Here is a 115,343-nt window from a genome sequence, read left to right on the forward strand (position 1 = left end):
CAAAGTCGAGGCAGACGATATGCTTGCCGGCTGGAGCTTGGCCTTGTCGTCGTTGATTGATTTCGATTTCAGACCATTCATCCAGTCGTGAATCCCAGCCGACGACGGAGTCAGGCACAACTTCGCTGACCAAATCGCGTCCAACCATACTGGGCGACGCCTTGGCTTTGGCGATCAGGCTTTCGTCGTTCAGATCGGTGGTGGAGATCACGCCTCGCATTGCCCCGACCGTTCGGATGCGTCGCACCAAGGCTCGCGTATCGATTCCTGAGAGTGCGATCACGCCGTGTTGTTTCAGGTACGAACCCAAGTCGCCGTTTGCGCGATAATTGCTGTACACGCGGCTTTCTTCACGGACGATGAATCCGGAGAGTGCTGGGGATTCGTGTTCCACGTCGATCGCGTTGACGCCGTAGTTGCCGATTTCAGGATAAGTCATCGTGACGATCTGGCCGCAATAACTTGGGTCCGTCAGGATTTCCTGGTAACCGGTCATCGAAGTGTTGAAAACGACTTCTCCGGCAATTTCACCTTCGGCACCGAACGCGTGTCCGGCGTAAATCGATCCGTCTTCGAGGGCTAGCTTGGCAGTTGCGGGCATGATTTGGCAGATCGCAGATGCGGGAAACAAGGCAAGGGTGATTGGATGCCTGAGGATACCCCGCAAATCGAATTTACAGAATCCCTCAGGTGTCGATCAAATCGTCGGGAGACAGGATAGGGATCGCGTTTTCCTCGGTCTCCTGCTTTTCCCGCCAAGGTTTGCTCTCCTTGTAGCTCTCCAGTTCTTCTTTGAGTTGGTCCAATTGCTCGTTTTCTTCCGCAGTTCCCTGCTCAACGGCTTTGGTGCTCCACTCGATAGCCTTTTCAAAATTGCCAACTTCGGCGTGCGCCGCGGCCAGTGTACTGAGAATGTGCGCCTCCTTGGCTTCGGTCAGCTCGACCGCTTTTTCGGCCAATTCCAGCGAGCGTTTTCCGTTTCGCACGCCATCTTTGGGAGAGGTAGCCAGTACCCACGCGAGGTTGTTCAGGATGCCCGAGAGGATCACGGGATCGGCATCGTCGCCCGAGGCCTTGATGGCTCGCTCGTAGTCCTCGATCGCTTTGGTGTGATCGCCGACCGAGAGAAAAGTGTCGGCGCGGAGGCGTAGGACGTTGACGTTCTTGGGGTCGCGGTCGATGACGATCGTCATCGGTTCCAGGGCCAAGCGAGGCCGGTCGTCTTGGAGATACAGATTGGCAAGTTGCAATTGGCGGTAGTCCGCCGATGGATCACGCGAGACAAGTTCTTTCATATCGTTGATCGCATCGGCCATTCGCTTTTCTTCGATGGCGATCAAGCAGCGTACAAAGATCGCTTGTTCAGAAGACGCGACTTGAGGGGCGATTTTGATGGCGGCTTCCAAGTCATCCTTGGCGCTCTTGACGTCTTCTCGGCCGATCGACATTTCGGCTCTTTGCAGCAAGGAGATGGGATCTTTGGGTTGCAGCGCCAAGGCTTTGTTGAAGTCCGCCATGGCTTCATCTTCTTTCAAAGCCATCCGATTCAGGATCGCTCGCATCCGATAGAGTCCTTCGCTCGGTTTGGCTTCCAGTGCTTTGGTCATCAACGCGATGGCGTCATCGAGTCGATTCAATTCGATCAATTGGTTGACGGCTTCCTGGGCAACGATTTGGTTTGTGGGGTCTTGGGCCAGGATATTTTCCAGGTCTTCCATTGCCGCATCGACGTCCTGCATCCGCAACCTTTGAGCGGCGCGAGCCTGCAAGGCTTGAATGTTCTCCGGATCGCTCTTGATCGCTTCGTCCAGATCGGCCAGACGCTCGGCCTCTTGGCCGGGGGCGTACGTCATTGCTCGCATCAAGAGAGCGGCACTGCGTTCTCCTGGCTCGTCTTTCAGGATCTCAATCGCTCGCGTGGTCGACTCGTAAACGGCGTCCTTGTCGCCGCCGGGTAGCAACATGTGCAAGCGAGCTTTCAGCAGCAGTGCTTCGACCAACTCCGGGTCTTGCTCGATGGCACGGTCAAGTGTTTGCAGGGCATTGTCACGCAACAGCAGTGCTTGCTGTCCCCGTGCTTGGCCGATCGCGCCGATCATCTGCTGGCTTTCTTGCAACAGCACCGAGGCGAGCATTTGTTTGGCAAAGGAGAGGTTTTCGCCGGTGAGCCCTTTTTTGATGGACAAATTCAACAGTCGCTTGACCGCTTCGAGATCCCGGCTGGATTTGGCATCAAATCTCAGAATGGCGGCTTCATCCAGATCATCTTGACCAGCGTCCACTTTGTTTGCCGTTGCGGTGTCCGCTTCGCCACTGTCGGTCTTGGTTTCGGCTGGCTTTTGTTCTGATGGCTTGTCCTGCTCCGCTGGCTTGTCCTGCTCCGCTGGGGGAGCCACCTCGGTGTCTTGGGCGGCCACGCGGATATCGCTCGAAATCGTCGCCAGGATCACGACAAACGCGATGCAACAGAGTGGCGTGATGGCTGAGTGACCAGGTGCAATCCGACGCAACAAAGACTCGTTCATGGGAGCAACTCGACGCTGTAATTGGAAATGAAACCCGTAGGCTTCATTATTACGCGTCGAGCAATCCGTGCGTAGGTGATTCCTGGCTTGTGATGCGGAATCAGAGCGATTTCATCAAGAAATGTCCCGCAACAGCGATCGGGCGGAGTTCTCAGGCGTCGACAGTTTCGCCCGAGCGTGCCGTCAATTCGGCTTCCAGCTCGGCATTTCGTGCCTTCAAGCGGTTGAACTCGGCAACCACTTTGTTGTAGTCCACGGCGACTTCTTGCCAGTAGTCTCCATCGCGAAACTTGATCGTTTCCACGGATTCGCCTTTGGCGACATTGGCCAAAGATGATCTCAGGCGATACATCGGGCCGGCAAAACGGTTGCTGAGCACCAGCGTGTCGCGAATGAAAACAGGGACCAGCATCACCATCACGCAGACCAGAGGGGCTTGAGCCGCAGCCGCATCTGACAGGGCCGATGCAAACGACGTGGAGCCGGCAGAAAAGATCAGGCGGACGAACATGCTGATCATCCCGAGACAGAGCAGCAGCAGTGCCCAGTGGCAAAGGATTCGCCGCGCAATGGCCCACTGAACCTTAGGGTCGACGAGCATTCGGTTGCGTTGAGACATCTTCTTTGCCTGCAGGATTTTGTAGAAACAGGGAGCTTTTTCGATCAGAAGTTCCGGACTTTTTCACCGGCGTTGAAACCGTAGCTCAGCAAGTGACATGAAATCTGTCGGGCGACCGTCATCTGTCCGATCCGAGAGGTAAAGCAAGCGTCTGATTCGGACAATCCGCACAACCGGTGCCACATTGCACCGATTTGCCGCTCCCCCGATTTGAGCCACGCGGTCCAAAGACGCATTGTGCCGATTATTTCACAGGTGACCGGGCTGGCTGTCCGCTTACCCGCCGCAGTAATCACCACGTCACGGATGACAGGTCACAGCAATGTTAGGAATGAAATCACAAAGCGTTCGCACCCGCATTCAGGGCATGGACAGTGGACGTGCGGCAGCAAACGATGCAAAAACGTCGCAAGACTCCCGTTCCCGGCGGCGAAAGCGTCTCGCTATAGGACTTTTGACGGCCGCTTCGATGATCCCGGGCGTCTTGGCCGCGGGTTCGCTCACGGCCGCCGAACCGGGGCCGATGGGTGCCATGATGGACCGCGTCGGACGTTTTTGGGGTTTCGGCTGGGGCGACGGATACAACGCGTGTCGCGACGGCGGCTGCCAGCCCGGCGCGGACTTGCCCCCCACCTCATACACCGACATGCGTGCGCGACAGAGCCGACAGTACATCGGCGGGCCGGTGGTCTTGGCGGCACACGCAAACCAGCCGCATTCGCATGCTCCCTGCGCCAGCGGAACGTGTTATCCGACATCCCAGCAGACCTTTGCGACCCACAGCCAGAGCGTCCAGGTTCCGAGGCAATATGCTCCGACGCAATTTGTTCCGACACCGGCTCCGCAGCCCCAGTTCTCATCGCCGGCCATCGCACCCACGCAACAGGAGTTGATGCCGCAATACAAACCGGCCGAGCCCGTTCCTACGTATCCACCCGCAACCGTTCCGACGGACTCGTCGCGTAGGGAATCTGAGCAAAATGAAAGCCTGCTGCCCGAGTCTCCGGGCGAGCGAGAACCGGAGATCATTCGCCCGGGGCAACCTCAGCCGGACCCCCTCGATGCACTTGCACCTCCTCGGGGCAACCAGCCTCCGATGCAGGATCCGCTAATGGAAACAGAGGATAGCTCGACCGAGTCGCCCAGTGATAGCCTGCTGGAACCATCGCGTGACACGTTGTTGGAGCCATCGGATAATGGGGGAGGTAGAGGTTCAATCGAAGAATTGCCCGCGCCCGCCCCATCCGCCCGTCAAAACATTACACCCCGTCCGCCGGGGATGAAGCGCAGCGGCATCATCCAGGGGCCACTGCAGATCGAATCCGTCCCGGCGCCGGAAGGCCAATTGTTGCCTCCTAAGTCGACAGCCCCGGAGCTTGACAGCACGTACCACCGATCGCCTTACTCGCCCAGACAATACACGCCCGCTAGGCGTCCGGAGGCGGAGACTCAAGCTGAGACACAGCAGGAGCGGATCGCCAACGTTCCGCCGTGGCTGGTCATTCGTCAGCCCCGCTGACGCCAGGACTGCCAAAGCGTTCGCAGGGTCAGGTAGCACACAAGGGCGGCCGCCAGCCCCACGACATCGGCCTGAAAATCTTTCCAATCCGGCGTTCTGCCGGGGACCATGCCTTGAGTCCATTCGTCGATGCCCGCGTAGGCGATCCCCAGCACCATCACCACGGCGAATCGGATCATCAATCTGCTCGTGCCGGCGGTTGACGCCGCTTTCGTGCCACCTGACACGTAGCAGCCCAGTATTCCGAGGCCAAAATACGCCACGCCGTGCTTGAGTTTGTCGCTGACGGTCGGGACAAATTCGGGCATCTTGGGCAGATGCGTCCCCACAAAAATCGCGATCCAATACAACACCAGGGCAATGACGCCGAGTCTGGCCCCGAGTATGGTTATGTTCGTGATCGGTCGCACTTGGTTCTCTCAACGTGGGTTCAGACATCCGTCATGACAAAACTATCTCACAAACATTTGGCCGCCAGCTCGCGAATTCGCAGCGCGCCTGTTCGATTCTCTGTCTGGTGCACAGCACGATTCTCTGCTCGGTTCACAGCCCGTATGCTGCTTGCGGCAGCCCTGCTGGCGTGCCCCACACTCACCAGCAACGTCCTGGCGCAAGACTCGGGGAAGACCGATTCTGTCGCGAATGCTGCTGCAGACCAAGAGGGCGCGTCACAGAAAGACAACCAAGCCGACGATTCGAAAACCGATTCGAAAACCGATTCGGCGGCTGCCGATGCGGCTGCGAAGAAAAAGAAAGACGGCTGGATTGAACTCAAGGATTCCTGGAAACCGTGCGAGTTCGGCGGCGATGGCGAAATCACCGTCAACGACGGAACGATCACTTTGGACTACGGTTCCCCCATCACCGGCGTCAAATGGGGCGGCTCCTTTGATGGCGACAAGGGCCTGCCGCGTGACAACTTTGAGATCGAACTGGAAGCCCAGCGACTGGACGGGTTTGATTTCCTGTGTGCATTGACGTTTCCTGTTGCTAAATCCCATGCGAGTCTCGTCATGGGCGGCTGGGGCGGCGGCGTCACAGGGCTCAGCAGCATCGATGGTTACGATGCCAGTGACAACCAGACCACCGTGTTTCAATCCTACGAAAACAAAAAGTGGTACCGTGCCCGCGTGCATGTGGATCAAAATCAAATCATCGTTTGGGTCAATGATCAAAAGATGTTTTCGCATCCCCGCTCCGGACACGACTTTGACATTCGATTCGAGATGCAAAGCTGCACTCCGCTGGGATTGGCGAACTATGAATGCAAGTCCCAGATTCGCAACGTCCGAATTCGCCGCTTGAAACCATCCGAAATCACCAAGCCAGAGTCGGACGACGACAACGCGAACTGACGCTCGATATGAACTCACCAGATTCTGACACTCCCATGATCGATGTCGACCAGCATTGGATGACGCGAGCATTGGAGTTGGCCCATCAAGCCGTCGAGTGCGACGAAGTTCCCGTCGGTGCGATCATTGTTCGTGACCACTCCATCATCGGAGCGGCCATGAACCAACGCGAAACGCTCAAGGACCCCACCGCGCACGCGGAAATGATTGCGATCACCCAAGCGGCCGCAGCAATGGAAGATTGGCGTCTGGAGAAGACGACTCTGTATGTCACGCTGGAACCCTGCGTGATGTGCGCCGGCGCCATCCTGCAATCCCGAGTTCCCCGCGTGGTCTTTGGCGCGTCGGACCCCAAAGGCGGCGCGGTCACAAGTCTGTACGAATTGCTCAACGACAACCGCCTGAATCACCGTTGCGCCGTCACGGGAGGAATCTTAGCCGGCCCGTGCGGTCAAATCCTGACGGACTTCTTTGCCAGCAAACGCCAGGTCGGGCGACGCCCCTCTGCGGGGCGTTTGGACGTGTGAAACTGTGCCGGTTTTGCAGATTCTCGCATTTTTGCCATTTCTGTCAGCAAAGAAACTAAGCCTCGGCAAACCGACCGTCCGATACTACCGTCACAACCCGAACTTCCAACAGGTTCGACACTCCGCAAGAGCAATTTCGTGAGCACCAGTTTGATGCTTCGGATATCGGCGGCGAGGTCGTGTTCCAGAAAGAAACGATCGTGGGGGGACGTGACCTGGGTCACGCACCAATCGATTTCGGGCGCCCAAATCCATGGCACGCGATGATTGAATCATCCGTGCTGCAAGAAACTTGATACAGATGGTGGAACAGCAATGTCGGTACGGAAGCTGACGGCGAGTTTATTAACTGCCCTTTTGATGCTGAGCGGATTCGCAACCGCATCGGTCTCTGCACAGGAACACTTTCCCGCTGCAGATCCCCTTGCGTTTGATCCCGACTTTCGTTGGTTCGAGCCCATCTATGACATGGACTTGGCCGACCTCAAGCCCAAGCATCGAGCCAATACCGGTTGGTTTGCAACCTACGACCGACTGAACCTGTACGGTTCACGTCCTGAATTGAACGATCCCCAAGTTGCTGAAACCAAGTTGGACAGCGGTTGGGGCCATCGCTACGAAATCGGCTACATGTTGCCCGACGTAGACAGCGGCTGGCTTTTCAGCTCCGTTCAAAGCGGTGTCGGTGAGTTCTTCACCGTCGCACGTGAACGCGTCAACCGGGTCAACGAAGACGGATTTCAGCTGGGTGACGGCCTGGCCGGTCCACCCTTTGGATTCATCGTGCCCGCAGCCGACGACAACACACCCGGACTCAATACGCGGACGTACTTCGTCCAAGACACCGAGAACGTGTTCAGTTTCAACAGCTACGAACTGAGCAAGACTTGGCGAATGGAACCCTATCACTACGGCGGAATCATGGAGCCCATGGTCGGACTCCGCTGGTTCCGTATCGAAGACTTGGACTCGCGTCAAAACTACATTTCCTCGCTCGACATCGACCAGTCGATCGGCGGAAACCCGCCGCTGTCCGAATTCGGTGACGCGGTGGAGCAATTGACGACCAACCAATCGGTGACACAGAACGACACGCTGACCGCTCAATTGGGCTTCCGCTACACCAAGTTCCGTGATCGATTCACCTTCAGCAGCGATTTCCGAGCCTTTGCAGGCCACAACTGGCAGTGTGCTTACTCGACCACAGCAACTGAGATCACGATCTACGACGGCACCGGAGTTGGTTCGGAAGTGGATAATATCCTGTATCGTCAGACTCGCCCCATCTATGAACGCAACGAAGAGTTTGTGGTCGGATTCGATGTTCGCGGCGAAGTCGGATACCAGGTCAGCAAGATGATCAAAGTGCGAACGGGGTTCCAGCTGATCGACATGGCTCGCGGCATCTGGCGAGGCGGTTCCAGCGCCAGCGGGGTCAACCCACTGGGCGGAGGCGACAACGATCAAGACCTGTTGCTCGTGGGTGCAACCTTCGGCATCGAGCTGAATCGATAGCCGCTCAGCAGACACGTCGCCCCACCATCAAAAAAAGCCGCGTCGAGGACTCGTCCTCAACGCGGCTTTTTTCGTTGTGTGTGGTAAATACCAAAGTCGCTTTGGCAGGATGACTTTGGCAGGGCAAGTGGCCAATCTCACGCTTCATGCATGAAGAATCGGTTCCTTGATTCTCAGGCTTTCGCAGCCAACTCTCGCAGTTCGTCCAACTCCTGTGCCAAGCGGTGACGCAGCGGGCTCTCTGGACGCAACTCTTCTTCTAACAACACCTCAGCTCGATCAAATGTTTCTTCCCTGCGCTCAGGGGTAGCCATCAGTTCTCGAAACATTTTCTCAACGGTGGACTCGGTAAGCAAAACAATCTCCTTGCATGGACCAAATCGAAACGGGACTTCCAGTCGAATGCCTGCCGACGAAGCATTCTGTCGCCATACCGGGAGCCGTCCGATCCTATACCAATTCTAAAATCACTTTCCCGTCCCGCAAGGGCTAACTCGGGCGGAACCTGAGGGTATTCGCTCTCCGCATCTGCACCCGAATTGCAGATCGCAATCTTTACCGACATCAAGATCGTAGGTTGGCCACTCTTTGCCGACAGTTCACACTCGCATTTCACACTCGAAAGGGCAAGAGTGCCCACTGTCAACTTTCCCACGGTACCCGGGGGAGATCGCGCTCAGCCATTCAGGCGAATACGAGGGAGTCGGGCTATCTGCGAAAACCACCGATTGACAATGGCAAAACGCTTGGCGAGGCACGCTATCGACTTGGAAAGTCGAGCGACGATTGTCGTTCGACTTTCCAAGTCGAAAACGAACACCACCATCCGCCCAAACACAAATCATCCGCCTTGTGCCATCGGCGCAACGCTTACGTCCCCAGCCGCGCCGGGAGACGTGACAGAACCGTGGCTAACGCCAAAACGGCTAACCCCAAAATCAAGACCGGACGATGCACTAGCCCGCTTCTTCATCCAACAATGCGATCGGATACGACCCAAGCACCTCCAAACGCGTCGTTTGGCCGCGTAACGACTCGACGGCATGAAGCACACTTTTGTGCCGAATGTGCCCGGTCAGCTCGACAAAGAACAGATACTCGCTGCGCGACTGAGGCGACGGAAAGGATTCGATCCAAGTCAGATTGAGACTTTGGTCTCGAAAGATGGTCATCACTTCGGCCAGGGCCCCCGGTCGATGCGGCACTTGAAAGAGGATCGATGTCTTGTCGTTGCCCGTGGGCTCAGGTTCATCGGTCCCCAAAACCGCGAATCGCGTAACGTTGTTGGCGTTGTCCTCGATGTTTTCGCCGATCACGTTCAACCCGTACTTTCGACCAGCCGGCAAACTGGCCACGGCCGCTACGCCGGGCGTATCAGCCGCGTGCATCGCCGCCGCGGTCGTGCTGCTGACCTCCACCAACTTGGCTTGGGGCAAATTTCCTGCAAGCCACATGCGACATTGTGACAACGCTTGCGGTTTGCTCTGCACTTCACGGATTTCTTCTCGCGGACTGAGCGAAAGCAAATTGTGGTGAATCGGCAGCAGGACTTCCCCGCAGATTCGCATGTGTCGCCTGACAAACATGCCCAAGGTGTCGACCACACGCCCGTCGGTGCTGTTTTCGATGGGCACTAGGCCACTGCGCGAGTCTCCGCGGTGAACCGACTCAAACACCGCCGCAATCGTCGCCACCGGAGCGAAATTCGCACCTTCGCCAAAGTACTTCATGGCAGCCAGATGGCTGTAGCTGTACTGAGGGCCAAGAAACGAAACGTATTGTGAATCCACTGCGGCACGACAAGCACTTGCAATGTGCTTGAGAGTTTCCGAAATCATCGGCCGATCCAGAACGCCGGTTTGCGAACACTCGGCGGCCAAGGCTTCGATGCGTGAAAACTCGGCCTGGGTGGTCTCCCGATCCGGCTGCTGTGCGACCATGCGCGCGCGTCGGATCATCCACTGAGCGAGTTGATGATCGATGGAGTCGATCGATACTTGGGCATCGACGTCCTCGCCTTGCCTTTCTTCCTCGGAATGCGTGCGATCGTTGGTGGTCATTTCCGAACATCCATCACAAAAAAGAGACTGAGGGCAGTGCGTCATGTCGGTTTCTTGCTGCCCAGCCGCGTTGCCGGGCAATCAAGCAGCAGTCTGCCATCAGCCTCGGGTTTGAAAAGCCCACGTGGCGACGAAAAAGCGGAATCTCATCGTCGCAATGCAGTTTCTGATCTTTGGACGGATCGACGCAATGAAAGCGACACAACGGAAAGCTGGACCTGCCTTTGCGGCTGAGCCGGCCTCCAGAACAAGTACACCCCGTGACAGCACCAACCGTTCTGTCATTTTGACATGGCCTCGGGTCCGACGGATCGACCCGTTTTTTGTTCCCTGCCAAAAAAGTGCTGGTGGACGCTGACACCCCGTCTGCTTTGACGGATTCCGCAATGTTTTGCGAGGTTTTGTCCGTGGTGAGCATTACGCGGAGAATCTTTTTCGAAAAAAAGCCGCCGACTGGCACACCCTTTGCCACTGCTTGGTCCTTCGACACGGCAGGGCGAAATCGACAGCCCCGCCAATACGAGCCGCCAGCCGTATGAAACCGAGTTGGCGGAAACACGCATTCCAGCAGAACACTGTTTTTACTCTGCCAATGCCCTCTCATCCCTGAGCCGCAACCCAACGGAGCTGCGACGGATGGCTGGCACATCGGCGAGGCCAACATCAGCGTCAGGAGATTACGAAATGGCACAAGGCGAAAAGATCATCGGAATTGACTTGGGGACCACCAACAGCGTTGTCGCGGTGATGGAGGGTAGCGAGCCCAAGGTCATTCCCAATCCCGAAGGCAACCGACTGACTCCCAGTGTCGTCGCTTTCACGGACAAGAAAGAAACCATTGTGGGCGAACCCGCGCGTCGCCAAGCGGTGACCAACCCACAACGCACGGTTTACTCGGCCAAGCGTTTCATGGGACGTCGTCACCATGAGGTCGAGTCGGAAGAAAAGATGGTGCCCTACGGCGTGACCGGTGCCGCCGATGAATACGTCAAAATCAAGGTCGGTGACGAAGAGTACACCCCCCAGGAAATCTCCGCCAAGGTCCTGCGTAAACTGAAGGAATCCGCCGAGTCTTACTTGGGTCACAAGGTCAGCAAAGCCGTCATCACGGTCCCGGCCTATTTCAACGACGCCCAACGTCAGGCGACCAAGGACGCCGGACAGATCGCGGGCCTCGAAGTCGCTCGGATCATCAATGAACCGACCGCCGCCGCTCTGGCCTACGGCCTGGACAAGAAGAAAGACGAACGCATCATCGTGTTCGACCTCGGCGGTGGTACCTTCGACGTCTCGGTCCTCGAAGTCGCCGACACGGGTGACGACGAACAAGAAAGCCGAGTGTTCCAAGTGATCAGCACCAACGGTGATACGCACCTCGGTGGCGATGACTTTGACGAAGCTCTGATTCACTACGTCGCCGACTCCTTCAAGAAAGACAACGCGATCGATCTTCGCAACGACCCAATGGCTCTGCAACGTCTGCAGGAAGCCTGCGAGAAGGCGAAGAAGGAACTCAGCACGTTGCCCGAAACGGACATCAACCTGCCGTTCATCACGATGGACCAGTCGGGACCCAAACACTTGACGATGAAAATCACTCGCAGCAAGTTCGAGGAACTCATCGACCCGCTGGTCTCCCGCTGTAAACAGCCCGTCATGCAGGCTTTGGAAGACGCAGGCATCAAGCCGAGTGAAATCGACGAGATCGTGTTGGTCGGCGGCAGCACCCGCGTGCCCATGGTCCGCGATATGGTCAAATCGATCTTCGGCAAAGAACCGCACCAAGGAGTCAACCCCGACGAAGTTGTCGCGGTGGGCGCCGCCATCCAAGGCAGCGTGCTCGCCGGAGACCGTACCGACGTGTTGTTGCTGGACGTCACCCCGCTGACTCTCGGTATCGAGACCGAAGGCTCGGTGATGACCCCATTGGTCGAGCGTAATACGACGATTCCGGTGGAAAAGAAGAACGTCTTCAGCACCGCCGCGGACAATCAAACCGCAGTGACCGTTCGTGTGTTCCAAGGCGAACGCAAAATGGCGGCACACAACCGACTACTCGGCGAGTTCAACCTCGAAGGCATCCCCGCACAACCGCGTGGCGTTCCTCAAATCGAAGTCAAATTTGATATCGACCAGAACGGTATCCTCAGCGTTTCAGCCAAAGAACTGAAAACGGGCAAGGAAGCGTCGGTCGAGATCAAGGAAGCCGGCGCGCTGAGCGAGGAAGACATCGAGAAGATGAGAAAGGACGCCGAAGTCAACGCGGAAGAAGATCGTCGTCAGTTCGAATTGGCCGAAGCTCGCAATCGTGCAAACCAACAGATTCATCAGTTGGAAAAGGAGATGACCGAGAACGCGGACAAGTTGAGCGACGACGACAAGGAACCGTTGACCAAAGCGATCGAAAAAGTCAAAACCGCAGCACTGGGCGAAGACAAAGACGCGATCAAGCAGGCGACGGACGAGTTGACGATGGCCCAACAAGCGTTCAGCAAAGTGCTGTACGAAAAGGCCGCCAGCAGCGAATCCGCTAACCCGTCCGCTGCCGGTGCGGCGACCGGAGATTCGGACGACGATGACGCCATCGATGCCGATTTCGAAGTCAAAAGCTGACATTGATTCATTCGGTTGGCAACGTGAATCGCTCTCAAAATGATCGATTCACGCTGGGCAACTGAATCCCAGACCCACCGAGTTTGCAAGGCGGGCCTCAGGGCCCGTCTTTTTTTGCGCCTCCTCCGAAATCCATTCCCACCCCATTTCTCGCCCCCATCTCTCGCCCCACGACGTTTCTTTTCCTGAGACACGCGCTATCGCACGGCGGTCCGACTAGGAGTTTTCACGATGACGTTTCGATTTGACAAACTGACCACCAAAGCACAATCGCTGGTCGCGGACGCTCAAGGCCGCGCGGGCGAATCGGGTACTCCCGAGATTTCACCGCTGCACCTGATGGCAGCCATGCTGGCCGAAACTGATGGCATCACCCGACCGCTCATGAGCAAAATGAAGGTCGACCAACAGCAATTACAAGGACTCGTCGACAGCGAGATCGCCAAACTGCCCAGGGTCAGCGGTGGCCGACAGGCCGGCATCTCCGCGGAACTGCAAAATGTGTTCAACGAAGCCGCCAAGGTGGCGCAGTCGCTCAAAGACGAATACGTCAGCACCGAACACTTGTTGATGGGGCTCGCCAAAGCCGACAACAAGGTCAAGAAACTGCTGAGTCTCTGCGGCGTGACTGCCGACGATGTGCTCAAAGCGATGAGCCAAGTCCGCGGTTCAGCTCGCGTGACCGATCAGAACGCGGAAGACACTTACCAGGCTCTCGAGAAATACGGCATCGACCTCACCCAGCTCGCCGCCGCCGGAAAACTGGATCCCGTCATCGGACGTGACAACGAGATCCGCCGCGTGATCCAAGTCCTCTCTCGCCGCACCAAAAACAATCCGGTGCTGATCGGACAGCCCGGCGTCGGTAAAACGGCGATCGCCGAAGGCTTGGCGCTGCGGATTTTTGAGGGCGACGTGCCCACGAGCTTGAAAGAAAAACGGGTGATCGCGTTGGACATGGGAGCACTCGTTGCCGGGGCCAAATTCCGCGGCGATTTCGAAGAGCGTCTCAAAGCGGTCTTGCGCGAAGTGAAAGACTCCGACGGACAAGTCGTCTTATTCATCGACGAGTTGCACTTAGTTGTCGGTGCCGGTAAAGCAGAGGGTTCCGCCGACGCCGCCAATTTGCTCAAACCAGAACTCGCCCGCGGCGCGCTACGCTGCGTCGGCGCGACGACGTTGGACGAGTACCGTCAGTTCATCGAGAAAGACGCTGCGCTGGAACGACGCTTCCAACCGGTCTACGTCGATCAACCGTCGGTCGAAGACACCATCGCGATCTTGCGAGGTTTGAAATCACGCTACGAGTCGCACCACGGCGTTCGCATCACGGACAACGCCTTGGTTGCCGCAGCGACCCTCTCGAATCGGTACATCACCGACCGCTTCCTGCCCGATAAAGCGATCGACCTCGTCGATGAAGCCGCCAGTCGATTGGCGATGGAAAAGGAAAGCGTGCCCGAACCGATCGACCAAATCCAACGGCGATTGCGCCAACTGGAACTTGCCCACCGTCAACTGCTCGACGAAGAAGAACCGTCGGCGATCGCTCGCAAGGAGGAGATCGAAGCCGAAATGGAGTCGCTGACTCGCGAACTGGCAAATCTGAGAGAGCAGTGGGAAAGCGAGAAAATGGGACTGGACGACGTGCAATCGATCCGACAAGAAATCGATCAGCTCGATCATCGTTTCGCCACTCTGGACGCCGAAGTCAAACAGAGACAACTGCGAGGTGAAATCGCTGAGGAGTTGTTCCAAGAAATGCTGGACGTGAGCGAGAAACGCAAGAAGCTGACCGAGCGACTGGAGGCGGCCGAGCATCAGGAGGAAAGCAAGAGCACGTCTGATGAGGAGAGCGGCACCCACCGCCGCTTGTTGCGTCGCGACGTGACCGATGATGAGATCGCGGAAGTCGTTAGCGCATGGACGGGAGTTCCCGTCACTCGCATGCTCGAAACCGAACGCGCGAAGCTATTGGTCATGGAAGAACGATTGCACACCCGCGTGGTCGGTCAAGACAAAGCGGTCGCCGCCGTCTCAGATGCCGTGCGAAGAAGCCGTAGCGGGCTGCAAGATCCCCGTCGTCCGATCGGTTCGTTCCTGTTCCTGGGACCAACCGGCGTCGGCAAGACCGAGCTATGCAAAGCGCTTGCCGAGATCATGTTCGATGACGAGTCCGCCATGGTCCGTATCGACATGAGTGAATTCATGGAACGTCACAGCGTGTCGCGAATGATCGGGGCACCTCCTGGATACGTGGGGTACGAGGAAGGTGGAAAGTTGACCGAAGCCGTCCGAAGACGTCCCTACTGCGTGATCCTGTTGGACGAAATGGAAAAGGCTCACCCCGATGTGTTCAACATTCTGTTGCAGGTGCTGGACGACGGACGGTTGACGGACGGCCAAGGTCGTACGGTTGATTTCACCAACACGGTGATCGTCATGACCAGCAATGCGGGCAGTCACGAAATCCAAAAGATCACCGAAGCGGGAGGTTCTCAGGAAGAACTGGAAGAGGCGGTGGGAGAAGTCCTGCGGGCGAGGTTCTTGCCAGAGTTCCTCAACCGAATCGACGACACCGTGATCTTTCATCCGCTGGGCAAAGAACAGATCCGCAAGATCGTCCGTCTGCAACTGACGTCCCTGGAGGCTCGGGTGAAAGAAAACGGCTTGATCCTGCAAGTCACCGACGCTGCAGTGGATCGTATCGCTGCTGTCGGCTACGACCCCGCCTACGGAGCCCGACCCTTGAAGCGGGTCATCCAACGTGAAATCGAAAATCAGCTTGCCTCGTCACTGCTGAAACACGATTACGCCGAAGGCTCCGTCGTCCACGTGGACTTCAACGGAACGCACTTCGTGTTTTCGGGCGAAGAGTAAGACTCGCGCTGGGCTGTTGAAAATTTGGCGTTGACTTGATGTTTCCGCGTTTTTCTATGAGCCGTTTCTTGTCCACTGTCACCACCCCAAGGAACGAGACTGCTGATTTAATCGAAACCAGGACCCCAAAGGTGAGTCGTGGGCCGTAAGGCACCGGGCAATGCGGTAGGCCCGGCCGCTTACCCGTCACGGCTCACTAAGGCAGCAGTCTCCTGCGCCGGGGGAGGAGACAGAAACTTGCGCAGCACAATGCGTATGGTTTGTGTTTGGGCGGATCGTGGTGTTCGTTCTCGACTTGGAAAGTCGAACGACAATCGTCGCTCGACTTTCCAAGTCGATAGCGTGCCCCGCCAATCGATTTGCCACTGCCAATCGTTGACTTGCGCAGACAGGCCTCCTCCTTTGCATTGGCCTAAACCGCCAAGCGCGACCTAACCCAAGTTCCCTAGGGGAGATGACAGTGGACAAGAAATGGCTCAAAAAACAATCGCCTAAACATCGAGTCAACACCAAACTTTAACAGCCCATCGCTATTCCCAATTTGACCCTGTAGCCAAACGGTGACATGGGGGGGGTGACCAATTATGCTGGGGACGACCTTTCGTTACCAGCAGTTGCCATGAATGATTTTTCCCAGGACTGGACTTCGAGCTACACGCCCCAATGGTTGCGTGTTCTGCATCATTTGATCGGGGCCGTCCGGGTTCGCGGCCTCGAAATCGGCTGTTTCGAAGGTCGGACGTCACTCTGGCTGGCGGAACACATTCTGACGGGACCGGATTCTTCGCTAGATTGCGTCGATTCCTGGGCGAATCCGTCCACTGGCATTGAAGCTCGATTCGATCGAAACACGGCCGCCCATCAGGATGTCATCCGCAAATACCAAGTGCCCAGCAGTACATGGCTTGCGTCACAGGTCACTCATTGGAACTCGCCACCGTACGACTTCATCTATGTCGACGGCGATCACCGTGCCGATGCGGTACTGACGGACTTGACGCTCTGCTGGCCTCTGCTGCGGCCCGGTGGAGTGCTGATTTGTGATGACTATCAACACTCGGCGGTCGAACCGTGCACCAAGCTGGGAATCGACGCATTCTTTTCATGCCGACGGGACTGGCACCTCCTGCACCAGGACTACCAGTTCATTGTTCGCAAAACGGTGGGCATCGAAGCCGTCGTGGTATCGGTCAACTACAGCGACTACTTGGCACAAACGTTGCCGATACTGATGCGGTACGTGGATCAAGCCGTTGTGGTGACCGATCACGATGACCCAGAAACCGCTCGCGTCGTCAGTCGCAACCCTGGGGCAAAGGTGGTGAAGACCGATCAGTTCTACCGAAATGGAGCGCGTTTCAACAAAGGCGCCGCCATCAATGTCGGTTTGAAGGAACTTCATCGAGACAACTGGGTTCTTTTGCTCGATGCCGACATTGGTATCACCCAACCGATACCGATCCCCCAGGACAGGCGAACGATCTGGGGCGTGACGCGGCGAAAGGTGGTCGGCCCTGAGAGGTTTCACAAGGCGATGCTCGTTGGAGCAGACGACCTGCCGAAACTCAACCTGATTCATATGCACGATGGCTACACTCCGATTGGGTTCTTTCAGATGTGGCATTGGCCGACGTGCCCTCAATGGATGCCGGAAAATTACGGTGATGCGAGCACGTCGGACATTGAATTGGCTTGCCGTTGGCCGGCTCAGCGGCGTCGACTGATACCAGGTTTTGACGTCTTGCACCTGGAAACCAACGACATGGAACAGGGCATCAATTGGCATGGTCGCGTGACGCGCCGTTTCGGACACGACACTCCGGCTCCCCAATGTGAAGGTTCGCAGAGTGAACCGTTGCAAGATCAAGGTTCGCTGTCTGAAACTATCCAAAGTCAAACGCCGGCCGACCCAATGGAACGAGGAGTCTTGACGGCCGCCAACTCGCTCTACTGGCCCGTCCTACGTCTGCTCGTGCAAGCCACGCGGCAGATGGGCGAATCGATTGCCGTTGTCGACCATGGTTTGACAACGATTCAGCGACAATGGCTTGTGCAGGAAGGCGTCTTGATCCCGGAGATTCCGATGCCTGCTGAGTGGGAACAGATCATGGAGGGACAACAACGTGTCGAGTTGGCGATCACTCCCCAGGCTTGGATCAAACCCTGGATCTGCATGCACAGTCCGTTCTCAAAAACAATCTGGATTGATTCCGATGCCGTGCCGGTCAGAGACCTGCATCGTCTCTTTGGCTTGTTGGACGAGAGTCCTTGGGTGACTCTCGAGAGCTGGATCTCGAGCGACATTGCAAGGTACCTTCACGAGCCATTGTTCCATGAACTCAGCGGGCACCGCCCCCATCGTTTCGAAAACGCTCATCGCGTCAACACAGGAGTCTTTGGGTTCCATCCAGACGATGCTTGGATCGCCAAGTGGTGGGAAATGTGCATGAGGATCAGCTCGGATGAAAACCTGCTCGGCAAGTGCCGCCTGCGCGATCAAGGCGCTCTCGTCGCTTGTTTGTGCACCGTCGCTCCGACGGTCCAAACCCCGCGGATCCAACTCGATCGAGGACTCAATTGGCCTGTCAATGGAGTGAAGTCACAGAACAAGGGCGACCGACGAGTTTACGATTGGAGAGACAAAGATCTCCTGAAACAACTGCAAGCGGACCATCCTGATGTGTCTGTGATTCACTGGATGGGGACGCCAAAACCATGGCAGCTTCAGTAATGTGATATGATCACCCCATCACGGAGCATGCACGGCAGGGAATCGAGATGAGTGACTCGGACGATCCAGATTTAGAAACGCGAATCGAGCAGACCACGTCCAGCCGTGCCGGCGTATCACAAGACTTGGTCGACGATTCACAGGAGCAGCCCTCCGTTCGATTGCCATCGCGTCTGGGGCGTTACGAAGTCAAACAGACGCTGGGCGAAGGCGGCTTTGGGACGGTGGTCTTGGCGTTGGACACCGAGCTAGATCGTCTGGTGGCGGTCAAAATCCCCAACTCCAAGCGATTCAAGAACAAAGCGGCCGTGAGCTTGTTCTTGTCCGAAGCCAAAATGGCGGCTTGCCTGCGTCACGACGGGATCGTGACCGTGTTTGATGTGGGTTGGGAAAGTGACGTTCCGTTCATTGTCCTGGAGTACATTCGAGGACGTACGCTGGCGGATTTCATCAGGTATGAGAAATGGTCTCATGAGTTCACCGCCGCCACCATCATGGCGATCGCTCAAGCCCTGCATCATGCGCACCGCGAGGGTTTCATTCATCGAGACCTCAAGCCGCACAATATCTTGCTGGACAATGAGGACCGCCCTCGAATCAGTGATTTCGGACTCGCCGTTCGCCATCGCGATCTGAATCAATACACCAACCAAGTCGTCGGTACCCCGATGTACATGGCCCCCGAACAAGCGACCGGCGAGAACCATCGGATCGATGAACGCACTGACATTTGGTCGGTCGGTGTGATGCTGTATCAGATGCTTTGTCGCAAACGGCCCTTCGCCGCAGACGACGACGGCGACTTGATTCCGAGGATCATCCGAGCGGAGTTTGTTCCGCCTGCGACCGTCGATCCCACGGTTCCCCCGGAGTTGCAACGGATCTGTTTGCGGTGCTTATCACGTCGAATGTCGCAGCGTTACCGAACGGCGGAGGAACTCGCACGTGATTTGGAGTTGTGGATTGATCGCTCCAAGCAGCATTCAGGTTCGGGTATCTCGGTTGGCTCGGATCTTGGTTCGAATGAACGAGCCTTGGCGGCCAACGAATCACCGGCCGTCGTTTCACGTGGCCTGCGGCCCTTCAAATCGGAAGACTTCGTTTTCTTTACCCGCTTGTTGCCTGGGCCACACGATCGTAACGGGCTGCCGATCACGCTGAGTTTTTGGATTTCCACGCTTCGACAACGTGACCCTGACACTGCCGTCAGTGTTGGTTTGCTGTACGGACCATCGGGATGCGGAAAATCGTCTTTCGTGAGAGCCGGCATCATTCCACTGCTCGGTTCGACGACGACCTCCATCTACGTCGATTCAACGAGTCCTGATCTCACGGGGAGGATCATGAAAGCGTTGTCGGACCGATTTGATTTCCTCAAACCGTTTGACACTTTGGCGGGAATGCTCAGCGAACTGAGGGAGTCCTATTCCGCCAGCGACGACCCGACGGATCGCCCCAAAGTGATCGTGTTCATTGATCAGTTCGAGCAGTGGCTGGCACAAGATCAAGCCAATCCGACATCCTCTCTGGTACAAGCCCTGCGTCAATGCGACGGGGGATGCGTCCAATGCATGTTGATCGTTCGAGACGACTTCTGGTTGCCCATCAGTCGCTTCATGAGCCTGTTGGAAGTCAGTATCGTCGATGGCGAAAACGCGATGTTGATCGATTCCTTTGACCCCGAGCATGCCAAGAAAGTGTTGATGGAGCTCGGGCGTTCCATGTCTTGTTTGCCAGCGGCCGAATCGGAGATCACCGATAGCCAGCGACAGTTTCTCGATCGCGCGATCGACGAACTGAGTCATCACGGTCGATTGTATCCGGTCCGCTTGGCGATCTTTGCCGAACTGGTACGAAAGCAACCCTGGAACGCCGCGACTTTGGATCGACTGGGTGGAGCCGAAGGAGTCGGAGTGTCTTATTTGGATCATGCCGTCGGGCACCTGTCGACCGCCGCGCGGCAAGTTCACAGTGATGCTGCCCGCAGAGTGCTCGGCGAGTTGCTGCCCACGCGTGGCGATATCAAGAAATCGGCTGTTGCTCGCGAACGACTGTTGGAAGTCTCGGGCTATGCGGATTCTCATCGAGATTTTGATTCCCTGATACGATTGCTCGACAGTGAACTTAGGCTGTTGACTCCCGTCTTGGCCGACGATTCGGGAGCGGAGATGGACAGCCTGGGTTCCCAATCGGGCGGTCATCAAGTCACATCGTATCGCTTGACACACGACTTTCTTGTGCCCTCCATTCGCGAATGGCTGGAACGAGATCTGCGTGGCCAGCGCGGTGGACGTCAGCAGTTGCTGCTCAAAGAACAAGCAGCGATGTGGAACGATCGGCAATCCTCTCGTTTCTTGCCATCACTCTCTGAGTACTTGCTCATCCGCTTCTACACACAACGCGGCGATTGGACGGCTGATCAAGCCAAGATGATGTTGTTCGCCGGGCAACGTATCGGTCGTCGGTTGCTGATGATTGCAGCCATCATCACAGTGTTCGCGATCGCCGGCGGAATGGTTTATCGTCAACAGGCTTTGCGAAACCAAGTCGCCACCACGCAGCGTCTGCTCAGCACATTGCAAGACGTCAATAACGATGACGTCCCTGGTGTCTTGGATCAGTTGGAACCACTCCAAAAGCATGCCATTGGTCCCGCGTTCCGGGTGTTTGATGACGCCGAACAATCCATCAACAAACGACTGCGTGCCGGATTGGTCTGTTTGCGATCGGACGATGATCCGCTGGGGAAAATCGTGCAGTGGATCAAACTCGCGGAAATCAGACCGTCTGATGTCGCTGTTGTCTGTGCCGAATTGCATCCGCACCGCAACGCCACCGTCCCATTGCTGGAGACGGCTCTGCGTGACGAGCAATTGGATCCCACATCGCGTTTGCGGTTTGCATCCGTCTTGGCTCAGCTTTCGCCGGAAAACACTACGCTCCCACGGATGAATGGTGAATTGGTTCAAACGCTGCTGCAACAACCTGCGCCCGACTGCCATGTTTGGGTCCGAATGCTGGTTCCCATCGGTGATCAATTGCTGACGCCGCTCAGGACCGCCTTTGACGACAATCTGGACCTGCAGTCGGCCCGGGTCATCGTTGCCGCCATGGATCAGTATTCCGTTCAATTGTCCCGTGATGTTCCACACTTATTGGCCGCGGCTGACGGGGCACAATTCCGAGCGATCATCGAGAACTGGCAGCATCGCGGTGATGAAATGAATCGCTGGATCAAGGATCATGTCCCGCAGCACAGCGATGCGGCAGACCAACGTGTCGCCACATCCAACCTAGCGATCGCGTCACTCCTCTTGGGCAATCCGACCGCAATCAAGCAAATCGCTCGGCAACGCCATTCTCCACAGCGAACGATGCTGGTCTCGATGCTCAATGCTGACCGATTGGACCTGTGGCGATTGATCGACATGATTGAGCAGTACGGAGACGACAAAGATCTCCTCGCAGCCTTTGTCCTCGCGTCGGACGCCTTTTCGGATCGCGCGTCCAGTCAACGTCAACGTGATCGGCTGCAGGAAATTCTGACACAGGCTCACCAAAGTCAGGTAGATGCAGAATTGCATGTCGCCGCAACCGTCATCGCTCGGCACTGGGGACTCACACTTGATCCACCGCCAGAAACGAAAATTTCAAACTCAGACGACAGAGCATGGAACGTCAACACGTCGGGGCAAAAGTGGATCGCTCTCTCCATCGACCGTGGCGATGAAGTCCCTGGGTATCACGTGGCGATCAGCGTAACGGAGGTCCCCAATGGGCTGTTTCGCGAATTCGCCAATGAAACCAATGCCGGATTGGAAATCACTGGCGCGGACCAAGTCCCGGCCAGTTTCATTCCCCTGCATAACATCACTGCGTTCTGCAATTGGCTCAGCAAGAGAGAAAACATTCCTCGCGACCAGTGGTGCTACGAACCCAGCGAATCAGACAATGCAGCCAGCTATTACCCAAAACCCGATTTCATCAATCGCTCCGGATTTCGCTTGCCGACCAAATCGGAGTGGTTGGCGGCCGTCGGCGGTTCAGGGCCGCACTGGCTCGCTGACTGCGAGCCAGTGGTGACGCGACGCTACCTCTGGGATCGCACGAGTGCAGAAATGATCATCCGCGGTGTGGGCCAGCGTTTACCCAACCCCAGTGGATTCCAGGATCTCTACGGAAACGTCAGCGAGATCGTGTTGGACGAAGAGTTGTTTCGTCGGGGTGCCGCCGAAAAAGCTCTCTTTCTCCTCGGCGGCAACGCTCTGACCCCGCTACGCGAGTTCGAATCGCTGTCTTCACAAAAGCCCCTCAACCCCCGGATCATCAATTCATACGCTGGCTTTCGTGTGGTAAGGACGCTGCCCAGCACGAACGCCGACTAAAAAATGATCTCGCATAGCTTGATTCTCAGTGATGAGGGCCTAGTATGCCACTCTGACGGGGGCTGTCTGTGTGTAACCTGAACTCGAACAACTGAATGCACTGAAATGAATCGTGACAAAAGTATCAGTTTGGATGAAACCTTTGACGACGCAATGGACCCCCAGTCACTCCATCAGATTTCGCGTCGTTCGCCGATTGCATCGCGGGCATCGATCGGTCATGGCGAGTATTTGGTGCGTCTGAAACCCAACTTGCGTGTCCCTCGCAACCCCGACTTTCTTTATGAAGATCCGCCGTGCCCCGATTGGGCTTATGAAGGCTCACCGCAATGCGAAGGGATCTGTGTCTTTGTTCCAGATTATGACGAGGTCTCGTCCGAACCGGTCATCATTGGTTGGATTGAATGCTGCTTTGGATGCGGACCTGATCAGCTATGCGCCACTCCCGGCAGCGGTCTGCAGTTCTACACCGAGCGGTTTCGCGAAACCGATTATTCGGCGGTCGTCACGGAATGCTTTGATGAGTATGAAAGCGAAGCGTTTGATACCGGTACGCCGACCAGCCAGAGACCTGCAATGGGGAGACACGCTGGCCAAGCACGAAAGGGCTTGGACACGGTCTTCTTAAAGGTTCCATCGATCTACAACCCGGGCAGCTTTAGTGCTCGAAACTTGAGAGTGGGTAGCGAGCCCGTTCGCCTGAGTATGCCTCAAACGGGATGGAGGGTGTCGGTCACGAGAAACCACTTGCCCACGTCCACTGATTCGCGTTCAAAGCCTCCCGTCGCAGCCCAACACCCTGGCGTGACTCCGACGACATCCATCGACCAGAATGACGAAGCTCTGTCGGCGTGTGTGATTCTGCCAGAGGCGTGCGGACTACAGCAACACTGGATCACGGTTCCAGAAAGCAGTCGCCATCCGCAATCACCATTTTGCTATGGTCAACTGATCACACCCAGTTGGACGGTCATTCTGTACCGATTGCCGATGCCCGAGAGCAACAAAAGAAAACCTGACTGCGGCTGCCATTGAATGAAGGCACCAGTCGGATGGGCACTCTTGCCCGTGCGTGCAATGAATGTCGGCCAAGAGTGACCCGCCTACGCTTAACTCAACGGCCCGCAAGCTCGCACGGATTCGTCTTGGCATGCCCCTGGGAAACTTCGTAGGGTCTTGCTGGAAGCTGCCTCAGGAGCATGTGCTGGCAGTGGCGTCACGCGTCCGGCGAGCCTCGCATGAAAACTTTCTCCGCGTCTCTCAACATTTCTGCAGCCGTCGTTGTGATGGCATTCGTTCCCGTCTCCCTGGGCTGTCTTGGCATGACCAATCGGCCGTTGATTGCAGGGCCGGGGCCGATGAACTATCAACAAGCCAACGCGGTGGTCCACGACCCGTTTCCGCAAGAAGACCTGGGGCCAAGTGACTTGGGAGCCCGGCCACCAAGCTATCAAAATCCGCTGCCGTTGCCCGTTCGAAACCGAACCGTGGACGACATGATGCCGTGGCTAAAGATCACCGATCCGGCACCACCAAGATACCCCGGATTCTGATCACGCACTTGGTAATGGGATTCGCCAGAATTCCCCCTTGCGCAGATGGATTTCTGGCGAAATCCACTACCACATTGATCGATGATGCGTCCCTACGCCTTGCGAATCCTGTCACGCCCCACGCTGACTTTGGCCGTGGCATTACGCGTATCAATCACGAGCGCTGCGTTCTGAACGATGCATTCGTAATCAAACGCGGTGTGGTCCGTTGCGATCAATACAGCGTCGAGCGACTGCAGATACTCCGGCGTCAATTCCTGACTCGTCATCGCGGGCAAATCGTGATGTCGCATTTTGGGTAGCGATGGAACGTGTGGATCGCTGTAACTCAGCTCGGCGCCCTGTTGCAGCAGCAGCTCCATCAACTCAAACGAAGGGCTTTCACGCGGGTCATCGACATCCTTTTTGTAGGCGACTCCGAGCAAGCAGATTTTGCTGCCGCGAATCGGTTTCTTGACCTCGTTAAGAAATTCCGACGCGCGTGAAACGACGTACTTCGGCATCGCGCGGTTGACTTCGCCCGCCAGTTCGATGAAACGTGCGTTACTGCCTTGCTTGCGAGCCAGCCAAGACAAGTAAAATGGGTCGATCGGGATGCAATGTCCTCCGAGTCCGGGGCCGGGATAAAAGGCGTGGAAACCGAACGGCTTGGTTTTGGCCGCATTGATGACTTCCCAAACATCGATGCCCATCTCATCAAAGAGCACTTTGAGTTCGTTGACCAACGCGATGTTGACCGCACGATAGATGTTCTCCAGGACTTTGGCCGCCTCGGCCACTTCGCAATTGCTGACCGGAACGACGCCTGCGACGGCACACTTGTACAAGGCCGATGCACACTGCTGACTTTCCTCATTGATCGCGCCGACCACCTTGGGGATTCCGGCTGCGGAGAAATCTGGGTTCCCTGGATCTTCACGCTCGGGGCTGTACGCGACAAAGAAATCCGTGCCGGCGGCCAATCCGTTCTGCTCCAGAATCGGGACCATGACGTCGCGTGTGGTCGTGGGATAGGTCGTGCTTTCCAAAACCACCAGTTGCCCGGGGCGGAGTGCTTTGGCGATCGATTCACAAGTGCCCACGACGTATTTCAAATCAGGATCTCTTGCCGAGTCCAACGGTGTCGGCACGCAGATCAACAGGGCATCCGGCTCGCAAAGACGTGCCATGTCGCTGGTCGCGTCAAAGAGCCCTTTCTCCAACCATGCGGCAATCTTCTCATTGCCAATGTGCTTGATGTAACTACGTCCCTGCAACAGCGTGTCGACTTTACTTTGATCAACGTCAAATCCCATGCAGGAAAAGCCGGCTGAAGTGAACGCGTCGATCAACGGCAGGCCGACGTAACCAAGACCAATCACACCAACGGTGCACGTGCGTTGCTCAATGGAGGTTAAAAGGTTCTGACAGGCTGTGGTTGCCATGAATATCCTTTGCCGGTCCGGGAAATGGACACCGGATCTGCGAGAGTGAGAACGGGGGTGGAATCGGTGTGATCGAGAAGACGCTGGGCAGTGTAATCTCGCCCCCGTGAGCTTGGAACACGTCGCCTGCAAGGTGATCAATACCGGCGAACGCGTGCCAGCAGAATCACCCCAATCGTTCCAAGTAGGACGTTCCCCAGCCAGACTCCGTAAGGCGGAATGTTCGCATCCTTGGCTTGCTCCAGCCCAAGAATGAACAGTGGGTAATAGATCAGCAAAATCGGCAGGAAGCAGATCCCGAACGTCGTCCAATAGTCACTCGTCTTGGCGATCATCGCCAACGGGGCTCCGATCAATACAAAAAAGAAGCAGCTACAGCCCTCTGCCCAGCGACGCCAAGGCTCTAGCTTCAGCCTGACCAGACGCTCCCGACTGGCTCGAAGCTGATTGGCGACGGACACTTCGGTGATTCCACCGATCTCATCCAGACGTGACGTCATGATGGAGAAACCAACTTGCGCAGCGCGAGTGCCTGCGATCGTGCGTGTTTGGCTCTCTTGATAAACGCGTTCATCGTCCAGCAGACGCAGTGGCAACTCTTGCGGACGCGTCGTGCCCGGACCCGAGCGACTCAGGGAACCCGAAAGCGGTATTTCGTAATCCGTTGTGCCCGGCATGATCCCCGTCACGGTCCCGCTTTGGTCAAACCGACAGTCGACCAGTTGCAACATCAGGGACTCCGATTGGGCATCCATCGTCAAACGTCCCTCGCGTGCCGAGATCTTCATCGGCCGGCTGCCGGATTTGATCGTCACGCGAGGAGCGATCAAGGACTTGCCGGACACGTCGTGAACGTAGATCGAAAAGCCGTGGTCCCCGTCGGCATACGTGTGCTGCGCCCGGAGCGTGCGATAAACAATGTCTTCAATGGACAGCATCACGATCCGATTGACACCCGGGCGCCCCCACGAAACCGCCAAATCGGACAGACCGACCGAAATCGGACTGAGCAAGGCAGCGAGCACGAAAGCGGGACTGACCAAACGCAGTGGCGAGACGCCAGACGCTTTGATGGCTGCTATTTCCCCGTCGCTCGCCATCCGTCCGTACACGCAACAAACGGCGAACAACGCCGTCGCCGGAAACGAAAACTGGAGCGCAATCGGCAACACGTATGGCAGCAATTGAATGATCGCCAACGGACCCAGCCCCTCGCGCAGCAGCGTTCGTGCCACACCGATCAACAGGATCAGCAGCGTCAAAGCGATCAACGCGACCACAAAGATCTTGAGGATCTCGGCCACGATGTACCATGTCATCCGAGTGGGCATGCTGAGCCGTTGGAGCGAAACATCCGGCGGGCTACCCTTGCGCCCGCATCCGGCCCGGATATAGCACGATTGCCCATCTGCCAGGTAGGCGAATCCGCCGAAAACAGACTTGTCTCGAAATGAGACGACTGACAGAGGCTGCCTTGGCCGAACAAACCGAATCAGTTGGTTCGGCAGCGATCAGTCTGACTGCCGGCGACTCAGCTCGTCTCGAAGCCGCGCGGCCAGCTCGTATTGTTCCTGTTCGACGGCGTCGCTGAGCTTTTCGTACAGCGTCTTGCCGACTTCGTATTCCGTTCTCAGTTGCTCTCGCAACTCGACCAGCCGGACCACCAGTTCGTCTTCTTCGTAGAACTCCTCGGCTTCGTGTTTGACGAAGAATTCCTCGATGGTTTTCAGCCCCGAATTGATCGCCTGGATCGCCTCCTCCGCCGTAGCATCCTCCAACGCTCCCAACGCAGCCGCCTGCGTGCGGTGAAAAAGCACGAAAGGACGATACTGCTCGTGGGACCGATTCCACTCTTCATCAGGCCCGATCCGCTCACACAAGTCCATCAGTCTTAATGTGTGATCGGCATCCATCACCGCCCGATGGTAATACTGCAACCTCAGCCAACAGATGCGGCGGTGGTAAAACTGCATGAATTCGCGGTCAACCTCCATGCATTGGTCGTCAGTGAGCACGAAACTGGGGTTTGCCAGAACGAGTTCCAACAGATGATCCAAGTAGGTAGGTGCCCCTTCGATCTTTTCGCCGTCGGGACGACCGGTCGTTTCAAGCTGCAGAATGCCCATGTCGACACGCATTTGGATGACGTCACGTTCGTCTTTGCCTTTGGCCAATCGAACATTCAGGGCGTTCGGGTCGAACTCCCAATTCGAGAGGATGTCGTCGAGATGCATCTTTCGCTTCATCAATCCATTCATCACTAAAAGCGTGTGGAAAAAGGGGTCTGACCCTTGTCGTGACACGCAACTTCACTGGATTTCCATGTGTTCGGAGCGGGTCAGACCCCGTCTAAAAACACGTTCCGCAGAGTAACCGACGGGCAAAGACACGCAACCGGCCGGCAAAGCCACCGATTGATCTTCGGCATTCCCCGCTAAAAAACCTCCGACAATCCAAAGCCGGAGCCGCTGTCGCCCAATACGCGAGTATAGCAGCCGTGGTTTTCACGTCGATGGACGCCTTTTTCTCGGCCAAACAGCTTCTTTTTTTCCGCATGACCGCTGGTGTCACGCCCCTTTACGATCATTCCCCTCAGTGAAGGAGAGCACGACAGACGAACGCCCAACCTGTGATTTGCCTTTCTCAAAACGAGACAGGAAAACCAAAATGGGAGCGATCTGGCGGCTCATCAATCACTACAAAGAGCTCAGAATGATGCGTCCAAGAAAAAAAATGGGCACTAATGTCCGTTTTTTCTCAAGTTCCGTTGTTTTAATGCTCACCAACCCCCGACCTGAGGCAGTTTTTGGCACGAATATTGTTCCTCGTTGGAATTGTGCAAAACACACCTCTTTTCTAGATCCATTTCAGTCAAGGAAGCTTAGCCATGTTGGTACTCAGTCGCAAAACCGGTGAACAGTTGATGATCGGTGATGACATCGTCGTGACGATCAATCGAATCTCGGGCAACCGCGTCGCCATCGGAATCGAAGCCCCCCGAGACGTTCGCATCGTGCGTGGAGAGTTGGACGTCAAACAAGTCGCCACCGGCGGCGTGGCCTCCAACACAGCCCCCATGGGCGAAACCAATGTCGCCGTAGCCAGCCATCCCGACTGCTAGAAGCGACACATCCACAATGTCCCGATTGGCGGCGTCAGATGAAGCGACATCAGATCGCGGTGAATCAGTACACGATCTGAATATCGCCTTGACGTCGCGATTGGTAAGTTGCGGCGTCACTGGGTGATACGTTGGTTCTTGCAACCCTGAGTGATCGAAGTCCCCTTAACTGCTGGAGCGGCTCGAGGCTAGTCCCCGAGACATCTGTGCCGCAAAGATCCAGTTCTTGGAGGTCAGCGAGTTTGGCGACGCTCACTAGACCGGGACCTTCGATATCGCATTCACACAGCCAGAGAGTCCGCAACTGGTCGCAATGAATTAGATTCGGTAAGCCGGCATCCGTAATGTCGGCTCCCCAAATAACCAGTGTTTGCAGATTCTTGAGTTTTGAAATTTGCTCTAACGTACTGTTGGTAATCTGTGACGAGAGCGAATTTGGGGCCGCCACAGGTGGGCATGACTTGTTCAGTTTCAGCGACCGAATGGTAGATATCTGACTCAGATGGACCAATCCTTTATCTGAAATCGTCGACCACCTCATATCGACATTCTCAAGCTCTCTTAAGCCGCAAAGATGACGAACACTTTCGTTAGAGAATTCGGCAAACTGTAACGTCAGATCTCTGAGGTTGGTGAGCTGTCCGATCAATGGCATGTACTCGTCCAACCGCTTGGGACCAGTCATTTTGATCGCGGTGACGACCGGAAAATACGATCCTTGAAACTCGACGGATGCTCCAGCTTTGATCAGATCTTGGGCAATTGATCTTTGACGTAATGATTCTCGATACCGAATTCCAACAAACCCAAAAACGGCTGCCAATAAAGTAGTCGCGATCAGGCAAGATCGTAGACCAAACTGTAATCGTCGCATATCGAAATCCGTCGGATGAGAGACCACACCGGTCTAGCGGATTTAGTCGACAGAAAGATAGACCGGAATACTTGATGTCGGTCGTCGTCTGTCCCCAGTCGCGGAGCCCCCATCTGTCCCCAGTCGCGGAGCCCCCAGTCGAGAATGCGACGGCAGCGTGCAGCTTGGGGGGAAAGCTCGAAGTTTGATACCGGCATGAAAATCCGCAAGCCGCGGGGGACGTGCGATTAATAAGTTACCGCTTGCGGATTGTCGTTCGACTCTCCGAGTCGACAACGTACAGCGGAGAACGCTATCGACTTGGAAAGTCGAGCGACAATTGTTTACCGATCGTCCCGAGCGGCGACATCAGGAGTCCTCTCGTCCCCGACAAGGTTCCTTTTCTGGCAAAGTGCTGTTCCCCAGCATTCTGTCCCCCGGATAACTTCACTTTGGTGAAATTTCATCGTCTTGGTTGCCGTCCAATTCGGCAAGAAATTGGTCGATCAATCCTGCGGGAGCTTTGACGATATGTTCGGGGCCTGGAAACCGTCCACTCTTGACATCGTCGATGTACTCGCGAAAACCTTCGACGCGTTCTACTTGGATTTCCTGCTCCATCTTGTAGAGGTTCCGATACTGCTTGGTGTGTCGTGGATAGGGAGGCGCATGGTTGCCCAGGATATCTTCGGCAAACATGAATTGAATGTCACCGCCGCTGCCTGCTCCAATGGACGAGGTGACCAGACGGGTGCGTTTGGAAATTTGCGTCAGCAAGTCGGCCGGAATGACTTCCACTTCAACGGCCCAGGCCCCAGCTTGTTCGAACGCCTGAATTTGCTCAAAGACCCACATCGCCTCTTCAATGGTCTTGCCAACTGCCCTCAAGCCTCCGGTCCAGGTGCTGAGGCGAGGCACGAGCCCAGCGTGAGCTTCAACCGGAATTCCAGCATCAGCCACAGCCCGAATGAATTCCGGTCCCCATTGGCACATGATTCCATCGGCGCCAAAGTCCATCGCGTCATAGCCGGCACGGACCGCTTCGGCCGCAGTCGCAATCTTGGTTAACCCAATACAGAACGTCATGAAGGTATGGGGCGCGGCGTTTCGAATGGCAATGGCACCGGCCGGATCCGCTGGATCAAACTTGACTTTCAGCGTATCGATTCCGGCCTCCTCTGCCGCTACTGCCTCGCTGGTCGTGAATGGCATCGTCTCGGTGAGAACTGTTTTCCCTTTCAAGTCTTGCAGATGCTTGACGGTATGGTTACGAGTTGCATATTTGCCGCCCAACGTCATGGTTCGGTGCAATCCATGTTTGCTGGCGTCTCTGGGAGGCAATGCGTTGGCAGGGGTTTCATTGGATTTCATCGGTTTGGCTTTCGGTTCCAGGCAACGGTTTCAGCGGGTCCATCCGAGATTTTAACGACAGATAGTCAATGCGATTGTTCCCCGCCAAACGTTTCACGTATGGCGCGGCTTCGTAAAACCCACATGGTCCAAATTCCGATCGGTTGACCGAAAACGCTGGCGATAATCGCCCAGGTGATGGAAGTGCGATTCAAGACTGCCCTAGCACCGCGAATGACAGCCACTCCCGCAACCGCAACTGCGACCCAGCCTCCAAAAAGAAAAGCGACGACAACGTTGTTAGAATGTAGAACTTGCCCCGGCAATACACCGGCCAATGCAAGAGAGAAAACAATGAGGTTGACAAGGCCGGCTAGCACGGCAGCGATTCCAGTAACGAGCAAGCCAAACCCTGAGATGCGAAGTTGAAGCTCTGGATCGAGTTGAAGCGCATCGTGAACAGCTTGAAACACCATGGTCACGATGACGAGACTGAATCCAATGAACATCAACAAGGGTGGCAATCGCAATTGCTCCAACCCCTGCATGAGAGCGCACGTCACCATTCCGGAGTGAACCATTCCGTAGAGAGCCACCAACAGAAGCAGCAAAGACGCCGCCCATTTTGCAACGATTCCGAATTGTCTGGAAACGATGACTCCAATCAAGACGCCCGCGGCCACCAATAGAAACGTGTTGGGGATTTCCACGAACCAGTCCGGAACGATGGACCCAGTGGCCTTTTCACGAAATGCCAGGGCCGAGTGCCAAATTGAGAGAGGCGTTTGGCTTGCACTGACACCAAATTGCCAGTCCTCCAACTTGACGGCTCCGACGGAGGCAGGACCACCATCAAAACGTCCGGCATCGAGTGACGAATGCCAGCTAAACACCGCGAAAAAGAGAATGGCAATAGCAGCCAACAAAATGCAGAACTCGGATCGACTGGGGCGTCGTGCGGGGGCTGGGCGGTCAGACGTTGCCGTTCCGGTTTCACCCAATCTGCTCGAGCCTGATGAGGCCGACGCCGACGAGAATGGAGTTGCTGCGACCTCGTCACCACCGTTGACGATCGAATCGACATCGTGTTTGACATCGCTCACCTGTTGGTAGCGAAGGTGGGGTTCGGATGAAAGCGATCGGAGTACAACTTCATCCAAGCGAACGTCGATCTGAACTTTCTTTGAGGGTGGCGCAAAGTGGCCAGCTGGAATCTGGCCAGTCAGCATCTCGTAAAAGACAACGCCCAGCGAGTAGATGTCGGCACGATGGTCGACGGCATGAGATCCCTTCAGTTGCTCGGGAGCCATGTAGCGCGGCGTGCCCATCACTTGATGAGCGGCCGTCAGCGTGAAGTCTTGGTCTGATTCGGACGCCAGCTTCGCCAATCCAAAGTCAGCAATTTTGACTTGGCCGTGCCGATCGATCAGAATGTTCGCTGGCTTGATGTCTCGGTGCACGACGCCGTGGTCATGTGCATATTGCAGGGCGTCGCATATCGGAGGAACAATTGCAAGCGCCTGTTCAGGCTTTAGTTCGCCTCCTTCGATCACGTGCCGAAGGTCGGTTCCATCCACGTACTCCATTAGGAAGTAGTAGAGCCTACTTGGTGCGGCCGACTCACCATCGGATGCTGGAATCGTCACTTCACCAAAATCGTAGATCGCAACAATATTCGGATGGCTGAGCCGGGCGAGCGCGCGGGCTTCGCGACCGAATCGCTCAGCAAAAGCTTGGTCGCTTGCCGATTCCGGACGGATAATCTTGAGGGCCACGTCCCGGTATAGCTTCTTTTGCCGGGCCTTGTACACGGCCCCCATCCCACCGTGACCCAACAGCTGCGAAATTTCCAATTGCGGAAAGTGCGGAGCAAGTGACTCGGCGTTCGGCGGCACGAAAGGTCCCGATTGAGCACTCGTCTGCGCACTTCCAGGTGTTGCCTGTGAGTCATCGAGGCTGTCCAACCCTGCACCCAAGAGGCATTTCGGACACATTCCGGCAGGAGAATTCTCCGCCAATTCGCCCCCACATTTCGGACATTGATTCATTCTTTCCATCAGACCTGCCACCTCATTGTTTTCCGATTAGTACATCTCTCTACTCCTTATGACGGAAACAGGGACGATGGTGACCTCGTTTTTTCGGATTTCATAACTCCAGGACAGCAAGCAGGTTACGCATCTCGTCCTCGACTTCTTCTGGTCCGGACACCGTCTGGCAGATTTCTTCACGTAACCGCTCTCGATAGCGATGCCGAAGCCTCGAACCCGCTTTCTTCGCTGCCGCCTCGGTCATGTCCAGCCGGCTGGCGACCTCTGCATAGGTTGCCCCAGCGTGGTCTCCCAATATGAATCCTTTCAATTCCGCAAAATGGTCCGCCTGCCCCTTTGCGGCAAACTCCGCCTCCAGAGATTCCATGACCCGCGTCAACATCGTGATCGCCCATTGCTTATCGTAAAGCTGTTCGGCGGTCAGGCCGGACGCCGGCTCGATGCAGATCTGTGAATCGGCAGATTCGAAATCCAGCGAAATTGGCGGTCGTCCACCACCACGTTTCAACGCCTTGGACTTGTCCCACTCTTTGGAGAGGAAGTGCTTGAAAGCCGTGATGAGGAAGGCGCGAAAACGACCGCGCTGAGGGTTTGCATCGGCGAGGTAATGCTTTTCTAGCAACCGCTCAAAGAAGGCTTGCGTCAGGTCCTGAGCTTCATGGCTGTCTTGGACGCGGCGACGCACATAAGCGTAGAGCGGTGGCCAATAAGTACGACACAATGTCTCAAGAGCTTGATTCGCGTTTTCGCTTTCACAATTTCCAGCCGCAACGACGAGACTCCATTGAGTCGTCGCGAAATCGCCGAACGGGTTCCCTGGAGAATGAGTACTTTCCATGCGCGCCAGTGTACACACATTGCATGCTGTTTGTGCGAAGGGGTATTCGAAAAGATGAAGGGGGTTTCTAGAGTTTCGTGGCAGACGAACACTCCTGCGATTTTGCGGCAACAGAGCCAAAGTTCACTCTCGAAAAACTGCCCGGTGCTCAATGGTGCAGACCGAAAACGGTAGAAGATTACTGGTAGAAGATGTCACAGAAAACGGATCGCCCGTGCAGTGGCAACCAGCAATCTTCTACCAAATCGCATTTGGCAAACTGGATGGCATGACCTTTGTGATGAATACGACCGGCAATGGGTGACAACCACCAAACGTCCAGGGGGCGATACACGCCGCAATCGTCGCTCAATTTTCCAAGTCGATAGCGTGCCCCGCCAAACGTTTTGCCGATTCGAAACGCTTGCTTACGCAGACAGGCCCCCTCCCTCGCGATCGCCTCAACGGCTCCGCTCGACCTACCCCAAGTTCCTTGGGGGGAGGTGTCAGTGGACAAAACATCGTGGCAAACCGAGTCTTGTACAGCCCAGACCAACACCCTCCGGCTGATTGGGAGCCTTGACGAACCGAACCGTGTTGGCGTCAAACGAGAAAGCTCTGCTGGCTACATGCGTGCTCCTCGTCAGTTAGACTGTCGGGTTCTCGCTTTTCAACCACATGTACCCAATCATGAAATCAACTCTACTGCTGTTTGCCACGATCGCTGTTCTTGCATGCTCAGCGTTGTCGAATCGATGTGATGCCCAAGAGGACATTCTGTTCGACGACTTTGAATCGGGGGCTTACGGAAAGTGGACGATCAGTGTTGAAGCGTTTGGGGGACGAGCCTGCATCGGGGACGCTGCCCGGTCAGACCGCTCAACTGAAAATCTTTGACCGTGCGACGGGTGGTGGACTGGTAGACCTTGCTCAATAGACTCTATCCGGCCTGTGACGGTGGTGAATCGACTGATCCGCTATTACGTTCCGGTAGGTCATGCTTTGCATGAATTCATCCGTATACCGCCGGATCTCATTCGACGTCACCGAAAGTGTTTCACGAATCCATGCCACCACGCGTGAGGTCGGGCGTGCCGTACTTCGTCATGTACAGCGTGACGCATGGTTTATGCAGATATGGTTTTCACAGAAACGGCGAGTGGGAGTTCTCACCCGCGCTGGTGTCAGGAAGGCATTCACAGACACCCGCGCCGATCAGTCTTACCCGATCGCCACTCGCCGCTTGGTTCGATGAATCAGTGGAGTGTCGGTTCGGGCTCGCCATGATGCGTCAACTCGATGTCCTTGAGTCCTCGAGCGAACCATGGATAGATACACGGAACGACCAGTGACGTCAGCAAGGTCGATGTGACCAGACCGCCGATGACGACCGTTGCCAGCGGGCGCTGCATTTCGGCTCCGTCGCTGGTGGACAACGCCATCGGCAAGAAACCAAGGCTGGCAACCAACGCGGTCATCAGCACGGGACGCAAGCGAACCAATGCGGTCTCGTGGCTGACCTCGTCTAACGGCACTCCCGATTTTCGCAAGTTTTCCGCTGCACTGACCCAAACGAGTCCGTTGAGCACCGCCACGCCGAACAGGGCGATGAAGCCGACGCCGGCCGAGATGCTGAACGGCATTCCACGCAGGTACAAGGCGATCACACCGCCGGAGGCTGCCATGGGCACGGCCAGGAAAATCAGCAAGGCCAAGCGAAGTGATCCCAAGCTGGTGTGCAGCAGCAGCATGATGATGACCAAGACGATCGGCAAAATGATTGCCAAGCGTCGGCTAGCCGATTGCAGATTTTCAAAGTCGCCGCCCCAGCGGATTTCGTAGCCCGGCGCAAAGTCAATCTTCTCCTCCACCGCTGCTTGAGCTTCCTGAACAAAGGTCGCGACGTCTCGTCCACGGACGTTGGCGGAGATGAAGGTCCTGCGGCGGTTGCCCTCGTGCTCGATCGCTGGCGGTGTCTCTTCCAAGCGTATATCGGCCAGCTCCTTGAGCGGGATCACATTGCCGTTGGAATCTGAAACAGGGATTTGCTCCAGCAGTGAAAGATCTTCACGCCAGTGAATTGGGACTCTCACCATGATGGGATAGCGAGCGCGTCCTTCGAAGATCTGACCGACTTGATGTCCACCGATGGACGAAACAACATCGAGTACCGTTTGCGCGTCGATCCCGTATTGTGCCAGTGCCTGAGGTTTGGTGTTGATCGTCAGCGTCGACAAATTGGCTTGATAGTCTGCCTTGACATCGACGGCACCGGGAATCGAACGCAGCAGGGCTTCGATTTCTTTGCCTTTGGCTCCCAGGATTTCCATGTCATCACCGTAGAGCAAGACCGCCACGTCCGCTTTGACGCCTGCAACGAGTTCATCGACACGCATTTCGATCGGTTGCGTGAATCCGAAAGCCACGCCGGGAACATTGGAATTGAGTTCCTCTGACATCTGTTGGATCAGTTCGTCACGCGTCTTGGGCTGCGGCCAACTTTGGATCGGCTTGAGCAGTACCCAGACGTCGGTTTGGTGAACTCCCATGACGTCGTTGGCGATCTCGGGGCGTCCTGTCTTGGAGAAAACCGTTTGGACTTCGGGGTACTTTGTCAGGATCTGTTCGATCTGCGTCGACATTTCGATCGAGCCTTCCAGGGTCGCGCTGGGCAACCGCAGAGCTTCGACCAACAAGTCTCCTTCCTCCAGTCGCGGCATGAACTCTGCGCCGAGGTGCCTGGCCATTGGCAAGCTGACGGCAAATAGCGTCAGCGCCATGACGATGGTCACGACCGGATGCTTGATTGCGCGGGTGACCAAGGGCTCGTAAAAGAACTTGACGATCCGCACCAGAAAGACATCTTCCTCCTTCATTTTCTTGGGCAAGAAAATCGATGCCATCGCGGGCATGAACGAGAGCGAAAGGATCAAAGATCCGCCCAGGGCGAACAGCACGGTCAAAGCCATTGGGCGGAAGAGTTTTCCCTCGGTGCCTTCGAGCAAAAGGATCGGCAAGAACACGACGGCGATGATCAGTTCGCCAAACATGGTCGGCTTACGGACTTCAACGGCGGCGTCTCGGATGATGTCTTCGTGACTGGCGTCGCCGTTGTCATGCGAAAGTTTTCGGATACAGTTTTCGACCATGATCACACTGCTGTCGACGATCAAACCAAAGTCGATCGCGCCAAGACTCATCAAGCTGGCCGTGACTCCGGTGTAGGCCATCACGTTGGTGGCAAACAGCATCGACAATGGGATCGCCAGGGCAACAATGATGCCAGCCCTGAGGTTGCCCAGCATCAACAGCAGCACCACGATCACCAACATGCCGCCTTCGGTCAGGTTGGTCAGCACCGTTTTCAGCGTTCGCCCGATCAGCGCCGCGCGGTCGTAGGTCACTTCTAGTCGGACGCCATCGGGCAGGGTGACTTCGATTTCCTGCAGACGTTCTTTGGCGGCCATGACGACGGTGCGAGAATTTTCGCCGATCAGCATCATCACCAATCCGGTCACTGCTTCGCCACGTCCATCGCGGGTAACGGCTCCTTGGCGGGTCATCGGTTCGATGCATACTTTGGCGATGTCGCGAACCAAGATCGGATTTCCGTCGGCCTCGCGTCGAATGACCACCGATTCGATGTCGTCGGGCGTTTTGAGAAGCGAAACGCCGCGGATAAACCGCTGCTCGCCGTGATGGATCACGTATCCGCCGCCGGATGTGCTGTTGTTTTGCTCCAGCCGTTGGAACAGCAATTCCATTGATATGCCGTAGCTGGTCATCCGATCGGGATCGGGCTGTACCTCAAACGTTTTGTAGTAGCCCCCGTGGGTATTGATCTCCGTCACCCCTTTGACTTCCCGCAATCGTGGCGCGATGTCCCATTCGAGCATCGTGCGCAGTTCCATCGGCGAGTGGTTGGGGCTGCGGACTTCGAATTGCAGGATTTCGCCCAGTGCGGTGGTGAGCGGGCCTACCGTAGGGTTGCCGTAGCCGGGTGGGATGTTGCTTGCAGCGTCGGGAAGTCGTTCGGTAACAAGATTTCGGGCACGATAAATATCGGTGCCTTCCTCGAAAACGATGGTGACCACCGAGATGCCGAACTTGGAGACACTGCGGAGTTCTTCCACATTGGGCAACCCGCCCATGGTGCTTTCCACGGGATAGGTCACGTACCGTTCGACTTCGACCGGCGACAGCGATCCCGCGTCGGTCACCACTTGGACTTGGACATTGGTCATGTCCGGAACGGCGTCGATCGGCAGGTTCAGAGCCGAGTAAAGTCCGGCTCCCGCCATCAGCAGGGTCAAAATGATGACGAGCCCGCGATTGGTCAGCGAGAGTTCAATGATTCGGGTCAGCATTTCGGGTTCTACTCGCCTTCGCCTTGCAGCAGCAACTCTGACTTCAGCAAGAAAGCGCCGTTGGTGACAACCAACTGGCCAGGCGAAAGCCCCTCGGTGACTTCGACCCACTCATCGGAGGCTTGTCCGGTTGTGATGTCGACTCGTTTGAACTGCCCACCATTGAGATCCACGAAAACGAACTGTTGATTCTCGTGTTGAATGACCGACTCAGGTTTGACTGAGAGAGCCTGTTTGGCGTGGCCGATCGGAACCGTGACGCGAACAAACATGCCGGGACGCAGGAGTCCGTCGGTGTTGTTGATCGAAGCGACGAGGGGGACCGAATTGGTATCCGATTGAACTTCGCGACCCAAGTAATTCACGGTGGCGGTAAACTGCTGGCCCTGGAGCGCCGGAACGGCGACTGAAACGGGCGTTCCGGTCTGCAGAGAGACCGCCGACCAGTCGCTCTCGCGAATGCTAGCCTCAACGTAGAGCGAATCCGTGTTGGCGAGGACGATTAAGCAATCACCGCGGGCGACCCGTTCGCTGCCAGCGAAATGGCGAGCTTCCACCGTTCCGGAAAATGGCGCTCGTATCTCCAGTCGCGAGAGGGCTTCCTCATTGCTCAAATTTGCGTTGGCCCGATCTTCTTTGTAGCCCAACAGGGTCTCGACCGCTTGCCAAGCGAGGTTCAACTGGCGATCCGCTTCGTCCAAGTCCGCTTGGGCGCTAAGCAAGGCTTGATCGGCGGCAAAGGTGGCTTGGTCACGTGCGGTGCGAAACTCGGTTTCGGCCAACTGACGTTCGCCTTCACGCTCCCGTACCGTTCGGCCGGAGACGGAGCCCGAAGCCACCAGCGGTCGTACTTTTTCCAGCAACTCGTCGGCCAATCGCATTTTGGAGTAAGCCGACAGGATCTGTTGTCGATAGGTTCCCAGTGCCCGGTTGTTCAAGGCGGCTTCGATCGTCTTCATCGAATCTCCTTGATCCAGCATCTGGGACAATTCTCGCAAGTTGCTTGCGATCGTCGCTTCACGTTGGAAAACTTGCTGAGCGATCTCACGTTCCTGTCGGCGTTTCAGGATTTCTGCTCTCGCTTGTCCGATTTCAGGACTTCGCAAAATCGCGATCAAATCACCGGTCTGAACATGCTGCCCCGGGGTAACGTGCATTTCCGCCAAGATTCCGTCCATAGGAGCTTTGACATCGACATGCTTGGTCTCGTCGTACCTCAGACGTCCGGGCACGGTATGAAAATGCTGCACTGCCTGCGATTGGGCAGGCGCGCTCTGTAATTGAGCGACCCTGACTTTGCCTGCGGGCAGTACCAACGTATCTGCCAACGGCGTCTCAGAGTCGGCAGATTCCGCGTCGGCAGATTCCGCTTCCTCGATTGGTCCGCTTTTCGAATTGATATGATGCATCACCAACCAACCGCCCCCCATCACGGCCAAGACGAGCAGCGTTGGCAAACCTTTGAGAAGATTTTGAATCGGACTGGTTTTCGGAGTTTCCACAGGTGCTTCGATCATCGGGGCGGGGTTCTTGTGTTGGTGTTGGCATTGTTTTCTCAGTCCATGTTTTTGTCCCATGCATCGCAATCAGAGTGAGCCTCAGGCGCTAGCCGTGGGCTGGCACCACAAATCCGCCTCAGGCCCACGGCTAGCGCCTGAGGCTCACTGGGGGCCACCAACTTCGCCGGGTGCGTGGAGCATCGGCTCGATTTAAGCGATCAGTTAAGCACGAGTTGTGCCAAAGCGACCAGAAGGGATTTCTCAATGGAATCCTCGTGATTTGCGAGCCGGGTTGCGTTGAGGAGCGATGCCGGATGCACAAACAGTCTCCACGCAGTGGACAGAAACTTTCCAGTGCCACCCCGCTGCCGGACCTGATCATTGATGCTGCTCAACGCCCCTCCAGGGAGGTGCGACTGTGCGGCGGAAATGGAAACTCAATAATTTTGGAAAAACGGTGGCGGTCTTCGCCGATTGATTTGCCTTTACCTCATGAGGGCAAATTCGGTCGCCGTTGTTCGTTGAGTGCATGCGTTGAGTGCATGCTCTGGTCGGACGCGCAACTGAACGGGACAAGCGAGTGTGGTTGCGATGGGGCATCCCTACTTTCCTAGGCAGCAGGGACAGAGCAACCATGCTCGTTTGTTTTTTGACGCAGGATTTTGCATTTTGACGGAGAATTCACCAAAATAGACGCTGCCGGACGTCCCCGCAAAATGCTCAAGACGCTTGAGTAATGGTCGTCGTCTGGTTAAGGTAGAGCGTGCATTTTGAACGCCCCTCATTACCAGCGAGCCTGCCGTGGACATCGAGGCCTCGAGTTCAGATTCCGCGTCTCAGCCGGACCGTTCTCTTGTCATGCAGATAAGGAATGGTGACGAATACGCTGCATCGCTTCTTTATCAACGCTACGCCCATCGGCTCATTGGTCTGATCCACAGCAAGATGAACGGTCACGTTTCGGTAGGAACAGAGCCGGAAGACATCGTGCAGTCGGTTTTTCGCAGTGTGTTTGGTCGCATGAAGTCGGATAACTACGATGCCCCGGAAGGCTCGACGTTATGGAGTCTGCTGGCTGTAGTAGCCGTCCGCAAGCTGAACAAGAACCGCACTTACCATCGAGCGCAGCGCCGCGACATCGGGCGTAACGTTGCGTTGGATGAAGCGAATGAGCCGTACGATAGTGATGACAACTCGCCCGATTCGTTCGCTGTGTGTCTCCGTGAGGCGATGGAACTGCTACTACCGATCGAGCAAACCGTCCTGCTATTGCGCATGGATGGCTACAACGTCGAGGAGATAGCCAAAAAGACGAAACGCGCAAAGCGAACGGTTGAACGCAGCTTTCGGAACATACGCGTTCGTCTCTCAGAGAGCTTGCTGCAGGAAGAACCCGAGCACCAGCCTGCGGACCAAGCGTCATAGTCCTGCGGACCAAGCGTCATAGTCCTGCGGACCAAGCGGCACAGTGTGGCGAGTTCTGTCTCGTCAGCATGCTGCGATTGGCGCTGGCGAAACCGGTTGCGATGAGAACCAAGGGGCTCGTGATCCATCCGGGCAAACGCAGGGCAGTCCATTCTTCGGTATTGATTGGATGTTGCGGTGTTGCTCTTGAGCCATTTCTTGTCCACAGCCACCTCCCCCAAGGAACTTGGGGGAGGTCGAGCAAAGCCCTTTAGGCGAATGCGAGGGAGGGGGCCTGTCTGGGCAGCAATACGTTTGAGCAAGGTAAAACGCTTGGCGGGGCACGCTATCGACTTGGAAATCTGAGCGACGATTGTCGTGCGACTTTCCAAGTCGAGAACGAACACCACGATCCGCCCAAACACAAGCCATACGCTTTGTCCTGTGCTGCGGGTCAAGCGACGGCATCGTGGTGTCATTTGCCGATCGACATCAAGTTTTTTGTCATTCTGGAAAACGATGGCGGGTTGATTAGATAGATTTGCCTAAACCTATTGAGCCGTTGAATCGGAAAACATGCTCAGTGGTTCGAGGAACTGAATGGCGTCGTAGCGGTACACCGTGGCTGTACAACGAACCTGTACACCGTGGCGCTGCACAGTTGATTCAACCGTTTGTGTCATTGCCGTTTGTGCATCTCAACAACTTGGATGAAAAGGTGTTTCCCATGATCAACTCCATCGTATCAGACCCTGTGGAGGACGCGATTGATGATTTTGAAGAAGACTGGAGTGCGGAATCCCTGTCGACGATCCCTGAGTTGCTCAGACAATATGATCTGCTGGGCGATCAGGAAGCGTTGACAGAGCTATTGCGCATCGACATCGAGTTGCGTTACGCGCACGGCAAGTCCGTCGATTTGCAGAAATGCATCAAGGAGTTTGCGAATCTACTGACGAAGAAAGAGCACACGCAGATGGTTGCGTATGAGGACTATCGTTCTCGGCGTGACCACGGCCTCTCGCTTCCGCTCGCTCGATGGCGTGATGTACCTGGGGTGTCAGACGCCTCCTGGTTCCGTGAGTTGATGCTGTCTCCCAACGCTTTTCACGGCATGCCTGCAATGTCAGCGTCAGCCATTCGACGCAATGGGCAGTCCGGTGTGGAATCTGTCGACTCCGACGAAGACTTGCTCGACAACCGATTCATGGCAGCGTTACGAGAGTCTGGATTTCAGCTCGTGGAGGAGATCGGCGCAGGAGAGCTCAGTCGTGTGTTCTTAGCGACTCAGCATGAGCTGGCTGAACGATATGTCGTATTGAAAATCGTTCGCCGTCCGATGACGGAGCCGCAAGCGATGGCGATGTTGCAGCATACCAACATCGTTCCGATCTATTCCTATCACTTGATCCAGTCGCACTGCGTCATTTGCATGCCGTACGCAGGACGTTTGACGCTGCAAGAATATCTCAATGGCCAACAGGACGCCAACTCACGAAGTGGGCAAAGCTTGGTACGGACGGTACAAGCAAGCGTCAATGACACCAAGCTGTCGTTCGATGAGGATGCGACCGCGGACGGGTTATCCATCCCGACGGTTTTGTCGCCGGCTGCTGATGACACGGCTGTTCGCAAGCCGTTGGAAAAACTATCTGAATTGGGCCGCGACAAGCTGGCGTTATGGTTATTCAAACGCTTGGCTGCCGCTCTCGCTCATGCTCACGCTCGCGGTGTGATGCACAACGACCTTAAACCCGGAAATATCCTGATTCGCAACGACGGCGAACCGGCACTATTGGATTTCAATCTGGCACACCATGTCGGCGAAGCAAAACCACAGGCGATCGGTGGGACGCTGCCCTACATGGCACCCGAAGCCCTGCAGGCTTTGCTGGGAGACGATGCACGGTCCACCGAAGTGACTGATGTCTATGGGCTGGGGGCCATCATGTTTCAGTTCGTTACCGGACGACTGCCCTTTGAGGGACCAGGGTCTGCCGATCCAGAGCAATTGAAACGAGCGATCGAGAATCGACGAGGATCTCCAAGCTGGAGACCGACAGACAAACTGAGCGTCGGGTTGAAATCGATCATCAACCTCACCTTGCATGCCGATCCGGCTCTTCGTTATTCGTCGGCCGAATCTCTGGCAGGAGATTTGAAAAGGGAGTTCAGCAATCAGCCCTTGCTGGTGGCCCCAGAGGCGTTGAGGCAGCGAATTGCCAAGTGGTTTCGGCGAAATCCAAGAGCGACCTCCGGTGGCGCAGTCGCGGCGTTGCTGTTGTCCGCGTTGATTCCGCTAGCGGTCTTTGCCAGTGTGGCGATCGAAAACACAAAGTCGCTTGCGGCGTTCAACCGTGCCCGTGATTTCTCTGCACGGTCAGATGACGCACTTTCCATCATGATGGCCGACCCTAGACGCAATGAGCTGTCACCGATCCAAGACGCCATGGCTCCTCTTTCTGATTTTGATCTGCTGACCCCTGATGGCGTGGACGATCTCGTTTCCGAATATCTGCCCGCAGCAAATCGACAGGAAATGAGGCAACGTGTACTTCGCCACGCCGGGCAAGTCGCGTTTTTTGAAATCGACCGACTGGAGCCGATGGCCTACAAAGGCGAGCTGACACCGGGCGACCTCGACACGGCAACCTCACTTGTGGATACCGTCCGTCGAGTGACCTCCGACTCCACGTCGCGCTCGAGCCTCTGGCTGCAGTCCATGCTCGCAGGACTGCGAGGCGACAAGGCAAACGAGGCGAAATTTGCGACCGCAGCCGAAGATTGCAAGATGACAAATGATTCCGAGGAATACCTCGAAGCCGTTCGTTTGATGTCGCTGCAGCGGTACGAGGAAGCCCGGGAGATGCTGACGATCTTGGCGGACCGAGACACAATCCCGTCGGCATTGCGGTGGACCGGGTTGGGGAGATCGCAGTTGCAGAACGGGCAGTACGAGGACGCAAAGCTCTCCTTCACCCAATCCATCAATCGCGCCAAAGACTCTACAGCGTTGTACTTCCTTCGTGGCCTCTGCTTTGAGAACCTGCGACAAAGAGATCGAGCAATCGAAGACTTCAACAAGTCAATCGAATTGAATCCTGAGAACACCTTTGCCTTGGGGCATCGCAGTTCCATTTACCAGAACACCAAACGCCATCGAGAAGCCATCGATGACCTGAACCGACTGCTTGAACTTCGCCCAGAAAGTGCCCGCAACTTGCTCGCTCGAGCACGCTCCTACCGAGCCATCGGTGAACAAGAACTGGCGGATCAGGATTTCAAGCGAGCGTTTGAAGTTGAAAGCAGCGATTTCAATTCGTCCAATGCGAGAGCCAGTGTGTTGATGGCCAAGCAAGACTACGAAGGCGCTCTGCAAGAGTACTTGAGGGCTGATGCAGAGAATCCCAACGATGCGGTCACGTTGAAAAAGATCGCTGACTTGCTTTCAATCCATCTGCATCGCGAATCCGAAGCCATCGAGATGTACAGTCGCGTGATCGAGATACAGAAACTCAACGAGTCAGCGCTCATTGATCGTGCCGTGCTGCTCGCTCGGGCTGGCAGATTTGAGGAAGCCAAAGAGGACATGGAAAAAGCGCTCAAGCAACCCAATGCAAAGGCAACCTTGTATCAAGCCGCTTGTGTCTGTGCGTTGATGCCGTTCGAGCAGAGCCACAAACGTGCCCTTCGATTTCTGGCTTTGGCCCATGCAGCGGGATACCAGAGTAGCAGTATCGAAACGGGCGACCTGGCGACAGACCCTGACCTCGCCTCTCTCCATGGCCTGGATGGCTTCCAAGAAATCCTTCGCGTCTATCAGCTCTCCGCTGCCAGGTAAATTCCAACAGCATTCCACCAGATTCGTGGATTCGAAACAACATCTCAATCAGTACACCTTTTACTAAAAGTCCCGCCCAACCATGTCGAAACTTTCATCCAAAAACATCCTGACAAATAGTCAATTTCAGACGCTGGAAGACCGCCGAATGCTGGTCAGCTACGCTACTCCATGGCCAGACGCCCACGGCCTGACCATCAGTTTCCCAAATGATGGCGTTGAAATCGCAAGTCATCAGAACAACGTCAATGAAACGTTGGACGCCGTTGCCTCAACGGAGCAGTGGCAGGAACTGGTGCTGCGTGCCTACCAAACGTGGGCGATTCATGCGGACATCAATGTTGGCGTTCGAAATGATTTTGATTCTCCCTTCGGAACGCCCGGTATGACGACCGGCGATCCACGGTTCGGTGAATTCAGGATCGGTGCCATTCCTCAGGAGGGCGCCTTGGCAAATTCGATTCCGTTCCAAGCCGCTGCGGGGACTTACTCTGGCGACCTGGTTCTCAATTCAAACGAATCGTTTCACTACCACGATTGGGCCGGCGGCGTGGGACCAGACCCGAGCTCATTGAATGCGGAGGACAGAGACTTGTTCAGTCTCTTGCTGCACGAAACTGGCAACACACTCGGGCTGGAGGACACCAGCGACTCGTGGATGGTCATGTTCCGCCAGTACACGACTCCCCGAGGAATTCTGAGCCAGGAGGACATCGACGCGATTCAGTCCATCTATGGGGCTCGCACGGACCCGTACGAGCAAGTCGACAATGGCCAAATCCAAGTATCCACCGTGATCAGCACCCCAACCGGCTTCAGCCCGACAACGGAAGTGCTCCGAGTTCCAGGCAGTCTGTACCAGTCATCCGACGTCGACCACTACAAAATCGTTCCGGCCGCCGGACAAGATGCTGTCACCATCCGCTTGCGCGCCTCAGGAATCAGCCTCCTCAAATCACGACTGCAATTGCTGGACGCGAGTGGACAAATTCTTTCAGAAAGCTTGTCCGAATCGGTCACTGACAACGACAACGTTTTGCAAGTCAACGGGATTGCGGGACTGGATGCGATTTACATTCGCGTGGTCCCCTCAGACCCCACAGATGTTTACTCTGTCGGGGATTACGAGTTGCAGATCGACTACCGCGACGTGGCGGTTCAAGCGATGGACGTGACACCAGGGGTGTACGACGCAGGTCCCGATGCAGTCTTTGCAAACTTTGAATTGATTACCGATGAGCTTTCAGCCAACAACACGATCGCGGATGCGGAAACGCTTGTGGCTGAGACCGCGACTGGAGTTTCCGATCGATATGAGTTCGAGTCATCGGTCTCGGCAGCAACAGACATCGACTTCTTTAAGATCACCGCTCCCAACGATGTGCAAGGCAGGCTCGTGGTTCACGTCAATGGTGTCGGCGCTGATCACCCGGATGTTCGAGTCAGTGTTGTCGATTCCAACGGCCAACCCGTGGGGACCTCTGCACGGCTTCGTAGCGATGGTACTTACACGCTCGAAGTCGCTCAGCCCGCACCCAATGCGGACTACTTTCTACGAATCAGCGTTGATCCGAATTCCGCAGTCGGTGTCGGGAACTACGTAGCGCTCGCGCATTTTGAAAGCCCCAGCACCGTGATGGCTCCAATGTTTGCTGGGCAAGCGTCGGATGATGGCGACACGTTCCTGCGATGGACCGCGGAAAAGTCAAAGCTGTTCCGCTTTGACCTTGCAGTTTCCGGCGGATTGCCAGATCAGTCGGTGCGATTGTCGATCTATGACGCACACACGCGTCAATTGCAGTTGACGTTCTTGTCAGCAACCGAGTTGACTCGAAGTGCGATGAGCTGGTTAGAGCAAGGCGATTACATCCTGCAGTTTACGGCCAACTCTGTTGATGGTCAGTCTGTCCAGGGTTTGACATATTCCATTTCGTGCGATGGTCTGTCAGACGACCAAGATGGGGACTCGGAGGATCCGTCTCAGAATCCCTATTACGAACCTAATAACTACACTTACGAGTACCCCAATTACGAGTACGAGTACCAGTATGAGTACCAATACCCGCCTTATACCTACTACGATCCCTATGCCTACTACCAACCTTGATCGATGAGTCTTCTGACTCTGCGTAGGCTCTGCTAATTTTCAGCAAAGACCATCGACGTACAGCACTTCCTCGTTGGCGAACTGATGTGATTGGCCAGAATGGCTTGATTTGTTGAGTCGCTTCTCGTCGCGAGATTGAGTGAACGAACCTCTTAGGAGAGCGGTGAAAGAGCGAATGCCCATGGAACGGCGCGTTCGTGATCACTTCGATCGAGACGAACAAAAGACCACGTTCATCGGTGATCCCTAAGCGTCCCTTGCCGCTCGCCTTGCCAAACTAAGCTGCGTTTCGCAGTTCCGCTACCCGTACGCGCCTACATCAATTTTACTCGGAGTTGAGAACGTGATTTCGAATCAGTCCCCTTCAGAAACATTGCTTGTTCAGCTCTGTGATCGTGGACGCAAATCTGCGGTGCAGTCGCGAGAATCGATCATCCGAGATGCTCGTCAACAACTGCAGCGTTCACCCATTAGCGTCAATGATGTGCATGTCGTGGCTGCTGCTGCGTTGACACGTCGCCGGCCAGATCGGACTCTTGATCTGTTGGATCGCTATGCTACTTTTTTGCTCGCCGATCCGACTGCCCGGCGAATCGAAGGATACGCTTTCCTCGAATCGGGGAATCTGTCCAAAGCAACCGAGTGCTTCAAACTCGCACTGGAGCTTGACCCCTGCTTGCCCGATTGCTGGTTTTTGCTGGGGCAGATCTCTGAACAGAGTGGAGAGATTCAGGGAGCGATGCAGTACTATCAGCGCGGGACGGTCATCGGCGATTATCAGCACCAATCCGCACTTGCGCTCGCCAATCTACAGTCGAAATCGGTCAGTCTCATCGACGCCATCCATACACTGAGGGTCAGCTTGCTCAGGGATCAACGAAGTGTTCCATTGAACAAAGCGTTGGCGGGGTTGCTCCGTCGACACGCACGAGTCCTGAGTCGAAAACGCAGGCCGTTGGAACAGCGGCGAGTTTGCGAAGAATCATTGCAGTGCTATCGAGTGGTGAACGCAGCCGCGCCGACATCTCGAACCGTATTGGCACAGGGGCAGTTGGAACAGCATCTTGAGATGTTTTCGCAATCGCTGAAAAGTCTCCAGAAGGCTGTCGAGCTGGATCCGACTTGTCCGCTCGCCCTGACGCATTTGGCGAGTGCAAATGTGGACGATGGCAATATCGGCTTGGCTCTCGAGCAATTTCAAGCCGCGATGGCGATTGATCCCACGATGGCAATCACGCACTTTCGTTACACGCGGGCCAAGCGTTTTCAACCAGGCAAAGACACTGATCACTATTTGGCGGATCTGAAGGAGCTGGTTTCTCGACCGCAGCTCGCCGGTCCAAAGAAGCTGCACCTGCATTTTGCGATCGCGAAAATCTTGGAAGACATCGGCGAGTTTGAACAAGCCTGGTTCCACTACGATCAAGCCAACCATTTCAATCCCGGGCACAGCCAAACCAAGATTCGCAGACGGAGAATCTCAAAGCAGGCGGCGTCCCCTCTGCAGCAAACCGCGGACAGTGCGATCGCCTATTTTTCACAAGAGCGTATTCAAGCGTATCACAGGAACGCGAATCTCAGCGACAAACCAGTCTTCATCATTGGGATGCCTCGCTCTGGAACCACTCTGACGGAACAGATCTTAACCAGTCATGACCAGATCGCCGGTGCCGGAGAGTTGAAAGACATTGAACAGATCCGATGCCAGATCCAAAAGCAACATGGGCGATTGATGCGTTTGAATCCTGAAACGGATGAACTGTCACCCCAACACCTGTACCCCAATATCTTGTCGAGTGTTCCCGCTGCGGAGATTCGTCGTTTTGCGGACATCTATCTGGAGCGACTCGATTCGTTTGGAGCCGAGCAATTGCGGGTCACCGATAAAATGCCGACCAATTTCATGCAGCTTGGATTGATTGCGATGATGTTTCCCAACGCAACGATCATCCATTGTCGTCGCCATCCGATGGACGTTTTGGTTTCATCCTACTGTCAAAACCTCAGTGCGCCGTTCTGTGATTTGGAGCAGTGGATGTGCTATCACCGTCAGTACCGACGAATGATCAGGCACTGGGAGTCGGTTTTACCGATGCCCATTCACACCGTAGACTACGAGGACTTGGTGTCCGATCCAGAGACCCACAGTCGTGCACTGATCCGGCATTGCGGCCTGGAATGGCAAGAGAGTTGTCTGCAATTCCACAACAACGATCGCAGCGTTCACACGCCCAGCAAATGGCAGGTCAGACAACCAATGTACCGATCATCGGTTGAAAAGTGGCGTCGTTTTGAACCGCAACTGAGGACGATCCATCAGCGGATGGAGAGCGAACTGGCGGCCGAAGGTTGGCTAGAAAGCTGAGCATCGCGAGGATACGAAGAACGGAGGCCGCCGCTAACCGTTCAGCGGGGGACTGATAAACATTGCCGCTCGGCGTGCACACTCGTGCGATAGATAGACCAGTGTGCCCAAATTAGGAAAGTGGACGGTGGCATGAATCAAGTAAAAGTGATCTCCCAGCATTGTGTCGATGGCACGACGATCCGCTTCGCTGTGATACTCGACGTAGACCGAGTCGATCCGATCAAGCCAATCTCGCAAGTCACGTAGGATCGGCACCTCGCATCCTTCGGTGTCGATTTTCAAGATGGAGATCCGAGAGACTCCCAGAGCAGTGAGTTCACTGGATGCTTGCCGCAGAAAGACCGTCTCCGTTTGACCGCTCGTGGCATCGTGGGCGATCACTGAGTTCTGCGCCGCATTGTTCGCACCGAGATAGAGAAGCGACTCCGTGTCTCGATCGTAGAGCCCGACGTTGCAGATGTTGATCTGCTGGATGTTGTGGGTGTTTCGTTCGAGATACTCGAACAGCCCTGGCGAAGGTTCGTAGGAAATGATCTTTGCGTCGGGGTATTTTGCATGAAACCAAATCGCTGCGGCACCGACGTTTGCCCCCACATCGACGATTAGTTGCGGACGAAACTCGCCCGGCAAGACGAGAGGGTATTCCCGCCCGTCAAAAACGTCCTGAATGACGGTTCCCAGAATCTCGGACGTCGGGTGACGGATCAAGAAAGACCGCCCGTTTGCGGTTACGGTCCGGGAAGATGTCTCTGTCATCGCCCGTCACTATTCCCTTTGCAATGGATTTCTGGCGAAGTTCACTACATCAATCGGTGACGGCTGATGTTTTCCGCACGGATTGTAGAACGTCGATTCAGCCGCATGGCATGCTGTCGTGTTGAGCCGCAAGACGCCAGTCCGGATTGTTCACGCGATTCACTACGATACTCGCAAAATGTTCGCACAAAACGGCTTACGTGGATTTGTACGAAAACAGTCTGCGCAAACGTGCCGCCACGCGATAGCGTCATCCGCTTAGATACATTGAGCTGTTGCGGATTGAATCCAAAGATCTCGCAAGACGCTGTGATCCCCGAGCGTCTTTCCGCGGACAACCCTAAAACCTAGCTGTAACGGACCACTAGTGGAAACCATAATTCGTATTGTACGGATCGAAGTCGGCGTCTGTTAGTCCCACGTTGACCTGCAAGTTGAGATAGTTGTACTCCTCGATAACTTCCAGTGGCCCATTGGGTTGTTTGGGCCAATCGTATGCGATGTATCGGATCGGCAACTGGCTGGCGTCGTCCATGTAGACTTTGGCCTGATGGAACTCCAGTCCGGGACGCGGCGTCGGCTGGACGACTTTCAGCAGCGTGCAGGTACGGTCATTGAGCTTGGTGCCTCGGATCAGTTCGCACGTGACGTCCTTTTGCTTCTGAGCCAGCTCGCCACGCTCGATCAGTTTCTGAATCAGGTTCTCGACACCGATTTCGGTCATCGGGTACCGTTGACCGCTCATTGCCAACGCACCGGTTGGCGCCAGGTTCACGGTCGGCAAGAACTTGCCTTTGAATCCGCCTTCGTGTGCAATGATGTTTCCGTCGTTCTTTCCTTCGACGTAAATCACTTCGCGGCCCTTGACGGCCGTGGGCTTGATGAAATTGATGTACACGCTCAGCGGCTGAACGATTCGTCCGTTGACCACTTTGCGATTGCGGATCTTGACTTGCATGTACTCCAACTGTCCCAGCTCGCCACCAACACGTTCGCGTTTGACCAGCAGTGCCGTATAGTCGTTGACGCTCGCGCGGCAGTTTGCCAGTGCGCGACGGGCGGAGTCCAACGCTTGGTCCATCGGACTGACCGCCGGTGGTGGCGGAGCGAGGCTCGTTGCGTTAGCAACTCGATGGACAGGCTCCGTCAGATGCGGCTCTTTCGCAGCAGCAACTCCCGTTACGCTTGCCAGCGAGAGAGAGCTCACGAGTGTCAGAAAATGTCGACGTTCCATGTCCATTTGGGGCTTCCTTGCACACAACGAAAAGGCCAGACCGTGGCTCCGTTAAGGTATCGCCGCCGATGTGCTTGCTAAATGAAGAGATTATTGGAGGTGTGATTGGCCCGCGTATTCGTTGAAATTGTTTTACCGTGACGTGGCCTGCGAAATGTGTTTAATGGGAATTTCGCAATGCCGAGTCATTCCACGTCGCGAGCATACCGGCGCCCGAGATCCGATCGCCAGAGGAATCCGCCGTCATTTTGAGATCACAGTTTCACGGCAGCGTGTTTCATGATGATTGGGCGTCCTTGGACATGGGATTCCGCTGGCTAACCTCAAAACACGATCGAATGTTCGCTTTTTGCTGATTCAACAATCCCTGTCGAAAGCGGGTCCAAACCACTAAAATCATTGACAGTGTTTCCATCCGACGAATCCTCAGCAGCATCTGAACATGAATTCCCGTCCCGGTCCGCCGTCCGCACCCCCGCCAGAACCGTCCGTCATCCCCGATCACGGTTGGCACTGCACGCACTTCTTCTATCGATTCCGACGCGATGTGCTTGATGGGCCGATGCCGTCGAGCGCTCAAGAACAATTCCTGCGGGCGTTGCACCCCACAGGCGATGCGTGCCCAGAGCGTTTGGGTAGGTATTGGATCAGCGGGCATCGCGCCGATTTTGGAATCGTGGTGATGGACCCTCATCCGGCGAAGGTTGACGCGATTCACCAGTCATTGATCTCGGGGCCACTTGGCAAATACATCGAGCCGACTTGGTCGTTCGTTTCGCTCAGTGAAGTCAGCGAGTACGTGCCCACGATCGAGCGATATCGGGATCGACTGATCGCCGAAGGCAGCGAGCCGGGGTCGGATGAGCTCAATGCCAAGGTTGCTGCGTACGAGCGTCGTTTGCCGATGATGAACGAACAGCGATTGCGTCCGGAGTTTCCCGACTGGCCCGCGGCTTGTTTTTATCCCATGAACAAGAGTCGCGTGCCAGGCGCGAACTGGTTCACCGAGCCATTCAGTCGCCGCAATTCGATGATGGCTGAGCATGCTCAGAGCGGCATCGCATTCGCCGGTCGAGTGTCCCAATTGATCACTGTCGGGGTTGGCTTGGATGACTGGGAATGGATGGTCACCTTGTGGGCTCGCAATCCGGACTACTTGAAAGAGATCGTCTACACGATGCGATTCGACGTCGCGAGTGCCAAGTACGCAGAGTTCGGGCCGTTCTACGTCGGCTACAAAGCGGATGCGGACGAGATTTTGGACCATTGCCGGCTGACTTGAAAAGCGATTGAATTCCATGCCAGATGCTGTCCACACCGGGGAGATCCTTCACGACGTTCTTGGATTGACTGTGATAGCTCTGTTGGTTTGGGGATTCGGTCGGTTGGTCCACTTTCTCCAGGCAAGAAAGAGTCGAGTCCATCGTCTGCTTGGACACTTCGTACCAGAATGGAGTGCCGCGGTTTCGTTGCTTTTTGGTCTGATCTGCTTGACTTGGAATGCTGTGTACGGAGACCTTGCTTCAGCAACGCCGCAGTACCCGGATGGATTTGCTCCACCCACACAGCAGTTTGAACATGGCATTTTTGCAATGTTCGGTATGCTCGTCGGTCTCGTGTTCGGGTTGATCCATGGCGTCATTCTCTTGACAAGGACGCCAAAATCGGAGTTAACCGGTCACGCAGACCCAAAAATGGCCTCGCCGATCGAAGACGGGAATCCCTACCGTCCTCCGAGCGTGTGACCTTGCGCCGATTGGTTATGATGGGGCAGCCCTTCCCGCTCTTCGCTTATCTGCTATTTCGTACGCCTCATGAATTCGCCTGGAAAACCGCCGCCCCCCGCAGGTGCTCCACCCGTTGTCGCTCAACCAGCACGCCGAACCAATGACGCCGGTGGCAACGTCGCCGCGGCGGGCGCGGTTGCTGATTTGGCCAAGCGGATCATCGGCAACGTCGAGAACGCGATCGTCGGCAAACGCAAACAGCTTGTGCTTTCCATGGTCGCTTGGCTGAGCGGCGGGCACATTTTGTTGGAAGACGTTCCGGGGGTGGCCAAGACGATGCTGGCTCGCGCGATGGCGCTCAGCCTGGGTTGTCACTTCAAACGTGTGCAATGCACGCCCGACCTGTTGCCCTCTGACGTCACCGGTACATCGATTTTCAATCAAAAGAATTCCGAGTTTGAGTTTCGCCCCGGTCCGGTTTTCACACAGATCTTACTGGCGGATGAAATCAACCGCGCCACGCCGCGAACCCAAGCCTCCCTGTTGGAGGCGATGGCGGAGGGCCGAGTGACGGTCGACGGAACGACTCACGTGCTAGACAAACCGTTCCTGGTCATCGCCACGCAGAACCCGGTCGATCACGAAGGAACGTTTCCGCTGCCGGAAGCACAACTGGATCGTTTCCTGATGCGATTCAGTTTGGGCTATCCGACGATGGACGAAGAGCTACGTATGTTGGATCTGCTGCAGTTCGGCCATCCGGTCGACAAATTGCAGCCGGTGGCCAAGGCCGAGGAGTTGGTGCAAGCACAACAGGAGATCTGTAAGGTTCACGTCGATCCACGTGTTCGGCAATACTTGTTGCAGATCGTGAACATGACACGGTCCCATGAGGATTTGGCGCTCGGAGGCAGTCCCCGAGCCACGATCGCGTTATTTCGCTGCGGCCAAGCCATGGCGGCGATTCGCGGGCGCGCATTCGTCACGCCAGACGACGTCAAAAAGATCATCGCGCCGGTGATGAACCATCGATTGATCCTGCGCCCCGAGAGTCGATTGAGAAAAGTCACGACCGAAAGCGTGCTCGACGAAATCGTCGGTGACGTGGCGGTTCCCACCATCGACGCGAATTGATTGCGGGGCCGATGCCATGTCGCTCGCCATCGATGATTTGGAGGCCGCCAACGTTTCGCCAACGAAAGAACAGCCGACCGCTACGGCAAACGAGGGTTCCGGACCTGGATTCACACTGATCGCGATCATCAGCGCGGTGATCTTGGCTGGCATGGTGTTCGGAGGTGCCTTGTGGGTATTCGCCGGCATCGCCGCCGGCATCATCGTCTTCCTGAACCACTTTCTGGCCAAGACATGGTCGCAATGCTGCGTCGCCGTCAGATCGCACAACAACGATGATGACGAGCTGAAGGTTGGTGGGCGAGTTGCCGTCGAACTGGCGGTCACCAACACGGGTCGGTTGCCGGTGTTCTGGGTGCTGGTGGAGGACCTATTGCCGCGATGGGCGACTCGTAGCGAGCATCCGACGTTGCGTGTGGAAGGAGACCGCATCCAGGTCATGCTGCTTTGGCCCGGCGTGACCCGCAAACTGAACTACGAAATCGTCTGCCATCGACGCGGCTATTTTCAAATCGGCCCTACCGTGCTGGAGACCGGTGATCTGATGGGCTTATATCGACGTTATCGCGTCGGCACTGATCCACAATACGTCACGGTCTTGCCAAACGTGGTGTCCCTGTCCGGTTACGACATCGGATCGCGACGCCCGATCGGTGAGATCCGCATGCGCGACAACGTCATGGACGACCCCACACGCTTGCGTGGCATTCGGCGTTGGCAACCCGGCGACCCGATGCGCAGCGTTCACTGGGCTGCCACAGCCAGGACGGGAGTGCTGCATAGCAAAGTGTACGAACCGTCATCGATCGCCGGCGCGACGATCGTGCTGGACTTGCATGTGCAAAGCAATCCCGATCGCGACGAGCCTGTTCGCAGTGACTTGGCGATCACCGCGGCGGCTTCGATCGCATCGGCACTGCATGAATCTGGTGAACCGTTTGGCATGGTATCCAACGGACGTGACGCCGCGGATCGCATTCGTACCGAAGGTTGGATGGGAGATCATCGCGTTCGTGATTCGGCGACTCAAGCCGCTGCGATGAAATCGGACAACGATCGCATGCGTCCGGTGGTTCTGCCAGCCGATCGTGGGCCCGTGCATCTGAGAGAAGTCATCCGAACACTGGCTCGATTGGAGCGAACCGACGCGTTGAAACTGCCCGAGTTGTTGATGGAGGCGGAATCACGGATTTCAAGTGAGACGACCGTGTTGGCAATCGTCCAGCGATGTGACGAACAATCGATCGCCGCGCTGCTGGGACTTTCGCGACGCGGCAGGGCCGTTGCGGTGATCGTCAACACTTATGACGTGAACGACTTTTCATCGATCGCAGGCCCCTTCATCGCCCTGAACATCCCAGTCTTTCACCTCGCGGGCGAGCAATCCATTTCTGACGTCTGCCGGTCATTCGCACTGCGTGGCTAGCCCGGTTGAATCATCAGCCGCAGCACGATCGCATCCGGTTCCCACAGGCAGGAGAAAAACACGTACAGGCGAAAGAACCGGACGCTATCGAGAACGTCCAGCGTACGTCGACGAAAGTCAACAAAATACGAGCTCGACGCGCAAGTGAGCGACTGGAGGTGCGTTCAACACAATCATGGCTCCCCTCTCCCCCAAATCCTGGCGAGCCTAAGCGAGCCAGGATTTGGGGGAGAGGGGCAGGGGGGTGAGGGGGGCAACGCGTACTGGCAAGCATGCTTGCCTAAGAGTAGGTTTGAGATACCTTGCAGACAATTCCATCGTGAATCAGATCATCAGTTTCGATCGGTTTCAGCCCCTCTCCCCACAAAGTAAGGCAAGCATCACTTGCCTTACTTTGCGGGAAGAGGGGAGCCATGTTCTGTGACGTCGACTTAAGCCGTTCCCTATCGCGTGGCGGCTGATTTGCGCCGACTGCCCTCGCGAGCCGCTTATGCGTCGCGGCTCACTAGATCAACAGCCGTTAGACGGCTCAAACGTTGCCGCCGAGTGTTTTCATGGCGCGTACCCATAACATGCGGACGGCCGCGTTGGTGCGTCCTAACTTGGCCGCGATTTCCTCGTAGCTCATCTCGTCAATGTGTCGCATCGTCACGACGCTGCGTTGATCTTCTGGCAGACTTTCGATCGCAGCGGCCAAGGCCAGAGTTTCCTCCGCGGATTGCAGCACGGCACTGACGGTTGGATCTGGTGCGATGGCCAAGATATCGATCGGCTCATATTCTTGCGTTTCGCAATCGACCGCATTTTGTAGCTCCCGACCACCACGCTTTTTTGTGCCGACCAAACGACGCTGTTGGTCGCGAATCGTGTTTTTCAAAATGGCCCTCAGCCAAGCCAGTCGCTGGGCGTGGCAGGTGCCTTGAAATCCCGCCTCGCCTCGCCAAGCTTGCAGCAGCGTTTGCTGAACGATATCGGATGCTTCCACACGACCACGTAGTGCATCGGGCAACTCACGGTCGGCGATCATCTGCAACCACGGTCTCAGCCGTCCAATGGACCAACTTTGCCGCAATCCCGTTTCTGGATCAATCTCATCGTTCATCAGTCAGCCAACCTAGCTTGCACTCGGAGTCTCTTCCAATGACCCGCGGCGATTGCAGGCAAAATGAACACCAACACTCCAACGGAAATCAACAAAACGTCTTGCGGCCTGATCCAATAGACGACTCCGGGAATTTTGTCGAATTGAGTATTCCATGACATCATGACCATCGCGAACCCGCCCGCAAGGGAGGCTACTACGCTGACCATGAGTGCTTTCCAGGCACATCGCCTGAGCAAATACACCAGGCTCACAACGGCGAGAGCGATCATCGTGCCGGCGATCCAATTAGATACCGCTGACTCTGCCTGTGGGGTGTGATTTGACATCGCTCGCCAAGAATAGAGTGCCAACAAGGCGATCGGTGGAGCCAGCAACAATGCTCTTAGCGAGAGCTGTCGTCGACGGACATAGCGGATCACGTAAGCCAGTGGCAACAGAATCCCGCCTGTGGCAAAGAGCGATATCAATAGCTGATGGATATACAGTCGGCGGTCGATGAAGACGCCGGTGATGTTCAGCGATCGGTGGTACCGTGGATCGTCATCGGGCGACTGAAGCTTGACGCTGGGGGCCGAATCCATGGAGACGGACTGGCTCTCCAGTCGATGCACATAGATTCCTTCGTTGGTCAAGCCAACCACCATCCGATCGGACTCACTGTCCCGCTGATCATAGATCAGCGTCGGGTAGGAGTCACCAGCGAACATCATCGTTGCGTGTCGATGCTTGCTTTCGTGGACCAGGCTGCCATCACGCAAGTCCCACCACATCGCGATACTGTCCTTTGTCGTACCCTTCAGTAGCGGTTGTCCTGACGCGTAAATAACGCGTGAATTATAGACTTGTGGATGTTCTACTTGGTAAAGGATCTCTGGCGAATCCAACGATCGGCACTCGATAGAGTCCGAGGTGTAGCTGATGCGATATGTGCCTGCCCCGACTCGGCCTTCTTGGACTTGGCCAGCCTCCTCCGGAAATTCCACCACGGCAACATCCTGACTCGGGGCTGCCTCCTCTCGATACGTTTCTCGAAATCGACCGTCCTGATTTGTCCACTGCAATTGTGTCCATACAGTCATGCGGTTTCGAGCCCCCTGTAACTTGGTCACCAACCCTATCGTTGCCTGATCACCGTCCTGGCTGATGATGTGCAATGCCAGATGATCGGTGTTGTACCGTAGTTGTTTCAAGTCTTGTGAGACCAGCGATCGTCCCAGCGTTTCTCCTGTTCTTGTATTGAGGCAGCGAGCATCCAACATCTCGCCAACGGGGTCGGCCCCGAGAACAAACATGCAATCGGTTTCGTTGGCAACGGTGATTTTTGGCCATGATTGGTTTCTCGCCCATTGATTTTCCACGGCTTGCAGCCCCAGTTTGGCGGTCCAAATGACCGCTCCAGTCTTTCCGTCCAATCCACGGACCACGATATCTTCGTTGTCGATGTCGCCGACGACGATATCCGGCACCTTGTCGCCGTTGATGTCTGCTTCGTACACATCGGAGGGACGCATCCACGGTTTAGACGCATCGAGTCCCTCGAAACAGGGGCGATGCCAAAGCACTCGCTTCGCTTGACGATCGACCTTGAACAGAACAAATCCAGAGCTTCCCTTTACCAATCGTCCAGAACGGTTCCGAAACTCCGCATCGGCAAGAGCGTAGAAATATCGCGACGGCTCTGCGAAACTTGGCCAGAGATACTGAAACTCGCCGGCAATGTGTTCTTCGTTCACAGCAAACCGAAGCTTTCCCGTTTCGCCGTCGATGATGGTCGAGACCGTTTCCATCACGCTACTTTGCTGCAGCAGCAAATCAGAGGATCCGTCCGCGTTGGGCAAAACAAAGACTGGCGCACTGCCGTCACACTCCACTGGGGTCTGCCAATTCACAACACCGTCGCGCAAATTGACACAGCGAGCGAGTTCACCCTGCGAAATCATGAGCAATTGTTTGCCGTTCGTGATCGAGTCAAACGTGGTCCCCATTTGGTACGAATTGAGCCATAACGTCGAATTCATTGGGCCATCCCAGACGGCCGCATCATTGATCAGCCCAAAGGGACCGGGACGACGTCGGTAGTAACGCGATCCGCTTTGCCCTACATTCAATGCCCGGTTGTCCAGGAATGTCAGTCCTCTGGCCATGCTGGTCCGTTGCTCATCTCGCATGTCCATGACGACGGTCAAACTGTCCAACTCCAGCTCACGGGGGCCGCCAACGACGACGGAGGTCAGTAACTGAGCACTTTGAGAGTCGTAAACAAACGAATCGATCTCGACGACATTGGCGACCGTTGCATCGTTGAACAAAGGCGTGTGCCGCCAACCGATGCGAGAACCATCTCGACCGCTCAAGACATCAATACAAACCTGGAGGGCCGCGATGTCTCCTGTTGCAGTGACCGGCTCCGGCACGGCAAGGCTGGCGACCGCCACGTCTTGCACGCCGTCGCGGTCAACATCACCCACGACTTGGCAGTTCTGTACGGCTTGATCAACACCAATGATCGTCGCCGGTATGTCCCATTTCGACTTTCCCGTCAACGCATCCAAACACTGGATCTTGGGAAAACTATTCCACGAATCATCAATCATGCTGAGCAGAATTTCGTCGATACCGTCGCCATCCAAATCGGCGCAGATTGGCAAGTCAGACTTCGCCGCGTTTGCGATCTGATTCAGTAGCTTGGCCTCGTAAGGGATCCTCCAACGCAATCGATCTTCGCCAGGAACATAGAGGTTGAGATGGGGATCGTCAAAACCGTTGGATGCGTTGCGTGAGAGCATGATGACTCCCCACTGGTCCTCGCCAAGCTCAACTCGTTGGGGGCCATCAAAGAGTGATTCAGGCAATGCAACGGCGACGACCGAGTCTGGGGCGTCATTGTGTAGGTCGAACACTCGCAGTGTTCGCTCCGTCGCCGTCACAGCGACCAGTCGTTCATTCACCATCCCCAACTGTGGCGTGGACAGCGTCATCAAGCCCGTTCCAGTTCGTCCTCCACCCCATGTCGTCCCATAGACTTGATGCAGCTCAGATCTGCGAAGGTCTTGACCAGCACGTGGGAAAATGTTCAACGTGTTTCGATCGTCATCCGAGTACTGACGTCGATATCGCAACAGTCCCGAGTTGGGCCATGCCTTGTGCGAAGTCATGTCCACGACCGGCAAGGCTTGCCGTCTCAGCGTCTCAGAACTCTTGCCTGAAACCAATACCAGCATGTGCTGAGCGATCCCGCTGTCCTCGAATCGAGCCGCATTGATGAGCAGGTCGATGACGTCGTCCCCATTTGTGTCTTCGACAGGAATCACGTCAACGATGACCGACACGGGAAATCCATCCAACGGATACTTCGACAGCACGTAAGCGGGATCCTCGGGGAACTGCAACGCAACGCTCCACAGGGGCTCGCCATCATGGCTGATCGCTGCGATGGCGGCGTGCTGTGCCGCAGTGACCAACAAGTCTTTTCTGCCGTCACCATCCAGATCAATTGTCTCGCGAACCACCCTTGGGATTCGAGCGAACGGTGATCGCAAGACATTGTGGTCACCTTGAAAATTCGACTCGGGGTCGAACGCAAAACTGACGGCAAGATTTTTTGCTTCAGGTCTCTTCGCTTTGTCTCCTTTACCGTTCTCTGCGACCGATTCGAGGTCAGCCTGCACTGGCAACAATTTCGAGCACTCGATGGAAAACCGCTTCGTTGCGGCTGCGCCGAATACCTCCAGCTCGTTTCTGCCCAGAACCGCGAGACCTCCATCGTCCAATGGCACGGCGAGCCGCTCGGTCAAGTCGATTGACTTGGGTTCAATGCGACGATCGACATAGCGGACCTTGGTCGTTTCACCTCCCAGGACATCCACTCTTGCAGACTCCGAAAATCGCCCTTGGCTATCCAATCGCACTGCATACTCATCTGCTTTCAACTCGATCGGTTGTAAATTGGGGGTCGTCATCAAAAAGGAAGCGTCTGCGCCGTCGTCAGCAGGCTGCACCGAGGCCAAATGCAATTGTCCGTCGGTCGCGATTCGCAAATGTCCTCGTTGCGTTTGCCGATACTGTTGCAGCAATCCCAGCAGCAGCAACAAAGCAACCGCGGTAGCCAGTGCGGCGGCCGCAACACTGCGAACCGGTGTTTCGTGCCTGCGGTACCAACGGGTCGCACGCACCCAAACGGGTAAGCCGCGTGCGGAGATGGGCAAGTGATCGCGGACGGCTCGCAAATCATCGGCAAACGCCTGTGCGGTTTGGTATCGACGGTCGCGATCTTTGTCCAGCGATTTGAGCAACACCAAGTTCAGTTCACGAGAAACCGCCGGACTGATCGTTGCGGGCGGCGTCGGATCATCGTTTTGGATTTTGGCAAGCAGTTTCAGGGGCGAATCGGCATCAAAGAGGGGCTTGCCGGTCACCAGTTCGTACAAAGTGGCCCCAAGTGAATAAATGTCGGTTCGGTGATCGACGTTTTCATCGGAAACCGAAATCTGTTCAACGCTCATGTAACGTGGCGTACCGATCATCGCACCGGTAACTGTTGCGGTGACGTCTGCACTGCGGCGGGCCAATCCAAAGTCCGTCAGCCACAAATGGCCGCATTCGTCGAGCAGCAGATTTCCCGGCTTGACGTCACGGTGAATCACACCCCGGTCGTGCGCGTGCTGCAGCGCATTCGCGGCACCGATGCCGATTTCGATCGCCTTGTCGATAGCATCGCCAGGTCTTGCCGGTTTGATCGTGTTCCAATCGACCAACGAGTTTCCTTCAATACACTGCATCGCGTACCAGTGGAGCCCGTTGTGGTGCCCCACTGCATGGATCGGAACGATGTGTGTGTGATGCAGCGTCGCAGCCAATTCGGCTTCGCGAACAAACCGCTCCGCAGCCCGAGGATCCACGCTGCCGGTCGGCAGGACTTTGAGGGCAACGACGCGATCAAGTGATTCCTGGCGAGCCCGATAGACGATCCCCATACCGCCTCGGCCGAGTTCACCTAGAATTTCAAAGCCAGGGATTTCCGGAGTCGACTGCGTGTCTGAGGGGTTGTTGGGGGCATCGCCGACTGTGGTGCTGTCACACCGCAGACCATCGACCCCGCGCCGTATCCGGAGCAAACCGTCCAAGCACGACCGTAAACCGGGGGCCAGCTCGGGATGCGCAGCAACCAGTTCTTCGACCGAGGGCCGCGTCGCTTCATCGGATTCCACCCACTGGTCGATGATTTCCGAAATGATTTCCGCGTTCCTGAGATCCACGCTCGATTCGTTTTCGTCTTCCGCCACGACGGATCACCTTTGTGCAAAAAGTCAACTTGCCCCGATTTCCCAGACGCAAGAGAAATGGCGGCGCAACGCGGCAAAATTGTTTTGCGAGATTTCTTTTCGTTTTGCAAACCCGCTTTGAATTGGGCGGGGTGTTATCATAAGCGAGACAACTTTCATTCCCTCTTTTCCATGATAAAAACATGACGCGATTTGCACTCATCGGCGGGTTTCTTGGGGCCGGCAAAACCACCCTCATTGGTCAGATCGCGAAAAAGTACATCGAAGCGGGAAAAACGGTGGGGATCATCACCAATGATCAAGCCGCAGACTTGGTGGATACGCACAACTTGAGATCCCAGGGATTTTCCGTCGGAGAGGTCGCCGGAGCTTGTTTCTGCTGCAGTTTCGATGACCTTGTCGGGACGGCAGATTCTCTCTCAGCCGTTTCGCCGCCCGATTTGCTGATCGCGGAACCGGTCGGCAGTTGCACCGACTTGGTTGCCACGGTCATCTTGCCACTGCAGCAATTGCTGGGCGAACGATTTGAACTGGCACCGTTTGGGGTGATCCTGAAACCATCCCATGGCCAGCGCATCCTGTCACTTGGCAAGGAAACGACGACACGCAGTGGTTTTTCGCCTCAAGCCGAATACATCTTTCGAAAACAACTTGAGGAAGCCGACTACTTGATGATCGGACGAAGCGATCAATTGAGCGATGAACAACGCGATGAGTTGGTCGCCGCGTTGGCCGAGATTGCGCCAGGAGTCCCCGTGCTGTCGATCAGCCCCAAAACGGGTGACGGCGTCGACGAAGTCATTGGTTACATCGAGTCACCGATGGCCGCCGGTCGTCGATTGCTGGACATCGACTACGACACCTATGCCGACGGCGAAGCCGAGTTGGGGTGGGTGAACTTGGCTGTGACAGGCAACGCCGAATCACAAGTCGACTTGGATCAATTCGCATCGCAGATCGTCGGATCCATTGCCAACGCGATCGATCAGTCGGGTAGCGGCGCGATCGCGCACGTCAAAGCCTCCGTGTTGGGCGGAGACACCCAAGCCGTCGCAAACGTCGTTGGAAACCAAAGCGATGTGGACGTGGGGCTCGCTGCCAATCGATCGGTCGCCGGCGATGTCCAAGTCATCGTGAACGCGCGAGTTGCGATGGATCCTGATGAGCTGCAGACGATCTGCGAACAAAGCGTTCAGTCGGTCGCCCAACGTCACGGCGTTTCGCTCAATCCTGTATCCGCTCGCTCTCTGCGTCCAGGCCGCCCCACGCCGACACACCGCGTGACCGGAACGGTGTGATGACGGTGACGCGTTCTTTGCAGAGCCGAACTGTCAGTGGAATGATCTTTCGCTGGTTGGTGGGTGCGGTGATCGGAACAACGATCATCGGGCTGACTTCGCCGTGGTTCATTCGCAGCTATCTGCCACTGTCGGCCAGCGCGGAGCGAGGTGTTTGGGTGTTGGAACCGGGCCAAACCTATCGTTGGCGGAGCGAAGGTTACGCGGACACGATGATTGGTCCGATGGGAATGCCCGGGCGACGCTCGATTGCTCCGGTTCAGCGGAACAGTTCCCGGTCGTTACGTGTTGCATTGTGGGGCGATTCGCAAGCCGAAGGCGTTTCCGTCACCGACCAGAACAAGCTATTCGCTGCAATCGAGCAAGCCAGCAACGGCAATGCGGTTGCTTTTCCGTTGGCCCGCAGTGGGGAAAATGCCGCAGATTGGGTCACTCAGATGCCGCGAGTCGAAACCGCGTTGGGAATCGAGCTGCATCTTTTATTGATTGTTGACCTGGAGGATTTGATTTCAGCAACAGAGGCTCCCTTGCCGCCACCGAGTGAGCAGGATGCCGTTGCGGCCAAGAACGCGTTGGCCAAACGCTTGCCAGCGTTTGTGATCCAAGCCGCTCGAAACCTGCTGACGCAAAGCGACGGGATGACACCGCGTGAGCTGCGGTTCGCGATCGGGCCTCCTGAGGCGACACCTGATGCCGTTGACGCAAAAGAGCCCGGTGATGCAATTGAATCAATGACAGACGCTTCGCAATCAACCGTTGACTGGGCTTCGGTACTCAAAGCGATCGATGATGCGACGACGTTGCCGATCGCAGTGGTCTACGCACCCAAGGTGCCCATGATTGTGTCAGGTCGAATCGTTCGGCAGAGCGACACGGCGGACGAATTCGAAACGATGAAACAAGTCGCAGCATCCAGGGGCATCCACGTGATTGACGTGCGAAATCGTTTGCTGGAGTCCGCTGACGCAGGTCGCTGGCCTCATGGTTTTCACAACGGTCAGTTTGGATCGGGGCATCTCAATGCGGATGGAAACCGCGTGATCGCGGAGTCGCTCAATGAGTTTTTAATGCTAATGCGTGAACGTCCGGAGCCTGACTGAGGTTTGAAATGATCCGCACACTCAATCTGCTCAATTTCTAAGTTACGCCTGCTGCGTCGTCTGATTCCGACATGGTTGTGTTGAGCCCTAAATGTTGATTGGCATGTCGCGGGCGGTCTGTTAATTCCCTGCGTAATGGGATTCGCCAGAAATCCCTCACACCATGCTACATCTACACGCCAGATTCCCGTTCTGTTTATGATCGATCAGAAAGGCAACGACATGCTGATTAGCAAACAACCAGCTGCCAACGCAGCTGGTGGCCCCCAGTGAGCCTCAGGCGCTAGCCGTGGGCTGGCAAAACGTTGGGGTTGTGTGTTTTTGGGTTTGCGCAGGTTTATGTCCCTACTGCCGGCGCAGCTGGTGGCCCCAGTGAGCCTCAGGCGCTAGCCGTGGGCCTGAGCCGGATTGTGGTGCCGGCCCACGGCTAGCGCCTGAGGCTCACTTTGATTGCCATGCATGGAACAAAAACCTGGACTGAAAAAACAATGTCAACACCAACCTTTTGCCAGCCCAGCGCTAGCCGTGGGCCTGAGACGGATCGTGGTGCCGGCCAACGCAGCTGGTGGCCCACAGTGAGCCTCAGACGCTAGCCGTGGGCCTGAGACGGATCGTGGTGCCGGCCAACGCAGCTGGTTGGCCCCCAGTGAGCCTCAGGCGCTAGCCGTGGGCCTGAGGCGGATTGTGGTGCCGGCCGGCGCAGCTGGTGGCCCACAGTGAGCCTCAGGCGCTAGCCGTGGGCCTGAGGCGGATCGTGGTGCCGGCCAACGCAGCTGGTGCCCCCCAGTGAGCCTCAGGCGCTAGCCGTGGGCCTGAGGCGGATTGTGGTGCCGGCCAACGCAGCTGGTGGCCCCCAGTGAGCCTCAGGCGCTAGCCGTGGGCCTGAGGCGGATTGTGGTGCCGGCCCACGGCTAGCGCCTGAGGCTCACTTTGATTGCGATGCATGGAACAAGAACATGGACTGAAAAACAATGTCAACACCAAACTTTGAGCAGTCCAGTGAGTCGCGTGAATAATCCGGCGTCGTGCGTCGTATGTTAGCCAATAGTGGCCGAACGACGTTGCTGCGGGACAAGCGTGCGTTCGGTGCTTCGATGGAACCTCTAAATCTTGGACACCAGCAAGTTAGGCGTCCCCGGAAGGTCCATAGTCTCAATCTCCGTCATCGCATCAGCCATGACTTCGCGGACACCTGGGTCGGAGAAAACCGGTGCGGTGACCAACGTTTGGTTTCCTGCACGTTGTGGGAGCGCAAGCACAGCACGGACGGTGCTGCCGAAATAGTCCAGTCGGTTGTTCTGTGTGGTCACCAACGTCGGGCCGCAGTGGACGCCGATGCCGAAACTCAGTTGCCTCGAATCGCCTTCTTGAACAGCAGCACGCATGTGACGTGCCGCCAGTAAGGCCTGATCTCGCGACGGAAAGACAGCCAGCAGGCTCTCCCCGATCGTTTTGACCACGTTGCCGCCATTGCTCACCACGACCTCAGAGATCAGTTTCAGGTGACCATTGACCATCCGGTATACCGCTTCGTCGCTGAGGCTGTCATACAGTCGATCGGTTTCGTTGAGAGTCGTGGCGACAAAACTCATCGTTTCGCTTGAGATCGGATTGTCGGCGGCAAAGGTCTGACGCGGAAACAGTTTTTGGAACAATGGATTGGCCGTCGCCATCGTTGCGGTCACGACATCATCACGTGGAATCATGCGTTCGATCCGTACCACATGCAGCGTGGACAGATCGTTCATCAGGGTGATGCACTGGCTGCCGCTGCGAAGTTTGATCGTGTGGTCCGCTGAACCAAAACGCGAAAAAACGAACTCTGCGGACGACGGCGACGCGGCGTCTTGCACTTTGATCATCTGAGTCCTGGGCAACCGTGGACCACGGATCAAGTAATCGCCAATGGGCAGGTCCAAAGTCGTCTGCAAACACTCGCCGGCGGCGACACGCAACTGGGCAACGACGTGCGGGGAGTGTTCTGGACCTCCGATGCAGTATTGTCCTGTGTTGGCGTCCCGAATCTCTGCGTGAACGCGAAACACCATCTCGATCGCATCTCCCAGATTGGATCGAAAGTCCACATCACATGCTTGGCAATGCGTGTGAGATTCGATGTCGGAAAGCTCGCTGCCACGTGATGCCGGAGCACGGCAGGTCGGGCACAGTACATCCCAGCCCAATGTCAAAATCCCATGTGCGGCACTCAACAAACAGGCATCGATCATGTCCGCCCCATCGACCTTCAATCGATCGGCGGCTGCGAGCGGACGGATTTGCGCAAGTTCTTGCTCGGACCATTGCGTGACCATTGTCGTCAACGCGTCCACGACACTTGCAGAAACACCTTGTTCGGACAACAAATCCATTCGCTGTCTCAGCCGTGACTGTCGCTTCGGCTTCAGCGGCGTGACCTTCTTGAAAGCGTCTTTTCCTTCGGTGGTGGTTAGTCGGCCTTGGATGGCACGGTCCATGCGATCATAGACACGGGCCAGGTTGCGAAAACCTTTCCAGTCCGCTTCCACTGTGGTCAGAATGCGACCGATTAGGTTTCTTGGTTCGATTTGCACTCGATGGGAAAGCTCGGTTCCGCCATCAGCGGTCGGCTGCAGTGTGACGGTACTGAGAAACCACTTGAACGGCCCAGTTTCAAACTCTCGCAAGATCCCCATCCGCTTTCCTTCGATCCACTCAAAGGGGTGTTCCTCCCAAGCGATACGGATCCCGCTAAGCGTGAACTCGCCAAACTTTCGCGTGCCAAGCTCTGGGTCCTGTTCGGTTCGATACTCAACAGAGGGCAGCCCGATCGCCTCGTTCAATCGTTCCGTGTTGGAAACCAAGGGCCACAGGTCGGCGGGTTTGCTCTTGAGCTGCCAACTCACGGTCTTGCTCCATAGTTTCCCTACGTCATGATCGGGCATGCGAGGATGGGCTTCGATATCGCTGGACTGCCCACGCGTGATCTCTCGAATCGCGGTGAGCAATTGAGAGGCATCTCCGAATCGATCCGCCGGCTTCTTTTGCAGGCAGCGATGGACGATCCGCGCCGCACCGTCCGTGACTCTTGCGTTGCGTTGTTGGATCGGCGTCGGCGCATCGAAGCAATGCATGCCCGCCAGTCGCATCAGATCGTCTGATACGAAGGGCACGTCACCGGTCAACAATTCATAGAATGTAATACCAAGTGAATAGACGTCGGCCGAGGGATCGAAAGATTTTTGCGCGCGACACTGCTCGGGCGACATGTACCGCGGTGTCCCGATGACCGCGCCGGCTTTGGTAACCTCCATCGACTCCGATTGCTCCGCATGCCGGGCGATGCCAAAGTCGGTCAGCTTGAGTGTAAAGTCCTCCAGGGGCAGGGTCTCAATCCGCAATCCGTCCGGGATATCCTGCTCGCGGAGTTTTAGCAAGACGTTCTCTGGTTTGAGATCGCGGTGAATCACGCCACGTGCGTGTGCGTCGACCAACGCATGCGAAAGATCCTCCATGATCCGCAGTGCGGTTGACTCGTCAATCGGTTGATGATGGGCCAACCAGTCTTTGAGGTTCACTCCTTCGATGAACTCCATCGCCAAGTAATGCGTCTCTCCTTCGTGCCCCACATCAATCAGTTTTGTGACGTGTTCATTCTCGGCATCCGCCAGCAAACGTGCTTCTTTGCGGAATCTGCGAATCGAATGCGCTGCATCGCTCCCGCTGAGTCGTAGTACTTTGACGGCAACGGTCTGCTGGTTGCTCTGGTCGACAGCACGGTAGACCACCCCCATGCCGCCTTCGCCGATCGACTCGAGCAGTCGAAAACGTCCCAGGCAGACACCCTCCAACGACTCTTGCTTTATCCTCGCCGCGGGTTGTCTGCCAAGAAGGTGCGTGCGCCCCGCCAACGCGTTCTTGTTCAGTAGTCCGCCCGTCGTCTCTGCTGTCGAGTCAAGTGAGTTGTCATCAAGCATCTCATGCTGAGGCAAGAAAGCTCCCAGGATCGATTGCCACTGACTCAGTGTCGGTAAGTGCTCATCATCGGACACACGCTCGGCAAGCCATTTGCTCAAAACCACGCGATCACGTCCACCCAAACACTTCAGGGCGTGAGATCTGGGCACGAAGTCAAGGAGTTGTCGCAGCAGTCGTTGCAAAGACACCAGGTCGGCGTCGGCATCGAACCTTTCCAACGAACCACTGGGGCTTGAGCCGAACGTGCAGAAATCGATTTGGACAACCAGTGACTCAAAGTTTCCGCTCGTCCAGATGGCATCGATATCCAACGCACCGTGATACAGCCCGACGTGGTGCGCTGCGTTCAAGGCATCGACGATGATGGCGGCAACGGTCAGCCGCTCGACTTTGGATAACTGCTGCAGTCGATTGGCCAAACGGTCTTGCTGCAGATCAACGTTCGTGGCAATGCCCAACTTCAACCAAGGTGGTGAATGAACCAGGCCGTTCTCGACAACTTGCCGGATCGCAAAATGGCTTGCCAAGTCTAGCAATGCGATGCGTTGATTCCATTGCTCCATTGCCGAGGGTTCGTCACGCAGAAAAGTGGCCATTCGCCATTCCTGCGCTCGCCCATCGGAGTCGAACCCGATGAGCGATTCAGCGTCCGGCACAACAGAGAGCGGTGACCACTGACAGGGCTTGGCTGGTAAGCGTTGAATGGGCAGTTCAGCGGTTTGGTCGGCAAACATGTTTTGTAAATGACACGAGAGTGATCCGTCTGTTCGCATGACGACGGACTGACCGCCGCAGCTCACCCAAGTGTTGGACGTATAGATAGGCGCCCCCTGCATCCGTCACACGCTTTGCCTCCAACCGATCCCATTGCGTGCAGCCGGTTCATGATGTAGCGATTATCAGGAAAGGAATGCTGCACGACGAGGTGGATGATTGCCCATCAAGGAAGCAGGTCGACGCCGAATGTCGACGACGATGCGACCGGCAACAGAGGCGCGAAACGTTTTCGGTTGGCGGTTCGAACATTGGTAAAGGGGTACCACACCACACCCAACATCGCGTCAACCGTTCCCGTGTCGCCCGGCAGTGTCAGGTTTGTCTCGCCGTAGATTGCCAAGTGATCATTCAGCGGCGCCAACAAGTCTGCTCCAAAGACAAACGACTCATCGCGTGGTCGCGCAGGCCCCGTAACGGCATTGGACTCTCCGTGTTCACCGGCGATGCCCAGCCAGTACGTGCACTGAACACCGGTGGGAAAGTAATGACGCAGAAAGACACTGCCTTGATTGATCGAACGCAGCGTGACCGAGCTGCCTAGGAAATCAGCCGTATCGTCAAACGCACGCAAGCGGCCTGTGAATCCCAGCCATGTCTGCGAGCTGAGTTCTTTGACAACACGGAATCGAAACTGTCCCAGCGAGCTGCTGTCAAAACCGTCTTGATACAAGTAGTCGAGAACCGCACCCCAACGCCAATCTCCTGCCGATTGAAACAATCCAATTGTGGTGAAGCTTTGCGTACGCTGGGTGTCTTCGCCCAACAACTCGAATACTTGAACTGCATTGTCAGACAACACCACCGCAGATCCGATTTGAAATCCGACCCCGTAGTCAGCCAGCAGCGGCGCCGCGTAGGAAACATGCATCCGTGTGCCTAGATTTGCGTTGACGCCAAAATCTTGGGGCTGCTTGGCTCCGTCGATCGCACCGTAGAAAGAAAGCTGTTCCCACAGCGACGAATTGGCTGAACTCGCTGGAAGTCCAAAACGATCCGATTCACACTCTCCACAGGCAACCTCCTCGCACGAGGAACCGAACTCATGTGAGGCAATCTGAGCCGATGCGGTGCCGAATCCACCGAACATCGACACGGCAATAGCGACGTAAAAAGTCAATCGACTCATGGGTTTTGCTAGCTCAAGCAGCGGCAAGATGTGAAACGAGCGTGTCGGAACACCCGATGACCAGATCTTGAATCGAAAAATATCAGTGCGTTACGCCAGTCAAACTGTCACCAAACATCCACCATTCCCTGTCACCAGCAGATTCGTTCATCAACAAACGCGTCCTCTGACAAACCTACTGTTTCTCGGAATGAAAAAGCGGGAAGTTTTCGTTGGCTGTTCGTTGAGCATCCATCAGCGAAGTCAACTCTTTCACACGCTCGGGCATCGACTCCGCCAAGTCCGTGGTCTCGTAGGGATCCTCCACAAGGTTGTATAGTTCCACCGGTTTGGGTTTCGTGGTGCTCACCTTCAACTGGACGACTTTCCAATCGCCTTTTCGCATCGCACGCTTGCCACCTTGTTCGGAGAACTCCCAGTACATCACGTCGTGCTGCTTCTGATTGACGGGATGTCCTTTCAGCGTAGGCAGGAAACTGATCCCGTCGATATTCATTGGCGGCGCGACGTCGACGAGATCGGCAAGGGTCGGCAACAGGTCTTGAAAACCTGAGACGTGATCGGTCGTGCTGCCCGCCTCGATCATGCCCGGCCATCGCGCGATCATCGGTGTGATGATGCCACCCTCGTACAGATCACGTTTGATGCCACGGTAGGGACCATTGCTGTCGAAGAACTCAGGATCGGCACCGCCGGCTGATGTGGCACCGTTGTCACTGGCGAACATCACCAACGTGTTGTCATCGACACCGAGCTGACCCAGCAATTGCATGATGCGGCCGATGTCACGATCCATCCGTGTGATCATCCCCGCAAAAGTTGCATGAGGATTGGGCTCATGCCGATAGTGCTGTCCGCCGGGCGTGCCGTAGGGAGTCTCCGGTCCCAACCGACCGAGATAATTTGCACGGCTATCCTCGGGGACATCCAAATCGACGTGGGGAATGGTATAGGGCAAGTACAGAAAAAATGGCTGGCGATGATTCACCGTAATGAACGACAACGCGTCTTCGGTGAACAGGTCATGACTGTAGTGCTTTCGCTGCGTCGAGTTCTCAATGAACTTTTGTTGACGTCCGTCACGCCACAGAAAATCGGGGTAGTAGTGATGTGCGTTGGTCTGACTCAAATAGCCAAAAAAGTGATCGAAGCCTTGTCGCCACGGCGCTCCCGTGGAATCTTCCATCCCCAGGCCCCATTTGCCGATGCACCCGGTCACGTATCCGGCGCTCTTCATCAACTCGGCCACCGTAAAGTCTTCTTTCAACAGACCTGGGTTCTTCGCATTTCCTCGCACGCGAGTGTGACCGGTGTGCTGGCCGGTCATCAGCACGCTGCGTGACGGAGCACAAACGGTGCTGCCCGAATAATGCTGAGTGAAGCGCATTCCCTCTAACGCCAGCCGATCGACGTTCGGCGTGCTGATGATGTTGCCGCCGTAGCATCCAAAGTCGCCGATTCCGGCATCATCGGCCAGAATGTAAATCACATTGGGCGGCTGAATATTGGTCGCCTGGATGTTTGGCGTCTGGACATTGGGCGGTTGGGCGGCCTGAGCCGCGTAGGCGATACCGACGAGGAACGCGAACAACAAAGTGCGGCAGGAACGAAACACGATACAGCCTTTCTCTACGAATCGACACGGTCGGCAAGACAATGGTTCAGCGTTCGCAGAACCCCAGATCAATCAACGTTAACAGATTTCACGTCAAAAAAATCGGATTTGATTTCCATTTTGCAAAGCGAGGCTGCTTTTACGCATTGACCGATCGCGATTACCATACAATGTCCCACCGTTTGCCCGATCCCTCCTATTTTTGCCGTCACGCCATGATGCTCCGTCGCCCCACCCCGTTGTCTCTCGTGCTGCTGACTCTTGTGCTGCTCTGCGTTCCGCGGCTTGCTTCGGCAGAGATCGATTGGCCGCAATTCCGAGGACCCGATGGCAATGGAATTGTGACCGGTCAATCAGTACCGGTGAGCTTTGGCGAAAAAGAAAACGTAACGTGGAAAACTTCCCTACCCGGAAAAGCTTGGTCATCTCCCGTGGTCGCAGACGACGTGATTTGGACGACGACGGCAATCGAAGTCTTCCCGACGGACGAGGAACGCGAAAAGATGCTCTCTGAAGCCGGCGTGGAGCAAAAGAAGTTCAAACAATTGGCGATCGCAAAATCCGTTGAGCTGAAACTGATCGCATTGAATTTCAAGACTGGCAGCATCCTTTCCAGCACGGATCTAACCACCGTCGAAAAACCGGACCCGATCCACTCTCTGAACAGTTACGCATCTCCCACACCCGTGATCGATGGAAGTGAGATCTATTGTCACTTCGGCAACTACGGAACCTTTTGCGTCGATCGGCAGACTCGTGAGATCAAGTGGCAACGTCGCTTGCCGATCGAGCATGCCGTCGGCCCCGGCAGTTCGCCGTTCATTCATGGCGACTTGTTGATTCTGATCCAAGATGGTGTCCAGCGACAATACGTGACGGCACTCAACAAAACCACCAGCGAAACCGTATGGGAAACTCAACGTCCTGAGATGGATGCTCCATCGGGCGACCAAAAGAAATCGTACTGCACACCGATTGCAATCACCGACAATTCGGGACGCGAACAGTTGATCTGCATGGGATCGCAATGGATGGTGTCCTACGATCCGGCGACCGGCAAAGAGATCTGGAAAGTGCGTCATGGGACAGGATTCTCCGTCGTCCCTCGACCGGTCTACGGAGATGGCGTGGTCTACTTCTCCACGGGTTTCGGTAAGCCTCAGCTTTGGGCCGTGAAAGTCGACGGCAGCGGCGATGTCACCGATACCCATGTCCTCTGGACGGTGACCAAGAGCATCCCGGCAAAACCTTCACCGATCTTGCACGAGGGATTGGTCTATGTTGTCGATGACAATGGTGTGGCAAGTTGTTTGGATGCATCGACGGGGGATGAAGTTTGGAAAAAGCGTGTCGGCGGTAATTTTTCCGCGTCACCCATTCTCGTCGACCAAAATATCTACTTCGGATCCCAAGATGGCAATGTGACGGTGATCAAGGCCGGTCGTGAGGGCGAAGTCGTCGCTGAAAATCATCTGGATGGCCAAATCATGGCTTCACCTGCGATCGTCAACGACGCCATGATCTGGCGTACCGCAGAGTCGGTCTACCGTATCGAATGAGTTTCGTCGACATTCACAATCAGTCATGACGCGACGTTACTACGTTCCCGACTTGCCACCCATCGGCGGCCCCATCGCGTTGCCGGATGAGGAAGCTCAACATGCGTCACGCGTGATGCGTGCCCAAACCGGTGACCAAGTCGTCTTGTTCGACGGAATCGGAAACGAATCCTCCGCAACGATTCAGTCAATCGATCGTCGGTCTTGCATATGCCATGCCAGCCCACGCGAATTGGTCGATCGCGAACCCGGCTTGCGTTTGCATCTCGGCATCGCTCTGCCCAAACCGGATCGTGCCAAAGAGATGGTGGAACGGTTGACGGAACTGGGCGTTGCACAAGTGACGCCGCTGCTCTGTAGTCGCTCTCAGCGCCCACCCTCGGGCGGCTTGCTCGACAAACTAAGACGTGTCGTGATCGAGGCCTGCAAACAATCGGGTCGAAATCAGTTGATGCGGATCGAGTCCCCGGTCGCGGTGGCCGATTTTTTCGCAATGGATACCGAAACACCACGCTGGATCGCACATCCTGGAGGCCAAGAGATGGACGGATCTCTTTCGCGATTGACCGGCGGCCAACTGCTGGCCGCCATCGGTCCCGAAGGTGGTTTTGACGACGAAGAAATGAACGTGGCGTTATCGAGGGGCTGGATCGCGATCGATTTGGGAAAACGGATCTACCGAATCGAAACCGCAGCAACCGTGATCGCGGCTCACGCAAGTCATTTGCCGATGCGATAGCCGTTTCGTCAATCGCTGTAAAACACCGCCAACCAGACAGTGGGCTCGGTCGGCGACGTCCACTCGACACGGTGTTTTTGATGCGCCGGAATATGAACGTGGTCGCCGGGCAGCAATTCGATCGATGTGCCGCGGCCGGCAATTGCAAGTCTCGCGGCACCTCGCAACAGCACAACCCATTCCTGCTCCGATTGGTCGTACCAAAAGTCCACCGGACTGCAATGTCCGGTGGACACGATGCGTTCGATGCGGACATTCTGATTCTGCAGCAAAACCTCCGTCAATTCAGCGGGCAACTGGGATGGTACGTGCTCGAACAGATTCATGCTGTGTTGTGCTCCAAGGCGAATTGCGGATAAATCTGTACCTGTCGTAGTGGACGAGGTTACGAGTCCCTGAAGCGAGGTTACGCGCCGAGGACTCGTTAATTCGTCCACTACCGGAGGATTCTAATCTGGCTCTCGCCTGTCGTGGATTGCGACGGTTTTACTGTGCACAGGGAATTCTGGCGAATCCCACGACGGAGTGACCTGCTCATTGTCGACTCGCTATTCTACCATCGGAAGCAAAATGGCGACCGTCAGGACTACCGTTCACTTGTGTTAGGAAACGCAACTCGTGATTCAGTTCATCAAGAATCTGAAAGAAAAGTGGAATAACTGGTGCGGCGATCGAGACATGGAGCTTGTGATCCGCCAGCAGATTACCGCGCGAGGATTCTATGGCAAAACGGCTCAACTGAGACAGGTTCGTTTGGTCGCGGTTCAACGACCGGGATGGATTCAAGTGTTTCGGTTCGAAGCGACCGCGAGGGTGGCAACCGACGACAACGACGGCCCGGATACGACGCCCGAGTACCGCGAATTGCTCGGATTGGTCCGTGAGGACATGCGTCAGGATTCATCGATCGTCGAGCTATTTGAGAACGAAGACGATCGACGGGAACAATTCGCCAACTGGAGCGACGGCCTGATCTGCCTCCGCGGCGCCCATGGTCTGTCACGGATCTGAGTCGACCGATTGTCGATCGGCTTTCGGGACGCGAAACGAATTGGTAACAATTTTCGGATGCGATTCCCTATGCCCTGACAGGGCTTGATAATACAGCCCAGGGCAAAGCAAAACGACGCCCGGGGTTGTACTGTACTGGACGAAAATCGCCGAAACATCAAACCAACAGCAAAGGCTGAATAGCAAAATGTTAGCACAGGTTGTCCCCTGCAATCGGACCGGAATCACTCGCTGTCGTTCGCTTTCTCAGCGTACTCCACTTCGATGAGCAACGTGTTCGGTTTCGGTTCCACCGTTTTGACGATGCCAGACGTTCGGTAGCTTCGATGTTTGGGATGCAGGAGCGTCTCGGGGATCATTCCTGGACGCTCCGCACCGTTGCCGATTTCGTAGTCAGAAATCACAACGACCTTGTGTTGCCCTGTCACGGCACCATCGTCGACCTCATAAGTCCCCAGCACAAAGGTGCCATCTGGACCAATCGCCCCGCGCGCGACGATCGGCGGATCGAGGGCTTGGGACTCAAACTCAATGTTTCCCCCACGCAGCACTTTGCCGTCAGGAAACTGCACCACGCCCTGGACCGGGTAGGTCGCCGGACGCGAGGAACCGCATCCGATCGTTGCGATCAACGCGACTGATATCGCAAAGCTGTGCAATGAATTGAATTTCATAGGCAGAGTTTCTCCCAAGACAGACGTTTGTCCCATGGATTGCCATTCCCTAAGGATTCACTCCGATGTGCTCAAGAAATTCGTACGTCAAACCGCCGGTCGCCAGTTTGTGTTTGTGTTGATACCGCTCAACAGCGTGCTGCATGGGTCGGTTCCAAGTAGCTTTGTCGGTCTTCGGATCAAACCCTTTGTCCTTGAGCGCCTTTTGAATCCGCTTGAGGATTTCCGGCGTGATGTTGGTGTTGCATAGCACCCGTTGCCAGACGAGGGTTTCCGGATGTAGCAGCACCTGACGCTTGACGGTTTCATACTCCGCAGGCACGTCGACTCGTTTTTCACTGGCGGACGAAACAAGTTCTCGAACCTTGATCGTCTTGTACTCGGCCGGCTCCTTGATCTCCTTGACTTGAGCTGGACTCACCAACACGGTGGTTTCAACAACCTGCTCTTGAGCGTTGATCTCTTTGCGTTCCACCTTCGCCTTTTCTGCGATCACTTGCTCGGTGTACTCGTGGAACTCAGCAGGCTCTCGGACCAAGCACAGAATGTCGGTGGTGGGTTGGCCGTCGTGGGTCAGGTCCTCCTTGCTGATCAACCCTGAACCTCGTTTCCATTCGACGCGTTCAGGCTTCGTTTCAATCTTGGACTTCTTGTTTTCAAACTTCGTCTCTACGGCAATCAGTTCTTCGTGTTCAGGCGACAGCACCACCGTGACTTTCTTCGTTTCATATTTTGCCGGAACGACTTGGTAACGAACGGTTTCCGGCCTCACCAGCACCTTTTTCTCTACATCCTTGAACTTGGCTGGCGTGATCTCGTAACGAACCGAAGCGGCTTTGACGAGCACCTTTTGTTCGACCGTCTTGTACTTCGCCGCCTGCCGAACACGGATGTAGCACTCACCAGCCTTTGGATTGGGTGGCAACTGCGCCAATTCGTTGGTTAACAATTCAATCTGAGCCTTCACCGGCAACGCTTCGTTCTCGCCCTCTTTCGGGTCTCCACTATTCTTTGGTTTCTTGTCTCCTTGATTGCCAGAGACGTCCCCTGCCGTCTGCTGATCACATTCCTTGCAATCCTCCGTCTTTTGCTTGCCATCCGCGTGCGTCTTAGCCGAGAGCAAGCCAATGCTAAGAAGTGCAGCCAGAATCGCTAGGTGGAATGATCGGATTCGCATGGTGAGTCCCTAGTAGAAAACAATGACGCGACAAAACCTCATTAGCCTATCGGAATCCCCACGCTGAAACCAGTGTCAGCTCATCGCGACCGTTCATCGTTTCGAAATTGGCACACGTTTGCCGTTCAGCCGGGGCGTTCTTGGGAGACATTGGTTCGGATTAGATGGGAAATGATGGCAAGGTATCTTCGACGGCAAGCAATTCGTGGCCCGCAACGGTCACGTGCTCGATCAACCCGTGCTAATATTCCAGCTATTGTTAACCGGAATGCACCCCAGACGCCACGAACCGATAGCTGTAGATGAAGCGACGAAAGGATCCTTACGCGGCCTTGCATCGAGAGGTCATGCCGTTCGGTACATACGCGGGCAAGCGGTTTTCACAGATTCCGGTGGACTACTGCAAAAACACGTTACGAAAATCAGTCCAACTCAATCCTCTTGTACGCGATCTGCTGCTGCTGAGAATCGAATACGAAAAGAACTGGCTCCAGGAGCTGAAGAAAGACGTGGAGTACTACGAGAACTTAGCGGCGGAGTATGAAGCGGAAGCAGAAAAATACAAGGCGGAACTGCAGGAGATTCATCAGCAGCGAAGCGACAACCTGGCCGGTGTGATCGATCCGTTTCTCCGAATACTACGTCGTCGTTTTGCCGCGCGGTATCATCCCGATATGCATGACGGCAGCGCCGAGATGATGGCAATGGTCAATCGCATATTCAACGAGCTGGCCGAAGAAATCAAATCCGATCATTGATGCAGCGTCCCTAGGTCGCCACGCAATTGCTCCGCGAGACTCTTGAGCGACTCGTCGCCGTGGATCTGAGCCAGCAACCAGGGAAACGTTTGCCGTTGCTTCCGCAGCTCGGCTTCGATGGAGTCTCGCATCCGACGGTACGCAGCTTTTTCTGCATATGTCGTGTACATCGAGAACACGATGATGAAGAAAATCGTAATCAGCAGATACACGCCCCAGCTCTGCAGATTTGCCACCGGAATCCCCAACGGTGCAGCCACCCAAGCTTTATGAATTCCAACACAGATCAACACGTTGGCAAACAACAAGATCCAAATGCTCAAGGTGCCCGCGTTGCTGATTTGCTCGTTGGCAACCAACATCTGACCGTACAGCTCAGGGAACTCATCTCTGAGCGGAACGAATTCATGTTCGGCATCTGAGCCGACGTCGTCGTAGCCCCGCAGCGATTGATTGGCGGGCAGGAGCGAGTCGTGATCGGACCGGTCGGGATCGTTCAATGGAATCCTCATTGGCGACGAGAGAGGGATGTATTACTGAATACCATGATCACCTGACGATGTCCAATCCCGCAAGACGCACAGCCCAGCGAACATTCCCCGACGCACCCGTAATGGGATTCGCCAGAATTTCCTCCCCTGCAGAATCCCCTGCCGCTAGCCGTTCACCAGTCTACGGAGCGACCTCGGCCGGTTTGGATTTCAGACCGGCGGTATTTTCGGCGAAAACGCGATAGCGATGAGATTGCGGATCATCGCCGTCAGGAATAGCAAAACGCATTTGTGTCAGCGGCTGGACAGGAGTGTCGCTGTACTGCAGATTTTGAAACAGCGGTCGTCCAAACGGGTTTTGACTCTTCTCCGGAACGTTGGCCAAGAACTCGCCGTCACGCTCAATGATGAACCGGGCCAATCCGCTTTCCAAATCCGCGTCTGCCGCCCAAGTCAACTCGCCGTCCACCACGCGTACCTCTTTCGGTGCTGACGGCGGCGTATCATCCGTGATGTTGGTGTCGTTCACGTACTGCATCCATGCTTTCGCAATCCTTTCGCCCGGCAACCAACCAGCGGACAACGGTTCGCCGTCGAAATCTTTTGCGGCTGTCGCTGTCTTGCCATCGATGACGGCCAACCAAGAATCCTCCAACGACATTTCTCGCAGCGCGTGCCCGTTGGTTTCCGGCAATCGAGCTTGCAAACAGGCGTCGAGCCAGAGTATCGCCAAGTAACGTTGGTTGCCGCACTCGTGAGCAGTCAATGGATCAACGGCAACACCCACCAATCCGCCTTTGCCTCGCACTTCGGCAAAGAAAGTTTGGTTGGCGGGCCACACACCAGCAAACCGACCATCCTTGACCGTGACACCTTCCTTGGTCCCCGGGTTGCACATGATGGGTACCTTCAACGCCGCCTCCGGCAATTCATGCGGCTGGATCGATTTTCGATCTGGATTGGCTTCAAACAACGGAACGCCCGATCGCAACCAAGCCGCCGCGACGCGATTGGGATGCAGCATCACCATTCCGCCGGCCCAGTGCCCTCCCCCGCTATGTCCCCACAAAGCCCAAGGAACCGACGACAACTCCGGATGCCCGGACTGCTGACCCAAATCGGTCAACGCTTGGCGAAAGGAAGCGTCAGAGCCGTTGCGTGGGTCGCACCACATTTGGCAATCGGCGGACTGCGGCTGTTCGTACGACGGACCGACAAGGGCACAATCGTGTTTCTGCGCAAGAGCTTGCCAATGCAAGTCAAAAGCGCCGGTCAAACCCGACTTACAGGATCCTTCGCCGCAACCATGCTGATGAACGATCACACCCCTCAGCGTCTCGCACTGCGGGGGAATCCAAACGGTGTAGTTGACAGGAAAGATCAATTCGCCTGGTTTGCCAGATGCCTCGTAACGCACTCGATAGTACGGCGGTTTCGCTTCCGGATAAACGTCGTACGGAGGCTGTTGCGCGGCGACGAGCGTGCATGATGCCAAGGCAAGTAGTAAGAAGAGAAGCAGGGAATTCTGGCGAATCCCATTACCTGGTCCGCAACTTGCTCTCTTGTTGTTGCCCAGTACAGGTGTACTCATGGTTGCTGTTTCCATATCGAATCCAATAGGTGCACTTTGGTATCGGAGACAGATGCGGTGGCATCGCCTGCAAAAACCTCGATGCTCGGTTGCTGACTTGTGGGGAATATTCTATCGCTGATGACCGCCTCGCCATCGTTAATGAACACTTCAATGCATGAGCGGTCCACGAGCACATGCAAGCGTACTTGGCCATCGACGACACGCGTCGGCGCGTCATGACGTCCGGCAAATGCTGGATGAAAGCTGACGTTTCCGCTGTGTCGTCGGTCAACGTACACCGACTGAGTCTCGCTGTCATAGCCGACTTCGGCGTACTCATCACTGCCTGTACGAATCCTGAATCCGCAGGATCGAGCCGTACCCACCACAAGTGTGGACTCTAGCTCAAAACACATCGTGGGCACCTCGTTGACTTGGGTGACCGTCTTGGGAGGCCAGGCGGCGCCGGTCGTTGGCAAGGTGATGGATTTCATCCTCAGCTTCGTCAACTCGTCGACAGGACGTTGCACCAGTACGTATCGCTGCGGCGAGCTTTCATTGGAACCCTGCAGCGACCGAAGAGACAGAACACGGGGAACCGACATGCAACTACGCCACGGAAACGTGGGAATGAGACACGTCTCCCAGTTGTTGAACCAGCCAATCCAAATGCGACGCCCGTCCTGGTCAGGGATATCCGACCAACTCACCGGCGCATAGAAATCACGTCCGTAGTCCACCCATTGGGCATCTTGAATGGGATGGAAGGAGACACCGTCGAAATGACCGACGAAGTATTCACCGCCGCTGCCACCGGCGACGCTACCGCTGCCCATGTCCGCTTCCAACACCCACAGTTTCTTGCCGTCAGTGCCTTCCACCGGCAGCTCGAAAAGATCAGGGCACTCCCAATTCGGTTTGCTTGGGAAACCAGCCGGTCCAAAACGACTGAGTTCCTGCCAGTGTTTGAGATCCGATGACGCGTAAAAGATCAATACCTTTTGATTCGCCAATGAAACGACCATGATCCAACGTTTCGTGGGTTCGTGCCAGAAAACTTTGGGGTCGCGAAAATCACTTTCGTTGAGATCGAGCACGGGATTGCCCTCGTACTTGGTCCAAGTCCGACCGTTGTCATTGCTGAAAGCGATCTCTTGAACTTGCTTGCCGTGTCCATGTCCCGTGTAGATCGCGACCATGGGCGGCTTATCGCCGATGCCGAGTCCCGACGTGTTCTTGTGATCAACGACGCAGCAACCGCTGAACGCCATGATGCCATCGGACTCTGGAATCGCCAGCGGCAAGTGTTGCCAGTGGACGAGATCGCGACTGACGGCGTGTCCCCAGCTCATGTGCCCCCAAGAATTGCCCGCAGGGTTGTACTGAAAGAACAGATGGTACTCACCATCATGAAACACCAGTCCGTTGGGATCGTTCATCCAATTGATCTCGGGACTGAAGTGAAACTGTGGCCTGAGCGGCTCGTTCAAGTATTCGTTCGACTTGCGATACTCCGCCAGTCGATATTCCAAATCGAATCGCTCCGGTGGCGAGTCGGTTTGAATGATTTGGTCCACATTGATGTGGCCCCAACCACCGGTCGCACGGTCAAAGATCCTCAGCCGTACGTTCTGACCTGCGAACTCACTGACATCCCAGGATGTCCACTCCAATTGTTCTGATTCCGGTCCGGTCACTGAGCGAACGGATTGCCCGTCGATCAGCAACTCCATCCCGACCTGATCTTTGTGTCGCCCGCCACCGATCAGAAATGCAAGGTGGGATCGCTCCAGTCGAAACTCAATACTGGTCGCCGTGCCGACGGTCGAGTCGCCTTCATAGAAAGTGTTGATAAGCCGGGAGCCGCGAAAACCGGAGACACTCATCTGACCGGGCAACGCCCCCGATGCAGGCTCGTCCCCAAACGCTTCGCCAGTGATCGTCCACTTGGCGTAGGTGCCCGATTCAAAGTCATCGAACAGAATGTCCTCTTGGGCATCACATCGATTCGACAACGCTGAGCATGCAAGAACAGCGATCGTGGCAAACAGCAGTAGAGTTGATTTCATGATTGGGTTCATGTGGTTGAAAAGCGAGAACCCGACAGTCTAACTGACGAGGAGCACGCATGTAGCCAGCAGAGCTTTCTCGTTTGACGCCAACACGGTTCGGTTCGTCAAGGCTCCCAATCAGTCGGAGGGTGTTGGCCTGGGCTGTACAAGACTCGGTTTGCCACGATGTTTCGGCTTCATTTCTTGTCCACCGTCACCTCCCCCCAAGGAACTTGGGGGAGGTCGAGCGGAGCCGTTGAGGCGATCGCGAGGGAGGGGGCCTGTCTGCGCAAGCAAGCGTTTCGAATCGGCAATACGTTTGGCGGGGCACGCTTTCGATTTGGAAAATCGAGCGACGATTGTCGTTCGACTTTCTAAGTCGAAAACGAACACCACCATACGCCCGAACACGAACCATTCGCCAGCTGCGTCTATCGACTTCGGCGCAAACGTTCAACGCCTGACTGATGGAATGCCCTGGACATGTTCTTGTAACAAGTTTCCGCGGCCGCGATCGGATCGTAGCCTGGCTTGCCTGATACCATCCCACTGACTTCGCAATTGATGTCGCCGCGGTATCCGCCGGCATGGAACTGTCGAATCAATGCGGGGAAATCGATCGCGTCGGACTCACCGGGCAAGCGAAACACAACCCGGTCTCCTTCCTGCACAGCATCTTTCACCGCAATGTGTGCCGTGTGTGGCAGCGCGACGCGGATCGTTTCGTCCATCGGCAGGTCGCGGTACGCATAGTGACTGTAGTCATACACCATCCGCAAACGACTCGGCTTGCCTAGTTGCTCGATCAACCAGACGGCCTCGCTGGGTTTTGAAACGACTCCGCCGCGATGCGGTTTGATCGCGATCACTACCTCCGCCGCATCTGCCAAACGAACCCACTGGCCCAGCCGATCTCGCAGTTGGTTCTTCACTGTTTCAAACTCGCCGCCGCCCAGTACCGTTTGAATCAAGGGTGGAGCGTCAGGGGACAAATCATGGGCGACTTGCCCGGCTAGCTTCAGTCGCTCGACAGCAATTTCTTGCGACTTCGCATCCGTCGGATAAACATGCTCCATCAATGAAGTCAACTTGAGATGAGAATCCGCAAGCTGCATCCGCAACGCCTTGCGACGCTCTTGACTCAACATGGCCGAGTCCGCGTCATAGTCCGTACGCACGGCCAACTCAACGGCGTCGTATCCGATTCGATCCAACTCAGCGATGGCTTGCTCACTTGTCAAGCTCTTCATTCCGTAGGTGCTGAAGCCGAGTGTACAACTCGCGTCGGTTTCGGCGACTGCCGCAATGGTGTTTCCCGAAGCGAGCACGCCGAAGGCAACGCCGGTGCCGATCATCGCGCGACGTGACAGTCGGTTCTGGTCAACCGTTTTGTCAGCGATAGGTTCTCTTTCGGCCATGAATGGTCCTCTCATAGTTGGTGGTGGGATCCTGGCAATGGGATTCGCCAGAATTCCCGTCGAATATTGAGCCGTTTCTTGTTCGCTGTCGCCTCTTCCAAGGAACCTGGGAGAGGTCGAGCAGATTGCGGAACGCTAACCCGGATTATTCATGCGGATGATTGATTTTAACGCAAACAGATTCTTGACAATGAGTTGTGACATCGTTGGGAAATGCAGATTGTTTCTCCTAACCCGACGCATAAGCGAGGGATTCACCGAGTATCCCTCGCTTACGCGTCGGGTTATGAATCATCCGGGCTAACGAATTGGAAACTCGAGCGATCGTCACTCTACTTGCCAACTATCGTAGTTCACCCTCGTACGCGTCGCGAATGATTTGCACGGTATGACGTACCTTGATGTTCGAGCCTCGTCTCTGCAGGTGATTGGCCAATTGCGTCATGCAGCCGATGTTCCCCGTGGCGACGTAATCACATCCTGTCTCGATCACTCGATCTGCTTTTTGTTGGCCCAGCGAAGCAGCTATCTCCGGTTGGTCCATGCTGTAGGTTCCAGCCGAACCACAACAAAGATGCAAATCCACCAACTCCACGAGTTCGATCCCTGGAATCAAGTGCAACAGCGAACGAGGCTCTCGGCGTATACCCTGAGCGTTGGCAAGGTGACACGCATCGTGATAGGCGACGCGAACTTTGCGGCCAGGATTCGCGATGGGCAGCAACTCGCCCAAGCGAGACAGGTACACGGAAACGTCGCAGACTCGACTCGCAAATTGCTTTGCCGCGTCTTCATACTCGGTCCCTCGCAACATCAGTGGATACTCGTGCATTCCGGAACCGCAACCCGCGGCGTTGGTCACGATGGCGTCGACGTCCTCGGGAAACGCGTGCAAGTTGTTGACCGCAAACTTGGTTGCCTGTTTGTGGTTGCCGACATGCCAGCTCAACGCTCCGCAGCAACCTTGACTCTGCGGCAGCACCACTTCGACACCGTTGCGTGTCAGAACATCGATCGTTGCCAGATTGATGTCGGGATCCAAAACGGTCTGCGCACATCCGGTCAACAACGCGACACGGCCGCGACGTTTCCCAATCGACGGATAGGACGCTGCGAGCGTTTGGTTGCTCGGCAGTTTGGCCGGCAGCAAGTCCAGCATCACCCGCATCGGGCCGGGCAGCCACTTGGCGATGGGCTTGGCAAATCGCCCCATCAGCGCGGCCAATCGAAATCTGCCGGGATACGGCAGCGTCATTTGCGCCGCCGTCCGTTGAAATCGCTGCCCCAGCGATTGCGGACGATCCGCTTGCGTGAGCGCACGAAACGGACTGATCAATTCACCATACTTCACACCCGATGGGCATGCCGGTTCACAAGCGAGGCATCCCAAGCAAGCGTCGATGTGTGGAGCGGCTTGTGCCAACGGCAACGTTCCCTCCAAGACTTCTTTCATCAAGATGATCCGCCCCCGCGGCGAATCCGTTTCCTGCTGCAATTCCTTGTAGGTCGGGCAAGCTGCCAAGCAGAATCCGCAATGCACGCAGGTGCTGACGGCATCGGCCATCGCCTGCCCCATCGGACCGTGTTCGTCGGGTTTGATTTCGTGCCGCATGCTTTCTACGGAAACCTCGCAAGGGGATCGAACGCGGTCTTCAGCCGTCGCTCCATGTCAGTGGGCTGGCGATCGGAGAGAAACGCATCACTCTCTGGAATCAATCCACGCAGCATCAGACCGGTCGCGGCAATCGATTGGTCAGGAGGCGATTTCGCCGACATCCAGGCGGTGGTCATCGCCGCACTGCCGTGGACACGCACTTCGTCGTCGGCTTGCTCATCCGCCCATTTCGCCAGACGAACAAACTCGACGGGCGTCGTCGGTGTTTTCCAAACGAACTCGTCACCGCCATCAAATCGCAACTCGTTCACACTGCTCCAAAACCGATTTGCATCATCACGATCCAATCGAACCGTCGACCGATCCAAGAAGCGACCAACATCTTCCGCCAGCGATTCGATAACCGGTTGGTCGCCGGCAATTCGGACATAAACGGTGCGGCTGCCAGCAACGTAGTCCAACGCATCGAGCTCCCATCGGCCAAGTGCTAGTTTCGAGATCAACGCGGCAGCCGACTCGTGCGAGTCACAATCCATGCGAAACGTCAGTCGATCGACCGGACGCGGAAAAACCTTGAAAGTCAACTCGGTGATGATTCCCAATCGCCCCAGGCTGCCGACAAGTAACTTTGGAATGTCAAACCCGGCCGCATTTTTGACGACTTTGCCTCCACCGCAAATCAACTCGCCGTGACCATCCAAAAAACGGACGCCGAGCAGAAAATCTCTGATGCTGCCGAATCGAAAACGACCTGGACCACTCAACCCTGCCGCAACGGTGCCACCGATCGTTGCACCGGACTGAACCAACATCGGATCAAACGGCAAGTACTGTCCGCGATCTGAAAGTGTGCTCGTGATCTCCGCAACCGATGTGCCCGCTAATACGGTAATGGTGAATTCAGACGGTTCGTATTGCATGACACCGGACAAATTCGCGGTCGACACCAATCGGTGAGACTTAGCGAACGGTTGCCAAAGTGGTGGCTTGGTTTGATTGCCGACGACCAACACGTGCGGTTGCTCTCGAACAAACGCCTGCAACTCGTCAACCGATCGCGGCGCATCCACTTGCAACGAATCACTCACGGCTGATCACTCCCGATTTCTCCAATGGGTGCAGACCGTGCGTCGTCAACGCGGGCGCTTCCGTGCCAGGAAACATCTTGCCGGGATTGCATATCAAGTTCGGATCAAACGCTTGCCGGATCCGATGCATGAAATCCATGCTGGCAGCGTCAAACATCTCTGGCAAATACTCTCGTTTCTCCACCCCGACGCCATGTTCCCCCGTGATCGAGCCGCCCATCTCGATGCACATCCGCAAGATCTGCCCCGCCAACGCTTCGGCTCTCGCCAGCGCACCGGACTCGCGATCGTCAAACATGATCAGCGGATGCAGGTTGCCGTCACCGGCATGAAACACGTTGGCGACCCGCAATCCGCTCTCCTTGGCAAACGCTTGGATTCGCACGAGTGCTTCACCGAGCCGTTTGCGGGGCACCACACCGTCTTGAACCAGGAAATCCGGCGACAGACGGCCGACCGCCGAGAACGCGCTCTTTCGTCCTTTCCAAATGAACAAACGATCGGCTTCGTCCACCGCCACCCGCTGAGCGAACGGATTGGTCTTTGCGATCACTTCTTCGAGCCGCTTTCGCTCGTGCTGTAGTTTCTCATCGGGGCCTTCCAGCTCGACAATCAAAACGGCTTGGGCACCCTCCGGATACCCGCACGCGACCGCCGCTTCAGCGGCTTCGATCGACAACGCATCCATGATCTCCATCGCACCCGGCAACAGGCCCGCATCGATCACGGCCGAAACCGCGTCCCCGGCGTCTTTGAGGCTGTGGTATCCCACCAGCACCGTGTGAAAACGTTGCGGGCGTGGCAACAAACGCAATGTGATCTCCAACGCTACGCCAAACAATCCTTCGCTGCCACAAAACAACCCGGTGAAGTCCGGCTGGATGCTGTCCGTGCTGGGGCCGCCCATCGTGACGACTTCGCCCGTTCCCAAGACGGCTTTGATGCCCAACACGTGGTTGGAGGTCATTCCGTATTTCAAACAGTGGGCGCCGCCGGAGTTGAACGCGACGTTGCCGCCGATCGTACAGATTGTTTGACTTGATGGGTCCGGTGCGTAATACAAACCGTGCGGCGCCGCGGCTGCCGAAACATCCAGATTGATGACGCCCGGCTCGACGACCGCGATTCGCTGATCGGGATCGACGCTGATGATTCGTTTCAAGCGGTTCAGCGAAATCACGATGCCATCGGCGATGGGCAGCGAGCCACCGGAAAGACTCGTGCCGCTACCACGCGCAACAAACGGTACCCGATGCTCGTTGCACCAACGCACCGTCGCGATGACCTCGTCCGCATTCTCCGGCATCACCACGGCGAGCGGTCTTTGGCGAAACGCCGTCAGACCGTCCGACTCAAACGCAGCGAGAAAAGCGGCGTCTTCGGTGAAACGATCTGGCGGGTAAATCTGACGGAGAGACTGAAGCTGTTTCATCACACGATCGAGGTTCGATCAGTCTTCATCCTTGAGCGATGCCAGGACACTGAGATCCTCCAACGTTGACGTGTCGCCTGTGGCTTCGTGACCAGCCGCGATGTCACGCAACAGACGCCGCATGATCTTGCCGCTACGTGTTTTGGGCAACGAGGCGGTAAAGCGAATGTCGTCTGGATTTGCCAAGGCACCGATCTGCTTGCGGACGTGCAATCGAAGCTCTTTCTTGAGTTCTTCGTCCGGTTCACGATCGCGGATGGTGACGAAGGCGGCAATCGCTTGCCCCTTTAGATCGTCGGGCCGCCCCACCACCGCAGCTTCGCAAACGGCTTCATGACTGACCAATGCACTTTCGACTTCGATGGTACTCAAGCGGTGGCCCGAGACATTGATCACGTCGTCGATCCGTCCCATGATCCAGTAGTATCCGTCGTCGTCACAGCGGGCGTTGTCGCCGGTCAAGTATTTTCCAGGAACCATCGTCCAATACTGCTCGGCATATCGTTTTTCGTCACCCCAGATGCCACGCAGCATTCCCGGCCAAGGCTGTGCGATACACAGCATGCCGCCGTGATTTGGCTCCACGGGTTGTCCGGACTCGTCAACGATTTCGGGAATGACGCCGGGCAACGGAGTCGTGCAAGATCCCGGTTTGGTTGACGTGATGCCGGGCAGCGGGCTCATCATGATGCCGCCGGTTTCGGTTTGCCACCAAGTATCAACGATGGGGCAGTTCTTTCCGCCGATCTTTTCGTGATACCACATCCAGGCTTCCGGATTGATGCCTTCGCCGACGCTGCCCAACAAACGCAAGCTCGAAAGGTCATGTTTCTCGACGTGCTCGTCGCCCCATTTGATGAACGCACGGATCGCCGTCGGTGCGGTGTACAACGTCGTGACCTTGTACTTTTCCACCAGGTCCCAAAATCGATCTTCTTGCGGATGATTCGGTGCACCCTCATACATCAAACAAGTCGCACCGGCCGACAGGGGACCGTAGACAACGTAACTGTGCCCCGTGATCCAACCGCAGTCCGCCGTGCACCAATAGACGTCGTCTTCCTGATGATCAAACACCCATTGAAACGTTCGCTTGGCCCAAAGGTTATATCCGGCGGTCGTGTGCAGAATGCCCTTCGGCTTTCCAGTACTGCCGGACGTGTACAAGATGAACAAAGGCGCTTCGCTATCCAGCGGCTCGGCGGGCAAGTCACCGATTTGAGTTTCAACGACATCGTGCCACCAAACGTCACGGCCTTCCGTCATCGACACGCCATCTTGGCCAATACGTCGTAGCACAAGGCACTTTTCCACCGTGGGTGATTTCGCCAAGGCTTCGTCAACGGTCTCTTTCAACGGCAAGACCTTTCCGCGGCGGTACAAACCGTCGGCGGTCACCATGACCTTGGCACTCGCATCATTGTTTCGATCGGCGATCGACTCGGCACTGAACCCGGCAAAGATCACCGAGTGGACCGCGCCGATGCGAGCACAGGCCAACATGGTGATCGCCAACTCTGGCGTCATTGGCATGTAGACGCTCACCACATCTCCTTGATTGACCCCCAAGGCACGCAGCCCTTCGGCGCACTTACAGACTTCGGTGCGTAGCTCACGGTAGGTCAGCGTTCGCGTGTCACCCGGCTCGCCTTCCCACAGAATCGCCACGCGGTCGCCCAGACCATTGTCGATGTTACGATCCAAGCAGTTGTAGCTCGCGTTCGTCTTTCCATTGACAAACCATTTGGCGTTGGGAGACTGCCACTGGCACACGGTGTCAAACGGTTCAAACCAATGCAGGTGCTCCTGTGCTTCTTTGCCCCAAAAACCGTCTCGGTCATCACGTGCCGCCGCGTACAGCTCTTCGTACTGAGCTTTAGAGGCGACGACGGCCTTCTCCGTGAACTTGGCCGGCGGTGGAAACAAGCGTTCTTCGATCAATACGTGATCGATTTGACCCGACGAGGAATCAGCCATCAGTGTGCATCCGGATGATGAGAGAAACGGTGGAAGGTTTTTAATCGAGGAAGGCACAGTTTAGCGGATTTCTCTGTTGCGTGTGCATCGCCGAAGAACACCAAAACGCAAAAACCTCGCCCGGGGGTTCCCCGCGCGAGGCAATGATAGGACTTGGCAACGAATGTTTTGAAGGATCGTGATCTAGCCCGGATTATCTATGCGAACGATTGGCTTTAGCGTATACAAGTTGTTTTTCATAACCCGAAGGGATTTGCCGAGTATCCCTCGCTAACGCGTCGGGTTATGAATAATCCGGGCTACGGGATCGCGATCACGTCGATCTCATCCGCGATGATCTCGTCCAGGCCATCGGTCAAGATAAAATCACGTTCGCCGTCGCGAGCCTTGATCGTGTCCTCGCCTTCGTCGCCGCTTAAATGGTCACCGCCGCCGCCACCGACCAACAAATCGTTGCCCGCTCCGCCCTGAATCCGATCGCGCCCGTCACCTCCCAACAAGTTATCGTCGCCGCTACCCCCGCTGATCGCGTCGTTGCCATCACCACCGGCGATGCGATCATCTCCCCTGCCGCCCCGCAGTCGATCGTTGCCCAAGCCGCCCGAGATCGCATCGTTGCCCGCACCTCCTTGGATGAAATCGTTGCCAAGGTTCCCGTACAGCCGGTCGTTGCCATCGCCTCCTTGGATGCGATCGTTGCCTTGCATGCCCAAGATCAAATCGTCACCCGCGCCACCAACGAGGAAATCATTGAAGCGAGCGTCTCGAACCGCTCGGTCAGTCGCAGCAACCCTGTCGACACCGCTCGCAGACTCCACGGATTCGGCGGCGACCACCAAGTCACGCACCGCAGGAACATCCACCGCCATCGCTTCCACGTCCGCCGGTTCAACATCGTCGGGTCGGAAACGCCAGTCGCCCAAGATCACGTCATTGCCATCGCCTCCGTTCACACCGTCATTCCCAGCGCCTGCGATCAACAAATCATTTCCGCCGTCGCCGGACACGCGATCGTCGCCGTTGCCCGCAAGCACGATGTCGTTGCCGTCACCACCTTTGATGACGTCGTCTCCGCTACCTTCATTGGCGTACTGCAGAGCATAAGCCACAGGATCAACAACGCCCTCGGGATACTCGTTGGTTGCATCGCCGAAGATCCAATCGTTTCCGTCGCCGCCGTTGATCTGATCACGACCGTCACCGCCGACGAGCGAGTCGTCCCCGTCTCCGCCTGCGATGCGATCGTTGCCAGCGCCGCCAAAGACAATGTCGCCACCGCCACCTGCGTTGATTCGGTCATTACCAAGACCACCATCGAGGAAGTCGCCTTGCGCAGTTCCTGTAATGACGTCATTCCCAGGACCACCATAGACAACGGCCTGCTGCGTCACGCTTTCTCGAAAACCGATGCGATCGTTACCCGCACCACCACGCACTTGGATCAAGTTCACCGCTTCATTGCGAAACTCCGCCGACCGCCCATCGACGGTCACGTGTAACACACCGGACTCTTGATTAGTCCATACGGCGATCTGATTGGGATCGGCATCGCCCGTGATTTGCAAAATGCCATCATCGGTCAACGCGATGCCACTGAGCACTTCGCGGCGTTCCAGCGATTCGGCAAACAGCCGACGTTGGTTGCCGCGACGTTTGGAATCCCGCTGGCGTCGGGACGAACGTGATTTTTCTGAGTTGTAAAACATGATCTGACGCACCGTGTGTATCGGAGTGATGGGGAATGAGTCGACAAGATGCCTGCTACGCACTGTTTATCAATCGTGAGCCGACGGCGCTAGCCGCGGGCTTTTTGGCTGTTTATCAATCGTGAGCCGACGGCGCTAGCCGCGGGCTTTCTGGCTGTTTATCAATCGTGAGCCGACGGCGCTAGCCGCGGGCTTTTTGGCGAGAAACGCCGTCATTCGCGGGCCCGTGGCTAGCGCCATCGGCTCACAATGCACGCAGTCGCAATTAATAAACAGTGCCTAGCGTTCTTCACGCCAAAGCAGGCTGATCGAGTCGTTAGTGCCATCACCAACGCGAATTGATACAGGTCAAATCAAAAAAGTGGAAAAGCGTTTTCCTCGCGGCGAGTCTCAGGCTTAGTCTGGACTGCTCAAAGTTTAGGATTGGAGCATTTTGGGTTTGCGCGGGGTCTGCTGTCACCTCCACCAAGGAATTTGGGGGAGGTCGGTTCGAGCGAAGCAAGATCCGGGAGGGGCCTACCCTGGGCAATGCGCATTGCTGTGTTTATCCGGCGCGCAGGCCCCCTCCCTCGCATTCGCCTGGACGGCTCTGCTCGACCTCCCCCAAGCACCTTGGGGGAGGTGACACGGGGGAATCAATTGGTGGCATCAAGAATACGTGTCAACAACAAACTTTGAGCAGTCCAGTCCAGGCTCAGTCTTTCACCACCGCCAACTGCTCATTCATCTCAACCGTCGCGGCGCGAACCGCGTCTTGCCAACGAGCATCACCCAGTCGATCGGCAAACTCGGGGCGACTGTGTGCAAAGATAATGTGACGAGAATTGTTGACGATCGCGCCGAGCCCCTTGGCGTCGAATCCAGCCATCACATCCGCGGCGCCGCCCCCTTGGGCACCGAACCCTGGAACCAGAATCCAACTGCCCGGCATCGCCGCTCGCATCTCCGCCAATTGCTCAGGATACGTCGCCCCGACAACAGCCCCCACCGGTCCATATCCAAACGAATCCAATCGCGTCGCGTTGAAATGCTGCACCAACTCGGCGACGCGAGCGTAGACGGTTTGGCCATCCGTCTCGCGGTTCTGCAGCAGTCCGCCGCCCGGGTTGGATGTCTTGACCAACACAAAGATCCCCGCGTCACGTTGGTCACAGACCTCGACAAACGGCTCCAACGAATCTTCGCCCAAGTACGGGCTGACGGTCAGCGAGTCGCTGCCCCACGGGCTAGCCGTGCCCAAATAGGCGTCTGCGTATGCGGTCGCTGTGCTGCCGATATCATTACGTTTGCCATCGGTGATCACGATCAGTCCCGCATCGCTGGCGTACCGGATGACTTCGCCCAACGCCACGGTCCCGGCGGGTCCAAGCTGTTCAAAGAACGCCGCCTGTGGTTTCACACAGGGCACCAAATCCCGCACGACATCGACAATTTCGCAGCAAAACTGCGTGTAAGCGGCAGCCCAAGCGTCCGGGGGAGCGTCGGCGGCCACGTTGTCGCGGATCGGCGCGGGCAACTGAGCCTTGCGGGGATCCAAACCGACGCAGGTCACGGACTTGGTTTTCTGAACCGCTTCGGCCATCCGGGTCGCAAACGACTTGCTCATGTGTCTCATCCAAGGGAATCGGTTGGAACTGAATTTCCCGCCCATTCTCACAAAAAGTCCTCCCAGGAAAACCGCCCTTGACCGCGAAATCCGGCGTGATCGTGCCGAAATCCGGAACCTCATCCAGCGGATTTCGCCAACGGACTAGTCAAAACAAAAGACAGTCATTACTCTTTCGTTCAGTGGGAAACCACGAACGGGATGTGGCTCAGCCTGGATAGAGCGCTGCACTGGGGGTGCAGAGGTCGCAAGTTCGAATCTTGTCATCCCGACTACCGACAAACCCCGCCAAACCAAGCGTTTCGCGGGGTTTTGTCGTCTCAGGGGTGATCAATCACTTCTTTCGCTTAGAAGGCTTGGTTGCATCAAATGTCTTGAGGATGTACCGCCGATTGAGCGGTTGTGGAAAACGCGCTTCCGATTGGAATAGCTCTAGTAACTCCATGAGCTTTTTCGTTGGCATCAGCGTTGGATCTTTAAGCACAACCCAGCTGACGCTCTCGGTAAATGGATCGGTCGTCAGCGAGCCTTGATACCGGAAGTGCTGCTCCCATGTTTTCGGCAAGAAATCCCATGGATCGGTTAGCACCTTTGGCTCTAGTTCCTCATGCGAGCCAGCCCCCAAAACAGTCTCAATTTGCGTCATCAGTGAAGGAAAAGCAGCTCTTGCGTTTCCGGGCTCTATAAAGACTCCGATGACTGCCAGCGAGCCGTCATCCACGTTTTGATGAACGAGATGGAGTTCCATCGTATATTGCTCTCCATCAACCCAATGTTCACTTGGGTGATGGAAGTGAAACTGTCGGAGATGGAATCGCTTGGAACCAATCGTGATGTATTGTCGCACGTCAGAGGCGAACTCGACTTTCACGCCATGTTCGTCCTTGCGCACGTGCCCAAGAATGTCGCCATCCCAGTGAATCGACAGTCCTTCACTTCCGAAGTCGGCGTAGATTGCATTTTGCAGGTTGATGGGTGACTGTTGTTGGTCCGTCATACCGTTCCTTAAGCGAAATTGGATGAAGTTTGGATTGAGCTAAAACTCTCGTCCACGGAGTTTCAATGAGGTGCGTAAATGCTTGCTCCCTCACCCTGGTAGCTGTCGTAGATGTGCTGGTAAACAGCGTCGCATTTTTGCTCGTAGAGTTCGGTGGAGTAGGCTCGGGGGAGTTCGTCGAGAACCGTCTTTACGGTAGAATAGACGTCGGCTCGGGTGCGTTGTTTCTTTCGCCAATCGAGGACCAGCTTTGCCTCTTTCAGCGTCTGCAAGAGCATTCTGGCGACCTTCTTGACCTCGGCTTTTTCCTTCTCCGTCAAGTCGACTTCCGGCTTGGTCAACAGATCGAAGAGGGCCAGTTCTTCTTCGGTCAGTTGCTCGGCTACTCCACGTTGGTCTTCCGCACTGAGTTCTTTGACAAAGTCTGTCAGCTTGGCAAAGAAACCATCAACGTCGAGCCCTTTGTTGTACTCGTCGATCAGCTTCTTGAACTTCTCGATGAGGTCAGCCCGAGTTTTGTTCAACGTGACCATGTTGTTCAGCTTGTCACCGACCGCCTTCTTGAGCTTTTCAGCCTCGGTCCTTTTGCGGCCTTTCTCGAAATGAGCTTTGAGAGCATCGAAGTCGACCTGGCTCAGGTCCAGCAACGCTGTCGATTCCGTTGTGTGAATCACGTAGCCCTTGGTGGCAATGGATTCGTCCAGCAACTCACTCACTTGATCCATGACTTCATCAATGTTCGCCTCTTCCGTGAAGGTACGGATCTTGTCGGCCAAGACGGCAAGGCAGGTCTTGACGGGTGCAAATTCGTTCGCGGATGGATCGGGCAGGATCGCCTTGTAGAGCCGGATGACCTGATTGGCGAGTGAAAGGTATTTCTTCTTCAGTTTGTCATTGATGATGACTTGCTCAACGGCATCGTCGACCGCCTCCGCAACCTGTTTGTCGACGAGACTGGTTGCGGCGTCGTCCAGGAAAGCAATCTTCTGAAAACCGTCTGCCTTCAGGATCGCGTCCAAGTCGACGCCTCGTTCCTTACAGAAGGCAACCGCCTCAGCGATCGCCAACCGCAGGTCTTCGACCAGTTCCTCTTTCTTCTCGATGGGACACTCGCCATCGTCGACGCCGCCGCCAGAGGACGAGCCGTAGATCGCCAACGCCTTTTCCAGGTTCCGGAAGACGCCAACGTAATCCACAATCAAACCGTTGTACTTGTCTTTGAAGACCCGGTTCGCCCGCGCAATCGTTTGCATCAGGGTGTGATTCTTCATCGGCTTGTCGAGATAAATCGTAGAAACCGAGGGGGAATCGAACCCGGTCAACCACATCGCACAGACGAAGACCAATCGGAACGGATCGTCGGGGGCTTTGAATTTGGTCTCCATGTCCTCCTTGACCATTCGTGTGCGATGGGGCTCGATGTTGAGTCCCTTAGTCTTGAAGTCCTCAATCTCGTTTTGCTGAGCCGACACGATCACAGCCATGTCGGTCTGCTCCATGAAATCGATTTGCTGCTGCAACTCCCGACGTCGAGCTTCATCAATTCCAAACTGGCTCCCCTCGCCGACTTCGGGGAGAGGGGATGGAGGTTTGGGGGTTTCCGCTGCCAATGAAACCGTTTCCGTATTGCCCGTTAACATCGAGTCCGAGGCAACGCTGTAGAGACCACCGTTCGCCGCAAGTTGTGCCTTGAGTCCGCCGAGGTAAGCCTTCCAGTACTTCTGCACCTTGTCGTACATCTTCACGGCGGTCACCTTGTCGATGCAGATGACCATCCCCTTGCCGCTTTGCTTGCGGCCCATGAAGTGTGAGACTAAATCTTCGGCTACTTTCTCCAAGCGATCGTCGCGGGTGATCAGGTGATATTCTCGGGCGAACTCCCGTTCCAGCTTCTTATTCTGCTCTTCGTCCAGATCCACCGCGTCGACCAACGCCTCCAAATCCTCTTTGAAGTTCTCGTTGGCAAGTTGTAGTTCGGGGATGCGGTTTTCGTAGAACAGCGGGACCGTCGCCCCGTCTTCTATAGATTGCTGGAAGTTGTAGATACTGACGTAATCGCCAAAGACTTCCTTGGTCTTCTCTTCGCCCGCCATCAACGGCGTGCCGGTGAAGCCAATGAAGGCGGCGTTGGGCAGAGCGTTCCGCATGTTCAGAGCGAGCGTGTCGTACTGGCTGCGGTGGGCTTCGTCGGTCATCACGATGATGTCGCTGCGGTCGGACAGCTTGGGGTACGTCTCGCCCGGCTTGGTGCCGAACTTCTGGATCAAAGTGAAGATGAACCGATGGTCCTCACTAAGCAGTTGTTTCAGGTGGGCACCGCTTTCGGCTTGGCAGTCCTCGGTCACGACGCCCGTGTTGGCAAAGTTCTTGTAAATCTGTTTGTCGAGATCTTGCCGGTCGGTGATGACCACAAACGTCCAGTTGCCGGTGAGCTTGCGTAAGACCTTCTGAGCGAAGAACGCCATTGAGAAACTCTTGCCGCTGCCTTGCGTGTGCCAGAACACACCAAGTCGCCCTTGGTTTTCTTTGATCTCCGAGAGAGCGTCGACAGCATTGTTCACGCCAAGGAATTGGTGGTTCTTGGCCGTGACTTTTGCGACGCCCCCTTTGGATTCGTCGAACAATGTAAAATTCTCGGCCAGATCAATCAGTTGCTGTCTGCCGCAGGTGCCTCGGATCAGCGTCTCCAGCGAAATGACACCCTGTTCGCCTTCGGAGTTGATTCGTTTCCAGTCGGCAAAATGTTCCCAGCCTGCCGTCATGCTGCCGACCTTCGCCTGCGAGCCGTTGGACAGGATGACGAGGGCGTTGTACCAGAACACCTGCGGAATCGTGGTCTTGTAGTCTTTCAGGTTGTGCTTGTAGGCGTGTTCGATCTTGCCGTGGCTCTTCTTGAGTTCGATGAAGATCAGGGGCAGACCGTTGACGAATCCGATCAGGTCGGGACGCTTCTTGTAGATGCCGCTCGGTGATGTGATCCAGAACTGCGAGGCGAGAAAGAAGTCGTTGTTCTCGGAATCGTTCCAGTCGATGATGCGAACCGTCTCGTCGCTCTCTTCGCCTTCGTCGTTCTCGAAAGCGACCTTCACGCCATCTTTGAGCAGCTTGTAGACCTCACGATTCGCCTGCACCAGACTCATCGCACCACGATCACGGGTCAGTTCCTCGATGGCCAGATTGATCGCTTCCCCGTTTCCATTCTTTTCGGCCAGATCGGGATTGAGCTTCTGCAACGCACTCCGCAGCTTCGGAACCAGCACGACCTCTTCGGTGGTTTCCCGTCCCAGTGTCGAATCACTGGTGCCGACTTTTTCGTAGAAGCAGTTGGCCGTGTCGTAGCCGAGCTGCGAAAACAGGGCGATGGCCGGTCGTTCGACGAGCGTGTCTTCGGAGTAGTCGGTGTTCGTCATTTCTAAAGCCAGTTCAACTCTTACAGAGCTAGATATACGCAAGTCGCCTGAAATCAAGGGTTTACGTCGACCGAAGCATGCGTTCTATGTGTAAAAGCATGTCTAATTCTGGGCATCGGCATCGGTTTTAGACATACGCCATTTCGCCCATCGAGTCGTTCCATCCGCGACAACCGTCCCATCGCGTTTCATCTCCTGTAGCAAGTTCGTCACGAACTGCTTCTTCTGTTTTTCGTCCAAAGCATCCGACAGCTTGTCCTGGAGCAGACGGTCGATTTGGGGACGGCTGGCTTCCTCGTATTGCGACAGATATTTCTTGACCAGATCCTTGTAATAGTCTTTGTCGAACGCTCGGTTGCGGATGTACGCCTCCTTGTCGTCCGTGGCTGCCGCTACTTCCGCCGACACAAACAGATTGGGGCGTCGCCCTTCGATTAGCCGTTTTGTTTTGACGGCCTTGAATTCGCTCTCCGTCAGCGGTTTGTTTTTTTGCACCTTGTCCAACGCAATCACATCCCAAAGACTCAGATCAGCCCGCGCCATCAACATCCGCGTATACCGCTCGTCCAAGACGCTATTCTGTATGACCAGTTTGACTTCGTTGGCGGTCGAGAAATCATAGTCCGGCATGGGAAACGATCGCTTCTTCTGCGCCTGGAAAATCCGTTTTATCCCACTGCCGACCGTGTCGATCATCCCTAACCCAACCATCGCTTGAGCAAGGAATGCGTTGCGATAGAGGCTGTACGGCGCATCGCGGCGGATTACGCTTTCTACATCGCCGGGCAAGAAGGTGCCTTTATTCACGACCACCAGACGATCTTCAAACTCGACGACATCAACCCGTCCACCCTGCGAATAATCCTGGTGAGCAATCGCGTTGTGCAATGACTCACGAAGCACCCAAGGTTCGTACTGCAGAATCTCCGTTGGAAACAGTGTTCCCCACGGAAGCACACGGCAAGTCAGATTGCGGATTTTGCGAAGCAGCGGATCGACGGCCAGCAACAAGGGCGAGTGAAAATGCTGGTAGTCGCGTTCGAGTCCGTCTTTATCCTTCAGAATCCAAGTCAGTTGCGGGTGGCAGTTACCCAAGAAATGCTGAGCCTCTGGTCTACCGAGAAGGATGATCGCCGTGCGAGTCAACTTGCCGCTGATGCAGACCTTGGCCTTGTTTAAAAACGTGGTGTCGTCCCATGTCGCTACCTCAGCCTCCAGCGTTGAGTTCTTCACAACGAACTCCTGCCGAGCAAAGGCAATCGCATTGGGTTCCAAATCGCTGAGCGTTGCCTCTTCGCAAATGACCGCCGACCAGTCGTCCGCCAGTGCCTGCTTCCGAATCTGTTCAATTTCATGTAGGTTCAGCGCGCACAGGTTTTCGTGGTCTCTGCCGTAGAAATGCCCTCTCCATGATGTCGGCGAACCTCGCAAGGCTGCCGGAATCTGAAACATCACAACGCGACCGTCGGGAGTTGTGACTTCGTGGATTTCCTCGAACGTCAACCGATGGCTGGTGTGATTTGCGATCTCTTCCTTCAAACTGTCCAAGTGGGGGCGCTGTGGCCGATACCGCGAACCGACAATTTGGCGCGGAACCGGCTTGTCCTTCACACCGAAGACCAACCAGCCAAAGGGTTGTCCCTTCAAGTTGGCTTCGTTGCTGAGTGCGGAAAAGTATTCCCCGATGTCGTCAAAATGCTTGTCGCTCTTGGCTTCCTTGAACTCAAGCCATTCCGTCTCGGCTGGGAGCGACAGGAACTCCGTCAACTTGGATTGAAGCTCGGTGGGCGTCATGCGGTCGCCTCCTCCAATGCCTCGGCGGTTAGCCCTGAGTCGATGTCGAGGTCTTCCACGTCCAGCTTGCCGGAGATCAGCTTGGGCAGCAGTAGGTCACGGCTGGTGCGGAGGTTCGCATTCTTTCGGTTCAGATTCAGGATTGCTTCGACCATCGGGGACGCCACCTCTGCATAGGAGTCTCGCAGTTCCAAGGGTGGAATCGGAATTTCCATCTTGCCGGTCTGGACCGGACTGAGGTTCTGCTGAGCCACTCCGTTCGCAATCTGTTCGAGTCTTTGCCGAGTATCCGGGCTTCTGAACATCCAATAAACAAGCGGGCGATCTTGCGGGCGGTGAGGATGAAGTTTCGCCACACGTTGGTTCAGCAAGAAGTTCTCGCCGAACACCAGACAGGTGCGGCCTATGTTGCCAGTCAAGGACATCAACACGTCTGCCGTTTCCAAATGGCAGTGTACTGGCATCCGATCAGGCGGAGAGTCGAGCAAACTCATCGAGTTGGTTTGAAATTCACCGTCATGCACATGCTTGATTGTGACCACCTTGTAACCGCCATCGTCTACGAAAGTCTTACTCTTGAAAGCGAAGCCTGAGAGTAATTTCAGCAAATCGTTGACAACTCCCGTCTCCCAACCCTCAGGAATCTGGCCGAGTGGTGAATCGACGAGCTTGACGTTTTCGTGGCCGGGGAAGCGGAAGTTGACGAACCATTCCCGGTAAATCGCCTGAGCCATCTCTTCCAGAATGGCAATGCGGCGGGTGTTGTTCTCAATCAGATCGTCATACGCCGACAGGATCGAAGCGATCTTACGTTGGGTCGGAAGTGGGGGAATGGAAATCTCGAAGCCGGCGAACGTCGTTTTGTTCACGATGGGTGTAGCGGCACCACTTGCAATCGACGCAATTTTTTTTCCATGAAATCGCAGCAGGTAATAAACGAACCATGCGTCATATTTGGCGGCGTTAACAATCACGCTGTTGATTTGTTGGTTCGTAAAACTTGGGCGGGCGGTTTTGCAGAGCTTCCCGATGGTTGCACCGATGCAGGTAAAGCACACGGAGTCCTTGGGGAGAATTTGGTTCTTCTGCGACTGACGCCCCTCGTCTGACAAGTATCTTTCAGTGGGAACGTGCGGTCTGTCAAAATCCAAGTCCGACGGAGTAATAAACGGGTAGTCATCACCGAAAAGCTCCGGCTTCTTCGACGTAGGTGTCTTGCCCGTAACGATACGGCCCAGTGATCCGATACTCATACTTTGCCAGTCGGAATGACTCATTAGCACGACGCCTCCAGCAACTTGGCGACGTTGTTCGCAATCCGCTCTTCCAACTCGGACGCTTCGCTGTTCAAGACCTCCAACTCTTCGTTGAGTTCTTCCAGCCGCTCGGCAAAGACAAAATCGTCTTCCTCACGATCCGCCACGCCGACGTAGCGACCGGGATTCAGGCTCCAGCCCTGTGCTTCGATCTCCTCCAACGTGGCGACCTTGCACAGTCCCGCCACGTCCGCGTATTCCAGACGCGGGAAGGTGGCCTTCAAATCCGGTTCCGGTGTTGATTCACTGGCGGGGACTTCTTCATCTTCACCCGCCACGAACTCCGGCTGCTCACCCCGATACAGCCGCACGATGTTGGCCAGATACTCGATCTGCTTGGGACTGAACTTGCGGTGTGCCCGGTCGACCTGCCGGAACGTGTGCCGGGCGTCGATAAACAGCACTTGGTCCTTTCGCTTTGTTTTTGATGTGGCCTTGCCTTTATCCAAGAACCAGAGCGTGCAAGGGAGCGTCACCGTGTAGAAGAAGTTCGGACCGATGGCGACCATCACATCGACGGCGTGCGACTGGAGCAGTTGCTTGCGAATCTCCATCTCCGATTGGCGAGCGTCGGCGGCTGAGTTCGCCATCACAAAACCGGCTCGGCCCGTGTCGCTCAGGCTGCTGTAAAACCGTTGTATCCAGAGGTAGTTGGCGTTGTCGGCCCGTGGCATCCCGAACGGGTAGCGGGGATCGTCTTTGATCTTCTCCTTATCCACCTTGTCGACGTTGAACGGGGGATTGGCCATCACGAAGTCGAATTTGCCGAGACTGTCGTGGGGGTCTTCGTAGTAACTGTTCCCCAAGCGAATGTCGCCGGACAGCGAATGCACGGCAAGGTTCATCATGCACAGTTGCCGTGTTTCGCCGACTCGCTCCTGACCGTAGCAGGAGATTTCCACCGAGGGATTGTTCTGGTGGGCTTTGATGAACTCGGCACTTTGAGCGAACATGCCGCCCGATCCACACGCCGGGTCGTAGATGCGTCCGTGGTACGGCTCGATGATCTCGACGATCAGCTTGACCAGCGAGGTCGGCGTGAAGAACTCACCACCCCGTTGTCCTTCGGCACGGGCGAAGTTGCCAAGGAAGTATTCGTAAATCTTGCCGAACGTGTCGCCTTCGGCATCCATCGCGATCTGCGAGAAGTTCTTCAGCAGCGAGACCAGAATGGCATTGTCGATCTTGGTGTAGGTTCGCGGCAGGACGCCCTTGAGGTCGACGTTCTCGGCCTCGACCGACTTCATCGCCTCGTTGATCGCCTTGCCGATGTTCTCGCCTTCGGGCAGCGACAGCAGGTGTGAGAACCGAGCCTCCGGCGGCACGTACATCACGCCCTTGGCTTGGTAGTCCTCTTTGCCGATCTTGCGGCGGCCGGAGCCTTTGCCGGCCAATTCTTTTTCAGCGATGGTGAACTTGTGGTCGGCATATCGCAGGAAGATCAGCCCAAGGACTGGGACCGCGTATTCGGATGACTTGAGGTCGGAGTTCGCCCGAAATTCATCGGCGGCCTCCCAGAGTCGCTTTTCCGTATCGGAATGGTTGTTGGCCATATCGTCTTTTCCATGCCCTTGATCGCACTACGTCCATTTGTTGCCAAATCTCAGCAAATAGCCTAAGCCCCCCCCGTTCGGGAAACAAGCAGGCAGCGGACTCAGGGCGTCGGAAGTTGCCCTGACGATTCAGGAGGAGACTACGGTGGACTGAGATCCCCAGTACAACGATCATCGGGTTGCCGCGTTTTAAAAAACACGGTGACTCGCGCCACGCTAGACCACTGGTACCCTCTGGGTCCCCAGACACCGATTCCGGGTCAAAATTCCCGAAGCCGATCCAGGAACGTGAAAAGAAGAGTAGACGCGGTCATTCGTCGACGTTGTCATCGCTCCACCGACCAGTACCGCAGCGATACGGGATGTGGAATTTGAAGTCTACCCGTCATTTGGGAACGCAATTTTACAGGCATCAAGGTTCAAAACCGCCCTGCCGATGATGCAGTCGGGTCTTCGCCCGTCACCGAGCCAGCACGTCGAAGCTGGGAACGTGCGGCCTCCTACCATCTTCCTTCGTGTATCGACGAATCAGCTTTCGGCAGCAACGCGGTTTAAATGGTCACAAATGCGTTCGATAGCGTCTGCCCCGAACACTTGGGTAACAGAATGACACAAGGCATTCAGTACCGATCGTTCGTCTGATTCCCTGATTTGGTGCAAGCATTGGTGCAAGCGTTCGGCGGCATCGCGATTGACCGCAGAAAACACGTCGTTTTCCTTCGCTGCTTGTTCACTGGGGGTGCAGAGGTCGCAAGTTCGAATCTTGTCATCCCGACTACCGACAAACCCCGCCAAACCAAGCGTTTCGCGGGGTTTTGTCGTCTCAGGGGTGATCAATCACTTCTTTCGCTTAGAAGGCTTGGTTGCATCAAATGTCTTGAGGATGTACCGCCGATTGAGCGGTTGTGGAAAACGCGCTTCCGATTGGAATAGCTCTAGTAACTCCATGAGCTTTTTCGTTGGCATCAGCGTTGGATCTTTAAGCACAACCCAGCTGACGCTCTCGGTAAATGGATCGGTCGTCAGCGAGCCTTGGTACCGGAAGTGCTGCTCCCATGTTTTCGGCAAGAAATTCCATGGATCGGTTAGCACCTTTGGCTCTAGTTCCTCATGCGAGCCAGCCCCCAAAACAGTCTCAATTTGCGTCATCAGTGAAGGAAAAGCAGCTCTTGCGTTTCCGGGCTCTATAAAGACTCCGACGACTGCCAGCGAGCCGTCATCCACGTTTTGATGAACGAGATGGAGTTCCATCGTATATTGCTCTCCATCAACCCAATGTTCACTTGGGTGATGGAAGTGAAACTGTCGGAGATGGAATCGCTTGGAACCAATCGTGATGTATTGTCGCACGTCAGAGGCGAACTCGACTTTCACGCCATGTTCGTCCTTGCGCACGTGCCCAAGAATGTCGCCATCCCAGTGAATCGACAGTCCTTCACTTCCGAAGTCGGCGTAGATTGCATTTTGCAGGTTGATGGGTGACTGTTGTTGGTCCGTCATACCGTTCCTTAAGCGAAATTGGATGAAGTTTGGATTGAACTAAAACTCTCGTCCACGAAGTTTCAATGAGGTGCATAAATGCTTGCTCCCTCACCCTGGTAGCTGTCGTAGATGTGTTGGTACACCGCGTCGCATTTTTGCTCGTAGAGTTCGGTGGAGTAGGCTCGGGGGAGTTCGTCGAGGACCGTCTTTACGGTAGAGTAGACGTCGGCTCGGGTGCGTTGTTTCTTTCGCCAATCGAGGACCAGCTTCGCTTCTTTGAGCGTTTGGAGCAGCATTCTGGCGACCTTCTTGACCTCGGCTTTTTCCTTGTCCGTCAAGTCGACTTCCGGCTTGGTCAACAGATCGAAGAGGGCCAGCTCTTCCTCACTGAGTTGTTCTGCGACACCGCGTTGCTCTTCCGCACTCAGTTCTTTGACGAAGTCGGTCAGCTTGGCGAAAAAGCCGTCTACATCGAGTCCCTTGGGCTCGTTGTACCGGACATCTCGGGTGTGTTGATTGCATCCCTTTGGAGTCGGCCAGGGGATTTCGCTCTGGACTTTTTGCAATCCGCTGCGAATGATTCTTGCCTTACGGTTCGCGCTGGTGCGGCGAACATTGGAGGCCGGTGGCACGGAGGTGCGATTGATGGTTGCGGTTGATTTAGGTGGTGAGTTACAAGCTGTTCAATTCGGTGATGAGCGATTGAGCAAAAGAGCGATTCAGATCGCTGAGCGATTGCAACAAAGTCCCAACGCTAGCATCCCTGCGGCGATGGGCACTAAGAACGAGCTTGATGCCTGCTACGAGTTCTTCGACAATCCGAAAGTAACGCAGCAGAAGATCCTGCAGCCGCACATTGAAGCAACCTACCGTCGCATAGAGCAGACCGACTCTGTCGTTTGCGCGCAGGACACCAGCGAAATCGATCTGACCCGCCCCAAGCAACAAGTCCAAGGTGCTGGGCCGATGGATTGCGAGTCACGCCGTGGTGCTTTTTTCCACCCGGTGGTCGCCTTCAATCTGGACGGGGTGGCGCTCGGGCTGCTCGGTCAAAAAACCTATGTTCGCGAGACCCTCAGTACGCTAACGCCATCGCAAAAGACGGATCAGCGACGCCGTACTCCTATCGAAGAGAAGGAAAGTATACGTTGGCTCGAAGGGCTTACGATGACGCATCAAGCCGCTTTGGCTTGCCCCGAGACGATCTGTGTTTGTGTCGGTGATAGCGAGGCGGATATCTATGAACTGTTCGTTGCGAAGTCTCAAATCGCAACGTCGAACTTACATATCTTGGTTCGCGCGGGGCAGAACCGAAACACGACCGATCGAGAAGATTGGAAGGATCAAGTTCGTCGTTCACCGGTAGTTGGTGAGCAAGTTGTCAACTTGCGTGCTCGCACGGCCAAAGTTGGCATTGGTAAGTCGGCACGCAGTCGTTCTCGCGAAGCTCGAACCGCTCAGCTTGAAATCCGTACGGCGGTGGTTGATGTCGCCAGGCCGATTCATGCATCGAAGGATCTTCTCGCGAGCGGCCGGGTCAATGTGGTGCTGTGCGAAGAAGTCAACGTGCCCGAAGGGGAAGATCCGATTTGCTGGATGCTGGTGACGACGCTACCGATTGATACCGAGCAAGACGTTCAGCGAGTGATCCGATGCTACTGTATCCGTTGGCAGATTGAGGTATTTTTCAAAACCTTGAAATCGGGCTGTCGGATTGAACATCGTCGATTTGAAGAGATCGATCGGATCAAGAATGCGTTGGCAATGTACGCGATCGTGGCTTGGCGATTGATGTACATCTGCCATATGGGTCGATCTTGTCCCGACGTCGGATGCGAGATCATCTTCGAACCGAGTGAATGGAAAAGTGTTTATGCAATCTTGGGGGCTGGAAATCCCTGAATCTGGCTGCCCACGCCTGGAAGATGTTGTTCGTGCGATCGCCCGGTTGGGAGGTTTCGTCGACCGCCGCAAGAATGATCCTGGAACGCAGACTTTGTGGATCGGAATGCAACGCTGCTACGACCTGTCCAACGCATGGAACAAATTCGGGCCGGGAGCCAAAAAATTTTCTCCCGACTGAGATGTCCGGTACAACGAGCCCCCGACGGGGAGAGGGGAGCCAGTGATATTGCCGACTTTTTCGTAGAAGCAGTTGGCCGTGTCGTAGCCAAGCTGCGAGAACAGGGCGATGGCCGGTTGTTCGACGAGCGTGCGGATGTTCCTCGACGAGTCTTCACTTGCTCGAATCATGGGGCTTCGAGTTGCCAGATAAAACCCAAACGAGCGAAAAAGTGAACTCGGCAAGGAGTCAAACCGATTTGCGCGGAGGCAGTGCTGAAAACACTTGCCAAGATCAAAGGTTCGCAGCCGGTTTTCGGCATCGCTGAGACCAACTAATACGCTCATTGGCGAATTTTTTCGGAATCATGTGTCACAATCGACAACTGAAGTCAGTTGTTGTTATGGAGATAAACCAGTGACATTTTTGCGTGACCGTGACCTCGCGACCTTCGAGCAGATCGTTGCCGCTCACGAAACAGCGGTGCGGGCGTTTGTGGCTGTCCGGATTGATGATCCGTTTGAAGCTCATGATCTCGCTCAGGAAGTATTTCTGTTGCTCTGGCGGAGGTTGGAAGAAATTGATCTCGACCAACCTTTGCGTCCGTGGTTGCTTGCGGTGGCCATGAATCTGGTGCGGCAGCACCGCCGAAAGAGCCGCGCAACTCCCATTGGCGGCAACGATGGAGTGCTCGAACTGCTTCATGATCGTATAGACAGCAGCGATGTTGTCGACGGCCCGGTGTTTGTGGCGCTAGAGCGTTGCCTTGGCAAGCTCGACGAGGCGGCTCGACAGCTCATCCGATGGCGGTATGAGGACGGCCTTGTGATTCGCGAGATCTGCCAGCGCGTCGGCAGTGGACATTCTGTGGTGACTATGAAGCTGCATCGCCTGCGGTCACTGCTGTTCGACTGCATTCAAACAAACACGCAGGAGGCTTCGTGATGAACCGTGACCAGCGACTGGCCGCATGGATTGAAGGCGAACTCGATGCGAACTCGAACGAGGAATTGCTTCGAGATCTTTCGGCTGACGAAAGCTTCGCGAGTGAAGCTGCGGAGCAGTTACAGATGAAACGCCTGCTAAGTTCACAAGCGATGGATGAGAATGAGTTCACGCGCGAACTGCTATTGAAGGTTCAGGCTCTGAGTCACCCTGCTCAGGTGCCACCGACCGAGCGTGCCGTGCTGAAACGGTTGCAGCAGCGTCGGTGGTGGAATCGCGCGGGCCTCATTGCTGCTGGCGTGTCTGCGGTGGCAGCCATGGTGATGTTGCTGGTCTTCCGGCCAGATCAATTTCCACCTCCTGCTCCGATGGTGCGCGTGTTGGCGACCGAGGGTGTGCAGTCGCTGGATGTGCGGGCTCTGGAGGATTCGCAGCTGGTCACGATAGAATCAGGCATTCTGGAAATCGAACTCGGTTCAGAGACTCGACTCGTGTTCGAAGGCCCCGCGGAATTCGCTGTTGTTTCAGTGAACGAGGTACGACTGGTTAGCGGCCGCTGTTACGCGGAGATGGACGAGGGTGCATCTGGCTTGCGGATCAAGACACCGTCAGGTGAAGTACTCGATCTAGGCACGCGTTTTGGTGTCGAAGTGCTGCCGTCTGAAGAAACATCGGTGCATGTGTTTGAGGGCAAGGTGGAAGTCGACCTGTCGCAGCAGCGATCGGTCCTGAGCGAAGGTGAGGCGGCCCAATGGACGTCGATCGGAGAACTCACCACGATTTCTCTGGAAGCTGAGCGATTCGTCAGTCGGTTGCCGGGCAGCGATCAACAACACACAAGATGGGTTCATTGGTCATTCGACGAGGGCAGTGGCGAATTCACTGTGCCTCAAGGCGAAGGATTTCCGGATGCCATGGAGCCTGCTCAGCTGCACGGTGCTCGTTGGATTGAGCGAGATGGTTCCGGCGCACTGGAATTCGACGGTTTGGACGACTGGGTAGAAACGGCTTTTGCAGGTCTCGGTGGAGACAAGGATCGCACGGTGGCCGCGTGGGTCAAATTGGCTCCGGACTACGGCGCGTCAAACGGTCAGGCAATCGTCGGCTGGGGTGATTTCAGCATTCTTGATCCGGATCGCCGACGCGGTGCGGCGTGGGAACTGGGAATCGGCGATACGAACGTGCCTGTCGACACGTTCGGTCGACTGAAGATCGCGGTCGGCGGGCCGTTGATCGTCGGGCACGAAGATTTGCGTGATGGAGTCTGGCATCATGTGGCCGCAGTGTATCTGGGCAATGGTGCTGCCAAAGGTCGCGGTGTCGTGCTGCTGTACGTTGATGGCCAGCTACAAAGGCGGACTTTCGGCAAGAAGCGTTTGATGCTCGATACCGACGTTCAGTCCAGCAATTCCGAACCCGTCCAGTTCGGTCGCCAGGTCATGCGAGCAACGGCTCAGCGAGAGTATTTCAAGGGCGCGATCGACGACATCTTTCTATTCAACCGTGCACTCAGCGGCGACGAAATTCGTTCCCTGATACAAACCAATTCTGCTCTATGAAAATTCTCCTACTGCTCTCACTGTTTCTGGTAGCCACGACCGTCTCGGCGGCTGAGTCCCGGCCGAATATCGTTTTGATCATCACCGATGACATGGGATTCTCTGACGTCGGTTGCTATGGCGGTGAGATCGACACGCCGAACATTGATTCACTGTCTCGCAGAGGTGTCAAGTTCTCGCAGTTCTACAACTGTGGAAAATGCGAACCAAGTCGCGCGGCTCTGATTACCGGGCATCAGTTCTGGACGCACGATCCGAACGTGGCGATTCGCAAGGACAGTCCAAACTTTGGCGAGATCATTCAGGCGGCGGGTTATCGCACGATGATGATCGGCAAGTGGCACGCGGCCGGCGTTCCGTTTCAGCGAGGATTCCATCGACACTTTGGATTCATGACGGGCGGCTGTGACTTCTTTCTCGGGAACGACACGTTCACGCTGGATGGCAAACCGTGGCCTGTGCCGAAAGACGATTTCTACGCCACATATGAGTTCACAAATTATGCCGATCAGTTCATTCGCGACGAGCATGCGGAGCATCCTGATCAACCTTTCTTCATGTACTTGGCTTACAACGCGCCCCATTCGCCCATTCAGGCACCTGCCGACCAGGTTGCGAAGTATCGCGGCAAGTACCTCAAGGGTTGGGACGTGATTCGCAAAGAACGATTCGCACGACAGCAGGCGATTGGACTCGCAGGCGACGGGTGGAATTTCCCGGACCGCCCCGAAAACGTTCCTCCGTGGGATTCGCTCGATGAGAAATCTCGCGACTTTGAAGACCTTCGTATGGCAACTTACGCCGCGATGGTTGATTGCGTCGACCAAGGCGTCGGTCGTGTGATGCGGACACTGAAAGAACTCGACATTGATGACAACACGCTGGTCATTTTCATGAACGACAACGGAGCCAGCCCCAACGATCGCGTTCGACGCGGAAACTTCGGGACGGCAGGGACAACGTGGAACGTCGGCGTCGCGTGGGCTCACGCATCCAACACTCCGATGAAATTCTACAAACGGACTCAGCACAGTGGTGGAGTCACAACACCGTTCATTGCATGTTGGCCGGACGGGATCAAGCCGCAAGCCGAGTTCAACGATCAACCGCTACACATCACCGACATTCTGCCCACGCTTATCGAAATCGCCGAGACAACATACCCACAGAACTTTGGAGGCAAACGGCATCCACCTTTGCCAGGGCGTTCGTTCGCCGACGTGCTTACCGACGGTGAAACCTTGCCGCCGATACCGCTGCATTTTTCTTTATTCAACAACATGGCTGTTGTCGATAGCGGTTGGCGAATGGTGACAGCCTACGACCAGCCGTGGCAACTTTACGACTTGACCAACGACCGTACCGAAACACGCGACGTGGCGGACTCCAATCCAAAACGTTTGCGAGAGATGCTGGAGCTACAGAAGCAGTTTTCGGAAAGACCTGACGTTCGCCTCCGACTTAAGTCCGGCGAACGTGAACCGGAATACGCCCCGATCTACAAATCGGACGGCAAGATCGGACCAGGCGCTCGCGAAAGCGTGCCCGATGAAAAGGCGTCGCTCAAACGAGTCAAGCAACGCGCCACTGGAATACAAGTTAAAGAATTGGAGTCGAAGCAATGATGAAAGCTACTGATTTACATATCCTACTGCCGCTCTTGTCATGCCTGATCATCGGCAATGTCTCAAGCGTGTCCGCTCAAGAACGTCCGTCTAACATTCTGTTCATTTACGTCGAAGACCTTGGCTATTACACCAGCGAGCGAGCCGCGCGAGAACCCAATTCAAAGATTGCCGGACTTAAGACCCCGAATCTTGATGCATTCGCAAAACAGAGCGTTGTGTTCACGCGCGCGTTTTGCGGCCAGAGCGTTTGCTCGCCCAGCAAGAGTGCGATCTACAGTGGCTTGTTGCCGCATGCAAACGGCATCTGGAGAAATGTCTTCAATCGGCATGGGAAACGAGGCGGCCCCGAAAACTGGATCCCACTTCCTGATCCGATGACGAAGGCCAACGACCCGTCAAATCTGGGCGTTGGCGGCATGCACGAGGACATTCAGACGCTGATCGAAAAGCTGAAAGCCGCCGACGTTTTCTGCGCGCTCTCGGGAAAGTTGCATGTCCAGCCCGCCCGCAAGTTCCCCTACGACGGCTTCGTTGATGCGAGCGATCTTGATTCCGTTATTAGAACTGCCGGGGAGAAGCCGTGGTTTTTCTGGTGCAATCCCGGTGACACACATGCACCGTTCTGGAAATCGGTTCGCCACAAACTGACTGACCCAAGCGACCGTAACTCCGCACCGAAAGATGTTGATCCCGCTTCAATCGAGATGCCACCATGGCTGCCCGACACTGCGAAATCCCGCGTCGATCTTGCCCAGTACTATTCCAACGTTCGTAACATCGATCAGTTCGTCGGTGAGTTGATGCAGAAACTCGAAGCATCAGGACAAGCCGATCAAACTCTGGTCGTGTTCACCGGCGACCACGGCATTCCGGTCCAACGTGGCAAGACCAGCGTCTATCCAGCCGGAACGCACGTGCCCTGTTTCGTACGGGGACCGGGTGTGGAAACCGGCCGGACGCTCAACGCACCGGTTTCGCAATTGGACTTCAACCCCACGTTTCTTGAAGTTTACGGACTAGAGGCGGAACAGGTCTGTCACGGAAGATCGCTATGGCCGATCCTTTCTGGAAAACAGGATCGCTTTGTCGACCGCTCCACCGTGATGACGGAGACGAACAACAGCTTCATGTCCACGCCCGGAAAGAAAGGCGATACGACCGCTGCCCGAGCCGTCTGTGATGGTCGCTACTACTACATTAGGAATCTCATTCAGGATAAGACGAGCCTTCCAGAATCGGAAGCCATTCATGTTGGCAGCGGCCATGGAGAATACGGTGATTCCGGACCGCAGTACGCAAACGACCTGCACGACGAAACGGTTCGACACAAGGACGACCAGCCTTTGCCATACGAACTGTTGCGGCAACTTTGCATGAGCGACGCGCCGCCGGAAGAGCTTTACGATCTCGACACGGATCCATGGGCGGTGATGAACCTGATTGATGACCCAGCCCACACTGAAGTTCTTCTGCGACTTCGCGAAGAGTTTTCCGCTTGGCGCGAGGCGACTAACGACCAAGACGTACATCCGAAACAAATTCCACGTCGACTGTCGCCGCGGTCACTCGCGAGAGGGTTAGACCGATGAATCAAGTCAGACACATGCTCGCCATATGCATCGCTCTCTGCGCAGTCAGCGAGTTTCCTGCGACATCTCTGTCAGCCGAGGAGATTCCGGCTACTCCGAATGTGTTGATGATCGCAGTCGACGATCTGAGCGACTATGTTTCGATACTTCAGAACCATCCGGGCATCAAGACGCCGAATTTTGATCGGCTGGCAAAGCGGTCGGTCAACTTCACTCGCGCCTACTGCGCCGCACCGATCTGCAATCCGTCACGCGTGGCGATCATGACGGGGCTGGCGCCGCACCATACTGGTGTCTATCAACTCGGCGATCGGCTGTCCCGATCAAAGCCAGCGTTGGCGGCAATTGCATTGGAGGAAAACTTCAAACGTCATGGTTATAACACTTATCTTACCGGTAAGTATTACCACGCCAACGAAGATCACTGGCTGCCGAAGGCGCGGCTCGATGCCGCGTGGACGCAGAGGCTTGCGCCATTCAGCAACCATGAACCGAAGCATGGCCCCAACAGAATTATCGGTGGAGGCATCCTATCCATCGGTCCGGCGTCCATCGGCGTTGAATCGATGCCTGACACAGCCATTGTCAACAACACTCGCGCCTGGTTGTCACAGAAACACGACAAACCGTTCTTGATTGTGCACGGTATCAACAAGCCACATCTCTCGTTCGTGGTCCCCCAAAGCTTCTTTGATTTGTATCCACTGGAGTCGCTTGTTCTCCCGGAGACCCCTCACGATGATTTCGACGACATCCCCGAATCCGTGAAGCAAACCTTTTTAAAGAGAGGCGATCGAAAGAAGTTTGCTCAGATCCGCAAGACCAAAAACGGCTGGAAAGAAGTGATGCAAGCGTATTTGGCCAGCATCAGTTTCTGTGATTGGGTCCTGGGTGAGATTCTTGATGCGCTCGATGCAAGCCCATACGCGGACAACACGATTGTCGTCCTGTGGTCCGATCACGGTTACCACATCGGCGAAAAGGAATGGCTGCACAAACGAGCGCTGTGGACACAGACGACTCGCGTGCCTTTCCTGATCAGTGTGCCGGGAATGGACACCGCCGGTGAGAATTGTGCCGCGCCAGTCAGTTTACTGGATATCTACCCAACGCTCTGTGAACTTTGCCACCTTGACCAAGCCGTACCGCAACTACTGGCCGGACACAGCGTGACTCCGCTGCTCAAGAATCCCAGTCAAGATTGGCCCCATGTTGCAGTGACTTCGCACGGTGAAGGCAATGCCGCTACCATCGATGCACGCTACCACTACATTCAGTACGCCGACGGCAGCGAAGAACTGTACGATCATCAGACCGATCCGCGTGAGTACAATAACCTAGCTCATCAGCCGGATCTCAATTCCGTGATCAAGCGGCTTGCTGAATCGATACCGAAGTCCTGGATTCCCGAGAACACTGGGCTGCGTAAACGCACCACAGAGTCACAGAGTGACTCAGAAGAGTGAAGTTTTGCATCCGCAATTGAAGGAGGCATACGTACCACGGAAATTGGTACTCTGTGTGACTCCGTGTCTCCTTGGTGATCACCATTCCCTCGCATCGCTGAATCTCATGAAACGACTTCTTGCTCTTTACCTTTGCTTGACAGCCTTCCAACTGAGCGTCGCCGCCGCTGACACTAGGCCGAACATCGTATTCGTGCTCGTCGATGACCAACGCAACACATCACTTGGCTGCGCGGGGCATCCGCAGATTAAAACGCCTGCGATTGATGAACTGGCACGTCAGGGCATTCGTTTCGAGAACGCGTTCGTGCAAACACCAATCTGCATGGCCAGCCGCGCAAATCTCTTTACGGGATTAACGACGACGACGCACGGGTACCACGGCAATCCGGGAAATCCCGTGAGCAAAGCAGATCTCCAGTCGAGTTTTCCGACGCTGCTTCGCACGGCCGGGTACCGGACCGCATTCTACGGCAAACAGCATGTGAAGTGGAAAAAAGGCGTCAACGGGATGAAGGAGATGTTTGACGCTCACGAAGTCTTGCATCGCAATCCGTATTTGAAACAAATGCCTGATGGCAGCCTCCGTCATGTGGATGAGATCATCGGCGACAAATCGGTCGCGTTCGTCGAGTCACAAACGAAAGAGGCCCCGTTCTTTCTTTACATGAGTTTCAACATCTCTCATGCAGAGGACAGCGATCGGCGGCCAGGGTTTCACTACCAATGGCCCGCCGAAGAGGACGGATTGTTTGAGGATGTCGAACCGCTCCGTCCCAATCTCGACGACCCAAAGTACTATGCTGCCGCCCCCGAGTTTCTCAAACACTCGCTCAACCGAGAACGTTTTTTCTGGGGCTATGACACGCCTGAAAAATATCGAGTCAACCTGCGGGCGATTTACCGGATGCTTGCCGGCATGGACCGAATCGTCAGTCGTGTGAATTCAGCTCTCAAAGAGAAAGGGCTCAATGAAAACACCATCGTTGTCTACTCAGCGGATAACGGCTACTACATGGGTGACCGTGGATTCCAGGGCAAGTGGTCGCACTTTGATCAATCGTTGCACGTGCCACTGGTCATCTACGATCCGCGAATGAAGTCGGAAAATCGTGGACGCGTCATTGATGACGCCGTGACCAGTCTTGATATTCCTGCAACGATCCTTGACCTCGCTGGCGTGCCCGTTCCGCCGAAGTATCAAGGCGTTTCGTTAAAGCCGTTTATTGATGGTGAATCCCCAAAAAATTGGCGGACCGATTTCTACTGCGAACATCATTCCGGCAATGCGAAGCTGCCGAGATGGTTCGGTGTTCGCGACGATCGCTACACCTACGCCAACTACTATAAAGATGGCGTGGAGCTGCTTTACGACCGCGAAGTCGATCCGACGGAGTTTGTCAATGTGGCCGGAGATCCAGAGTACAGCGACACCCTGACGCGACTTCGCGAAAAGGCATTGAAATACAAGCAGCAATATTCGCGAAAGTAAGCACTTCACTGATCATGAACCGTCCCGCGATTCACTTCCGTCAACAGACAACAAATTCCACGCAATAGAGAATCCGTGAAATGAATAGAAACGTTCTGGCAACCGCTTTCATTGCATTCATCGCATTGCCGATTGCAGCCGCTGATGATTTTGAAACACTGTTCAACGGCAATGACCTCTCCGGATGGAAAGGGCTTGATGGTTTTTGGAGCGTTGAGGACAGCGCCATCGTTGGAGAAACGACACGCGAACAAAAGATCGACGCCAACACGTTTCTGATCTGGCAGGGGGGCGATGTTGCGGACTTTGAATTCATGGCGACTGTGCGTTTTCAAGGCAACAACTCGGGGGTGCAGTACCGCAGCAATGTCATCGATGAGCAGGGAATGGCATTGATGGGATATCAGATGGATCTGCATCCTTTTCCAAAATTTTTTGGGATGCTGTACGGTGAAAAGTACGGCGAACGCGGTAAGATCGCGACACGTGGGCAGCGAGTTGAAATTTCGGCCGACGGAAACGTCAAGCAATTAGGGAAAGTCGGTAACAACGACAATCTGACGGACTGGAAGTGGAACAAGGTCCGTATCATTGCGGTCGGGGACCAACTGATTCATCAAGTCAACGGCGTCACCACCATTGATGTCACCGATCAGCATCCCCGCGCGATCACCAGTGGCAAGCTGGGTCTGCAGCTACACAAGGGGCCGCCAATGCGAGTCGAGTTCAAGGACTTGCGGTTGCGAAAGCTTGATCATCAAGAGGGCAAGAAACTTATCTCGACATTCGCCAATCAATCCAACGATGAAAACGAGATCGAAGAGGACGCCGCAACTCCCGCCCCGCCGCCGTCCGAGGGAGGTGGAGCAAGAAACCGAAAAACCGATGTTGGCAGCTTGCGTGTCGCGAAGGGATTCAAGGTGGAAACGGTGTACTCGGTCCCTCAGGATACTCAAGGATCCTGGGTTTCCATGACCATCGATGATAAAGGCCGATTGATTGCATCGGACCAGGGCGGACGGGGTTTGTTCCGAGTCACCATCAAGAGCGACAGGGAACCACTCGTCGAAAAGTTGCCGGTTGATTTATCAAGCGCGCAGGGATTGCTGTGGAAATCAGGTTGCTTGTATGCGTCGATCACAGGCAAAGGAATGTAT

General features: G+C 55.7%; 77 protein-coding genes and 1 tRNA gene (2 of these 78 only partly in view). 36 read left to right on the top strand and 42 right to left on the bottom strand.

The genetic code is table 11. The annotated features are described in order from the left end of the window. The 3 genes from carA to Pla52nx_RS19475 all read right to left on the bottom strand — a co-directional run. Nucleotides 1-601, bottom strand: the 5' portion of a protein-coding gene (carA, locus tag Pla52nx_RS19465; RefSeq protein ID WP_146520652.1) for a glutamine-hydrolyzing carbamoyl-phosphate synthase small subunit. The gene continues 527 nt to the left of window position 1, outside the view; the window shows 601 of its 1,128 coding nt (coding positions 1-601); its start codon is at nucleotides 599-601; its stop codon lies beyond the left edge, outside the window. A gap of 85 nt (nucleotides 602-686) precedes the next feature. Next, complete coding sequence (locus Pla52nx_RS19470) at nucleotides 687-2,525, bottom strand: tetratricopeptide repeat protein (RefSeq protein WP_146520651.1); 1,839 nt, start codon at nucleotides 2,523-2,525, stop codon at nucleotides 687-689. A 151-nt stretch (nucleotides 2,526-2,676) separates the two neighbouring features. Beyond that, the gene (locus tag Pla52nx_RS19475; protein ID WP_146520650.1) at nucleotides 2,677-3,144 is read right to left on the bottom strand and encodes a hypothetical protein; all 468 of its coding nucleotides are present in this window, start codon (nucleotides 3,142-3,144) and stop codon (nucleotides 2,677-2,679) included. A gap of 331 nt (nucleotides 3,145-3,475) precedes the next feature. Here Pla52nx_RS19475 and Pla52nx_RS19480 point away from each other — a divergent pair, with 331 nt between their 5' ends. Beyond that, on the top strand, nucleotides 3,476-4,663 hold the full coding sequence (locus tag Pla52nx_RS19480; protein ID WP_146520649.1) for a hypothetical protein: 1,188 nt from the start codon (nucleotides 3,476-3,478) through the stop codon (nucleotides 4,661-4,663). On the opposite strand, the gene Pla52nx_RS19485 is transcribed toward Pla52nx_RS19480, so the two are convergent. Next, nucleotides 4,651-5,073: a VanZ family protein gene (locus Pla52nx_RS19485; protein WP_146520648.1), complete on the bottom strand. Its 423-nt coding sequence runs from the start codon at nucleotides 5,071-5,073 to the stop codon at nucleotides 4,651-4,653. The two genes, Pla52nx_RS19480 and Pla52nx_RS19485, sit on opposite strands and share 13 nt — an antisense overlap. Nucleotides 5,074-5,106: 33 nt before the next feature. On the opposite strand from Pla52nx_RS19485, the gene Pla52nx_RS19490 reads away from it, so the two are divergent. From Pla52nx_RS19490 to Pla52nx_RS19500, 3 genes are all read left to right on the top strand, one after another. Then, nucleotides 5,107-6,018, top strand: coding sequence for a family 16 glycoside hydrolase (locus Pla52nx_RS19490; protein ID WP_146520647.1), 912 nt, complete (start codon nucleotides 5,107-5,109; stop codon nucleotides 6,016-6,018). 35 nt (nucleotides 6,019-6,053) lie between these two features. Beyond that, a complete protein-coding gene (tadA, locus tag Pla52nx_RS19495) occupies nucleotides 6,054-6,545 on the top strand; it encodes a tRNA adenosine(34) deaminase TadA (RefSeq protein ID WP_146521248.1) in 492 nt (163 codons plus the stop codon). 315 nt (nucleotides 6,546-6,860) lie between these two features. Further along, on the top strand, nucleotides 6,861-8,060 hold the full coding sequence (locus Pla52nx_RS19500) for a hypothetical protein (RefSeq protein ID WP_146520646.1): 1,200 nt from the start codon (nucleotides 6,861-6,863) through the stop codon (nucleotides 8,058-8,060). A gap of 173 nt (nucleotides 8,061-8,233) precedes the next feature. Here Pla52nx_RS19500 and Pla52nx_RS19505 read toward each other — a convergent pair whose 3' ends face one another. Together Pla52nx_RS19505 and pheA are read right to left on the bottom strand one after the other, a co-directional pair. Beyond that, nucleotides 8,234-8,416, bottom strand: a complete 183-nt coding sequence (locus Pla52nx_RS19505) for a hypothetical protein (RefSeq protein WP_146520645.1) — start codon at nucleotides 8,414-8,416, stop codon at nucleotides 8,234-8,236. Between the two features lie 600 nt (nucleotides 8,417-9,016). After that, nucleotides 9,017-10,120, bottom strand: a complete 1,104-nt coding sequence (pheA, locus tag Pla52nx_RS19510) for a prephenate dehydratase (protein ID WP_146520644.1) — start codon at nucleotides 10,118-10,120, stop codon at nucleotides 9,017-9,019. Nucleotides 10,121-10,804: 684 nt separating this feature from the next. Here pheA and dnaK point away from each other — a divergent pair. The 6 genes from dnaK to Pla52nx_RS19540 all read left to right on the top strand — a co-directional run bounded on the left by dnaK (nucleotide 10,805) and on the right by Pla52nx_RS19540 (nucleotide 24,282). After that, nucleotides 10,805-12,733 carry a molecular chaperone DnaK gene (dnaK, locus tag Pla52nx_RS19515; protein WP_146520643.1) on the top strand — a complete coding sequence of 643 codons (1,929 nt, stop codon included), beginning with the start codon at nucleotides 10,805-10,807 and terminating at the stop codon, nucleotides 12,731-12,733. 231 nt (nucleotides 12,734-12,964) lie between these two features. Next, nucleotides 12,965-15,613 (top strand): ATP-dependent chaperone ClpB, encoded by a 2,649-nt coding sequence (gene clpB, locus Pla52nx_RS19520; protein WP_146520642.1) that lies wholly within the window; start codon nucleotides 12,965-12,967, stop codon nucleotides 15,611-15,613. A gap of 619 nt (nucleotides 15,614-16,232) precedes the next feature. Beyond that, nucleotides 16,233-18,344, top strand: coding sequence for a class I SAM-dependent methyltransferase (locus Pla52nx_RS19525; protein ID WP_197454673.1), 2,112 nt, complete (start codon nucleotides 16,233-16,235; stop codon nucleotides 18,342-18,344). A 47-nt stretch (nucleotides 18,345-18,391) separates the two neighbouring features. Then, nucleotides 18,392-22,729 (top strand): bifunctional serine/threonine-protein kinase/formylglycine-generating enzyme family protein, encoded by a 4,338-nt coding sequence (locus tag Pla52nx_RS19530; RefSeq protein ID WP_146520640.1) that lies wholly within the window; start codon nucleotides 18,392-18,394, stop codon nucleotides 22,727-22,729. 105 nt (nucleotides 22,730-22,834) lie between these two features. Beyond that, nucleotides 22,835-23,764: a hypothetical protein gene (locus Pla52nx_RS19535; RefSeq protein ID WP_146520639.1), complete on the top strand. Its 930-nt coding sequence runs from the start codon at nucleotides 22,835-22,837 to the stop codon at nucleotides 23,762-23,764. A gap of 203 nt (nucleotides 23,765-23,967) precedes the next feature. Continuing rightward, a complete protein-coding gene (locus Pla52nx_RS19540) occupies nucleotides 23,968-24,282 on the top strand; it encodes a membrane or secreted protein (RefSeq protein WP_146520638.1) in 315 nt (104 codons plus the stop codon). Between the two features lie 92 nt (nucleotides 24,283-24,374). Here Pla52nx_RS19540 and Pla52nx_RS19545 read toward each other — a convergent pair whose 3' ends face one another. The 3 genes from Pla52nx_RS19545 to Pla52nx_RS19555 all read right to left on the bottom strand — a co-directional run bounded on the left by Pla52nx_RS19545 (nucleotide 24,375) and on the right by Pla52nx_RS19555 (nucleotide 27,952). Beyond that, complete coding sequence (locus tag Pla52nx_RS19545; protein ID WP_146520637.1) at nucleotides 24,375-25,706, bottom strand: nucleotide sugar dehydrogenase; 1,332 nt, start codon at nucleotides 25,704-25,706, stop codon at nucleotides 24,375-24,377. 137 nt (nucleotides 25,707-25,843) lie between these two features. After that, nucleotides 25,844-27,037, bottom strand: coding sequence for an LptF/LptG family permease (locus Pla52nx_RS19550; protein ID WP_146520636.1), 1,194 nt, complete (start codon nucleotides 27,035-27,037; stop codon nucleotides 25,844-25,846). Nucleotides 27,038-27,217: 180 nt separating this feature from the next. After that, complete coding sequence (locus tag Pla52nx_RS19555) at nucleotides 27,218-27,952, bottom strand: UvrB/UvrC motif-containing protein (protein WP_146521247.1); 735 nt, start codon at nucleotides 27,950-27,952, stop codon at nucleotides 27,218-27,220. 641 nt (nucleotides 27,953-28,593) lie between these two features. Here Pla52nx_RS19555 and Pla52nx_RS19560 point away from each other — a divergent pair. Further along, a complete protein-coding gene (locus Pla52nx_RS19560; RefSeq protein WP_146520635.1) occupies nucleotides 28,594-28,827 on the top strand; it encodes a carbon storage regulator in 234 nt (77 codons plus the stop codon). 64 nt (nucleotides 28,828-28,891) lie between these two features. Here Pla52nx_RS19560 and Pla52nx_RS32980 read toward each other — a convergent pair whose 3' ends face one another. From Pla52nx_RS32980 to Pla52nx_RS19575, 4 genes are all read right to left on the bottom strand, one after another. Continuing rightward, a complete protein-coding gene (locus Pla52nx_RS32980; RefSeq protein WP_425289830.1) occupies nucleotides 28,892-29,701 on the bottom strand; it encodes a leucine-rich repeat domain-containing protein in 810 nt (269 codons plus the stop codon). 426 nt (nucleotides 29,702-30,127) lie between these two features. Further along, complete coding sequence (locus Pla52nx_RS19565) at nucleotides 30,128-31,051, bottom strand: 3-methyl-2-oxobutanoate hydroxymethyltransferase (RefSeq protein WP_146520634.1); 924 nt, start codon at nucleotides 31,049-31,051, stop codon at nucleotides 30,128-30,130. Between the two features lie 65 nt (nucleotides 31,052-31,116). Further along, nucleotides 31,117-33,087: a protein kinase domain-containing protein gene (locus Pla52nx_RS19570; protein ID WP_146520633.1), complete on the bottom strand. Its 1,971-nt coding sequence runs from the start codon at nucleotides 33,085-33,087 to the stop codon at nucleotides 31,117-31,119. A 91-nt stretch (nucleotides 33,088-33,178) separates the two neighbouring features. Beyond that, nucleotides 33,179-33,919 (bottom strand): RNA polymerase sigma factor, encoded by a 741-nt coding sequence (locus tag Pla52nx_RS19575; protein ID WP_146520632.1) that lies wholly within the window; start codon nucleotides 33,917-33,919, stop codon nucleotides 33,179-33,181. 669 nt (nucleotides 33,920-34,588) lie between these two features. Between Pla52nx_RS19575 and Pla52nx_RS19580 the strand changes: the two genes are divergently transcribed. Then, a complete protein-coding gene (locus tag Pla52nx_RS19580) occupies nucleotides 34,589-34,795 on the top strand; it encodes a hypothetical protein (protein WP_146520631.1) in 207 nt (68 codons plus the stop codon). A gap of 359 nt (nucleotides 34,796-35,154) precedes the next feature. Here the strand turns inward: Pla52nx_RS19580 and Pla52nx_RS19585 are convergent, their stop codons facing one another. Beyond that, nucleotides 35,155-38,265, bottom strand: a complete 3,111-nt coding sequence (locus Pla52nx_RS19585; RefSeq protein WP_146520630.1) for an efflux RND transporter permease subunit — start codon at nucleotides 38,263-38,265, stop codon at nucleotides 35,155-35,157. Between the two features lie 8 nt (nucleotides 38,266-38,273). Next, nucleotides 38,274-39,782, bottom strand: a complete 1,509-nt coding sequence (locus Pla52nx_RS19590; RefSeq protein WP_231742036.1) for an efflux RND transporter periplasmic adaptor subunit — start codon at nucleotides 39,780-39,782, stop codon at nucleotides 38,274-38,276. A gap of 840 nt (nucleotides 39,783-40,622) precedes the next feature. Here Pla52nx_RS19590 and Pla52nx_RS19595 point away from each other — a divergent pair. The 4 genes from Pla52nx_RS19595 (at nucleotide 40,623) to Pla52nx_RS19610 (ending at nucleotide 49,481) form a co-directional block, all read left to right on the top strand. After that, complete coding sequence (locus tag Pla52nx_RS19595; protein WP_146520628.1) at nucleotides 40,623-41,189, top strand: RNA polymerase sigma factor; 567 nt, start codon at nucleotides 40,623-40,625, stop codon at nucleotides 41,187-41,189. Nucleotides 41,190-41,751: 562 nt separating this feature from the next. After that, nucleotides 41,752-45,009, top strand: a complete 3,258-nt coding sequence (locus Pla52nx_RS19600) for a serine/threonine-protein kinase (RefSeq protein WP_146520627.1) — start codon at nucleotides 41,752-41,754, stop codon at nucleotides 45,007-45,009. Between the two features lie 82 nt (nucleotides 45,010-45,091). Then, a complete protein-coding gene (locus Pla52nx_RS19605) occupies nucleotides 45,092-47,116 on the top strand; it encodes a matrixin family metalloprotease (protein WP_146520626.1) in 2,025 nt (674 codons plus the stop codon). A gap of 343 nt (nucleotides 47,117-47,459) precedes the next feature. Beyond that, nucleotides 47,460-49,481 (top strand): tetratricopeptide repeat-containing sulfotransferase family protein, encoded by a 2,022-nt coding sequence (locus Pla52nx_RS19610; protein ID WP_146520625.1) that lies wholly within the window; start codon nucleotides 47,460-47,462, stop codon nucleotides 49,479-49,481. A gap of 33 nt (nucleotides 49,482-49,514) precedes the next feature. Here the strand turns inward: Pla52nx_RS19610 and Pla52nx_RS19615 are convergent, their stop codons facing one another. Then, nucleotides 49,515-50,240: an FkbM family methyltransferase gene (locus Pla52nx_RS19615; RefSeq protein ID WP_146520624.1), complete on the bottom strand. Its 726-nt coding sequence runs from the start codon at nucleotides 50,238-50,240 to the stop codon at nucleotides 49,515-49,517. A 364-nt stretch (nucleotides 50,241-50,604) separates the two neighbouring features. Next, on the bottom strand, nucleotides 50,605-51,474 hold the full coding sequence (locus tag Pla52nx_RS19620) for a DUF1571 domain-containing protein (protein ID WP_342190204.1): 870 nt from the start codon (nucleotides 51,472-51,474) through the stop codon (nucleotides 50,605-50,607). A gap of 442 nt (nucleotides 51,475-51,916) precedes the next feature. Between Pla52nx_RS19620 and hemQ the strand changes: the two genes are divergently transcribed. From hemQ to Pla52nx_RS19640, 4 genes are all read left to right on the top strand, one after another. Continuing rightward, nucleotides 51,917-52,756 (top strand): hydrogen peroxide-dependent heme synthase, encoded by an 840-nt coding sequence (gene hemQ, locus Pla52nx_RS19625; RefSeq protein ID WP_146520622.1) that lies wholly within the window; start codon nucleotides 51,917-51,919, stop codon nucleotides 52,754-52,756. 16 nt (nucleotides 52,757-52,772) lie between these two features. Further along, nucleotides 52,773-53,219: a hypothetical protein gene (locus Pla52nx_RS19630; protein ID WP_146520621.1), complete on the top strand. Its 447-nt coding sequence runs from the start codon at nucleotides 52,773-52,775 to the stop codon at nucleotides 53,217-53,219. Nucleotides 53,220-53,288: 69 nt separating this feature from the next. Continuing rightward, the gene (locus tag Pla52nx_RS19635; protein ID WP_146520620.1) at nucleotides 53,289-54,335 is read left to right on the top strand and encodes an AAA family ATPase; all 1,047 of its coding nucleotides are present in this window, start codon (nucleotides 53,289-53,291) and stop codon (nucleotides 54,333-54,335) included. A gap of 16 nt (nucleotides 54,336-54,351) precedes the next feature. Beyond that, a complete protein-coding gene (locus Pla52nx_RS19640; protein ID WP_146520619.1) occupies nucleotides 54,352-55,761 on the top strand; it encodes a DUF58 domain-containing protein in 1,410 nt (469 codons plus the stop codon). A gap of 529 nt (nucleotides 55,762-56,290) precedes the next feature. Here the strand turns inward: Pla52nx_RS19640 and Pla52nx_RS19645 are convergent. Next, nucleotides 56,291-56,863: a sigma-70 family RNA polymerase sigma factor gene (locus Pla52nx_RS19645; protein WP_146520618.1), complete on the bottom strand. Its 573-nt coding sequence runs from the start codon at nucleotides 56,861-56,863 to the stop codon at nucleotides 56,291-56,293. Next, a complete protein-coding gene (locus Pla52nx_RS19650; protein ID WP_146520617.1) occupies nucleotides 56,863-62,148 on the bottom strand; it encodes a serine/threonine protein kinase in 5,286 nt (1,761 codons plus the stop codon). Before Pla52nx_RS19650 ends, Pla52nx_RS19645 begins: the two co-directional genes overlap by 1 nt. 182 nt (nucleotides 62,149-62,330) lie before the next feature. On the opposite strand from Pla52nx_RS19650, the gene Pla52nx_RS19655 reads away from it, so the two are divergent. Continuing rightward, on the top strand, nucleotides 62,331-63,446 hold the full coding sequence (locus Pla52nx_RS19655) for a GTP-binding protein (protein ID WP_146520616.1): 1,116 nt from the start codon (nucleotides 62,331-62,333) through the stop codon (nucleotides 63,444-63,446). Continuing rightward, nucleotides 63,446-64,546, top strand: coding sequence for an SGNH/GDSL hydrolase family protein (locus Pla52nx_RS19660; RefSeq protein ID WP_146520615.1), 1,101 nt, complete (start codon nucleotides 63,446-63,448; stop codon nucleotides 64,544-64,546). Before Pla52nx_RS19655 ends, Pla52nx_RS19660 begins: the two co-directional genes overlap by 1 nt. Before the next feature lie 1,103 nt (nucleotides 64,547-65,649). Here the strand turns inward: Pla52nx_RS19660 and Pla52nx_RS19665 are convergent. The 3 genes from Pla52nx_RS19665 to Pla52nx_RS19675 form a co-directional block, all read right to left on the bottom strand. After that, nucleotides 65,650-69,234: a protein kinase domain-containing protein gene (locus Pla52nx_RS19665; RefSeq protein WP_197454671.1), complete on the bottom strand. Its 3,585-nt coding sequence runs from the start codon at nucleotides 69,232-69,234 to the stop codon at nucleotides 65,650-65,652. A gap of 206 nt (nucleotides 69,235-69,440) precedes the next feature. Beyond that, nucleotides 69,441-70,403, bottom strand: coding sequence for a DUF6666 family protein (locus Pla52nx_RS19670; RefSeq protein ID WP_146520613.1), 963 nt, complete (start codon nucleotides 70,401-70,403; stop codon nucleotides 69,441-69,443). A 175-nt stretch (nucleotides 70,404-70,578) separates the two neighbouring features. After that, entirely contained in the window at nucleotides 70,579-72,018 is a 1,440-nt protein-coding gene (locus Pla52nx_RS19675; protein WP_197454670.1) for an arylsulfatase, read from the bottom strand. Between the two features lie 215 nt (nucleotides 72,019-72,233). Between Pla52nx_RS19675 and Pla52nx_RS19680 the strand changes: the two genes are divergently transcribed. Next, complete coding sequence (locus Pla52nx_RS19680) at nucleotides 72,234-73,577, top strand: PQQ-binding-like beta-propeller repeat protein (protein WP_146520612.1); 1,344 nt, start codon at nucleotides 72,234-72,236, stop codon at nucleotides 73,575-73,577. A 25-nt stretch (nucleotides 73,578-73,602) separates the two neighbouring features. Then, nucleotides 73,603-74,316 carry an RsmE family RNA methyltransferase gene (locus Pla52nx_RS19685; RefSeq protein WP_146520611.1) on the top strand — a complete coding sequence of 238 codons (714 nt, stop codon included), beginning with the start codon at nucleotides 73,603-73,605 and terminating at the stop codon, nucleotides 74,314-74,316. An 8-nt stretch (nucleotides 74,317-74,324) separates the two neighbouring features. Here Pla52nx_RS19685 and Pla52nx_RS19690 read toward each other — a convergent pair whose 3' ends face one another. Further along, nucleotides 74,325-74,642: a cupin domain-containing protein gene (locus Pla52nx_RS19690; RefSeq protein WP_146520610.1), complete on the bottom strand. Its 318-nt coding sequence runs from the start codon at nucleotides 74,640-74,642 to the stop codon at nucleotides 74,325-74,327. Nucleotides 74,643-74,934: 292 nt separating this feature from the next. Here Pla52nx_RS19690 and Pla52nx_RS19695 point away from each other — a divergent pair, with 292 nt between their 5' ends. Next, nucleotides 74,935-75,327: a hypothetical protein gene (locus Pla52nx_RS19695; protein ID WP_146520609.1), complete on the top strand. Its 393-nt coding sequence runs from the start codon at nucleotides 74,935-74,937 to the stop codon at nucleotides 75,325-75,327. A gap of 224 nt (nucleotides 75,328-75,551) precedes the next feature. Here the strand turns inward: Pla52nx_RS19695 and Pla52nx_RS19700 are convergent, their stop codons facing one another. Next, nucleotides 75,552-76,001, bottom strand: a complete 450-nt coding sequence (locus Pla52nx_RS19700) for a hypothetical protein (RefSeq protein ID WP_231742035.1) — start codon at nucleotides 75,999-76,001, stop codon at nucleotides 75,552-75,554. 49 nt (nucleotides 76,002-76,050) lie between these two features. Beyond that, nucleotides 76,051-77,178, bottom strand: coding sequence for a hypothetical protein (locus Pla52nx_RS19705; protein WP_146520608.1), 1,128 nt, complete (start codon nucleotides 77,176-77,178; stop codon nucleotides 76,051-76,053). Between the two features lie 302 nt (nucleotides 77,179-77,480). Here Pla52nx_RS19705 and Pla52nx_RS19710 point away from each other — a divergent pair, with 302 nt between their 5' ends. Further along, nucleotides 77,481-77,936, top strand: a complete 456-nt coding sequence (locus Pla52nx_RS19710; protein ID WP_146520607.1) for a hypothetical protein — start codon at nucleotides 77,481-77,483, stop codon at nucleotides 77,934-77,936. On the opposite strand, the gene Pla52nx_RS19715 is transcribed toward Pla52nx_RS19710, so the two are convergent. The 10 genes from Pla52nx_RS19715 to pyrF all read right to left on the bottom strand — a co-directional run bounded on the left by Pla52nx_RS19715 (nucleotide 77,930) and on the right by pyrF (nucleotide 92,893). After that, a complete protein-coding gene (locus Pla52nx_RS19715) occupies nucleotides 77,930-78,448 on the bottom strand; it encodes a hypothetical protein (RefSeq protein ID WP_342190205.1) in 519 nt (172 codons plus the stop codon). The genes Pla52nx_RS19710 and Pla52nx_RS19715 overlap by 7 nt on opposite strands. A 160-nt stretch (nucleotides 78,449-78,608) precedes the next feature. After that, nucleotides 78,609-80,018 carry a hypothetical protein gene (locus Pla52nx_RS19720; RefSeq protein ID WP_231742034.1) on the bottom strand — a complete coding sequence of 470 codons (1,410 nt, stop codon included), beginning with the start codon at nucleotides 80,016-80,018 and terminating at the stop codon, nucleotides 78,609-78,611. Continuing rightward, nucleotides 80,015-82,069, bottom strand: coding sequence for a glycoside hydrolase family 32 protein (locus Pla52nx_RS19725; RefSeq protein ID WP_197454669.1), 2,055 nt, complete (start codon nucleotides 82,067-82,069; stop codon nucleotides 80,015-80,017). Before Pla52nx_RS19725 ends, Pla52nx_RS19720 begins: the two co-directional genes overlap by 4 nt. A 413-nt stretch (nucleotides 82,070-82,482) precedes the next feature. Beyond that, on the bottom strand, nucleotides 82,483-83,469 hold the full coding sequence (locus Pla52nx_RS19730) for a sugar phosphate isomerase/epimerase family protein (protein ID WP_197454668.1): 987 nt from the start codon (nucleotides 83,467-83,469) through the stop codon (nucleotides 82,483-82,485). Nucleotides 83,470-83,812: 343 nt separating this feature from the next. Then, on the bottom strand, nucleotides 83,813-85,081 hold the full coding sequence (locus tag Pla52nx_RS19735; protein WP_146520603.1) for a (Fe-S)-binding protein: 1,269 nt from the start codon (nucleotides 85,079-85,081) through the stop codon (nucleotides 83,813-83,815). A gap of 5 nt (nucleotides 85,082-85,086) precedes the next feature. After that, complete coding sequence (locus Pla52nx_RS19740; protein ID WP_197454667.1) at nucleotides 85,087-86,172, bottom strand: FAD-binding protein; 1,086 nt, start codon at nucleotides 86,170-86,172, stop codon at nucleotides 85,087-85,089. Further along, the gene (locus Pla52nx_RS19745; RefSeq protein ID WP_146520602.1) at nucleotides 86,165-87,604 is read right to left on the bottom strand and encodes an FAD-binding oxidoreductase; all 1,440 of its coding nucleotides are present in this window, start codon (nucleotides 87,602-87,604) and stop codon (nucleotides 86,165-86,167) included. The genes Pla52nx_RS19740 and Pla52nx_RS19745 overlap by 8 nt, the downstream gene beginning before the upstream one ends. A gap of 18 nt (nucleotides 87,605-87,622) precedes the next feature. Beyond that, nucleotides 87,623-89,581, bottom strand: coding sequence for an acetate--CoA ligase (gene acs, locus Pla52nx_RS19750; protein ID WP_146520601.1), 1,959 nt, complete (start codon nucleotides 89,579-89,581; stop codon nucleotides 87,623-87,625). 299 nt (nucleotides 89,582-89,880) lie between these two features. Next, complete coding sequence (locus tag Pla52nx_RS19755; protein ID WP_146520600.1) at nucleotides 89,881-91,287, bottom strand: calcium-binding protein; 1,407 nt, start codon at nucleotides 91,285-91,287, stop codon at nucleotides 89,881-89,883. 694 nt (nucleotides 91,288-91,981) lie between these two features. Continuing rightward, entirely contained in the window at nucleotides 91,982-92,893 is a 912-nt protein-coding gene (pyrF, locus tag Pla52nx_RS19760; protein ID WP_146520599.1) for an orotidine-5'-phosphate decarboxylase, read from the bottom strand. Nucleotides 92,894-93,090: 197 nt separating this feature from the next. Between pyrF and Pla52nx_RS19765 the strand changes: the two genes are divergently transcribed. After that, nucleotides 93,091-93,165: transfer RNA gene (locus Pla52nx_RS19765), tRNA-Pro, on the top strand. Nucleotides 93,166-93,227: 62 nt separating this feature from the next. Here the strand turns inward: Pla52nx_RS19765 and Pla52nx_RS19770 are convergent. From Pla52nx_RS19770 to Pla52nx_RS19800, 7 genes are all read right to left on the bottom strand, one after another. Continuing rightward, nucleotides 93,228-93,890 (bottom strand): carbonic anhydrase family protein, encoded by a 663-nt coding sequence (locus tag Pla52nx_RS19770; RefSeq protein WP_342190206.1) that lies wholly within the window; start codon nucleotides 93,888-93,890, stop codon nucleotides 93,228-93,230. Nucleotides 93,891-93,952: 62 nt separating this feature from the next. Further along, nucleotides 93,953-97,300, bottom strand: coding sequence for a type I restriction endonuclease subunit R (locus tag Pla52nx_RS19775; RefSeq protein WP_146520597.1), 3,348 nt, complete (start codon nucleotides 97,298-97,300; stop codon nucleotides 93,953-93,955). 102 nt (nucleotides 97,301-97,402) lie between these two features. Next, complete coding sequence (locus Pla52nx_RS19780; protein WP_146520596.1) at nucleotides 97,403-99,094, bottom strand: RNA-binding domain-containing protein; 1,692 nt, start codon at nucleotides 99,092-99,094, stop codon at nucleotides 97,403-97,405. Then, entirely contained in the window at nucleotides 99,091-100,371 is a 1,281-nt protein-coding gene (locus Pla52nx_RS19785; RefSeq protein WP_146520595.1) for a restriction endonuclease subunit S, read from the bottom strand. Before Pla52nx_RS19785 ends, Pla52nx_RS19780 begins: the two co-directional genes overlap by 4 nt. Beyond that, nucleotides 100,371-101,963, bottom strand: coding sequence for a type I restriction-modification system subunit M (locus tag Pla52nx_RS19790; protein ID WP_146520594.1), 1,593 nt, complete (start codon nucleotides 101,961-101,963; stop codon nucleotides 100,371-100,373). Before Pla52nx_RS19790 ends, Pla52nx_RS19785 begins: the two co-directional genes overlap by 1 nt. A gap of 837 nt (nucleotides 101,964-102,800) precedes the next feature. Beyond that, the gene (locus tag Pla52nx_RS19795) at nucleotides 102,801-103,463 is read right to left on the bottom strand and encodes a carbonic anhydrase family protein (RefSeq protein ID WP_342190207.1); all 663 of its coding nucleotides are present in this window, start codon (nucleotides 103,461-103,463) and stop codon (nucleotides 102,801-102,803) included. 62 nt (nucleotides 103,464-103,525) lie between these two features. Beyond that, nucleotides 103,526-104,077, bottom strand: coding sequence for a type I restriction enzyme endonuclease domain-containing protein (locus Pla52nx_RS19800; RefSeq protein WP_197454666.1), 552 nt, complete (start codon nucleotides 104,075-104,077; stop codon nucleotides 103,526-103,528). Here Pla52nx_RS19800 and Pla52nx_RS19805 point away from each other — a divergent pair. From Pla52nx_RS19805 to Pla52nx_RS19840, 9 genes are all read left to right on the top strand, one after another. Further along, complete coding sequence (locus Pla52nx_RS19805; protein ID WP_197454665.1) at nucleotides 104,049-105,347, top strand: IS4 family transposase; 1,299 nt, start codon at nucleotides 104,049-104,051, stop codon at nucleotides 105,345-105,347. The genes Pla52nx_RS19800 and Pla52nx_RS19805 overlap by 29 nt on opposite strands. Then, nucleotides 105,319-105,528 carry an IS4 family transposase gene (locus Pla52nx_RS32985; RefSeq protein WP_390620392.1) on the top strand — a complete coding sequence of 70 codons (210 nt, stop codon included), beginning with the start codon at nucleotides 105,319-105,321 and terminating at the stop codon, nucleotides 105,526-105,528. The genes Pla52nx_RS19805 and Pla52nx_RS32985 overlap by 29 nt, the downstream gene beginning before the upstream one ends. Nucleotides 105,529-105,924: 396 nt before the next feature. After that, nucleotides 105,925-106,452, top strand: a complete 528-nt coding sequence (locus tag Pla52nx_RS19810; RefSeq protein ID WP_197454664.1) for a sigma-70 family RNA polymerase sigma factor — start codon at nucleotides 105,925-105,927, stop codon at nucleotides 106,450-106,452. Next, nucleotides 106,452-108,011 carry a LamG-like jellyroll fold domain-containing protein gene (locus Pla52nx_RS19815; RefSeq protein WP_146520589.1) on the top strand — a complete coding sequence of 520 codons (1,560 nt, stop codon included), beginning with the start codon at nucleotides 106,452-106,454 and terminating at the stop codon, nucleotides 108,009-108,011. The genes Pla52nx_RS19810 and Pla52nx_RS19815 overlap by 1 nt, the downstream gene beginning before the upstream one ends. Next, the gene (locus tag Pla52nx_RS19820) at nucleotides 108,008-109,636 is read left to right on the top strand and encodes an arylsulfatase (protein ID WP_146520588.1); all 1,629 of its coding nucleotides are present in this window, start codon (nucleotides 108,008-108,010) and stop codon (nucleotides 109,634-109,636) included. The genes Pla52nx_RS19815 and Pla52nx_RS19820 overlap by 4 nt, the downstream gene beginning before the upstream one ends. Further along, complete coding sequence (locus Pla52nx_RS19825) at nucleotides 109,633-111,228, top strand: sulfatase family protein (RefSeq protein ID WP_146520587.1); 1,596 nt, start codon at nucleotides 109,633-109,635, stop codon at nucleotides 111,226-111,228. The genes Pla52nx_RS19820 and Pla52nx_RS19825 overlap by 4 nt, the downstream gene beginning before the upstream one ends. Then, nucleotides 111,225-112,694, top strand: coding sequence for a sulfatase (locus Pla52nx_RS19830; protein ID WP_146520586.1), 1,470 nt, complete (start codon nucleotides 111,225-111,227; stop codon nucleotides 112,692-112,694). The genes Pla52nx_RS19825 and Pla52nx_RS19830 overlap by 4 nt, the downstream gene beginning before the upstream one ends. A gap of 106 nt (nucleotides 112,695-112,800) precedes the next feature. Then, entirely contained in the window at nucleotides 112,801-114,186 is a 1,386-nt protein-coding gene (locus tag Pla52nx_RS19835; protein WP_146520585.1) for a sulfatase-like hydrolase/transferase, read from the top strand. 80 nt (nucleotides 114,187-114,266) lie between these two features. Beyond that, nucleotides 114,267-115,343, top strand: the start of a protein-coding gene (locus tag Pla52nx_RS19840; protein WP_146520584.1) for a family 16 glycoside hydrolase. It continues 2,208 nt past the right edge of the window; only the first 1,077 of its 3,285 coding nucleotides appear in the window; its start codon is at nucleotides 114,267-114,269; its stop codon lies beyond the right edge, outside the window.

It is taken from the genome of Stieleria varia (assembly GCF_038443385.1).
Lineage (GTDB): Bacteria > Planctomycetota > Planctomycetia > Pirellulales > Pirellulaceae > Stieleria > Stieleria varia.

Coding starts and splice junctions, on each gene's coding strand:
- Pla52nx_RS19470 (WP_146520651.1), bottom strand. CDS start 2,525: ATGAACGAGTCTTTGTTGCGTCGGATTGCACCTGGTCACTCAGCCATC.
- Pla52nx_RS19475 (WP_146520650.1), bottom strand. CDS start 3,144: ATGTCTCAACGCAACCGAATGCTCGTCGACCCTAAGGTTCAGTGGGCC.
- Pla52nx_RS19480 (WP_146520649.1), top strand. CDS start 3,476: ATGAAATCACAAAGCGTTCGCACCCGCATTCAGGGCATGGACAGTGGA.
- Pla52nx_RS19490 (WP_146520647.1), top strand. CDS start 5,107: ATGACAAAACTATCTCACAAACATTTGGCCGCCAGCTCGCGAATTCGC.
- tadA (WP_146521248.1), top strand. CDS start 6,054: ATGATCGATGTCGACCAGCATTGGATGACGCGAGCATTGGAGTTGGCC.
- Pla52nx_RS19500 (WP_146520646.1), top strand. CDS start 6,861: ATGTCGGTACGGAAGCTGACGGCGAGTTTATTAACTGCCCTTTTGATG.
- pheA (WP_146520644.1), bottom strand. CDS start 10,120: ATGACCACCAACGATCGCACGCATTCCGAGGAAGAAAGGCAAGGCGAG.
- dnaK (WP_146520643.1), top strand. CDS start 10,805: ATGGCACAAGGCGAAAAGATCATCGGAATTGACTTGGGGACCACCAAC.
- clpB (WP_146520642.1), top strand. CDS start 12,965: ATGACGTTTCGATTTGACAAACTGACCACCAAAGCACAATCGCTGGTC.
- Pla52nx_RS19525 (WP_197454673.1), top strand. CDS start 16,233: ATGAATGATTTTTCCCAGGACTGGACTTCGAGCTACACGCCCCAATGG.
- Pla52nx_RS19530 (WP_146520640.1), top strand. CDS start 18,392: ATGAGTGACTCGGACGATCCAGATTTAGAAACGCGAATCGAGCAGACC.
- Pla52nx_RS19535 (WP_146520639.1), top strand. CDS start 22,835: ATGAATCGTGACAAAAGTATCAGTTTGGATGAAACCTTTGACGACGCA.
- Pla52nx_RS19540 (WP_146520638.1), top strand. CDS start 23,968: ATGAAAACTTTCTCCGCGTCTCTCAACATTTCTGCAGCCGTCGTTGTG.
- Pla52nx_RS19545 (WP_146520637.1), bottom strand. CDS start 25,706: ATGGCAACCACAGCCTGTCAGAACCTTTTAACCTCCATTGAGCAACGC.
- Pla52nx_RS19550 (WP_146520636.1), bottom strand. CDS start 27,037: ATGCCCACTCGGATGACATGGTACATCGTGGCCGAGATCCTCAAGATC.
- Pla52nx_RS19555 (WP_146521247.1), bottom strand. CDS start 27,952: ATGAAGCGAAAGATGCATCTCGACGACATCCTCTCGAATTGGGAGTTC.
- Pla52nx_RS19560 (WP_146520635.1), top strand. CDS start 28,594: ATGTTGGTACTCAGTCGCAAAACCGGTGAACAGTTGATGATCGGTGAT.
- Pla52nx_RS32980 (WP_425289830.1), bottom strand. CDS start 29,701: ATGCGACGATTACAGTTTGGTCTACGATCTTGCCTGATCGCGACTACT.
- Pla52nx_RS19565 (WP_146520634.1), bottom strand. CDS start 31,051: ATGAAATCCAATGAAACCCCTGCCAACGCATTGCCTCCCAGAGACGCC.
- Pla52nx_RS19570 (WP_146520633.1), bottom strand. CDS start 33,087: ATGGAAAGAATGAATCAATGTCCGAAATGTGGGGGCGAATTGGCGGAG.
- Pla52nx_RS19575 (WP_146520632.1), bottom strand. CDS start 33,919: ATGGAAAGTACTCATTCTCCAGGGAACCCGTTCGGCGATTTCGCGACG.
- Pla52nx_RS19580 (WP_146520631.1), top strand. CDS start 34,589: ATGAAATCAACTCTACTGCTGTTTGCCACGATCGCTGTTCTTGCATGC.
- Pla52nx_RS19585 (WP_146520630.1), bottom strand. CDS start 38,265: ATGCTGACCCGAATCATTGAACTCTCGCTGACCAATCGCGGGCTCGTC.
- Pla52nx_RS19590 (WP_231742036.1), bottom strand. CDS start 39,782: ATGATCGAAGCACCTGTGGAAACTCCGAAAACCAGTCCGATTCAAAAT.
- Pla52nx_RS19595 (WP_146520628.1), top strand. CDS start 40,623: ATGCAGATAAGGAATGGTGACGAATACGCTGCATCGCTTCTTTATCAA.
- Pla52nx_RS19605 (WP_146520626.1), top strand. CDS start 45,092: ATGTCGAAACTTTCATCCAAAAACATCCTGACAAATAGTCAATTTCAG.
- Pla52nx_RS19615 (WP_146520624.1), bottom strand. CDS start 50,240: ATGACAGAGACATCTTCCCGGACCGTAACCGCAAACGGGCGGTCTTTC.
- Pla52nx_RS19620 (WP_342190204.1), bottom strand. CDS start 51,474: ATGGAACGTCGACATTTTCTGACACTCGTGAGCTCTCTCTCGCTGGCA.
- hemQ (WP_146520622.1), top strand. CDS start 51,917: ATGAATTCCCGTCCCGGTCCGCCGTCCGCACCCCCGCCAGAACCGTCC.
- Pla52nx_RS19630 (WP_146520621.1), top strand. CDS start 52,773: ATGCCAGATGCTGTCCACACCGGGGAGATCCTTCACGACGTTCTTGGA.
- Pla52nx_RS19635 (WP_146520620.1), top strand. CDS start 53,289: ATGAATTCGCCTGGAAAACCGCCGCCCCCCGCAGGTGCTCCACCCGTT.
- Pla52nx_RS19640 (WP_146520619.1), top strand. CDS start 54,352: ATGTCGCTCGCCATCGATGATTTGGAGGCCGCCAACGTTTCGCCAACG.
- Pla52nx_RS19645 (WP_146520618.1), bottom strand. CDS start 56,863: ATGAACGATGAGATTGATCCAGAAACGGGATTGCGGCAAAGTTGGTCC.
- Pla52nx_RS19655 (WP_146520616.1), top strand. CDS start 62,331: ATGACGCGATTTGCACTCATCGGCGGGTTTCTTGGGGCCGGCAAAACC.
- Pla52nx_RS19660 (WP_146520615.1), top strand. CDS start 63,446: ATGACGGTGACGCGTTCTTTGCAGAGCCGAACTGTCAGTGGAATGATC.
- Pla52nx_RS19665 (WP_197454671.1), bottom strand. CDS start 69,234: ATGTTTGCCGACCAAACCGCTGAACTGCCCATTCAACGCTTACCAGCC.
- Pla52nx_RS19670 (WP_146520613.1), bottom strand. CDS start 70,403: ATGAGTCGATTGACTTTTTACGTCGCTATTGCCGTGTCGATGTTCGGT.
- Pla52nx_RS19680 (WP_146520612.1), top strand. CDS start 72,234: ATGATGCTCCGTCGCCCCACCCCGTTGTCTCTCGTGCTGCTGACTCTT.
- Pla52nx_RS19685 (WP_146520611.1), top strand. CDS start 73,603: ATGACGCGACGTTACTACGTTCCCGACTTGCCACCCATCGGCGGCCCC.
- Pla52nx_RS19690 (WP_146520610.1), bottom strand. CDS start 74,642: ATGAATCTGTTCGAGCACGTACCATCCCAGTTGCCCGCTGAATTGACG.
- Pla52nx_RS19700 (WP_231742035.1), bottom strand. CDS start 76,001: ATGAAATTCAATTCATTGCACAGCTTTGCGATATCAGTCGCGTTGATC.
- Pla52nx_RS19705 (WP_146520608.1), bottom strand. CDS start 77,178: ATGCGAATCCGATCATTCCACCTAGCGATTCTGGCTGCACTTCTTAGC.
- Pla52nx_RS19710 (WP_146520607.1), top strand. CDS start 77,481: ATGAAGCGACGAAAGGATCCTTACGCGGCCTTGCATCGAGAGGTCATG.
- Pla52nx_RS19715 (WP_342190205.1), bottom strand. CDS start 78,448: ATGAGGATTCCATTGAACGATCCCGACCGGTCCGATCACGACTCGCTC.
- Pla52nx_RS19720 (WP_231742034.1), bottom strand. CDS start 80,018: ATGAGTACACCTGTACTGGGCAACAACAAGAGAGCAAGTTGCGGACCA.
- Pla52nx_RS19725 (WP_197454669.1), bottom strand. CDS start 82,069: ATGAAATCAACTCTACTGCTGTTTGCCACGATCGCTGTTCTTGCATGC.
- Pla52nx_RS19730 (WP_197454668.1), bottom strand. CDS start 83,469: ATGGCCGAAAGAGAACCTATCGCTGACAAAACGGTTGACCAGAACCGA.
- Pla52nx_RS19735 (WP_146520603.1), bottom strand. CDS start 85,081: ATGCGGCACGAAATCAAACCCGACGAACACGGTCCGATGGGGCAGGCG.
- Pla52nx_RS19745 (WP_146520602.1), bottom strand. CDS start 87,604: ATGAAACAGCTTCAGTCTCTCCGTCAGATTTACCCGCCAGATCGTTTC.
- acs (WP_146520601.1), bottom strand. CDS start 89,581: ATGGCTGATTCCTCGTCGGGTCAAATCGATCACGTATTGATCGAAGAA.
- Pla52nx_RS19755 (WP_146520600.1), bottom strand. CDS start 91,287: ATGTTTTACAACTCAGAAAAATCACGTTCGTCCCGACGCCAGCGGGAT.
- pyrF (WP_146520599.1), bottom strand. CDS start 92,893: ATGAGCAAGTCGTTTGCGACCCGGATGGCCGAAGCGGTTCAGAAAACC.
- Pla52nx_RS19770 (WP_342190206.1), bottom strand. CDS start 93,890: ATGACGGACCAACAACAGTCACCCATCAACCTGCAAAATGCAATCTAC.
- Pla52nx_RS19775 (WP_146520597.1), bottom strand. CDS start 97,300: ATGACGAACACCGACTACTCCGAAGACACGCTCGTCGAACGACCGGCC.
- Pla52nx_RS19780 (WP_146520596.1), bottom strand. CDS start 99,094: ATGACGCCCACCGAGCTTCAATCCAAGTTGACGGAGTTCCTGTCGCTC.
- Pla52nx_RS19785 (WP_146520595.1), bottom strand. CDS start 100,371: ATGAGTCATTCCGACTGGCAAAGTATGAGTATCGGATCACTGGGCCGT.
- Pla52nx_RS19790 (WP_146520594.1), bottom strand. CDS start 101,963: ATGGCCAACAACCATTCCGATACGGAAAAGCGACTCTGGGAGGCCGCC.
- Pla52nx_RS19795 (WP_342190207.1), bottom strand. CDS start 103,463: ATGACGGACCAACAACAGTCACCCATCAACCTGCAAAATGCAATCTAC.
- Pla52nx_RS32985 (WP_390620392.1), top strand. CDS start 105,319: ATGCAATCTTGGGGGCTGGAAATCCCTGAATCTGGCTGCCCACGCCTG.
- Pla52nx_RS19815 (WP_146520589.1), top strand. CDS start 106,452: ATGAACCGTGACCAGCGACTGGCCGCATGGATTGAAGGCGAACTCGAT.
- Pla52nx_RS19820 (WP_146520588.1), top strand. CDS start 108,008: ATGAAAATTCTCCTACTGCTCTCACTGTTTCTGGTAGCCACGACCGTC.
- Pla52nx_RS19825 (WP_146520587.1), top strand. CDS start 109,633: ATGATGAAAGCTACTGATTTACATATCCTACTGCCGCTCTTGTCATGC.
- Pla52nx_RS19830 (WP_146520586.1), top strand. CDS start 111,225: ATGAATCAAGTCAGACACATGCTCGCCATATGCATCGCTCTCTGCGCA.
- Pla52nx_RS19835 (WP_146520585.1), top strand. CDS start 112,801: ATGAAACGACTTCTTGCTCTTTACCTTTGCTTGACAGCCTTCCAACTG.